80 protein-coding genes and 1 riboswitch are annotated in these 93,239 nt (G+C 72.0%); of the genes, 46 read left to right on the top strand and 34 right to left on the bottom strand.

Annotation, left to right across the window (positions count from 1 at the left end; genetic code table 11):
- Nucleotides 1-172: 172 nt before the first annotated feature.
- From AB0D46_RS21685 to AB0D46_RS21640, 10 genes are all read left to right on the top strand, one after another.
- Complete coding sequence (locus AB0D46_RS21685; RefSeq protein ID WP_362879659.1) at nucleotides 173-763, top strand: CDP-alcohol phosphatidyltransferase family protein; 591 nt, start codon at nucleotides 173-175, stop codon at nucleotides 761-763.
- Nucleotides 764-866: 103 nt separating this feature from the next.
- On the top strand, nucleotides 867-3,365 hold the full coding sequence (locus AB0D46_RS21680; RefSeq protein ID WP_362879657.1) for a mannose-1-phosphate guanyltransferase: 2,499 nt from the start codon (nucleotides 867-869) through the stop codon (nucleotides 3,363-3,365).
- A gap of 102 nt (nucleotides 3,366-3,467) precedes the next feature.
- Nucleotides 3,468-4,370: a DUF881 domain-containing protein gene (locus AB0D46_RS21675; RefSeq protein ID WP_362879656.1), complete on the top strand. Its 903-nt coding sequence runs from the start codon at nucleotides 3,468-3,470 to the stop codon at nucleotides 4,368-4,370.
- Entirely contained in the window at nucleotides 4,367-4,699 is a 333-nt protein-coding gene (locus AB0D46_RS21670) for a small basic family protein (RefSeq protein ID WP_281207173.1), read from the top strand. Before AB0D46_RS21675 ends, AB0D46_RS21670 begins: the two co-directional genes overlap by 4 nt.
- A 5-nt stretch (nucleotides 4,700-4,704) precedes the next feature.
- Nucleotides 4,705-5,556: a DUF881 domain-containing protein gene (locus AB0D46_RS21665; protein WP_362879654.1), complete on the top strand. Its 852-nt coding sequence runs from the start codon at nucleotides 4,705-4,707 to the stop codon at nucleotides 5,554-5,556.
- An 82-nt stretch (nucleotides 5,557-5,638) separates the two neighbouring features.
- Nucleotides 5,639-6,583 (top strand): FHA domain-containing protein, encoded by a 945-nt coding sequence (locus AB0D46_RS21660; protein ID WP_362879667.1) that lies wholly within the window; start codon nucleotides 5,639-5,641, stop codon nucleotides 6,581-6,583.
- Between the two features lie 44 nt (nucleotides 6,584-6,627).
- The gene (locus AB0D46_RS21655) at nucleotides 6,628-7,401 is read left to right on the top strand and encodes a MerR family transcriptional regulator (protein ID WP_362879652.1); all 774 of its coding nucleotides are present in this window, start codon (nucleotides 6,628-6,630) and stop codon (nucleotides 7,399-7,401) included.
- A 63-nt stretch (nucleotides 7,402-7,464) separates the two neighbouring features.
- A complete protein-coding gene (locus AB0D46_RS21650) occupies nucleotides 7,465-7,938 on the top strand; it encodes a bifunctional nuclease family protein (protein ID WP_350916703.1) in 474 nt (157 codons plus the stop codon).
- A 216-nt stretch (nucleotides 7,939-8,154) separates the two neighbouring features.
- A complete protein-coding gene (locus AB0D46_RS21645) occupies nucleotides 8,155-8,793 on the top strand; it encodes a MerR family transcriptional regulator (RefSeq protein WP_362879651.1) in 639 nt (212 codons plus the stop codon).
- 155 nt (nucleotides 8,794-8,948) lie between these two features.
- The gene (locus AB0D46_RS21640) at nucleotides 8,949-10,379 is read left to right on the top strand and encodes a DNA polymerase IV (RefSeq protein WP_362879649.1); all 1,431 of its coding nucleotides are present in this window, start codon (nucleotides 8,949-8,951) and stop codon (nucleotides 10,377-10,379) included.
- A gap of 33 nt (nucleotides 10,380-10,412) precedes the next feature.
- Here AB0D46_RS21640 and AB0D46_RS21635 read toward each other — a convergent pair whose 3' ends face one another.
- Nucleotides 10,413-10,835, bottom strand: coding sequence for a PRC-barrel domain-containing protein (locus AB0D46_RS21635; protein WP_362879647.1), 423 nt, complete (start codon nucleotides 10,833-10,835; stop codon nucleotides 10,413-10,415).
- A gap of 87 nt (nucleotides 10,836-10,922) precedes the next feature.
- A riboswitch (glycine riboswitch) is annotated at nucleotides 10,923-11,021 on the top strand.
- 195 nt (nucleotides 11,022-11,216) lie between these two features.
- Here AB0D46_RS21635 and gcvP point away from each other — a divergent pair.
- The gene (gene gcvP / locus AB0D46_RS21630; RefSeq protein WP_362879645.1) at nucleotides 11,217-14,102 is read left to right on the top strand and encodes an aminomethyl-transferring glycine dehydrogenase; all 2,886 of its coding nucleotides are present in this window, start codon (nucleotides 11,217-11,219) and stop codon (nucleotides 14,100-14,102) included.
- A 112-nt stretch (nucleotides 14,103-14,214) separates the two neighbouring features.
- On the opposite strand, the gene AB0D46_RS21625 is transcribed toward gcvP, so the two are convergent.
- Nucleotides 14,215-14,403: a DUF5999 family protein gene (locus AB0D46_RS21625; protein WP_007262885.1), complete on the bottom strand. Its 189-nt coding sequence runs from the start codon at nucleotides 14,401-14,403 to the stop codon at nucleotides 14,215-14,217.
- A gap of 270 nt (nucleotides 14,404-14,673) precedes the next feature.
- A complete protein-coding gene (locus tag AB0D46_RS21620) occupies nucleotides 14,674-15,294 on the bottom strand; it encodes a hypothetical protein (protein ID WP_362879643.1) in 621 nt (206 codons plus the stop codon).
- Between the two features lie 496 nt (nucleotides 15,295-15,790).
- Between AB0D46_RS21620 and AB0D46_RS21615 the strand changes: the two genes are divergently transcribed.
- Both AB0D46_RS21615 and AB0D46_RS21610 read left to right on the top strand, forming a co-directional pair.
- Nucleotides 15,791-17,326 (top strand): glutamate-cysteine ligase family protein, encoded by a 1,536-nt coding sequence (locus AB0D46_RS21615; protein ID WP_362879641.1) that lies wholly within the window; start codon nucleotides 15,791-15,793, stop codon nucleotides 17,324-17,326.
- A 159-nt stretch (nucleotides 17,327-17,485) separates the two neighbouring features.
- The gene (locus tag AB0D46_RS21610) at nucleotides 17,486-18,283 is read left to right on the top strand and encodes a CPBP family intramembrane glutamic endopeptidase (protein WP_362879639.1); all 798 of its coding nucleotides are present in this window, start codon (nucleotides 17,486-17,488) and stop codon (nucleotides 18,281-18,283) included.
- Between the two features lie 28 nt (nucleotides 18,284-18,311).
- Here the strand turns inward: AB0D46_RS21610 and AB0D46_RS21605 are convergent, their stop codons facing one another.
- Complete coding sequence (locus AB0D46_RS21605; protein ID WP_362879637.1) at nucleotides 18,312-19,130, bottom strand: PhzF family phenazine biosynthesis isomerase; 819 nt, start codon at nucleotides 19,128-19,130, stop codon at nucleotides 18,312-18,314.
- Nucleotides 19,131-19,254: 124 nt separating this feature from the next.
- On the opposite strand from AB0D46_RS21605, the gene AB0D46_RS21600 reads away from it, so the two are divergent.
- Nucleotides 19,255-19,605, top strand: coding sequence for a helix-turn-helix transcriptional regulator (locus AB0D46_RS21600; protein ID WP_362879635.1), 351 nt, complete (start codon nucleotides 19,255-19,257; stop codon nucleotides 19,603-19,605).
- Nucleotides 19,606-19,727: 122 nt separating this feature from the next.
- Here AB0D46_RS21600 and AB0D46_RS21595 read toward each other — a convergent pair whose 3' ends face one another.
- On the bottom strand, nucleotides 19,728-20,156 hold the full coding sequence (locus AB0D46_RS21595; RefSeq protein ID WP_362879634.1) for an SRPBCC family protein: 429 nt from the start codon (nucleotides 20,154-20,156) through the stop codon (nucleotides 19,728-19,730).
- Nucleotides 20,157-20,327: 171 nt separating this feature from the next.
- Here AB0D46_RS21595 and AB0D46_RS21590 point away from each other — a divergent pair, with 171 nt between their 5' ends.
- Together AB0D46_RS21590 and AB0D46_RS21585 are read left to right on the top strand one after the other, a co-directional pair.
- Nucleotides 20,328-21,284 carry an EamA family transporter gene (locus tag AB0D46_RS21590; RefSeq protein WP_362879633.1) on the top strand — a complete coding sequence of 319 codons (957 nt, stop codon included), beginning with the start codon at nucleotides 20,328-20,330 and terminating at the stop codon, nucleotides 21,282-21,284.
- 295 nt (nucleotides 21,285-21,579) lie between these two features.
- A complete protein-coding gene (locus AB0D46_RS21585; RefSeq protein WP_362879631.1) occupies nucleotides 21,580-22,749 on the top strand; it encodes a DMT family transporter in 1,170 nt (389 codons plus the stop codon).
- On the opposite strand, the gene AB0D46_RS21580 is transcribed toward AB0D46_RS21585, so the two are convergent.
- A complete protein-coding gene (locus AB0D46_RS21580) occupies nucleotides 22,731-23,396 on the bottom strand; it encodes a pyridoxamine 5'-phosphate oxidase family protein (protein WP_362879629.1) in 666 nt (221 codons plus the stop codon). The genes AB0D46_RS21585 and AB0D46_RS21580 overlap by 19 nt on opposite strands.
- 28 nt (nucleotides 23,397-23,424) lie before the next feature.
- On the opposite strand from AB0D46_RS21580, the gene AB0D46_RS21575 reads away from it, so the two are divergent.
- Entirely contained in the window at nucleotides 23,425-24,765 is a 1,341-nt protein-coding gene (locus AB0D46_RS21575; RefSeq protein ID WP_362879628.1) for an aminotransferase class I/II-fold pyridoxal phosphate-dependent enzyme, read from the top strand.
- Between the two features lie 30 nt (nucleotides 24,766-24,795).
- Here AB0D46_RS21575 and AB0D46_RS21570 read toward each other — a convergent pair whose 3' ends face one another.
- Together AB0D46_RS21570 and AB0D46_RS21565 are read right to left on the bottom strand one after the other, a co-directional pair.
- On the bottom strand, nucleotides 24,796-25,056 hold the full coding sequence (locus tag AB0D46_RS21570) for a hypothetical protein (protein WP_362879626.1): 261 nt from the start codon (nucleotides 25,054-25,056) through the stop codon (nucleotides 24,796-24,798).
- 28 nt (nucleotides 25,057-25,084) lie between these two features.
- Nucleotides 25,085-26,113, bottom strand: a complete 1,029-nt coding sequence (locus tag AB0D46_RS21565; protein WP_362879624.1) for a DMT family transporter — start codon at nucleotides 26,111-26,113, stop codon at nucleotides 25,085-25,087.
- Between the two features lie 74 nt (nucleotides 26,114-26,187).
- On the opposite strand from AB0D46_RS21565, the gene AB0D46_RS21560 reads away from it, so the two are divergent.
- A complete protein-coding gene (locus tag AB0D46_RS21560; protein WP_362879623.1) occupies nucleotides 26,188-27,090 on the top strand; it encodes a LysR family transcriptional regulator in 903 nt (300 codons plus the stop codon).
- A gap of 33 nt (nucleotides 27,091-27,123) precedes the next feature.
- Here the strand turns inward: AB0D46_RS21560 and AB0D46_RS21555 are convergent, their stop codons facing one another.
- Nucleotides 27,124-27,582 carry a pyridoxamine 5'-phosphate oxidase family protein gene (locus AB0D46_RS21555; RefSeq protein WP_362879621.1) on the bottom strand — a complete coding sequence of 153 codons (459 nt, stop codon included), beginning with the start codon at nucleotides 27,580-27,582 and terminating at the stop codon, nucleotides 27,124-27,126.
- 75 nt (nucleotides 27,583-27,657) lie between these two features.
- Here AB0D46_RS21555 and AB0D46_RS21550 point away from each other — a divergent pair, with 75 nt between their 5' ends.
- Nucleotides 27,658-28,278 (top strand): cysteine hydrolase, encoded by a 621-nt coding sequence (locus AB0D46_RS21550; RefSeq protein ID WP_362879620.1) that lies wholly within the window; start codon nucleotides 27,658-27,660, stop codon nucleotides 28,276-28,278.
- Nucleotides 28,279-28,298: 20 nt separating this feature from the next.
- Here AB0D46_RS21550 and AB0D46_RS21545 read toward each other — a convergent pair whose 3' ends face one another.
- The 6 genes from AB0D46_RS21545 to AB0D46_RS21520 all read right to left on the bottom strand — a co-directional run bounded on the left by AB0D46_RS21545 (nucleotide 28,299) and on the right by AB0D46_RS21520 (nucleotide 37,791).
- Nucleotides 28,299-30,134 (bottom strand): ABC transporter ATP-binding protein, encoded by a 1,836-nt coding sequence (locus tag AB0D46_RS21545; protein WP_362879618.1) that lies wholly within the window; start codon nucleotides 30,132-30,134, stop codon nucleotides 28,299-28,301.
- A complete protein-coding gene (locus AB0D46_RS21540; protein WP_362879616.1) occupies nucleotides 30,131-31,819 on the bottom strand; it encodes an ABC transporter ATP-binding protein in 1,689 nt (562 codons plus the stop codon). Before AB0D46_RS21540 ends, AB0D46_RS21545 begins: the two co-directional genes overlap by 4 nt.
- The gene (locus AB0D46_RS21535) at nucleotides 31,816-33,354 is read right to left on the bottom strand and encodes an AMP-binding protein (RefSeq protein WP_362879615.1); all 1,539 of its coding nucleotides are present in this window, start codon (nucleotides 33,352-33,354) and stop codon (nucleotides 31,816-31,818) included. The genes AB0D46_RS21540 and AB0D46_RS21535 overlap by 4 nt, the downstream gene beginning before the upstream one ends.
- Before the next feature lie 308 nt (nucleotides 33,355-33,662).
- Nucleotides 33,663-35,372 carry a condensation domain-containing protein gene (locus AB0D46_RS21530; protein ID WP_362879613.1) on the bottom strand — a complete coding sequence of 570 codons (1,710 nt, stop codon included), beginning with the start codon at nucleotides 35,370-35,372 and terminating at the stop codon, nucleotides 33,663-33,665.
- Nucleotides 35,369-37,102: a carbamoyltransferase C-terminal domain-containing protein gene (locus AB0D46_RS21525; protein WP_362879611.1), complete on the bottom strand. Its 1,734-nt coding sequence runs from the start codon at nucleotides 37,100-37,102 to the stop codon at nucleotides 35,369-35,371. The genes AB0D46_RS21530 and AB0D46_RS21525 overlap by 4 nt, the downstream gene beginning before the upstream one ends.
- A gap of 74 nt (nucleotides 37,103-37,176) precedes the next feature.
- Nucleotides 37,177-37,791: a helix-turn-helix transcriptional regulator gene (locus AB0D46_RS21520; RefSeq protein WP_362879610.1), complete on the bottom strand. Its 615-nt coding sequence runs from the start codon at nucleotides 37,789-37,791 to the stop codon at nucleotides 37,177-37,179.
- A gap of 485 nt (nucleotides 37,792-38,276) precedes the next feature.
- Between AB0D46_RS21520 and AB0D46_RS21515 the strand changes: the two genes are divergently transcribed.
- The 9 genes from AB0D46_RS21515 (at nucleotide 38,277) to AB0D46_RS21475 (ending at nucleotide 49,949) form a co-directional block, all read left to right on the top strand.
- Nucleotides 38,277-39,668 (top strand): lysine 2,3-aminomutase, encoded by a 1,392-nt coding sequence (locus AB0D46_RS21515; protein WP_362879608.1) that lies wholly within the window; start codon nucleotides 38,277-38,279, stop codon nucleotides 39,666-39,668.
- A 21-nt stretch (nucleotides 39,669-39,689) separates the two neighbouring features.
- Nucleotides 39,690-40,850 carry a capreomycidine synthase gene (vioD, locus tag AB0D46_RS21510; protein WP_362879607.1) on the top strand — a complete coding sequence of 387 codons (1,161 nt, stop codon included), beginning with the start codon at nucleotides 39,690-39,692 and terminating at the stop codon, nucleotides 40,848-40,850.
- On the top strand, nucleotides 40,847-42,715 hold the full coding sequence (locus AB0D46_RS21505) for a non-ribosomal peptide synthetase (RefSeq protein WP_362879605.1): 1,869 nt from the start codon (nucleotides 40,847-40,849) through the stop codon (nucleotides 42,713-42,715). The genes vioD and AB0D46_RS21505 overlap by 4 nt, the downstream gene beginning before the upstream one ends.
- 255 nt (nucleotides 42,716-42,970) lie before the next feature.
- A complete protein-coding gene (gene vioC / locus AB0D46_RS21500) occupies nucleotides 42,971-44,005 on the top strand; it encodes an arginine beta-hydroxylase, Fe(II)/alpha-ketoglutarate-dependent (RefSeq protein ID WP_362879604.1) in 1,035 nt (344 codons plus the stop codon).
- 7 nt (nucleotides 44,006-44,012) lie between these two features.
- Nucleotides 44,013-44,762 carry a GNAT family N-acetyltransferase gene (locus tag AB0D46_RS21495; RefSeq protein WP_362879602.1) on the top strand — a complete coding sequence of 250 codons (750 nt, stop codon included), beginning with the start codon at nucleotides 44,013-44,015 and terminating at the stop codon, nucleotides 44,760-44,762.
- A gap of 70 nt (nucleotides 44,763-44,832) precedes the next feature.
- Nucleotides 44,833-46,872 (top strand): NAD-dependent epimerase/dehydratase family protein, encoded by a 2,040-nt coding sequence (locus tag AB0D46_RS21490; protein ID WP_362879601.1) that lies wholly within the window; start codon nucleotides 44,833-44,835, stop codon nucleotides 46,870-46,872.
- Complete coding sequence (locus tag AB0D46_RS21485; protein ID WP_362879599.1) at nucleotides 46,869-47,588, top strand: PIG-L deacetylase family protein; 720 nt, start codon at nucleotides 46,869-46,871, stop codon at nucleotides 47,586-47,588. The genes AB0D46_RS21490 and AB0D46_RS21485 overlap by 4 nt, the downstream gene beginning before the upstream one ends.
- On the top strand, nucleotides 47,581-48,813 hold the full coding sequence (locus AB0D46_RS21480) for an ATP-grasp domain-containing protein (protein ID WP_362879597.1): 1,233 nt from the start codon (nucleotides 47,581-47,583) through the stop codon (nucleotides 48,811-48,813). Before AB0D46_RS21485 ends, AB0D46_RS21480 begins: the two co-directional genes overlap by 8 nt.
- Nucleotides 48,814-48,869: 56 nt before the next feature.
- Nucleotides 48,870-49,949 (top strand): glycosyltransferase, encoded by a 1,080-nt coding sequence (locus tag AB0D46_RS21475; protein ID WP_362879596.1) that lies wholly within the window; start codon nucleotides 48,870-48,872, stop codon nucleotides 49,947-49,949.
- Here the strand turns inward: AB0D46_RS21475 and AB0D46_RS21470 are convergent.
- Nucleotides 49,914-51,500: a CocE/NonD family hydrolase gene (locus AB0D46_RS21470; protein WP_362879594.1), complete on the bottom strand. Its 1,587-nt coding sequence runs from the start codon at nucleotides 51,498-51,500 to the stop codon at nucleotides 49,914-49,916. The genes AB0D46_RS21475 and AB0D46_RS21470 overlap by 36 nt on opposite strands.
- Before the next feature lie 70 nt (nucleotides 51,501-51,570).
- Here AB0D46_RS21470 and AB0D46_RS21465 point away from each other — a divergent pair, with 70 nt between their 5' ends.
- The 4 genes from AB0D46_RS21465 to AB0D46_RS21450 all read left to right on the top strand — a co-directional run bounded on the left by AB0D46_RS21465 (nucleotide 51,571) and on the right by AB0D46_RS21450 (nucleotide 55,637).
- Nucleotides 51,571-53,085 (top strand): amino acid adenylation domain-containing protein, encoded by a 1,515-nt coding sequence (locus tag AB0D46_RS21465; protein ID WP_362879593.1) that lies wholly within the window; start codon nucleotides 51,571-51,573, stop codon nucleotides 53,083-53,085.
- Entirely contained in the window at nucleotides 53,082-54,008 is a 927-nt protein-coding gene (locus AB0D46_RS21460; protein WP_362879591.1) for a macrolide 2'-phosphotransferase, read from the top strand. The genes AB0D46_RS21465 and AB0D46_RS21460 overlap by 4 nt, the downstream gene beginning before the upstream one ends.
- A 104-nt stretch (nucleotides 54,009-54,112) precedes the next feature.
- Entirely contained in the window at nucleotides 54,113-54,859 is a 747-nt protein-coding gene (locus AB0D46_RS21455) for an alpha/beta hydrolase (RefSeq protein WP_362879590.1), read from the top strand.
- Complete coding sequence (locus AB0D46_RS21450) at nucleotides 54,849-55,637, top strand: nucleoside 2-deoxyribosyltransferase domain-containing protein (protein WP_362879588.1); 789 nt, start codon at nucleotides 54,849-54,851, stop codon at nucleotides 55,635-55,637. The genes AB0D46_RS21455 and AB0D46_RS21450 overlap by 11 nt, the downstream gene beginning before the upstream one ends.
- On the opposite strand, the gene AB0D46_RS21445 is transcribed toward AB0D46_RS21450, so the two are convergent.
- From AB0D46_RS21445 to AB0D46_RS21415, 7 genes are all read right to left on the bottom strand, one after another.
- A complete protein-coding gene (locus AB0D46_RS21445) occupies nucleotides 55,613-56,182 on the bottom strand; it encodes a GNAT family N-acetyltransferase (RefSeq protein WP_362879587.1) in 570 nt (189 codons plus the stop codon). The two genes, AB0D46_RS21450 and AB0D46_RS21445, sit on opposite strands and share 25 nt — an antisense overlap.
- Before the next feature lie 279 nt (nucleotides 56,183-56,461).
- Complete coding sequence (locus tag AB0D46_RS21440; protein ID WP_362879665.1) at nucleotides 56,462-57,784, bottom strand: glycoside hydrolase family 43 protein; 1,323 nt, start codon at nucleotides 57,782-57,784, stop codon at nucleotides 56,462-56,464.
- Nucleotides 57,699-58,136, bottom strand: coding sequence for a hypothetical protein (locus AB0D46_RS21435; protein ID WP_362879586.1), 438 nt, complete (start codon nucleotides 58,134-58,136; stop codon nucleotides 57,699-57,701). The genes AB0D46_RS21440 and AB0D46_RS21435 overlap by 86 nt, the downstream gene beginning before the upstream one ends.
- 37 nt (nucleotides 58,137-58,173) lie before the next feature.
- Entirely contained in the window at nucleotides 58,174-59,199 is a 1,026-nt protein-coding gene (gene yjfF, locus AB0D46_RS21430) for a galactofuranose ABC transporter, permease protein YjfF (RefSeq protein WP_362879584.1), read from the bottom strand.
- Nucleotides 59,196-60,296 (bottom strand): ABC transporter permease, encoded by a 1,101-nt coding sequence (locus tag AB0D46_RS21425; protein ID WP_362879583.1) that lies wholly within the window; start codon nucleotides 60,294-60,296, stop codon nucleotides 59,196-59,198. The genes yjfF and AB0D46_RS21425 overlap by 4 nt, the downstream gene beginning before the upstream one ends.
- The gene (locus AB0D46_RS21420; RefSeq protein ID WP_362879581.1) at nucleotides 60,293-61,852 is read right to left on the bottom strand and encodes a sugar ABC transporter ATP-binding protein; all 1,560 of its coding nucleotides are present in this window, start codon (nucleotides 61,850-61,852) and stop codon (nucleotides 60,293-60,295) included. The genes AB0D46_RS21425 and AB0D46_RS21420 overlap by 4 nt, the downstream gene beginning before the upstream one ends.
- Before the next feature lie 75 nt (nucleotides 61,853-61,927).
- A complete protein-coding gene (locus AB0D46_RS21415) occupies nucleotides 61,928-62,929 on the bottom strand; it encodes an ABC transporter substrate-binding protein (RefSeq protein WP_362879579.1) in 1,002 nt (333 codons plus the stop codon).
- Nucleotides 62,930-63,643: 714 nt separating this feature from the next.
- Between AB0D46_RS21415 and AB0D46_RS21410 the strand changes: the two genes are divergently transcribed.
- The 6 genes from AB0D46_RS21410 to AB0D46_RS21385 all read left to right on the top strand — a co-directional run bounded on the left by AB0D46_RS21410 (nucleotide 63,644) and on the right by AB0D46_RS21385 (nucleotide 71,850).
- Nucleotides 63,644-64,684 carry a LacI family DNA-binding transcriptional regulator gene (locus AB0D46_RS21410; RefSeq protein WP_362879577.1) on the top strand — a complete coding sequence of 347 codons (1,041 nt, stop codon included), beginning with the start codon at nucleotides 63,644-63,646 and terminating at the stop codon, nucleotides 64,682-64,684.
- A 197-nt stretch (nucleotides 64,685-64,881) separates the two neighbouring features.
- Nucleotides 64,882-66,591, top strand: a complete 1,710-nt coding sequence (locus AB0D46_RS21405) for a ribulokinase (protein WP_362879575.1) — start codon at nucleotides 64,882-64,884, stop codon at nucleotides 66,589-66,591.
- Nucleotides 66,592-66,598: 7 nt separating this feature from the next.
- Nucleotides 66,599-67,267 carry an L-ribulose-5-phosphate 4-epimerase gene (locus AB0D46_RS21400; RefSeq protein WP_362879573.1) on the top strand — a complete coding sequence of 223 codons (669 nt, stop codon included), beginning with the start codon at nucleotides 66,599-66,601 and terminating at the stop codon, nucleotides 67,265-67,267.
- A gap of 11 nt (nucleotides 67,268-67,278) precedes the next feature.
- Nucleotides 67,279-68,784: an L-arabinose isomerase gene (gene araA, locus AB0D46_RS21395; RefSeq protein WP_362879571.1), complete on the top strand. Its 1,506-nt coding sequence runs from the start codon at nucleotides 67,279-67,281 to the stop codon at nucleotides 68,782-68,784.
- Nucleotides 68,785-68,825: 41 nt separating this feature from the next.
- The gene (locus tag AB0D46_RS21390) at nucleotides 68,826-70,364 is read left to right on the top strand and encodes a family 43 glycosylhydrolase (protein ID WP_362879569.1); all 1,539 of its coding nucleotides are present in this window, start codon (nucleotides 68,826-68,828) and stop codon (nucleotides 70,362-70,364) included.
- Between the two features lie 31 nt (nucleotides 70,365-70,395).
- On the top strand, nucleotides 70,396-71,850 hold the full coding sequence (locus tag AB0D46_RS21385; RefSeq protein WP_362879567.1) for a family 43 glycosylhydrolase: 1,455 nt from the start codon (nucleotides 70,396-70,398) through the stop codon (nucleotides 71,848-71,850).
- Nucleotides 71,851-71,898: 48 nt separating this feature from the next.
- Here AB0D46_RS21385 and AB0D46_RS21380 read toward each other — a convergent pair whose 3' ends face one another.
- From AB0D46_RS21380 to AB0D46_RS21350, 7 genes are all read right to left on the bottom strand, one after another.
- Entirely contained in the window at nucleotides 71,899-74,013 is a 2,115-nt protein-coding gene (locus AB0D46_RS21380; protein ID WP_362879565.1) for a SpoIIE family protein phosphatase, read from the bottom strand.
- A 159-nt stretch (nucleotides 74,014-74,172) separates the two neighbouring features.
- Complete coding sequence (locus AB0D46_RS21375; protein WP_362879563.1) at nucleotides 74,173-75,918, bottom strand: glycoside hydrolase family 6 protein; 1,746 nt, start codon at nucleotides 75,916-75,918, stop codon at nucleotides 74,173-74,175.
- Nucleotides 75,915-77,435, bottom strand: coding sequence for a cellulase family glycosylhydrolase (locus tag AB0D46_RS21370; RefSeq protein WP_362879561.1), 1,521 nt, complete (start codon nucleotides 77,433-77,435; stop codon nucleotides 75,915-75,917). Before AB0D46_RS21370 ends, AB0D46_RS21375 begins: the two co-directional genes overlap by 4 nt.
- Before the next feature lie 347 nt (nucleotides 77,436-77,782).
- On the bottom strand, nucleotides 77,783-79,033 hold the full coding sequence (mmsB, locus tag AB0D46_RS21365) for a multiple monosaccharide ABC transporter permease (RefSeq protein WP_362879559.1): 1,251 nt from the start codon (nucleotides 79,031-79,033) through the stop codon (nucleotides 77,783-77,785).
- Between the two features lie 3 nt (nucleotides 79,034-79,036).
- A complete protein-coding gene (mmsA, locus tag AB0D46_RS21360) occupies nucleotides 79,037-80,584 on the bottom strand; it encodes a multiple monosaccharide ABC transporter ATP-binding protein (protein ID WP_362879558.1) in 1,548 nt (515 codons plus the stop codon).
- Between the two features lie 96 nt (nucleotides 80,585-80,680).
- A complete protein-coding gene (gene chvE, locus AB0D46_RS21355; protein ID WP_362879556.1) occupies nucleotides 80,681-81,778 on the bottom strand; it encodes a multiple monosaccharide ABC transporter substrate-binding protein in 1,098 nt (365 codons plus the stop codon).
- Complete coding sequence (locus AB0D46_RS21350) at nucleotides 81,733-82,527, bottom strand: AarF/UbiB family protein (RefSeq protein ID WP_362879663.1); 795 nt, start codon at nucleotides 82,525-82,527, stop codon at nucleotides 81,733-81,735. Before AB0D46_RS21350 ends, chvE begins: the two co-directional genes overlap by 46 nt.
- Nucleotides 82,528-82,914: 387 nt before the next feature.
- Here AB0D46_RS21350 and AB0D46_RS21345 point away from each other — a divergent pair, with 387 nt between their 5' ends.
- From AB0D46_RS21345 to AB0D46_RS21315, 7 genes are all read left to right on the top strand, one after another.
- On the top strand, nucleotides 82,915-83,763 hold the full coding sequence (locus AB0D46_RS21345; RefSeq protein ID WP_362879554.1) for a HipA family kinase: 849 nt from the start codon (nucleotides 82,915-82,917) through the stop codon (nucleotides 83,761-83,763).
- The gene (locus AB0D46_RS21340) at nucleotides 83,760-84,143 is read left to right on the top strand and encodes a DUF3037 domain-containing protein (RefSeq protein WP_362879552.1); all 384 of its coding nucleotides are present in this window, start codon (nucleotides 83,760-83,762) and stop codon (nucleotides 84,141-84,143) included. The genes AB0D46_RS21345 and AB0D46_RS21340 overlap by 4 nt, the downstream gene beginning before the upstream one ends.
- A 127-nt stretch (nucleotides 84,144-84,270) precedes the next feature.
- Nucleotides 84,271-85,032 carry a 3-oxoacyl-ACP reductase FabG gene (gene fabG / locus AB0D46_RS21335; protein ID WP_362879550.1) on the top strand — a complete coding sequence of 254 codons (762 nt, stop codon included), beginning with the start codon at nucleotides 84,271-84,273 and terminating at the stop codon, nucleotides 85,030-85,032.
- Nucleotides 85,033-85,060: 28 nt separating this feature from the next.
- Nucleotides 85,061-85,822 (top strand): SDR family oxidoreductase, encoded by a 762-nt coding sequence (locus AB0D46_RS21330; RefSeq protein WP_362879548.1) that lies wholly within the window; start codon nucleotides 85,061-85,063, stop codon nucleotides 85,820-85,822.
- Nucleotides 85,823-85,974: 152 nt separating this feature from the next.
- Complete coding sequence (locus tag AB0D46_RS21325; protein WP_362879546.1) at nucleotides 85,975-87,558, top strand: ABC transporter substrate-binding protein; 1,584 nt, start codon at nucleotides 85,975-85,977, stop codon at nucleotides 87,556-87,558.
- Between the two features lie 101 nt (nucleotides 87,559-87,659).
- Nucleotides 87,660-88,328, top strand: coding sequence for a uracil-DNA glycosylase (locus tag AB0D46_RS21320; protein ID WP_362879661.1), 669 nt, complete (start codon nucleotides 87,660-87,662; stop codon nucleotides 88,326-88,328).
- Nucleotides 88,329-88,421: 93 nt separating this feature from the next.
- Complete coding sequence (locus AB0D46_RS21315) at nucleotides 88,422-89,045, top strand: hypothetical protein (RefSeq protein WP_362879544.1); 624 nt, start codon at nucleotides 88,422-88,424, stop codon at nucleotides 89,043-89,045.
- Nucleotides 89,046-89,241: 196 nt separating this feature from the next.
- On the opposite strand, the gene AB0D46_RS21310 is transcribed toward AB0D46_RS21315, so the two are convergent.
- Entirely contained in the window at nucleotides 89,242-89,784 is a 543-nt protein-coding gene (locus AB0D46_RS21310) for a hypothetical protein (protein ID WP_362879542.1), read from the bottom strand.
- A gap of 189 nt (nucleotides 89,785-89,973) precedes the next feature.
- Between AB0D46_RS21310 and AB0D46_RS21305 the strand changes: the two genes are divergently transcribed.
- Complete coding sequence (locus AB0D46_RS21305) at nucleotides 89,974-90,885, top strand: Gfo/Idh/MocA family oxidoreductase (RefSeq protein ID WP_362879540.1); 912 nt, start codon at nucleotides 89,974-89,976, stop codon at nucleotides 90,883-90,885.
- Here the strand turns inward: AB0D46_RS21305 and lnt are convergent.
- The 3 genes from lnt to AB0D46_RS21290 form a co-directional block, all read right to left on the bottom strand.
- Nucleotides 90,824-92,368 carry an apolipoprotein N-acyltransferase gene (gene lnt / locus AB0D46_RS21300; protein WP_362879539.1) on the bottom strand — a complete coding sequence of 515 codons (1,545 nt, stop codon included), beginning with the start codon at nucleotides 92,366-92,368 and terminating at the stop codon, nucleotides 90,824-90,826. The two genes, AB0D46_RS21305 and lnt, sit on opposite strands and share 62 nt — an antisense overlap.
- Before the next feature lie 48 nt (nucleotides 92,369-92,416).
- Nucleotides 92,417-92,884, bottom strand: coding sequence for a nuclear transport factor 2 family protein (locus AB0D46_RS21295; RefSeq protein ID WP_362879537.1), 468 nt, complete (start codon nucleotides 92,882-92,884; stop codon nucleotides 92,417-92,419).
- A 68-nt stretch (nucleotides 92,885-92,952) separates the two neighbouring features.
- Nucleotides 92,953-93,129, bottom strand: a complete 177-nt coding sequence (locus AB0D46_RS21290; protein WP_362879535.1) for a hypothetical protein — start codon at nucleotides 93,127-93,129, stop codon at nucleotides 92,953-92,955.
- Between the last annotated feature and the right edge of the window lie 110 nt (nucleotides 93,130-93,239).

Below are 93,239 nucleotides of genomic sequence, written 5' to 3'. Positions count from 1 at the left end.
GGGACCCTGTGGGAGAGTAGGACGCCGCCGAACAATCATTGTGGGAAAGCCCCGCACCAGCCCTTCAGGGTTCGGTGCGGGGCTTTTCTGCGTTCCGGGCCGGGTCGGGGTCTCCTGTAGGGTCAGGGGGCATCGATTCGACATTTTCTACAGTCACAGTGGAGGCCCCCGGGTGGAGGTCCAGGAGACTCGGGTCCAGACTGACCGAATTTTCACCATTCCGAACATCCTGAGCATGGCTCGCCTCGTCGGCGTACCGCTGTTCCTCTGGCTGATCCTGGCCGAGTACGACGGGTGGGCCCTCGCGGTCCTCATGCTCAGCGGGATCAGTGACTACCTCGACGGGAAACTCGCGCGGCGCTGGAATCAGATCAGCAAACTGGGCCGGCTGCTGGACCCCGCCGCGGACCGGCTCTACGTCCTGACCACGCTCTTCGGGCTGACCTGGCGCGAGATCCTGCCGCTCTGGCTCACCGCCGCGCTCCTCGCCCGAGAGGCGATGCTGCTGGTCATGGTGTGGATCCTGCGTCGACACGGCTATCCGCCGCCCCAGGTGAACTTCCTCGGCAAGGCCGCCACCTTCAACCTGATGTACGCGTTCCCCTTGCTACTGCTCAGTGACGGGACCGGTTGGTTGGCCTGGACGGGGTCCGTTTTCGGATGGGCGTTCGCAGGATGGGGTACAACGCTCTATTGGTGGGCAGGAATCCTTTACGTGGTGCAAGTCCGTCGTCTCGTGAAGGCGGATGCCACGGCCGATTGAGCTCGCTCGGCGCCGGTAACTGACGCGGAGGAGTAGCGGAGTCACCGTCCGGGGGCGGGTGAGGTCGGCCAGACCGTCATCTCTCTAGGAGGACTCTTCCGACATGAAGGCCGTCGTGATGGCCGGTGGCGAAGGTACGCGGCTTCGCCCCATGACCTCAAGCATGCCCAAGCCGCTCCTGCCGGTGGCGAACCGGCCGATCATGGAGCACGTGCTCAGGTTGCTCAAACGGCATGGGCTCAATGAGACCGTCGTCACCGTGCAGTTCTTGGCGTCGCTCGTCAAGAACTACTTCGGGGACGGCGAAGAGCTCGGAATGGAGCTCACCTATGCCAACGAGGAGAAGCCACTCGGCACCGCCGGTAGCGTGAAGAACGCCGAGGAGGCGTTGAAGGACGACACCTTCCTCGTCATCTCCGGCGACGCGCTCACCGACTTCGACCTCACCGATCTCATCAGGTTCCACAAGGAGAAGGGCGCACTGGTCACGGTGTGCCTGACCCGGGTGCCGAATCCGTTGGAATTCGGCATCACCATCGTGGACGAGGAAGGGAAGGTCGAACGCTTCCTGGAGAAGCCCACGTGGGGCCAGGTGTTCTCGGACACCATCAACACCGGCATCTACGTGATGGAACCCGAGATCTTCGACTACGTCGACGCCGACGTCTCGGTCGACTGGTCCGGTGACGTCTTCCCCCAGCTCATGAAGGAAGGCCGGCCGATCTACGGCTACGTGGCCGAGGGCTACTGGGAGGACGTGGGCACCCACGAGAGCTACGTCAAGGCGCAGGCCGACGTCCTCGAGGGCAAGGTCCAGGTCGACATGGAGGGCTTCGAGATCTCGCCCGGAGTGTGGATCGCCGAAGGCGCCGAGGTCAGCCCCGACGCCGTCCTGCGCGGCCCCCTGTACATCGGGGACTACGCCAAGGTGGAGGCCGGGGTCGAGATCCGGGAACACACGGTCATCGGCTCGAACGTCGTGGTGAAGAGCGGCGCCTTCCTGCACAAGGCCGTCGTTCACGACAACGTGTACATCGGCCCGCACAGCAACCTGCGCGGCTGCGTCATCGGCAAGAACACCGACATCATGCGGGCCGCGCGGATCGAGGACGGAGCCGTCATCGGCGACGAGTGCCTCGTCGGCGAGGAATCGATCGTGCAGGGCAACGTCCGCGTCTACCCGTTCAAGACGATCGAGGCCGGTGCCTTCGTCAACACGTCCGTGATCTGGGAGTCGCGCGGGCAGGCACACCTGTTCGGTGCCCGAGGGGTCTCCGGGATCCTGAACGTGGAGATCACCCCCGAGCTGGTCGTCAAGCTGGCCGGTGCCTACGCCACCACCCTGAAGAAGGGTGCGATCGTCACCACCGCCCGAGACCACTCCCGAGGCGCGCGAGCGCTCAAGCGGGCCGTGATCTCGGCGCTCCAGGCCAGCGCCATCAACGTGCGCGACCTGGAGAACGTACCCCTGCCGGTGGCGCGGCAGCAGACGGCCCGCGGCGCCGCCGGCGGCATCATGATCAGAACCTCGCCCGGCGTGCCGGACTCCGTGGACATCATGTTCCTGGACGAGCGGGGAGCGGACCTCTCGCAGGCGGGCCAGCGCAAACTGGACCGGGTCTACGCACGCCAGGAGTACCGGCGTGCCTTCCCGGGGGAGATCGGCGACCTGCAGTTCCCGTCGAGCGTGTTCGACTCGTACACGGGCTCCCTGCTGCGCCGCGTCGACACCACCGGCATCGCCGAATCCGGCCTCAAGGTCGTGGTGGACGCTTCGAACGGAAGTGCCGGTCTGGTGTTGCCCAGCCTGCTGGGCAGGCTCGGGGTCGACGCGCTGACGATCAATCCCGGTCTGGACGAGTCCCGGCCGACGGAGACCGCCGAGTCCCGGCGCGCCGGACTGGTACGGCTCGGGGAGATCGTGGCCTCGGCGCGGGCGGCGTTCGGCGTCCGCTTCGACCCGGTGGGTGAGCGGATCTCGCTGGTGGACGAACGCGGACGGATCATCGAGGACGACCGGGCCCTGCTCGTACTCCTCGACCTGGTCGCCGCGGCGAAGCGCAGCGGCAAGGTCGCGCTGCCCGTGACGACCACCCGGGTCGCCGAGCAGGTCGCGGCCTACCACGGGACGCAGGTGGAGTGGACGACGACCTCGCCCGACGACCTGACCCGTGTGGGTCGGGCCGAGAGCACCATCTTCGGCGGTGACGGCAGGGGCGGGTTCATCGTCCCGGAGTTCGGCAGCGTCTTCGACGGTTCGGCAGCGTTCGTGCAGCTCATCGGACTGGTGGCGCGGACGCAGCTCACGCTGAGCCAGATCGACGCCCGGATTCCGCGGGCCCACGTCCTCAAGCGGGACGTGCCGACGCCGTGGGCCGTCAAGGGGCTCGTCATGCGGCGGGTCGTGGAGGTCGCCGGGGACCGTCAGGTGGACACCACCGACGGAGTGCGCGTGGTCGAGGCCGACGGTCGGTGGGCGCTCGTCCTGCCGGACCCGGCGGAAGCGGTCACCCACCTGTGGGCGGAAGGCCCCGACGACGCGTCCGCGCAGGCCCTCCTCGACGAGTGGGCGGAGGTCGTGGACGGCGCGGGACAGCACTGAGCGCCCGCGCCCACCAGCGCGTACGACGGGCCGGGACGGGCAGTTGCCCGTCCCGGCCCGTCGTACGACCGCATTCGGTGGGAGCGGGGGCGACATGCGACGATGTGGGGCATGTCGCAGCCGCTCAACAACCGGAGTTCGGCCCCACAGCCCGCGCGCCCGGACGCCTCCATGTCGCTGCTGACGCACGTGATGGACCACGGCCTCGACGAGGGCTATGCGGAAGCGGCGGCCCGAAGCCGGGCGGACGGTACGGCGGGCCTGCCACGCACCCTCAAGGCGAAGCTGGGGCTCGCGGCCGGGCTGGTCGTCGCCGCCATGGTCGTGACGCTCGGCGCCGCCCAGGCGCGCATAGCGGCGCCGGTGCTGGCCAAGGAGCGTCACGAGCTGATCGACCGCGTGGAGCGCGCCGACGACCGGGCGAACGGGCTGGAGCGCGACATCGAGCGGTTGCGGACCGAGGTCGCCGACCGGCAGGGCGCGGCGCTCAAGCAGCACGGCGGGGACCAGGGCCGGCTCGTGGACCTGCTGTCGGGCGCGACCGAAGTGCGCGGCCCCGGCGTCAAGCTGGTGGTCGACGACGCGAAGGGCGCGGCGGCCGGCGGCGGGGCCCCGCGCGAGAGCGCGGGCTTCTCCGACACCGGCCGGGTCCGTGACCGGGACATGCAGCGCATCGTGAACGGGCTGTGGCAGGCGGGCGCGGAGGCCGTTTCGATCAACGGACAGCGGCTGACGGCGCTGTCGGCGATCAGGGCCGCCGGTGACGCGATACTGGTCGACAACAAGCCGCTGGTGCCGCCCTACGAGGTCCTCGCGGTGGGGGACAAGAAACGACTCGGCACCACCTTCCAGGATTCCGTGGACGGCCAGTACCTGCACGTGTTGCAGGAGAGCTACGGGATCCGCTACACCCTGTCCGCGATGGACGAGGTGAAGGTACCGGCCGCGTCGAGCCTGACCGTGCGTACAGCCACGGCGGAAGAGCCGAAGAAGGGTGCATCGTGATCGCGGTACTGGGCCTGGTGGCCGGAGTGGTGGTCGGGCTTCTGGTCCGGCCCGAAGTGCCGGCCGTCGTCGAGCCGTATCTGCCGATCGCGGTGGTGGCCGCGCTGGACGCGGTGTTCGGCGGCCTGCGCGCGATGCTGGACGGCATCTTCGTCGACAAGGTCTTCGTGGTGTCGTTCCTGTCGAACGTGGTCGTGGCCGCGCTGATCGTCTTCCTCGGCGACAAACTGGGTGTCGGCGCGCAGCTGTCGACGGGCGTGGTCGTCGTCCTCGGCATCCGGATCTTCTCCAACGCCGCGGCCATCCGCCGGCACGTCTTCCGGGCGTGAGGCCGATGAGCAGCGACAACACCCCGCTGGGGGAGCCCGGGGAGCCGCTGCGGCCCCCGAAGGACGAACCGGCGGCGCAGGCCGCGTCAGAGCCCTCCGCGGGAGCTTCCGGGGGCCCCGGGGCCACCGGGGAACAGACCGGTCGCCAGCGGCTCGCGGCCGGGCTGTGGCCGCCGCGCGTGAGTCGCGCCCAACTGATCGTCGCGCTGCTGCTGTTCGTCCTGGGCCTGGGTCTCGCGATCCAGGTACGGTCGAACAACGACGCCAGCGCCCCGCTGCGGGGGGCCCGCCAGGAGGACCTCGTACGGATCCTCGACGAGCTGGACGGGCGGACCACGCGCCTGGAGGACGAGAAGCAGCGGCTCGACGACCAGCGCAAGGAACTGGAGAGCAGCTCCAACCAGGCGGAGGAGGCCCGCCGGCAGACCGTGGAGAAGGAACGCCAACTGGGCATCCTGGCCGGTACCGTGGCAGCGCAGGGGCCCGGCATCACCCTGCGCATCAACGATCCGCAGGGTCAGGTGCAGTCCGACCAGCTCCTGGACACGTTGCAGGAGCTGCGGGCGGCCGGGGCCGAGGCGATCCAGATCAACGGTGTGCGCGTGGTGGCGAGCTCGTTCTTCTCGGACGAGGCCGGTGGTGTGGCGATCGACGGTAAGAAGATCACACAGCCCTATGAGTTCAAGGTGATCGGCAGACCGCAGGACCTGGAGCCGGCGCTCAACATTCCCGGCGGTGTGGTGCAGACGTTGGAGAAGGAACAGGCGACGGTCGACGTCACGCGGTCGGCGAAGATCGTTGTGGATGCCTTGCGGGCTGCGAAGCAGCCTGACTACGCTCGGTCGTCATCGCCGTGATGTCGGGCGGAGCGTGGACCGGCTCACGCGGGCGGCTGCCTGCGGGGGGTCGCCGCACCGAAGTCGCGGTGCGTGGTGGAAACTGTCTGGTGGTTACGGACGTTGTGAGAATGTCCGGGTCGGCAGGTGTGTGCATGCAGAGTTCGTCCTGCCCCACGGGCGGGTCTGTTTCGGTCAAGGGGAATCGCCCGTGAAGTTGTTTGAGAAGTTGTTCGGCAAGAAGAACCGCGAGGACAGTGGTGCCGCGCGTCATCGTGCGGGGCACGGTGAGGGGGAAGGGCAGGGCGACCGGCCGCTCTTCCGCGATGAGGTGGCCGGCCAGGGTGACAATTCGGGCGCGCAGGGCGCGTCGAGTGTTGACCCTGCCGGTTCCGGACGCATAGGTTTCGGTGAACCATCAACCTCAAGTGCGGGTGGAGGGTTTGCGCCCGACCCGTATGCCACCAATGCCTCCGCGGGGCAGCCGCGGCGCGAGGAGCCGTCCATGTCGGCCGAGCAGGTTTGCAGCAGGTGTGGGCACCGCAGCGATGCGGCCAGCCGCTTCTGCTCCAACTGCGGCGCGCCGCTGCGGGCGGGCCTGACGCCGGAGCGTGCCTCGGAGACCACGTCCACGATCTCGATCTCGGGCCTCGAGGCCTATGAGGCCGAGGTGTCGGGACAGCCGCACGCGTCGTCGTCGCTCTCTCCCGAGGCCCAGGCCGCGGTGGAAGCGCTGCCGCCCGGTTCCGCTCTGCTGATCGTGCGACGCGGTCCCAACTCGGGCAGCCGCTTCCTCCTCGACGGTGAGCTGACCACGGCGGGCCGGCACCCGCAGAGCGACATCTTCCTGGACGACGTCACCGTCTCCCGGCGCCATGTCGAGTTCCGCAGGGGCCAGGAGGGCGGCTTCACCGTCTCCGACGTGGGCAGCCTCAACGGCACGTACGTGAACCGCGAGCCGATCGACTCCGTCGCCCTGCACAACGGCGACGAGGTGCAGATCGGCAAGTACCGGCTGGTCTTCTACGCGAGCCTGCGGGGCATCTGACCCTTCCCCCGGACCCGGTCCGGGGGAACCACAGGGAAGGTTCCATGCTGCGTACCCCCACCGGCGGTGCCCCGAAGAACGGCACCGCCAACGCCGTCGGCCAGGCCGGGCGGCTGGTGAGCATCGGCACGGTGCTGACCACGCTGCGCGACGAGTTTCCCGAAGTCACCATCTCGAAGATCCGCTTCCTGGAGGCCGAGGGGCTCGTCGAGCCCCGGCGCACGCCTTCCGGATACCGCAAGTTCAGCACCGGCGACGTGGAACGGCTCGGGCACATCCTGCGCCTCCAGCGGGACCACTACCTGCCGCTGAAGGTCATCCGGGAGCAGCTCGACGCGCTGGACCGGGGTGAGCCGATCCGTATCCCCGGTCCCACCGCCCACGGTGAGTCCGTGGATCCCGCGAGCCCGTCCGCCCTGTACGGCGAGGTGGGCCGGGAGCGGCCGACCGTGCCCCGGGTGGGGCGGGCCGAGTTGCTCGCCGCCGCGGAGGTGGACGACGTCCAGCTCGTGGAGTGGGAGTCGTACGGCCTCATCTCCGAGGCGCCCGGCGGTGGGTTCGACGCCGAGACGGTCACCGTCGCTCGGTTGATCGCCGATCTCGGTCGGTTCGGCCTGGAACCGCGCCACCTGCGGGCCATGAAGGCGGCCGCGGACCGTGAGGCCGGTCTGGTGGAGCAGGTCGTCGCGCCGTTGCGCAGGCACCGCAATCCGCAGACCAGGGCGCACGCCGAGGCGACGTTGAAGGAGCTCGCGGGCCTGTCCGTACGGCTCCACGAGGCCCTCGTGCAGACCGCTCTCGGCGTCCGGTTGCGCTGACGGCGCTGGTCGGCGTGGGGCCCCGACTACCCAAACCGGCCGGGCAGGTCCTAGGGTTGCTGTGTGAACGAGCTCGACGTTGTGGGTGTCCGGGTGGAAATGCCCTCCAACCAGCCGATCGTGCTCCTACGTGAAGTGGGAGGCGACCGGTACCTCCCCATCTGGATCGGTCCTGGGGAGGCTACCGCCATTGCCTTCGCCCAGCAGGGAATGGCCCCTGCCCGGCCGCTGACGCACGACCTGTTCAAGGACGTGCTCGAAGCGGTGGGTGAGGAACTCTCCGAGGTCCGGATCACGGATCTGCGCGAGGGCGTCTTCTACGCGGAGCTGGTCTTCGCGAGCGGGGTCGAGGTGAGCGCGCGGCCTTCCGACGCCATAGCGCTGGCCCTGCGGACGGGGACGCCGATCTACGGCAGTGACGGTGTGCTCGACGACGCCGGAATCGCCATTCCCGACGAACAGGAGGACGAGGTGGAGAAGTTCCGCGAGTTCCTCGACCAGATCTCACCGGAGGACTTCGGTACCGGGCCCCAGTGAGGGGTACGAGGGGAGTCGCGGGGGCGGACGCCGCGCGACGCGGCCGCGTCGCCCACCGGGAACTTTCAGCCCATTCGAGTAGCCTTTCCCCGCAATGGGGTACGGGAAACCACTCTCAGGGTGATTATCACTCGGCGTGCCGAGTGTGGCGATCGTTGACGCACCCCTGGTCACTGCCTACCGTCAAGGTGGGCAGGTCAAGGACGGAGGGTCGGCGTGAGGATCACGGGCGACGGTACGACCGGGGGCACCCCCGCACGGAGTGATGGTGGGCCGTACCCGCTGCACGGCGGCGCGGCCGGGCCCGCGCACCGTCAGCCGGCGTCCACGCCGGTCGGGCCGGTGAGCGACGCCCCGGCGCCGGAGGAGGTCGGCTACCGAGGCCCCACGGCGTGCGCGGCGGCCGGCATCACGTACCGGCAGCTCGACTACTGGGCGCGGACGGGGCTGGTGGAGCCGAGCGTCCGGCTCGCGTACGGATCCGGCACGCAGCGGCTGTACAGCTTCCGTGACGTGGTGGTCCTCAAGATCGTCAAGCGCTTCCTGGACACCGGGGTGGCGCTGCAGAGCATCCGCACCGCCGTGCAGCACCTGCGGGACCGGGGTTTCCAGGACCTGGAGCGCATGACGCTGATGAGCGACGGCGCGACCGTGTACGAGTGCACCTCGCCGGACCAGGTGGTGAGCCTGCTCCAGGGCGGGCAGGGCATCTTCGGCATCGCGGTGGGCGTGGTCTGGCGGGACGTGGAGAACGCCCTGTCGCAGCTGCACGGGGAACGCGTGGACACCGGCGAGACCTTGGTCGGCCAGAATCCGGCCGACGAGCTGGCCGCGCGCCGGAACCGGGCCGTCTGATCGCGGCCGCCTGATCGAAGCCGTGCGATGCGGCCCGGCTGATCCGGTTCTTCCGGGGGCTCGGCCCTCGTGGAGGGCCGGGGAGGTGCCTGCGTCGTCGCGTCCGCCGCGGTGATGTCAGTGGCCGTGTCAGTGCCGTAGGGGAGCATCGGGCTGTGAGATCCGCCCCGACCATCCTGCACCTGGACATGGACGCCTTCTACGCCTCGGTGGAGCAGGCGTCGAAGCCCAGCCTGCGCGGGAAGGCCGTGATCGTGGGGGGTCTCGGACCGCGCGGTGTGGTGGCCACGGCCTCCTACGAAGCCCGGCGGTTCGGCGTCCACTCGGCGATGCCGATGGCCCAGGCCCGCAGGCTCTGCCCGAACGGGGCCTGCCTGATCCCCCGGTTCAGTCTCTACCGCGAGGTCAGCGAGCTGGTCATGGGCCTGCTGCGGGAGCTGTCCCCGCTGGTCGAGCCGCTCAGCCTGGACGAGGCCTTCGTGGACCTGGAGGCGGGCGGGGTCGCCTTCGACGCCGCCGGGGCCCGGGCGGTGGGGGAGCGGCTGCGGGCCGACATCACGGCCGCCACGGGGCTCAGCGGCTCGGTGGGGCTGGCCGGATCGAAGATGCTCGCCAAGGTGGCCTCCGAGGAGGCCAAGCCGGACGGGCTGCTGCTCATCGAACCCGGCACCGAACGGGACCTGCTCGCGCCGATGTCGGTGCGGACCCTGCCCGGGGTGGGGCCGGCCACCGGGGAGCACCTGCGCCGGGCCGGGATCACCACCGTCGGGGAGCTCGCCGAAGCCGGGGAGGACGAACTGGTCCGGATGGTCGGCAAGGCGCACGGGGCGGGGCTGTACCGGATGGCGCTGGGGCTGGACGACCGGCCCGTGGTCGCGGAGCGGGACGCGAAGTCCGTGTCGGTCGAGGACACCTTCGACGTGGACCTGCACGACCGGGTACGGATCCGCAACGAGGTGCGGCGGCTCGCCGACCGGTGCGTGGGCCGGTTGCGCGCCTCCGGGCACTCGGGTCGGACCATCGTCCTCAAGGTGCGGCGCTACGACTTCTCGACGCTGACCCGCTCCGAGACCCTGCGCGGCCCGACGGACGACCCGGCCGTGGTGCGGGAGGCGGCGGCGCGGCTGCTGGAGGGCGTGGACACCACCGGCGGCGTACGGCTCCTCGGGGTCGGGGTGACCGGCCTCGCGGACTACACGCAGGAGGACCTCTTCGCCCAGGTGCGCGCCGCCGAGGCGGACACGGATCCGGGCGTCGCGCTGGAGAGCGGGGCCGTCGTGCCGGACGGGGCGGACGCGGCGTCCGGGACCGCCGGGGCAGGAGCGGCCGTAGGGGGCCCGGAGGGCGGCGGAGCGGCCGTGGCCCCGGTCGGGAGCCCGGAGGGGAGTCCCGTGCGGCACTGGGCGGCGGGGAGCGACGTACGGCACGCGGTGTACGGGCCCGGCTGGGTCCAGGGCAGTGGGGTCGGTCGGGTGACCGTACGGTTCGAGGGGCCCGGGTCCCCGCCCGGTCGGGCCCGGACCTTCCGGGTGGACGACCCCGAACTGGAGCCGTCCGATCCGCCGGCCCTGGTGGGTCCGGGCTGAAGGGTGTTGCACAACCTTTGGGCCGCGTCCGTCCTAACCCCCGCCCGCCGGCCGGCCCGCGTCGCGGCGGCGCTTCCTGGTGGGTGGGGGCGCGGCGTGCTGGAACTCCGAGGGGAGGATCACGTCGAGGCCGTAGTGGTGGTAGAGCTGGAGCTCCTGCTCGGGGGAGAGGTGGCGGCCCACCCCGAAATCGGGGGCGTCCTTGATGAGGGAGCGTTCGAACGGCACGCGCAGGGTGTCGTCCACCACCTCGCTGGGTTCCAGGGGGACGAAGGCGTCCCGGCCGAAGAGGCCGGTCCGTACGGCGGCCCACTCCGGAACGCCCGTGGCGTCGTCGAGGTAGACCTCGTCCACGGTGCCGATCTTGGCGCCGTTCCGGTCGAACGCCTTGCGGCCGATCAGGCTGCGCGGATCGATGTCGGTCTGCACGGTCCCTCCACAGGGTCGCAACTCCATCCGTAATCACTACAAAAGTGCATATCCGCAGACGAGGCCACTCGAGGGAGGGTCCAGATCCTCGCTGGTAGGCTGGGTGACGGCTGTTGACCCTGTGCGGGAGAGTCCTCCGAGTGAGTTCGACGGAGGCGCCGAAGGAGCAAATCCTCCCCGGAATCTCTCAGGCATACGTACCGCACGTGAAGAGGCCACTCTGGAAAGCAGGGGCGGATCCGGGACGCAGTGCCGGCTCCTCTCCTCACCGACGGTGAAAGCCGGACCCCGTGGGCGATCCCCGCGCGGCCCGGTGAAGCTCTCAGGTTGAGATGACAGAGGGGGAGGCCGTCCGGGTGCCCGCGCCGTGGTGCCCCTCGCAGGTCGTACGACCAGGAGGCCTCCGTCATGACCGCCAACCGCATTCCGCTCTCCCAGCTGGAGCGAGGCATCCCCTTCGAGCAGCGCCATATCGGCCCGGACGCCGAGGCGCAGGCGAAGATGCTCGCCCAGGTGGGCTACGGCTCCCTGGACGAGCTCACCGCCGCAGCGGTACCGGATGTGATCAAGACCGCCGACGCGCTGAACCTGCCCGAGGCGCGGACCGAGGCGGAGGTGCTCGCCGAGCTCCGCTCGCTCGCCGACCGCAACCAGGTCCTGTCCCCGATGATCGGCCTCGGCTACTACGGCACCTTCACCCCGCCGGTCATCCTGCGCAACGTCATGGAGAACCCGGCCTGGTACACGGCGTACACGCCCTACCAGCCGGAGATCTCGCAGGGCCGGCTGGAAGCCCTGCTGAACTTCCAGACCGTCGTCGCCGACCTGACCGGTCTGCCGACCTCCGGCGCCTCCCTCCTCGACGAGGGCACCGCCGCCGCCGAGGCGATGTCTTTGGCCCGCCGGGTCGGCAAGGTCAAGGGCGGCGTCTTCCTGATCGACGCCGACGCGCTGCCGCAGACCATCGCGGTGATCGAGACCCGCGCCGAGCCCACGGGCGTCGAGGTCGTCGTCGCCGACCTGTCGGACGGCATCCCCGCCGAGATCGCCGAGCGCGGCGTCTTCGGCGTGCTGCTCCAGTACCCCGGTGCCTCCGGCGCCGTCCGGGAGATCAAGCCGGTCATCGACCAGGCGCACGAGCTCGGTGCCATCGTCACCGTCTCCGCCGACCTGCTCGCCCTGACCCTGCTGACCTCGCCGGGCGAGCTGGGCGCGGACATCGCCGTCGGCACCACCCAGCGCTTCGGCGTCCCCATGGGCTTCGGCGGACCCCACGCCGGCTACATGGCCGTCCAGGCCAAGCACGCCCGCTCCCTGCCGGGCCGGCTCGTCGGAGTCTCCGTCGACGCGGACGGCAACAGGGCGTACCGGCTGGCGCTGCAGACCCGTGAGCAGCACATCCGCCGCGAGAAGGCCACCAGCAACATCTGTACCGCACAGGTGCTGCTCGCCGTCATGGCCGGCATGTACGCCGTCTACCACGGTCCGGACGGGCTGCGGACGATCGCCCGCCGCACCCACCGCTACGCCGCCCTGCTCGCCGCGGGCCTGACGGCCGGCGGGGTCGAGATCGTGCACGGCTCGTACTTCGACACGCTCACCGCCCGGGTTCCCGGCAAGGCCGCCGAGGTCGTCGCCGCCGCCCGCGCCGCCGGTGTCAACCTGTTCCAGGTCGACTCCGACCTGGTCTCCGTCGCCTGCGACGAGACCACCCTGCGCGCCGACGTCGAGGCCGTCTGGGGCGCCTTCGGGGTCAGTGCCGACCTGGAGGCCCTGGACGCGACCACGGCCGAGACCCTCCCCGAGGCCCTGCTGCGTTCGGACGAGGTCCTCACCCACCCGGTGTTCCACCAGCACCGCTCCGAGACCGCGATGCTGCGCTACCTGCGCAAGCTGTCGGACAAGGACTACGCGCTGGACCGCGGCATGATCCCGCTGGGCTCCTGCACGATGAAGCTCAACGCGACGACCGAGATGGAGCCGGTGACCTGGCCCGAGTTCGGCCAGCTGCACCCGTTCGCCCCGGTCGAGCAGGCGGAGGGGTACCTCACGCTCATCACCGAGCTGGAGGAACGTCTCTGCGAGGTGACCGGCTACGACAAGGTCTCCATCCAGCCGAACGCCGGCTCGCAGGGCGAGCTCGCCGGCCTGCTGGCCGTCCGCGCCTACCACCGGGCCAACGGCGACGAGCAGCGCACCATCTGCCTCATCCCGTCCTCCGCGCACGGCACCAACGCGGCGAGCGCCGTGATGGCCGGCATGAAGGTCGTCGTCGTCAAGACCGCCGACGACGGCGAGGTGGACGCGGCCGACCTGCGCGCCAAGATCGAGCAGTACCGCGACGAGCTGGCCGTGCTGATGATCACCTACCCGTCGACGCACGGTGTGTTCGAGGAGCACGTCGCCGACATCTGCGCCCAGGTGCACGAGGCCGGTGGCCAGGTGTACGTCGACGGCGCCAACCTGAACGCCCTGGTGGGCCTGGCCAAGCCCGGTCACTTCGGCGGCGACGTCTCGCACCTGAACCTGCACAAGACCTTCTGCATCCCGCACGGCGGTGGCGGCCCCGGCGTGGGTCCGGTCGGCGTCCGGGCGCACCTGGCTCCGTACCTGCCGAACCACCCGCTCCAGCCGACGGCCGGTCCCGAGACGGGCGTCGGCCCGATCTCGGCCGCGCCGTGGGGCTCGGCGGGCATCCTGCCGATCTCCTGGTCGTACGTACGCCTGATGGGTGGTGAGGGTCTCAAGCGCGCCACCCAGGTGGCGGTACTGGGCGCGAACTACATCGCCAAGCGTCTGGAACCGCACTACCCGGTGCTGTACACCGGCCCGGGCAACCTGGTCGCGCACGAGTGCATCATCGACCTGCGTCCGCTGTCGAAGTCGACGGGCGTGAGCGTGGACGACATCGCCAAGCGTCTGATCGACTACGGCTTCCACGCGCCGACGATGTCCTTCCCGGTCGCCGGCACCCTGATGATCGAGCCGACGGAGTCCGAGGACCTCGCCGAGATCGACCGCTTCTGCGACGCGATGATCGCCATCCGCGGCGAGATCGACCGGGTCGCGGGCGGCGAGTGGCCGGCCGACGACAACCCGCTCGCCAACTCCCCGCACACCGCCGCGTCGCTGGGCGGCGAGTGGAACCACCCGTACACCCGGGACGAGGCCGTCTTCCCGGCCGGCGTCACGCCCGCCGAGAAGTACTGGCCGCCGGTGCGCCGCATCGACGGCGCGTTCGGTGACCGGAACCTGGTGTGTTCCTGCCCGCCGCTGGACGAGTACGACAACTGATCCCGGATGACGGCGTGACGGGGCGCGGACCCGCGGGGCCGACGCGCTGAGGGGGCCGTTCCCGGAGCACATGCTCCGGGAACGGCCCCTTCTTCCGTTCGATCCGGTCCGCTCAGGCTGCCGCGAGCGGGCGGTGCGGCGCGATGATCTGTCCGTCCGGCAGGAGTTCACCGGTGTCCTCGAAGAGCAGGACGCCGTTGCACAGCAGGCTCCAGCCCTGCTCCGGGTGGTTGGCCACCGGGCGCGCGGCCTCCCGGTCGGCGGACTCTGATGACGGGCAGGCAGGCTGGTGCTGGCACATGGATGCGTTCTTTCGCTGCGTTGTGGTCTGTTCGCTACGGCTCGATGCGTGATTCATGGCCGTCCCCCTGGGTCGTCCCCGCACCTGCGGGGAGGATGGGCTCAGTCTTCCCCCAGGACGGCTGCTTCGCAGGTATTTCCCGGCAGCTGTCCTCATGGATTGAGGACGCATCACCCGTGCGGGCGGTTCAGGCCAACTCCCCTGTCATTTCGGATGGTTCGCGAGTGGTCCCGACGGACTAGGCCGAATGGGCAGTCCGGGTGGCTGCGGTCAGGCCGCCGGCGCGGCTACGGGGGGCGGTACGGGAGGGGCCTGCCGGGTCAGCCGGTGCGTCAGTACGGGTAGGAGTTCGGACACGGTGTGCGGCCGGAACGCGGCGATGCCGGGAGGCGCCGGGGCGAGCGGAACCAGCAGGTCGGCGGCGGCGGGCAGACCGGCCGCGGCGTCGGCGCCCACCGCGCCGTGCAGCCACAGGGTCAGCATGTACAGCTCCGGTACGGACAGCAGGCGCGGCTGGTAGCCGGTCCCCAGCGACTCGGCCTGGCGCAGGGCCCGTTCGGTGGCGGTGACGTAGGGCCCCTCGAAGAAGTGGGAGAAGGTCCAGCCGTCCGCGGTGAGGCGGGTGTCGGCCGCGGCGACGAAGCGGTCCCCGCTGCGGATCAGGAACCGCCACGCGGTGAGCCGGGTGCGCGGGGGCCTTCCGCCGGCCGTGGGGTTCGGCGCGTGCAGCCGGTCCATCACGTGCACCGGAAGGGGCAGTTCGGCGGTCAGCGGGCCCTGGACCGTGCGCAGGGCCGGGGTGTGCGCCTCGTGGACGGCGGTGGGGGAACCGAGTGCCGCGAGGACGCTGCGCAGGGCGGGCGCGGGAGCCGGAGGGACATGCAGCGGCATGGTGGGTCGCCTCTCACTTGGGAGACCTGGGGTGCGGGGGAAGGAACGGGACGGCGCTGTCGCATTCTGGGGCCAGAGGGGGGCTGAGGGGCAATGACCGCGCGCCAACTCTCTGCCTCGATAGCGGAGTTTATACGACGCGTGTTCACGCAGTGTTTCGGCTAGCTGTCCCGGCTATTGCCGACAAGTCGCTTACCGGCCCCGCTGCGGAGCCATTCGTGCCGCCTGGGCGCAGACCTGCCGCGCTGACCTCGGAGGCTACCCGAAGGGGGCTCGGCTGGAAAGCGTCGGTTATCCGGAACCGGCAAAGTCGACGCGGAATTTGCAGAGGGCGACTTGCCAGGTGAATGTGCCGAAGCGCCCATCCGGCCATACCGGCGCGCGCTCCTGTCCGAGGGGTGGTCATCGGCGTTATCGATCACGGCGCCTGGGCATCATCGACCGTACATGCGCGCCTGGGGGCACAAGGCCGGGCCAGTCGAGGAGGGACGCTTCGATGGGGGAGAAGGTCGTGGCAGGCGGATTCGACCTGTCCGATCGGCATCGGTATCGGAGGAAGCTTCACGAGTGCCTGGAGGGACTGGAGCGGCTTCTGGCGGAGAAGAGGTTCGATCGCCCCAAGAACATGATGGGGCTGGAGATCGAATTGAATCTCGCGGGTGCCGACGGTTTGCCGCGAATGATGAATGCCCAGGTGTTGGAGCGGATAGCCAGCCCCGATTTCCAAACCGAACTCGGATTGTTCAACCTGGAGGTCAACGTACTTCCGCACCGCCTCGAAGGCCGGGTATTCGACCAGCTCGCGGAGGAACTGAGTGCGGGTCTGCACTACGCCCACCGGCAGGCCGCGGAGATCGACGCGGGGGTGGTGATGATCGGGATCCTGCCGACGCTGTCCCGCGCGGACCTGGCGCCCACCAACCTCTCGGCGGTGGACCGCTACTCGCTGCTGAACGAGCAGATCCTGATGATGCGGGGGGAGGACTTCACCCTCGACATCGACGGGGTGGAGCGGCTGACCTGGAGCACCGGGTCGATCGTGCCGGAGGCCGCCTGTACCTCCGTACAGCTGCACCTGCAGGTGACTCCGGCGCGGTTCGCGGACGTGTGGAACGCGGCGCAGGCGGTGACCGCCGTCCAGATCGCGGTGGGCGCCAACTCGCCCTTCCTGTTCGGGCGCGAGCTGTGGCGCGAGTCGCGGCCGCCGCTGTTCACGCAGGCCACCGACACCCGGCCGCCCGAGCTGCAGGCCCAGGGGGTGCGGCCGCGGACCTGGTTCGGGGAGCGGTGGGTGGATTCGGCGTACGAACTGTTCGCCGAGAACCTGCGCTACTTCCCGGCGCTGCTGCCGATCTGCGACGAGGAGGAACCGCTGCGGGTGCTGGCCGACGGCGGGGTGCCGGGCCTGCGGGAACTGGTCCTGCACAACGGCACGGTCTACCGCTGGAACCGGCCCGTCTACGGGGTCGCCGACGGGGTGCCGCACCTGCGGGTGGAGAACCGGGTGCTGCCGGCCGGTCCGACCGTCACCGACGTCGTCGCCAACGCGGCCTTCTACTACGGGCTCGTGCGCACCCTCGCCGACGAACAGCGCCCGGTGTGGACCCGGATGCCGTTCACCGAGGCCGAGGCCAACTTCGACGCCGCCTGCCGGTACGGGATCGACGCCCGGCTGCGCTGGCCGCGGCGGGGGCGGGCCGGGGGACTGGTGAGCGTACCGGCGGTGAAGCTGGTGCTGGACGAGCTGCTGCCGATGGCCGCGGCCGGGCTCGACGCGTGGGGGATCGCGGCCGCAGACCGGGACCACTACCTCGGAATCATCGAGGAACGCTGCCGGCGTCGGGTGAACGGGGCGACCTGGCAGGTGGACACCTACCACCGGGCCCGCGCCGGTGGACTGGAGCGGGACGCCGCGCTCGCGGCGACCACCCGCCGCTACAGCGAGCTGATGCACCGAGGTGAGCCCGTGCACACCTGGCCCGTCGGCATCGCGGAGCGGGAGGTGGACCCCGCGACGGTGGCCGGCCGCTGAGCGGGGCGCGGGCCGGTCCGCCGGTCCGCGCGCCGTCGGTCGGCCCCCCGATCCTGCCGTGATGATCCCCTCCGGCCGCCGAGGAGGCAGTATGGGGTGATCGGAACAGGACGTCGCGGCGGGGTGGCTCGCAGCGGGACGGCGAGACGGGAGTCGGACGTGCGCGCGGAGCCGGTGGTGGTGGAGCTGGGCGAGGACGGGCGACGGCGGGGAGTCCTGCGCACCGAGACGCTCCTCGTGCTCGCGCTGTCGCTCGGCGCGAGCGGAGTCTCGGCGCTGATCAGCTTCATCGGTTCGCTGACCAAGCCGGGCGGCCTGAAGGACCAGGCCGCCACGCTCAACGGCTCGTACGCGCCTGGCCGGCCCTGGCTGGACCTCGCCTGGCAGTTGTTCGGCATCGCGTCGGCGCTGGTCCCCGTCCTGCTGGTGGCGCACCTGCTGACCCGCGAGGGGGCGCCCGGGCTGCGGGTCCTGGGCTTCGACCGGACCCGGCCGTGGCAGGACCTGGGCCGGGGGGCGCTCGTGGCCGCCGGGATCGGCAGCGCCGGACTCGCCTTCTACCTGGCCGCCCGCGCGACCGGCTTCAACCTGACGGTCGTGCCCGAGGCGCTGCCCGACGTGTGGTGGAAGTTCCCCGTACTGATCCTCTCCGCCCTGCAGAACTCCGTGGTGGAGGAGGTCATCGTGCTGGCCTACCTGCTGCGCCGGCTCGACCAGTTGGGCTGGTCGCCGATGGCGGCGCTGCTGGCCAGCTCCGTGCTGCGCGGCTCGTACCACCTCTACCAGGGCATCGGCGGGTTCATCGGCAACATGGTGATGGGCGTCGTCTTCGTGCTGGCGTACCGGCGCTGGGGGCGGGTGGGGCCGCTCGTCGTCGCGCACGCGCTGCTCGACATCGTCGCCTTCGGCGGGTACGCGCTGCTCGCGGGCGAGGTGGACTGGCTGCCCACCCCGTAGGCCGCGCCCACCCGGGCCCCGAGGGGCCTCAGGGCGCGGTGAGCAGCTCGCCGTCCAGGACGGTGACGGCGTGCCCGGTCAGGAGGGTGCGCTCGCCGGCGAGGGTGACGCGGACCAGACCCGTACGGGCTCCGCCCTGCCGGCCGGTCATCGTGGTGCGACCCAGGCGGGCGGCCCAGAAGGGGGCGAGCGCGGTGTGCGCGCTGCCGGTGACCGGGTCCTCGTCGATGTGGACGGCGGGGAAGAAGCCGCGCGAGACGAAGTCGTACCCCAGGGAGGGGTCCTCGGCGACCGCGGTGGCAATGACCCCGCGGCGGGAGTGGGCGCGCAGGGCGGCGTGGTCGGGGGTCAGCTCCCGTACGGTCCGCTCGTCCGCCAGCTCCACCAGCAGGTCGCCGACGTGGTCGGAAGTGTCGTGGACCGACGTGATCCCGGCGCCCAGCGCGCGGGCCACCTCGGGGTCCGGGTCGATCGGCGTCAGGGTGGACGTCGGGAAGTCCATGGTGATCGAGCCGTCCTCGGCGGCCCGGGCGGTGAGGACGCCGCAACGCGCCGCGAAGCGGATCAGGCCCTGCGCGAGGCCGGCCGAGCCGAGGACGTGGGCGGTCGCGAGGGTGGCGTGTCCGCACATGTCGACCTCGGCGGCCGGGGTGAACCAGCGCAGCGCCCAGTCCGCGTCCCCGCCGGGCGGCAGGGGGTGGGCGAAGGCGGTCTCGGAGAGGTTCAGTTCGGCCGCCACCTGCTGGAGCCAGGAGTCCGGGGGGAAGGGGCCGTCGAGGAGCAGGACTCCTGCGGGGTTCCCGTGGAAGGGGCGGTCGGTGAAGGCGTCGACGATTCGGATGCGCATGCCCTCGACGGTAGGGCGGCGCCCGGGGCGCGGACAAAGGCCAATTCGGGCTGGCTGGCCTGGCCGCGGGGGTGGGTGGGTTACGGGTGCGGGGTGGCTCCGGTGGCTCCGGTGTCGGCCGCCGGTGTCGGTTGCGGGGTGGAAGCCCAGCCCCGGTTCGGTCTACCCGACCCTCCAGCTCCTGGAGGACGAAGGGCTCATCGTCAGTGAGAGCGAGGGCGGCAAGAAGCTGTTCACCCTCACCGACACCGGTCGCACCGAGGCCGAGTCCGGTCCGGACGCCCCCTGGGCGGACGCCGGGCGGGGCTTCGACTTCGAGGCGATGCACGACGTCCGCACGGCCGGGGTCGGTCTGATGGAGGCCGCCTTCGGGCAGGTCTTCAAGACCGGCTCGCCCGAGCAGCGGGAGAAGGCCCTCGCCGTGATCAACGACGCCCGCAAGAAGCTCCACCTGATCCTTGCCGACGAGCACTGAACCGCCGGCCCGACCTCGCCCGGGCGCCGGGCGGACGTACGGCGGCGCGCCCCGCGAGAAGCCTCGCGGGGCGCGCCGTCATGCGTACGGGGTGAACCGGCCGCGGTCGCCGCGTGCCGGGGTCAGACGACCAGTCCGGCCAGCTTGCGCAGCGACTCGTTCAGCGCCGCGGTGGCCGAGTCCTTGAGCTTGCCCGCCATCAGGGACACGGCGGCGCCCGTGAACTCGCCGTCGATGCGGACCGTGGTGGCGTCGCCGTTCGGGGTCAGCGTGTAGCGGGTCAGCACGGCCACGCCCATGGGGCCCTTGCCGGTGATGGCGAACAGGCGCTCGTCCTCCAGCTCCGAGACGGTCCACAGGACCTCGGCGGGGAAGCCCATCATCTTCATGTTCTCCGCGAAGGTGGCGCCGAGCGCGAGGGTCTCGGGACCGCCCTTCGGGAAGTTGGTGTGGGTCATGCTCCACTTGTCGTACGCGTCCCAGTCCGTCAGCTGGGCCCAGAGCTGCGCGGCGGGCGCCTCGATGCGTGATTCCGCGGTGACTTCAGCCATGCGTCCACCCCTTCTCGTCGGGTACGTGCGGCGGAAGGTAGTCCCGGCGACCCCAACATTCAATACTGACGACCTGTCAGGTTCGGAGGTTCGCCGGTGCCCGGGTCTCGGCTGCGTCTCAACAGGCGTCACGGTCGTGACGGTGCTGACCGGTCCTGCCATGATGGCCCGATGCAAGCGTCAGGGAAGAACGCCGGACTGGGCCTGGCCCTCGTCTCGGCGTGTGCGTTCGGTGGTTCGGGGGTCGCGGCGAAGCCGCTGATCGAGGCGGGTCTGGACCCGCTGCACGTGGTCTGGCTCAGGGTGGCCGGGGCGGCGTTGGTGCTGTCCCCGCTGGCCTGGCGGCACCGCGATCTCGTCCGGCGCAAGCCGCTGCTGCTCGCCGGCTTCGGGCTGATCGCCGTCGCCGGTGTGCAGGCGTTCTACTTCGCCTCCCTGTCCCGGATTCCCGTCGGCGTGGCCCTGCTCCTGGAGTACCTGGGGCCGGCCCTGCTGCTCGGCTGGATCCGCTTCGTCCAGCGCAAGCCCGTGACCCGGGCGGCCGCGGCGGGGGCGGCGGTGGCCGTCGTCGGTCTGGCCTGCGTCGTCGAGATCTGGTCCGGTCTGAGCCTGGACCCGCTCGGCGTGCTGCTCGGTCTCGCCGCCGCCTGCTGCCAGGCCTTCTACTTCGTCTTCGCGGACCAGGGCGCGGACGGGGAGGACGTGCCCGACCCGATGGGCGTGATCGCGTACGGAATGATCATCGGGACCCTGGTGATGACCGTGATCGCCCGACCGTGGCGGATGGACTGGGGGGTGCTGAGCGGGTACGCCTCCCTCGACGACCTCGTGGTGCCCGCGTACGCGCTGCTCGGCTGGGTGGTGCTGGTCGCCACCGTCTTCGCGTACGTCACCGGAGTGGTGTCGGTGCGCAAGCTGTCCCCGCAGGTGGCGGGCGTGGTGGCGTGCCTGGAGGCCGTCATCGCCACCGTCCTCGCGTGGGTGCTGCTGGGCGAACACCTCTCGCTGCCGCAGATCATCGGCGGGGCGCTGGTGCTGAGCGGTGCCTTCATCGCGCAGTCCGCCCGGCCGACGCCGCCGGCCGCGGTCGATCCCGCCGTGCTCGACCCGGAGCACACCCGGGTGTGACGCGGTGGCGGGCCGCCGATCCGGTCGGGCCGCAGGCGGACCGCGTAGGGTACGCACCATGCCTTTGACCGTACTTCCGCCTCCCGCCGCCTAGGTCCTGTCCGGACGCTCTCGTGGATCCCGCCCGTCGTGCGGGTGTCCGCAGAGATTTCCGCGCAGGATCTGGCGCGGGTGGCCGCTCCCTTGAGGACCACCCGTCCCGGCCGCCCTTCGACGGCCCGGGGCGGGTTCGTGCTGCCCGCGAAGTGATGACCGTTCCTCTCATCCTTCACTTCACGCATGCGCGGAGATCCACGTGTCGAACCATTCGCCCGCTTCAGGGCGCGATCTGCTGTACCTCGTCGTCGCCGGAGTCGCCTGGGGCACCGCCGGGGCCGCCGCCTCACTCCTCTTCCTGGCCAGTGACCTCGGTCCGCTCGCCCTGTCCTTCTGGCGGTGCGCGGGCGGGCTCGTCGTGCTGCTGGCGGTGCTCGCCGTACGTCGCGCCGGAGCCCTGCGCCGCTCCGGTGCCGTACGTCGCGCCGGAGCCCTGCGCCGCTCCGGTGCCGTACGTCGCCCCGCAGGCGGCCGGGAGGAGGCGGGCCGGCCGTCCGTCCCTTCGCTCATCGGGACCGGCCTGCTGTTCACCCTGTTCCAGGCCGCGTACTTCGGCGCCGTGCGGGAGACCGGCCTGGCCGTCGGCACCGTCGTGACCCTGGGCGCGGGGCCCGTACTGATCGCGCTCGGCGGCCGGTACTGGACGGGCGAGCGGCTGGGCCGGGGCGGAGCGGCCGCCGTCGGCGGCGCGCTCGCCGGACTGGCCGTGCTCGTGCTGGGCTCCGGCGGCGGGGAGGTGCGGCCGCTCGGGGTGTTCTGGGCGCTGCTCTCGGCCGCCGGCTACGCGGCGATGACGCTGCGGGCGCGCCTGCTCGGGCGGCGCGGGGAGGGCGGGGACCCGCTCGTCACCACCGCGTGGTCGGTCGGGGTGGGCACGGTGTGCCTGCTGCCGCTCGCCGTGGTGGAGGGGCTGGTGCCGCACACCGCGGACCCGGCGCGGGTGCTGTGGCTGCTGGTGTACGTCGCCACCGTGCCGACGGCGCTGGCGTACGCGCTCTACTTCACCGGCGCCGCGTCGGTGCGGGCCGCGACGGTGTCGGTGATCATGCTGATCGAGCCGGTGAGCGCGGCGGCGATCGCGGTCGGGCTGCTCGGGGAGCGACTGACCGGGGCCGTGGTGCTGGGCACCGTGCTGCTCCTCGCGGCCGTCGGCGCGCTGATCGGGGCCGAGGCGCGCGGGGCGCGCGGGACGCGCGTGCCCGTGGGCGAGGCGGCCGGACCCGGGGGCGAAGGGGGCGAGGCGGCCGGACCCGGGGGCGAAGGGGGCGAGGCGGGCGGACCCGTGCGCGAAGGGGGCGAGGCGGGCGGACCCGGGGGCGAGCCGGTGGAGATCCGGTCCGCCCCGGAGGTTCAGAGCGCGGCGAGGTAGTCCGGCGCGGCGATGCCGGGGGCCAGATCGGCCGCCGGGACCGGCGTCCCGTACGCCGGGGCGACCGGGACCACGCCCGACCAGAACGGCAGGTCCAGGTCCTCGGCGTCGTCGTTCGGGCCGCCGGTGCGCAGCTTCGCCGAGACCTCCTCCAGGTCCAGCCGGATCACGGCCGTGGCGGCCAGTTCCCGGGCGTTCGCGGGCCGCGAGTCGGCGGAGCGGCCGGGAACCACGTGGTCGACCAGGGCGTCCAACGCCATCCGGCACTCGGCCTCGTCGGTGACCTGGTGGGCGGTGCCGTGGACGACCACCGAGCGGTAGTTGAGGGAGTGGTGGAAGGCCGAGCGGGCCAGCACGAGGCCGTCGACGTGGGTCACCGTCAGGCAGACCGGCAGGCCCGGGTCGGCCTTGCCCGCGGCGAGCAGCGGCCGGGAGCCCGTGGAGCCGTGGACGTACAGGGTGTCGCCGACCCGTCCGAAGAGGGTGGGCAGGACCACGGGCGCGCCGTCCCGGATGAACCCGAGGTGGCAGACGTAGGCCTGGTCGAGTATCGAGTACACGGTCTCCCGGTCGTAGCGCGCCCGGTCGCGGGAGCGGCTGGGGACGGTGCGGTCGGTGGGCTCGTAGGCGGCGGGCGTGGTGGTCATGGTGCGAACTCCGTTGTACTAGTGCATAATGTTGTTTGTGCTAGGAGAGTATCGGATCAGTGGGCGTCGCGCATCGGAAATCGCGGCCAGTGTCGAAGCGGGCGTCGGATCGGGCGCCCTGGAGCCGGGGGCGCTGTTGCCGGCGATGCGGGAGTTGGCCGGTGAGTTGGGGGTGAACCCCAACACCGTGGCCGCCGCGTACCGGACGCTGCGCGAACGCGGAGTCATCGAGACGGACGGCCGGCGCGGCAGCCGGGTGCGCCGGCGGCCGGCCACCGCCCCCCGGAGCTCGTTGCGGATGGTCGTGCCCGAGGGGGTGCGGGACGCCGCCCAGGGCAACCCCGACGTGTCCCTGCTGCCCGCGCTGGACGGGCCGCTCGCGGCGGCCGCCCGGCGGTACGCGCAGGAGCCGACCCTGTACGGGCAGGACCCCGTGGTCCCGGAACTGGCGCGCGTCGCCCGGGCCGGGTTCGAGGCGGACGGCGTCCCGGCCGGGGCCATGGCCGTGACCTCGGGTGCGCTGGACGGCATCGAGCGGGTGCTGGCCGCCCACCTGCGGCCCGGCGACGCGGTGGCCGTGGAGGACCCGGGCTGGGGGAGCGTGCTCGACCTCGCCCCCGCGCTGGGGCTGCGGGTGCTCCCGGTCGCCGTCGACGACGACGGTCCGCTGCCGGACGCGGTGGCCCGGGCGCTGGCCGAAGGGGCCCGGGCCCTGGTGGTGACGGCCCGAGCGCAGAACCCGACGGGGGCGGTGGTCGACGCGGGGCGGGCCGCGGTCCTGCGGGAGTTGCTGGCGGGCCACCCCGACGTGCTGGTCATCGACGACGACCACGGTCACGGGATCGTGGACCTGCCGCTGTGCGCGCTGAGCGGCGCCACCCGGCACTGGGCGCTGATCCGCTCCACGTCGAAGGCGTACGGCCCGGACCTGCGGTTGGCCGTGCTGACCGGTGACACGGTGACGATGGACCGGGTGCGCGGTCGGCAGGGGCTGGGCCCGGGGTGGGTGAGCCGACTGCTCCAGTACGCCGTGGTGGAACTGTGGGCCACCGGCGCCGTCGACCCGGCTGTGGTGGCCCGCTCGTACGCGACCCGACGGGACGCGCTGGTCGCCGCGCTCGCGGAGCGGGGGGTACGGGCGCACGGGCGCAGCGGGATGAACGTGTGGGTGCCGGTGTCCGACGAGACGGCCGTGGTGACGCGGCTGTTGACGGCGGGCTGGGCGGTGACGGCGGGAGCCCGGTTCCGGGTGGAATCGGGGCCCGCGGTCCGGATCACCGTCTCCGGGCTCACGCCGGCCGAAGTGCCCGTACTGGCCGACGCGGTGGCGTCGGCGGTACGTCCCGTACTCGGCGGGCGCCGGGACTGAAACGGGGGCCGCCCCGCCCGGGGAGGCCCCTCAACTCGCGTGTTCGACCAGGGATACCACCAGGAAGAGGAAGCCGCAGGCGCCGATGATCCCGCCCAGGAAGCGGTAGACCCCGGGGGACATGATCCGCGCGGGCGGGCCCGGTTCACCGCGCGCGGGCGTCGACAGCTCGCCGGCGGCCGCCGCCCGCCGCGCCAGGGCGTCGGCGGAGCCGCGCAGGTTCGTGGCCACCCAGGTTCCGCAGGCGAGCGTGACGGAACCGATGACGAACAGGGCGAGGGCTGGGCTCACGGTGTTCCCCCGGAGAGACGTACGGTGATCATCGCCGCCAGGGTAGGGCCGCCCGACGGGCCCCCTGCGGGCGGGGGGCCTTCGGACCGGGGGTCCTCGGGCGGGCCTGGGTGAGGGCGGCGCCGGCCAGCACGACGGCCGCGCCGACCGGGGTGTTCCAGTGCAGCTGCTCGCCGAGGACGAGGACGCCCGCCGTGGTCGCGATCACCGGGATGAAGTAGGTGACCATCTGGGCCGTGGTCGGGCCCACCTCTGTCACCAACTGGTACTGCATCTGCAGGGCCATGCCCGTGCCGAGGGCGCCCAGGGCGATCACGGACAGTGTCGGCCACAGCGGGAACGAGACCGGCGCCGAGGTGAACATCGCGCTGACGGCGGCCAGTTGGACGGTCGAGATCAACAGTTGGGCTCCGGTGAGCGCCACCGGTGAGCCCGGAACGGAGGCCAGCGTACGGCGTACCCAGATCCAGCCGATCGGGTAGCAGAGCGCCGCGAGCAGGGCGAGCGCCGTGCCCTTGGCGTCGATCCCGGCGAAGCCCTGCCAGGCGCCGAGCACGGTCAGGACGCCGAGGAAGCCCAGGCCCAGCCCGGCGAAGCGGCGTCGCGTCGGGCGGTCCTCGGAGAGGGCGACCAGGGACAGGGCCATGCCCCACAGCGGGGAGGTGGCGTTGCAGATGCCTGCCAGGCTCGACGGGATGCTGAGTTCGGCGTAGGCGAAGAGCGAGAACGGGGCGGAGTTCAGCAGCAGCGCCGCCACCGTGAGGTGCGCCCAGGTGCGCGCCGTCCGGGGCAGCGGCTCGCGGCGCACCAGCAGTACCGCGAGCAGCGCCAGCGCCCCGAAGAACACCCGGCCGAGCGCGACGTGGAAGGGGGCGTAGCCCTGCGTGCCCACCTTGATCAGGAGGAAGCTGAAGCCCCAGATCACCGAGAGGAGGACGAAGCGCAGCCGCCAGTCCAGCCCGGAGCCGGCGGCGCGCGGTCGGCCGGCGGGCGTCGCGGCCGGCGCCGGGGTGGCGGAGGGAGGAAGGGCGGGGCGGGAAGGGGCGGGTGCGCTCATGCGGCTTACTCTCCAGCGCCCGACCTCGTAGGACAAGCGAGATTTCTTGGGAGCGACGACGTAGCATCGCTTACATGTTGAACCTGGAGCGCCTGCGCACCCTCGACGCCCTCGCCCGCCATGGATCCGTCAGCGGGGCCGCCGGTGGTCTCCACGTGACCACCTCCGCCGTCTCCCAACAGATGGCCAAGTTGGAGCGGGAGGTCGGTCAGCCCCTGCTGACCAAGAACGGGCGCGGGGTGCGGCTCACGGACGCCGGACGGCTGCTGGCGGGGCACGCGGCCCGGATCATCTCCCAGGTGGAACGTGCCCAGGCCGATGTGGAGGCCCAACGGGGCTGCGCGGTCGGAGAGTTGCGGATCGGGGCCTTCCCCACGGCCATGCGCGGACTGCTGCCCCGCGCCCTGACCTCCCTGCGCGAGGGCCATCCCGAACTGCGGGTCCTCGTACGGGAACGGGAGCCCGAGGACAGCATGGCCGCCGTCGTGCGCGGGGACCTCGACATGGCCCTGGCCATCGATTGGCACAACAAGCGCATGCCGGTGCCCGGCGAGCTGACCCGAACCCATCTCCTGGACGACGGCGTCGACATCGCGGTCCCGGCAGGCCATCCGCTCGCCGATCGCGCCGACATCTCACTGGCCGAGTGCGCCGACGACGACTGGATCTCCTGGAACGAGGGGCAGTTCTGTCACGAGTGGCTGGTCTTCACGTTGCGGGGGGTCGGCGTCGAGCCCCGCATCCGCCACATCGCCGAGGAACACCACACCCAGTTGGCCTTCGTGGAAGCCGGGTTGGGTGTGTGCGTGACCCCCAGGTTGGGCCGCGGTCCCGTACCGCCCGGCGTCAGGCTGCTCCCCGTCGGCGACACCGTACGCCGCCACGTGTACGCCGTCTGGCGGACCGACGCCGGCCGCAGGCCCTCGATCCGGGCCGCGGTCGAGGCGCTGCACGAGGCGGCGGCCGGTGTCGGGTGATGGCCCGCGCTCCCGGAGCGGGCGCCCGCGCCGTCAGATCTTGCGGAAGTCCCATGACACCACCGAGTCCGGGGTGAGCCGGATCCAGGCGTGCCGGCCGTCGTGCGGCATGTCCTCGATCCCGAAGTTCTTCACCGGGAAGAGCCGCTCCGCACCGGCCAGTTCCGGGCAGGGCTCCCCGGTCCGGGGCGCCTCACCGACGAAGACGACGCTGCCGGACAGCTCCACCCCGCGCAGCTCGTCGTAGGACTCCCCGGAGTCGACGACCACCGACACCCGCGGATCCGCCCGCAGGTCGGACCAGCGCCGACTGCGGGTGATCGAGTACAGCCACAGCGACGTGCCGTCCCAGACGAACCACAGCGCGCCCACGTGCGGGCGCCCGTCGGGGGAGACCGTGGCCACCCGGCAGGTCCGCTGCTCGCGCAGGAAGGCGTCCACCTCCCCGTCGGTCATCATGATGCGGCGTCCCCGCCGTTGGGTGCCGTCCATCCGCCCACGTCCCTTCACATCTGACTACGTGTCAGGAATCATGGGGGCTCTCACGCCGCCGCACCAGGGGGAGCCATGCCGGATCTCGATCCCGCCACCACCGCGCTGCTCACCGTCGAATGCCAGAACGGCGTCGTCGGCGAGGAGAGCGCCCTGCCCGAACTGGCCAAGGCGGCACGGGACTCCGGCATGCTGGACCGGGTCGCCGCGCTGGCCGACGCCGCGCGCCGGGCCGGCGTACAGGTGGTGCACGCGGTCGCCGAACGGCGGCCGGACGGGCGCGGGGCCAATGCCAACGCGCGGCTGTTCCGCGCCGCCGGGAAACTACCCGTGCGCCAACTGTCGGGCACCCGGGCGGTGGAGATCGCGCCCCCGATCGTGGTGGCCGAGCAGGACCTGATGGTGCGCCGGCTGCACGGACTGTCCCCGATGGCCGGTACCGACCTCGACGCGCTGCTGCGCAACGTCGGCATCCGCACCCTCGTCGTGACCGGCGTCTCCTCCAACATCGCGATCCCGAACACCGTCTTCGACGCCGTGAACCTCGGCTACCGGGTGGTCGTGCCGGCGGACGCCATCGCGGGCGTGCCCGCCTCCTGTACCGACGAGGTGATCCGCAACTCGCTCGTCCTCGTCGCGTCCGTCGTCACCACCGACGAACTGCTCCGGCAGTGGGCCCCCGCAGCCGCGCGCTGAGCGCGCCCCGGCGGCCGGCCTCAGGTGCGGCGCGCCGCGTCCCAGGAGCGCCACAGCGCCGCGTAGGCCCCGTCGGCCGACAACAGCTCGTCATGACTGCCCAGCTCGACGATCCGGCCGCCGTCCATGACCGCGATCCGGTCGGCGTCGCGCACGGACTCCAGACGGTGCACGATCGAGATGACCGTGCGCCCCTCGATCAGCGCGGCGAGCGAACGCTCGACCCGGCGCGAGGCGGAGGAGTCCAGCAGCGCGGTGGCCTCGTCGAGAACCAGCGCGTACGGGTCCGACAACAGCAGTCGGGCCAGGGCCAGTTGCTGGGCGTGCGACGGGGACACCAGGGCCGCGCCCGGCCCGATTCCGCTGTCCAGCCCGTCCGGTAGGGAGCGGACCCAGTCCGCGAGGAGTACGGTCTCCAGCGCCTGCCACAGCCGCGCGTCCTCCGCGTCGCCGGCCCCGGCGTCGTCGTACGCCAGCAGCAGGTTGTCCCGTACCGTCCCGGTGAACACGTGCTGCTCCTGCGTGACGAGCACGATCTCCCGCCGCAGTTGCTCCACCGGCAGGGTGGTGAGGTCGGCGCCGCCGATCCGTACCGTCCCGCGGGTGGCGTGGTGCACGCCCGCGAGCACCTTGCCGAGGGTGGACTTGCCCGCGCCGGAAGCCCCCACGACCACCAGGCGTTCACCGGCGGCGACTTCGAGGTCGATGCCGGTGAGGACCTGGCGGCCCGGTCCGTAGCCGAAGTCGACCCCCGCCAGGCTGATGGCGTGGCCGTCGACGTCCGCCGGCGGCTGCCGCACCTCGCGGGGCAGGCGCTCGACACCGAGGATGCGCCGGAGCGCGGCGTTGCCGATCTGGAGTTCGTCGGTCCAGGTCAGCAGGTCGTTCAGCGGCTCGCCGAGGGCCTGGACGTACAGCACGACGGCGGTCAACTCCGCCAGTCCCACCTCGCCGCGCTGGTAGGCGAGCCCGCCGATGAGGAGGGTGAGCGCCATCGGGACCATCGTGGCCAGGTCCAGGCTCGGGAACCAGATGGCCTGCAGCCAGGTGGTGCGCTGTCGGGTGCGCACCACCCGGTCCACGGCCGCGCCGTGGCGCCGGAGCTGGCGTGCGCCCAACCCGAGGGCCTCGACGGTGGCGGCGCCGCGCGCGCTCTCGTGGGTGACGGCCAGCACGTCGGCCTCCTGGGCGAGGAGGCGCTCGTACGCGCGGGTCGCGCGCGGCCGGTACCACCACGTCGACAGCGCGGCGAACGGTACGCCGGCCAGCAGTCCGAGGGCGAGCAGCGGCGAGGTGAGCAGGATGGCCGCGAAGGTGAAGACCAGGGTGACGGCGGCCAGCGCGATGCGGGGCACGGCCTGCCGGATGCTCTCGTTCAGCCGGTCGGCGTCGGTGGTGGCGCGGCTGAGCAGGTCACCCGTACCGACCGCCTCCACCTCGGACAGCGGCAGCCCGAGGATCCGGCCGACGAAGTTCTCCCGGGTACGGGCGAGGACCCGTTCGCCGAGCAGGGTGGCCCGGGTGCGGGCGGCGCGGGCGAGCAGCGCGTGCCCGAGCAGGATGGCGACGAAGGCGAGGGCCAGGACGTCGACCCGGCCGGTGGTGGTGCCGTTCTTGACGGATTCGACGAGGTGCCCGAGCAGGCGGGGTCCGACCAGGCCGGCCACCAGGGCGGCGGCGAACAGGGCGAAGGTCAGCGCCAGTCGGCGGGCCTCGCCCCGGAGGAAGACGCGGATCCAGGCGCGGACCTCGGCCCGGTCGGCGAGCGGCAGCCGGCCGGCGCCACCGGGTGCGGCGACGGGCTCCGGGCCGGTGTCGGGACCCGGAGCGGGCGCCCGGACGGGGGTGGTGGTCATGAGGGCACTCCCGTGGAGCGGTCGGGGCCGCCGGGGGCGGGCTCGGCGTCGAGGCGGACCACGTGGTCGGCGGCGCCCCGCCACAGTGGGCTGTCGCTGAAGACCACCGTGGTCCGGCCGGCGCGCAGGGCGGCGACCCGGTCGACGATCCGGGCCTCGGTGTGGGCGTCGACGGAGGCGGTGGGATCCTCCAGGACCAGCAGGTCGGTGGCCGCGAGCAGGGCACGGGCGAGGACCAGCCGCTGGCGCTGCCCACCGGACAGGGTGCGGCCCCCCTCGTCCAGCCAGGCGTCCGGGCCCCCGGGCAACGCGTCGACGACGTCGGCGGCGTCGGCCGCGAACAGGGCCCGGGCCACGGCTTCGCGGGACCGGGCGGACCCGGCCGTCAGCTCCTCCCGGACGGTGCCGCTGAACAGGACGTCGGCGGGGCCCGAACGCAGCGACCGGGCGGCCAACTCGTCGGGATCGGCCCGCTCCAGGGGTACCCCGCCCAGCAGGACGGTCTCCGCGCCGCCGGCGCCGGGCCGGCTCAGCCGGTCGGCCAGCTCGCCGGTGCGGTCGGCGGGCGCGGTGACCACGGTGAGGCGACCGGCGGCGGCGGTGATCCCGGTGTCCGCGTCGACCACCGCGAGGGCGCCGGCCGGCAACGGTTCGGGCCGGGCCGGTCGGACGGTGTCGGGGGTCAGCCGCAGCAGGGCGCAGACGCGGCCGGCGGCGACCTTGGCGAGGCTGAGGGTCTCGGCGGCCTCGGTGGCGGTGCTGACCGGAAGGGTGAGGAAGGCGGACGCGCCGTAGAACGCGATGAGTTCACCGGCGGTGATGGTCCCCTCCAGCGCGAGTCGGGCGCCCAGCCAGACGATGCCGACGGTGACCAGCCCGGGCAGGAGCACGCCGGCCGCCTGGAGCCAGGCCTCCATCCGGCCCGCCGACTCACCGGCCCGCCGCACCTGCTGACTGGTGCGCCTGAACCCCTCGGCGAAACCGGCCTCGCCGCCGATGCCGCGCAGGATGCGCAGGCCGGCCACGATGTCGCCGGCCTGGGAGGTGGCGATGCCCATCTGCTCGCGCTGCGCCTCGTCGCGCTCCTGGAGCGGCCGCAGCAAGGGGCCGATGCCGAGGACGGCGGCGGGGACACCGATGAGTACGGCGAGTCCCAGGACGGGCGAGGTGACCGTGAGGGCCACCGCCACCAGGACGGCGGCGACGACCGCCCCGATGGTGCGGCCGACGACCTCGAAGGCGTTGCCGATGCTCTCCACGTCGGCGGCCGCTGAGGCCGCCACGTCCCCCGAGCGGGCCTTGCCGCGCAGGGCCGCGCCGAGCCGTACGACCTGCCGCATCAGTACGCGGTGCGTGACCGACAGGGCGTGCGCCTCGGCGCCGACGGCGGCCTGGATGAGGCCCGCGCCCGCGACGGCCTGGAGGACGCCCAGGCCCAGGGTGAGCAGCGCCCACAGGTACAGCCCGACCTGCCCGTCGGCCCGGCCCGCCTCGTCGATGGCCCGCCCGATGACCAGCGGTATCAGGGCGAGGGGGACCATCCACAGGGCGCCGAGCACGGCGGCCAGGACCATCGGCCAGGGGCGGATCCGGGCCAGCCACCACAGGTAGGCCCAGGGCCCGTGGGCGTCCGCCTCGGGCACGTCGGCGGGGTCGACCGAGGCGTCGAAGAGTCGGTTGCTCACAGGTACCGGTCCCGGGTGCCCGCGCGGTCGACCTTGCCGGTACGGGTGTGCGCCAGTTCGGGCACCACGAGGATCCGGTCGGGGACGAACGGGCCGGGGACGGTGGCCCGCAGCCGCTCGCGCAGCGCCGCCGCGGCGGCCGCGGGGTCCGGGGGCGGCCCGCCCGCGGCGGGCTCCCGTACGTCGTGCGACCCGGTCGCCGGCACCACGAAGGCGACCAGGACCGTGTGCTCACCCTTGTCGTGCGCCACGGCGGCGACGGCCGTCACCCCCGGTAGGGCGCCCAGGGCCCCCTCGACGTCCAACAGGTCCACCCGGTGCCCGCGGATCTTGACCTGGTGGTCGACGCGGCCGTGGAAGACGAGCGAGCCGTCGGCGCCCTCGGAGACGAGGTCCCCGGTGCGGTACCACCGCTCGGCGCCGCCCACCGGCCCGGACTCGACGAACCGGGCGGCGGTGCGCACCGGATCGTCGACGTAACCCGTGGCCAACTGAGGTCCCGCCACCAGGAGTTCACCCGGCCCGTGGGGCGCGTCCGGCCTCGGCTCGACGCGCTGGCGTACCGAGGGCAACGGGCGGCCGATCGGCAGCCCGTCGGGGAAGTCCGCGGGCGCGCCCGGGCCGGCGAGGACGGCGCTGTGGGTGACCAGCGCGGTCTCCGTGGACCCGTAGGTGTTGAGCAGGACGACGTGGTCGGCGCCGAGCCGCCGCCAGCGGTCGAGCATGTCGGGTCGGACGGCCTCGCCGCCGATCACGACGGTCTCGACGGACCCGGGCAGGGAGCGGCCGGTGTCCAGCAGGTGGCGGGTCCAGAGGTGCCAGTAGTCGACGGGCAGGTTGACGAGGGTGACCTCGTGCTCGGTCAGGACCCGGTCGAGGTCCGCCTCGCTGTCCTCGTCGAGGACGACGAGACCGCCGGCCAGCAGGGTCGGCAGGATCTCCTCCAGGCTGGTGTCCCCGTCCACCCGGTGGAAGTTGAGGGCGACGGTGCCGGGCCCGACGCCGTACTGCCGGCTCAGGTGCGGCAGCACGGCGTGCAGCGCCCCGTGCGGGACCACCGCTGCCTTGGGGGCGCCGGTGGAGCCCGAGGTGAACAGCACGTACGCGGGGTCCTGCAGCCGTACGGACTCGCCGGCCGCGCGCGGCGGACCGTGCGAGCGGCCCCAGTTGGGTCGAAGGACCCGGTCGACGGCCGGTATCCGATCGGTCCCGGCGGTGGTGATGATCTCCCGGCAACCGAGGGACTTCAGGGCCCGGTCGGCGTGGCCGGCCGGCCCGTCGCCGACCGGGACGTACCCCCGGCCGGCGGCGAGCGTACCGAGGACCGCCGCGATGTCGCGGACGCTGTGGTGCGTGTGGATGGCCACCGGTGGTGCGCCGGGCGGGGTTCGGCCGGCCACCAGGTCGGCCACCGCCCCGGCCCAGCGAGCGAGTTGGCCGTATCCGACGGTCACTCCGTTGTCGATCACCGCGGGCCGGTCCGGATCCGCGTGGGCGATGGCGAAGAAGGGGTCCAGCACGCTGGGCAGGGTCATGGCAGGAGTCTTCCGGTCCGTCCGTGGGGTGGTGCAGGGGTGCCCGGGTCGAAGGGGGCGGTCTGGGGCCGTCGCGCCCGGATCCCGCCGGTCGGGCGGGCGGCGCGGGGCGGGCGGCGCGGGTCGGGCGAGATCCGGAAGTGACCGCCTGGTGCTGTGGCGGGAAAGGTTTGCCGGGTCGCGGTGTTCGGTGCGGTGCGTCGCGAGGCGGAGGGCCGCGGTTCGTACCGGACGTACTTCCGTGGTCCGACAACGCGGCGAGGTGCCGTGCCGGGCGCCGCGACCCGGTGGACCTTTCCGGCCCAGCACTAGGCGGCGTCCGATCCGGTCAGGGCGTGCAGGAGTGCGGTGAGGGCCTCCCGGTGGCGGGTGGCCAGCGCGCGCACGGTCGTTTCCCCGTACAGGGCGGTGGAGTACCACCACTCGACGCACAGTTTCGCGTCGTCGGTGGTGGCGATGACCTCGACGGGGTGCGGGCGCGTCCAGTGGGGGGCCGTGATGTCGCCGACCGGTTCCGGGGCGATGTCCGGCAGGAGGGTGCCCAGGGGGAGCGCGTCGGCGTCGTCGCCCTCGAAGTCGAAGGAGACGTTGCTGGGTGGGGCGGCGCGCAGCGCCGCGGCGATCCGGGGCCGGCCGTGCCGGGCGAGCGCACCGTGGCCCACTCCGCCGCCGGGCAGGGCCGCGAGGTGGCCCACGGTCCGGGCGAGGCGCTCGGCGGGGGAGCCGGGGGCCAGATCCAGGCGGACGGGGACCGTGGTGGTGAACCAGCCGGTGGTGCGGGCCAGTTGGGTGTCACCGACGGTCTCCTCGCGGCCGTGGCGCAGTACGTCCACGCGGACCGCGGGTTCGCCGAGGCGTTCGGCCAACACCTCGCCGAGGGCGTGCAGGACGAGGTCGCCCGGGTGGGCGCGGTGGGTGCGGGCCACCGCGTGGAGCCGGGCGGTGAGCTCCGCGGGGAACTCCTCGCGGTGGGTGGCGGCGCTCGCGGCGGTGTTCACGGCCCGTGGGTCCGCCACGGGACGGTCCGGGGGCAGGGCGGCGGGAGTGCGGGCGACCTCCGTCCACCACTGCGCCTGCTCCTGCGCCTCGGGGGTGCGGGCGTGGGCCGCGAGGGCCCGCGCCCACTCCGGGTAGGAGGTGCCCTCGACCGGCCACACGTCGGACCGGCCCTCCTCCAGGGCCGTGTACACCTCCTCCAGATCGGCGAGCAGCACCGACCACGAGACCATGTCGATCGCCAACTGATGGACGACGATCAGTAGCCGACCGGGCCGCGACGGGCCGGCGTCGAAGCGCACGAAGCGGGCCACGCGTCCGGCCCGCGGGTCCAGGGAGCGCTGCTCGGCCGCGCACCGCAGGGTGACGGCGGCCGTCAGCTCCGCGTCGGCGAGCGCGCGGACGTCGACGGTGTCGAGCACCGGGCCGAGGGCGTCCGTCGCGGGGCCGCCGGTGGCCAGCGCCGACGTGTGCTGACGGGGCCGGCGGGCCGGGCGCTCCTCGACGGCGAGGCGCAGCGACGCGTGGCCGGCGACCAGGCGGCGCACGGCCTCGGCGAACCGTTCGGGGTCGACGTCCGGCCGGGTGGTGAACAGGAGGGCCTGGTTCCACTGGCCGCGCTCGCCCGTCTGCTCCTCCCAGGCCTGTTCCTGGGAGGGGGTGAGGACGACCGGGTCGTGGGCGGCGCCGGGCGGCGCGGCCTCGGTCGCGCCGCGCTGGGCGGCCCGTTCGGCCACGAGCGCGGCGAGGCCGGCCGTCGTCAGCCCGGGGGCGAACAGCTCGCGCAGTTGCACCCGTACGCCGAAGGCCGACTCGACGCGGCGGGCGGTGCGGATCAGGTCGAGCGAGTCCACGCCGAGGTCGCGCAGCGGTGCGGTGAGGTCCGCGTCGGGGATCAGGACCGCCTCGGCGAGCCAGTCCACCAGCGTGACGCGGACCTCCTCGACGGACGGTGTGGGCGGGGCCGACCGCCCCGCTGCCGGGGTCCGTTCGGCGGTGTGCGCGCTTACCGGGGCGGTCACGCGCCGGCCTCCCCGCGGGGGCCGGAGGGGCGGCGCACCAGGAACGGCCCGACGGCGAGGGCGTCCAGGGGCAACCGGTGGAAGGTGGCGAGGGCGTCGCGGGGGCTGCACACGACCGGTTCGTCCCGCCCGTTGAAGGAGGTGTTCATCACGACGGCGGTGCCGGTGTGCCGGCCGACCTCGCCGATGAGGCGGTGGTAGAGCGGGTCGACCGCGGCGGAGACGGTTTGCGGGCGGGTCGTGCGGTCGCTGTGCACGACGGCGGGCATCGCCGCGGCCCCGGCCTCGGTCACCGGAGTGGTGACGATCATGTACGGCAGCGGGGTGGTGGTGCCGATGAGGACCTCGGCGGCCTCCTCCTGCATGCTCGGGGCGAACGGGCGCCACGCCTCGCGGTCCTTGATGCGTACGTTGACCCGGTCGCGCGTGGACTCGGGATCGGGTACGGCGACCAGGCTGCGGTGGCCCAGCGCCCGGGGGCCGCCCTCGGCCCGGCCCTGGAACCAGCCGGAGACCCCGCCCGCGGCCAGTACGTCGGCGGTGGCGGCGGCGATGTCGGCGGGCTCGGTGTACGCGGTGCCCGAGGCGTCCAGGACGTGCCGTATCTCGTCGGGGGACCACTGCGGGCCCCATGCGACGGTGCCCGTCATGGGTTGGATGCGGTCGCCCTCCTGGGCGGCGACCCGGACCGCGGCGCCGAGCGAGACGCCCTGGTCCCCGGCGAGGGGCTGGACGAAGAGGTCCCGGACCTCGGGCATCCGCATGATCTTGCCGTTGAGGGTGGCGTTGAAGCCGACGCCGCCGGCGATCAGCAGCGTGGTCTCACCGGTCTCCCGCAGCAGCCCGCGGACCAGGCCCATGACGGCCCGCTCCAGGGCGGCCTGCGCGGTGGCGGCGACGTCGCGGTACTCGAAGGGGTCCCGGTCGGTGATGGTGGCGTACCGGCCGGCGCGGGCGTCGAAGCGGCGCACGCCGCGGTTGGGCGCCTCGGGGAGGGTCTTCTCCAGGTGCTCCAGCCAGTACCGGATGGTGGCCGTCTCCTCGTCCGTGGTGCCCGTGGAGCGCAGGTCGGGCGGGACGACGCCGATGCTGAAGTCCTCGTCGGCGAAGGCGAAGGCGCCACCGAAGGTGAGGTCGCCGGGGGTGCCGTAGGAGGCCAGACCCATCATCTTGCCCGCGGCGTCCGACCCGAGCCCGGCGTACTCGCAGACGGCGGCGTAGAAGTAGCCGAGCGACCAGCCGGGGGAGTGGGCGCGCAGCGTCTTGATCTCGCCGTCGATGCCGACGGCCAGGGTGGTGCTCTCGTTCTCGCCCTGGCCGTCGAGGACGAGGATCGCGCCGCGGTCGCGCCCGGAGAGGAGGTAGGCGCTGGCGGCGTGGGCGACGTGGTGGTTGACGAAGGTCAGCCGCGGGTCGCGCGACCGCGGGAACAGCGCCTTGGGCAGCAGGTGTTCCAGGCAGTCGGCGTCGTTGTCGAACCAGCCCAGACCGCGGTCCGCGAAGAGGGTGGGCAGGTCCCACCCGTGGGCGACGACATCGATGTCGTCCAGGGTGAGACCGCCCTGCGCGAGGCAGTACGCGGCGGCGTGGAGAGGAGCCTCCCCGTAGGCGTGCTTGTGACGGGTGAAGCGTTCCTCTTCGGCCAGGGCGATGACTTCGCCGTCCACGACGAGGCAGGCCGCACCGTCGTGGCTGGCACCGGGCCATCCGTTGACTCCGAGCACACGCATGTCAGTCCCCAAAGGTCGGTCGGGATCCGCCGGTTCCGCCTCGGGCCCGCAGGGCGCTCGGCGTCCGGTCTCGCCTACGGATCTTGGCGGCCGTCCGGGTTGTACACGACCTGTGAGTTTGTGCGGAGATCCGCGGCGAAGATCGCCGATGCCGCCTTCAGCACCGCGTTGGCGTGCCGGAGTTGCTCGACCTCGCTGCGCAGCCGCCGCAGTTCCGCCCGCTCGCCGGCGGTCAACGCGTCCCCGGCCGGCCGGCGCGCGGCGGCGACGGGCGGGGCGACGGCCCGGGCGGCGGCGCGCGGCTCGGCCCGGCGGGCCGCGGCGGGGGACGCGCCGGGCCCGGGGCGGCGATCCGCGGCCGAGGGGGAGGTCGCGGGCCGACCGGCGCCGCGCGGCTGGCCCCGGGCGGGGTTGTCGCGCGCCTCCAGTTCGCTGCTCAGGCGGTACCAGCGGCGGGTCCACGGCTCCGGATCACCCCCGCACGCGGTCACGTAGGCGAGCGTCACCTTCAGGGAGGGCTTGTGCAGTCCGCGCGCCGCCTCCGAAAGGGTGGCCACGGAGTAGTGGGCGCGTTTCGCCATGGTCCGGTAGGAGGGGTTGCCCGCCTGCTTGCGCAGACCGCGCAGGGTGTGGGCGAACTCCTCCAGCGGTCCGGCGGTGGGGTCTAACAACCGCTCTGGCCTGGGCATGCTTCTCCCCTGGTGGTGAAGTGGTGTCGAGCGAAGCGCATGTTCTGTGATGCCGTACAACCTGGTCAGTGGCGCACGGGTCCGTGACGAGGACCGGTTCGAGGGCCCGGAGTCAACCGAAAGACACCGCACCGGACCTCTCGGACATTGGTACATGCCAACGACATTTCCATCAATCGGCAGCCGATGGATCCGGCCACCGCGCGACCGGGTTCGTCCTGATCGGAGTGGGCCGGCCCGCTTCGCCGAACAGCCCGTCCCGGGGCGTTCCCCGAACGTTCCGCTTCCTGTCGCGACGTGTTGTGCCGTCAAGGATCGCCGCAGTTCGTTGGCCGTACAACCATCCGCCTTCGGCGCCATGTTGTACAGGGGCACAGGGCCCGAGCACCCCGTACAACACGCCCTCGTGTACAACGCCGGGGCTCTGCAAGATCGGTTCCCGTAAGCCGACACGGCCGAAACCGACGGGAATGGGTGGCGGGCTGGTGGACACAGCACACGGCCAGACGGAGTCAGCTGGGCTCGAAGAGGTCTACGAGTACCGGAACAGTCCGCTCGTGGAACCGGACTGGCGGCGTCTGCCCGGCTGGCGGGCGGTCACCGAAGCCGAATGGGCGGACCCGCAGTGGCAGCGCGCCCACTGCGTCAAGGACGCGAAGGGACTGCGCGCGGTCGTCGGCGACCTGCTCGACGAGCGGTTCTACGAGGACTGGGAGCAGGACCGGCTGCACCGGGCCACCATGTCGGTGCTGCTGCCGCCCCAGATGCTCAACACCATCGCGCCCGACACCGCGGCGGCCCGTCCGGGCGAGCTGACCAAGGCCTTCTACGACGACCCCGTACGGCGCTACATGCTGCCGGTGTTCTCCGACCGGCACCCCCAATGGCCCTCGCACCCGATGGCCGATCGGGACTCGTTGCACGAGCAGGACATGTGGGTGGTGGAGGGACTCACCCATCGCTACCCCACCAAGGTGCTGGCGGAACTGCTGTCGACCTGCCCCCAGTACTGCGGGCACTGCACCCGCATGGACCTGGTGGGCAACTCGACCCCCCAGGTCACCAAGAACAAACTCCAACTCAAGCCGGTCGACCGGGCCGAGCGGATCCTGGGGCACCTGCGCGGCTCTCCCGGCATCCGGGACGTGGTGGTGTCCGGGGGCGACCTCGCCAACCTGCCCTGGCCGCGGCTCGAACGCTTCGTGGACGGCCTGCTGGACATCGACTCGATCCGCGACATCCGGCTCGCCAGCAAGGGGCTGATCGGACTGCCCCAGTACTGGAACTCCACTCCGGTGCTGGAGGGGATCGAGCGCCTGGCCCGAAAGGCCCGCTCCCGCGGGGTGCGCGTCGCGCTGCACACCCACGCCAACGCCGCGCAGCAGGTGACGCCCGCGGTGGCGCGTGCGTCCTGGGCCCTGTTGGGCGCCGGTCTGCACGACGTGCGCAACCAGGGCGTGTTGATGCGCGGGATCAACGACAGCGCGCACGACCTGCTCGACCTGTGCTTCGCGCTCGTCGACCACGCGGGCATCACTCCGTACTACTTCTACATGTGCGACATGATCCCGAACGCCGAGCACTGGCGGGTGCCGTTGCACCGCGCCCAGCTGATTCAACGTCAGATCATGGGCTACCTGCCGGGGTTCTCCACCCCGCGCCTCGTGTGCGACGTACCGCTGGCCGGCAAACGGTGGGTCGACCAGGTCGACTCCTACGACCGTGACCTCGGGGTCTCGCACTGGAGCAAGAGCTACCTCACCCCGCTGGAGGCGGCCGACCCGGACGCCCACAGCGGCTCCTACCACTACTACGACCCCATCGACACGCTGCCGCCCTCCGGGCAGCGCTGGTGGCGGGAAGCCCGTCAGGGGTAGAGAAGGGACAGTTGCACAGCCATGAGCAGTCTGCGTCCACGGCGTGAAGAACCGCCGGTGCTGGAGGAGTGGTACCGCCGCCACCTCGGCCCGGACATCCACGACATCAGCTCCAGCGGCGTCCACCCGTACACCTTCGCGGAGATACGCGACCTGTGCCGGATCCCGGTCGACGACCTCGACCGGATCGTCATGGACGACAGCGTCTCCCAGGGCGGCGCCGGCGTCCGCCGGGCCATCGCCGACCGGTACGCGGGCGGCGACGCCGACCGGGTGCTCGTCACCCACGGGTCCAGCGAGGCCATCGCCCTGACACTGAGCACGCTGCTGCACCCCGGTGACCGGGTCGTCCTCCAGGAGGGCATCTACCACTCGCTGGGCCACTACCCGCGGGCGGCCGGTTGCGACCTGGTCGAACTGCCGGCGCGGGCGGTCCGCGACGGTGTGATCGACCCCGATGTGCTGGCGGACGTGATCACCCCCGGTACCGCGGCCGTGATCGTCAACTTCCCGCACAACCCCACCGGCGTCACCCTGTCCGGCCAAGGCCTCAAGGCGCTGACGGAACGGACCGCGGAGACCGGCGCGGTGCTCGTGTGGGACGCCGCGACCGCCGAGATCGCCCACCGCTGGGACGTGCTCCCCGACCCCGGCGCCGACGGCGGCGACACGGTGTCGTACGGCACCTTCTCCAAGACGTTCGGCCTGCCCGGACTGCGGGTGGGCTGGGCCGTCGCGCCCGAGGAACTGATCACCTCCACCTATCCGCTGCGCGACCGGACCACCCTGTTCCTCTCCCCGATGGTCGAGCTGGTCGCCGAGCGCGCCATGCGCCACGCCGACGAGCTGATCGGCGTACGGGCGGCCGAGGCGCGGCGCAACCTCGCGCACCTGACGCGGTGGACGGCCGAGCACGCGGACCAGGTCCGCTGGACCCCGCCCGAGGGCGGCGTCTGCGCGCTGCCCGTCTTCCGTGAGCTGGAGCGCGCGCAGGCCGGACCGGAAGCGGTGGAACGGTTCTGCCTGGAGCTGCTCGCGGGCCACCGCACCCTGCTGGTGCCGGGCACCGCGTTCGGGATGCCGCACGGCGCCCGGCTCGGCTTCGGCGGCCCCGAGGAGGACTTCCGCGCCGGCCTCGCCGGCCTGTCGGACTTCCTGCGGACCCGGGGGGCCGGACGGTGACGGCCGCGCCCGGCTCCGATCCGCTCGACCTGTGGGACCTCGCGGTGCGCGACCACGCCGACGGGCCCGCGCTCGTCACCCCCCGGCGCGTCCTGTCGTACCGGGACGTGGACCGGCTCACCGACGCCTGGGCCGACTCCCTCGCGGAGCGCGGCGCCGGCCCGGGGGAGTTGGTGGGGCTGGCCTTCGCCGACCCCGCGCGCACCGTGCTCGGCATGCTGGCGGCGCTGAAGGCCGGAGCCGGGTTCACCGTCCTCGACGACCGACTGCCGCCCGCCGCCCGGGCGGAGCTCGTCGGCCGCACCGCGGCGAGGGTGTGGCTCGGCGACGGCCGGCACGCGCCGGAAGGGGCGTACGTACCGGACGAGGCCGCGGCGGACGCGGCCGGTTCCGCCGCCGCGGACCGGTCGGGGCGGGCCGCCGGGTCCGACACGGCGTACGTCCTGTTCACCTCCGGCTCCACCGGCCGGCCCAAGGGCACCGTCATCGAGCGGGACGCGCTGCGCCGGTTCGCGCACGCCGTCGCGCGGCGGTTGGAGCTGACGCCGGGCGACCGGTGGCTCCAGGTGGCCTCGCTGGGCTTCGACGTGCTGATCGAGGAGGTGTTCCCCGCGTTCGCCGCCGGCGCGGCCGTCGTGTGCCGCGAGGACACCCAGGCCCTGGACGCCGAGGAACTGCACCTCACCCTCGCCCGGACGCGGACCACCGTCGTGGAACTGTCCACCCAGTACTGGCTGGAGTACGCCCGCTGGCTCGACGCCCGCGGCGCCACCACCCCGAGCACGCTGCGCACGGTCGTGGTGGGCGGCGAACGGATGGACCCCCGCCCCTACCGCGACTGGCAGGCGCGGCAACCCGCCGCCCTCGCCCACGTGTACGGGCTCACCGAATGCACCGTCAGCTCCACCTTCTACACCGGGCGGCTGCCCGCCGACGCCGAGGAAGTGCCGCTCGGCACCCCCCTGCGCGACGTGGACATCAGCATCCGGCGGGACGGCCGCCCGGTGCCGGACGGCGAGAGCGGGGAGATCCACATCGGCGGCCCGCTGCTGGCCCGCGGCTTCCTGGACGACGAGGCCGCCACCGCCCGACGCTTCGTACCCGACCGGTACGCCGCCGAACCCGGAGCGCGCCTTTACGTGACCGGCGACCTCGGCCGGATCGACGCCGACGGGCAACTGGTCTTCCTCGGCCGGGTCGACGACCAGATCAAGATCCGCGGGCACCGGCTGGAGCCGGCCCGGGTGGAGCGCGTCCTGTGCGAGCTGCCCGACGTCGACCAGGCGGTGGTGCTGCCCGATCCGGAGACCGGCACCGCCCTGTGGGCGTTCACCGTGCCGACCGATCCGGCGACGGCGCCGCCGCCCGGGGAGGCCGTACGCCTCACGGGCGCCGACCGGGACGCGCTGGTGGGCCCGCTGGAGGCGCGACTGCCCGACTGGGCCGTACCGCGGGTGCTGCACCGGGTGTCCGTCCTGCCGAAGAACGCGCACGGCAAGGTCGACAAGCGGCGGCTGGCCGCCTGGGCGGCCGCGGTGACGGCCCCGTCCGGAGCCGGAGCCGGATCGGTGGCCGGCCCGGGCCCGCGGGCGGCGCACGCGCGGGGCGCCGCGGATTCCGGACGGGGGGAGCCGCCGGACTCCGTGCTGACGCTCTTCCGGGAGGTCCTGGACGCCCCCCAATTCGGCCCCGACGACGACTTCTTCGACCACGGCGGGCAGTCCCTGCTCGCCATGCGCCTGCTCACCCGACTGCGGGAGTCCCATCCCGCCGCCGCCGGACTGCGGGCGAGCGCCCTCTTCACCCACCCGACCCCGCGCCGACTGGCCGGAGCCCTCGCCGACCGCGCGACGGCCCGGGCCTGACGACCGCGTCACCGGAGCGCCGGGTCGCCGACCGCCGGGTCGCCGAACACCGGGTTCACGGTCCGCGCCGGCCCCCGGCAACCCGTACCCGTCCGCGACCCGCGACCCGCAACCACCACCGGCCGCACCGGTCGGCCGCCCCACCACCGCAGGGCAGCCCGTCACCCGACGGCCCGTACCACCCGAGGGCCCGCGAACCCGGCTCCGGCCGCCCCGCGGGCAGCAACCCGTCCCGACCACTCAGCGAGAGTTGGCATGTCGAACCTCACCGACCAGTCCACGCCCGGCTACACCCTCACGGCCGACGAGGCCTCCGCCATCGCGGAACTCGGTCTCGAACTGGCCTTCCACTACCCGTCCTTCGGCGACCCCGTGTTGCTGCGCGACCTGCCGCGGCTCGCGGCCCGGCTCCCCGAAGGCGTGCAGCACTTCCTGCGCGAGTTCAAACTGGCCGACCGCCGGGGCCACACCGTGATCCGCGGCCACGACTTCGACCAGGAACGGATCGGCCCCACCCCCGACCACTGGCGGGGCCGTGCCCGGCCCGGGCCCGAGTTCCCCGAAGAGCTGCTGCTGATGCTGTACTCGGCGCTGCTCGGCGAGCCCTTCGGATGGGCCACCCAGCAGGACGGCCACCTCGTGCACGACATCTTCCCGATCCGGCAGCACGAGAACGACCAGCTCGGGATGGGCAGCAAGGAACTGCTGACCTGGCACACCGAGGACGCCTTCCACCCCTACCGCAGCGACTACCTGATCCTCGGAGCGCTGCGCAACCCCGACCACGTGCCCACGACGGTCGGTGAACTCGACCTGTCCTCCCTGTCCGTCGAGGACATCGACATCCTCTTCGAGCCGCGCTTCCACATCGCGCCCGACGAATCGCACCTGCCGAAGAACAACACGATCGCCTCGACGGAGGAGGCGGCCCGGTTCGCCACCATCCAACGGATGATCGACGAGCGGCCGCTCGCGCCGCTGCTCTACGGCTCGCGCCTGGACCCGTACATGCGCCTGGACCCGTACTTCACCTCCGTTCCCGAGGAGGACACCGACGCGCGGCGCGCCTACGACGCGCTGTTCAAGGTGGTGGACGCCGGGATGCGCGAGGTCGTCGCGGACCGGGGCGACGTGCTCTTCATCGACAACCACCGGGCCGTGCACGGCCGGTTGCCGTTCCGGGCCCGCTACGACGGCACCGACCGCTGGCTGAAGCGGGTCTGCGTGACGAGCGACCTGCGCCGCTCCCGCGAGATGCGGGCCACCGCCGACACCCGCCTGCTGGGCTGACCCGCCGGTGTCCCTCACCCTGACCGACCTGTCCCGGGACCCGTGGCTGCTGCCCGAGGTGGACGCCCTCATCGGCGCCAACATGCCGGCCTTCATGAGCTGGGAGTCCCCCGGCAACTGGCGCTGGCACGGCATGTACGACCGCCACCCCGCCCACCAGCTCTGCCTGGTGGACGAGGACGGGCGCCTGGTCGCTGCCGCCAACGGGCTGCCGGTCCGCTGGGACGGCAGCGCCTCCGCGCTGCCGTCCGGCAGTGACGAGGTCCTGGTGGAGGGCGTCGACCACGGGCCGCCCGACCGACCCGACGCCGTGTGCATGCTGTCGGTGTCCGTGGACCCCGCCCGCCGGGCCGAGGGCCTCGCGGAACGACTGCTGACGGAGGTCCGGCGGCGGGCCGCGACCGACGCCCCGCGCGGGGTGATCATCCCGGTCCGGCCCACCCGCAAGCCGCGCTACCCGCTGATCCCGATCGCCGAGTACGCGGCCTGGCGCCGGCCCGACGGCCGCTGCTTCGACCCCTGGCTGCGGACCCACCTCGACCTCGGAGCCCGTCAACTGGGCATCGCCGGCCGGTCCCTGGTGATCCGTCAACCAGTGATCCGGTGGGCGGAGTTCCTCGGACATCCGCTGCCCGGCCCGGGGGATTACCCGCTGCCCGGCGCCCTCGTCCCGCTGCGCGTCACCGAGGACGGCCACGGCACGTACGCCGAGCCCAACGTCTGGGTCCACCACCCCGCCGGACCCGCCGGCCCGTAACCCGGTCCGGGACCCCACCACCCCCGATCCGCTCCGCGTCACACCCCCTTCGACGAACCTGGAGAGACCCATGCCTCCCGTACGCCTCGCGATCGTCGGATGCGGCGCCGCCGCCCGCGGCTGCCACCTGCCCGCCCTGCCCCCGCTCAAGGGCGACGTGCGGCTGACCGCGCTCATCGACCGCGACCCCCGTCAGGCCGAGGCAGCCCTCGCCCTGTACCGGGAACTCGGCGGCGCCGACGCCGACCAAGTGGTCCTCGCCACCGACCCGGCCGAGGCCGCCGACGCCTACGACGCCGCCGTGGTCGTGGCCCCGCACACCCTGCACGCGCCGATCGTGCGGGCGCTGCTGGCGGCCGGCAAGCACGTCCTGCTGGAGAAGCCGATGACCACCACCGTCGAGGACGCCGAGGGCCTGGCGGCCACCGCCGCGGCCGACGGCGCCCCCGTACTGGCCATGGCCCACCCGCGCCGGCTCTTCCCCGCCTACGCCTGGGTCAAGCGGCTCATCGACAGCGGCGAACTCGGCGAGGTGGTGCGCGTCGACTGGTCGGAGGGCCACCCCTACGCCCACGAGCCCGTCTCCTGGTCGATGTTCGACCGGCGGCTCGCCGGCGGCGGCGTGCTCACCGACACCGCCTCCCACGTCTTCGACACCCTGCTGTGGTGGCTGGGCCCCGAGGTCGAGGTGGTCCGCTACGAGGACGACTCCCTCGGCGGGGTGGAGGCGGACGCCTCCGCCCACCTGCGCTTCGGCGCCGCCGACGTGCACTGCCACTTCAGCCGGGTGCGCGACCTCGGCATCAGTTGCAAGGTCACCGGCACCCGGGCGACCGTCACCATCGGGACCGACTTCCCGGCGGGGGAGTGCACCCTGATCACCGCCGAAGGGGTGGAACTGCACCGCGGCGACGTGGAGGCCGTCGCCCCGGCGCAGGACGAGTGGGAACCGCTCTTCACCGAGCAGCTCGCCAACTTCGCCGCCGCCGTACGCGGAACCGCCCCCGCCCACTCCAGCGCTCAGGACGGCGTACGCGTCGTCGAGCTGATCCAGGAGTGCTACGACGGCCCCGCCCGTACCCCGTCCGCGCAGCCGTGGACCACGCGCGACGCGGGCGAGGCTCCCGCGCTCGGCGGCCGCACCGTGGCGGTCACCGGAGCGAGCGGGTTCATCGGCGGTCGGCTCGTCGAGCGGCTGGTCCTCGGCACCGGGGCCCGCGTCCGGCCCGTGGTCCGCGGCTTCGGTCGGGCCGCCCGGCTGTCCGTCCTGCCGCAGGAGCGGGTGGAGTTCCGCCGGGGCGACCTGCTGGACCCGGACACCCTCCGGACCGCGTTCGAGGGCTGCGACACCGTCGTGCACTGCGCGTTCGGCAGCTCCGGCGACGAGTCCGGCCGCTGGGACGCCTCCGTCCGGGGCACCGCGAACGTCCTGGCGGCCGCCCGGGCCGCCGGCGTCCGTCGCGTCGTGCACCTCAGCACCATCGACGTCTACGACCCGGCCGTCACCGGAGCCCTGACCGAGGACTCCCCGGCCCGCCCGGCCGACCCCGCCGACCGGGAGTACGAGCAGCAGAAGCTCGCCGCGGAGCAGCTCGTCCTGGAGGCCCACGGCGACGGCCTGGAGACGGTCGTGCTCCAGCCGGGCGTCGTCCACGGCCCGTGGGGCGGCCAGTGGACCACCGCCCAACTGCACCGTCCCGAAGACGACTTCGACCAGCTCCCGTCGGGTGGCGACGGAGGGGTCTGCAACGCCGTGTACGTCGACGACCTCGCCGAAGCCGTCCTGCGCGCCGTGGACACCGAGGCGGCCGCGGGCGAGCGCTTCCTCGTCGGCCACCCGGAGGAGCTCCGCTGGGGCACCTTCTTCGACGCGGTCCGTACCCTGCGCGGCCTCGGCGGTCCCGCGACGGCGTCCGCCGGGGAGCCGGCGACGGCCGTGGAACCGGTCGCCGACTGGGAGTTGGAGCTGTACCGTTCGACCGCCCGCGCGGACTACGACAAGGCCCGCCGGATCCTCGGCTTCACCGCGCGCACCCCCTTCGCCGAGGCCGTCGCGCCGACCGGCGAGTGGGCCCGCTGGGCGGGGGAACTGCCGGGAGCCGGCGCGTGACGGGCGTCACCGATGTCCTCGTGGTCGCGCCGCACCCCGACGACGACGTGATCGGCTGCGGCGGGTCCATCGCCAAACACGTGCGGGACGGGGCCCGGGTGACGGTCGTCATCGTCATCGGCCGCGAACGCAGCGCCCTCGACGACGCGGTGACCGACGCCGAGTTCACGGCCGAGACCGAAGCGGCGGCCAAGGCCCTGGGCGTGCACCGCTGCGTCCGCTTCGACGAGCCCTCGCGGGACTTCGTCCTCTCCCGCCGGGTCCATCTGGACCTCGTACGGGTGCTGCGGGAGGTCCGGCCCCAGGTGGTGTACCTGCCGCACGACAACGACGACGACGTCGAACACCGCATGGTGCACCAACTCGCCCTGGAGGCGCTGTGGATGGCCCAGTCGGAGTTCTTCCATGAGGCGGGCGGCCCGCCCAGCCCCGCACCCCGTCTGGTGCTCGGCTACGAGGTGTGGGCGCCGATGGCGCGCTTCCAGTACGTCGAGGAGATCGACGGGCAGATCGAGGCCAAGGTCGAGGCGATGCGCGCGTACGTCTCCCAACTGCGGCACGCCGCCTGGGACGAGGGCATTCGCGGCCTGGCCCGCTACCGGGGCGCCGTCTCGGCCGGCTCGGGGCACGCGGAGGTGTTCCAGGTGCTGAGCCTGGGCGCCGCGCCGGCCCCGGCCCACGCCGCCGCCGACCCCGGGGGAGGCGGTCATGACTGACCGGCTGCTGGTCTGCGGAATCGGCTCCGGGATGGACCGTTCCCTGCTGGAACTGCGGTCCCCGCAGTGGGAACTGATCGTGGCCACGGACCACCCGACGGACCGCGCCCGGGCCGCCGCGGACCTCCTGCTCGTGTGCGATCCGAACGACGCCGTCGCGGTGCTCGCGGAGCTGTCCGCGGCCGGCGTCGACCGTCTCGACGGGGTGTTCTCGCTGGGCGCGGACAACCCGCCGGTGATCAGCGTGCTCGCCGGTCGCTTCGGCTGCCCGGGGCTGCCGCTGGAGACGGCCCTCGACTGCACGCTGAAGGACCGGCGGCTGAGGATCCTGCGCGCCGCCGGACTCGACCTGCCCCGGTTCGCCACCGCCGAGAGCGTCGGCGAGGCGGTCCGGGCCGCCGCCGACATGGGCCTGCCGGCCGTCATCAAACCCAGCGACCAAACCGGGTCGTTGGGTGTGCTGAAGGTGGAGTCGGCCGCGCAGGTCCGCACCCTGGCCGAGGAGGCGCTGCGGCTCAGCCCCGGCGGGCGGATCGTCATCGAGGAGTTCCTGGAGGGCACCGAACACACCCTGGCGGCCTTCATGGTCGACGGCGAACTGCACCGGTTCGGGTTCGCGGACCGGGAGTACGGCCGCAAGGAGGAGTTCGCCCCCCACTTCTTCGAGGGCGGCGACACCCTTCCCAGCCGGCTGACCCCGGAGCAGATCGAGGAGGTGACCGACACGGTTCGGCGCGGGGCGCGCGCCCTGCGCCTGGACCCGGCGGTCATCAACACCGACGTCCTGCGCACCCACGACGGACGGGTGATCCTCCTGGAGATCACCTGCCGGCTGACCGGCGCCCGCATCGCCACCGAGGTGATGCGGCTGGCCACCGGCGTCGACCCGCTGCCCAACGTGGTCCGGCTGGCCCTGGGCAAACCGCTGCGGCCGGCCGAACTCGCGCCCCGGCAGCCGCGGGCGGTGGTGCAGCGGTTCGTCCCGGCGGACGGGGGCGTCGTCGAGTGGGTGGGCGACCCGCGCGACGTGGCCCGCCGGACCGGCGTGCACGACGTGTTCTGGGGCCTCGACCTGGCCCCCGGCACCGTGGTGCCGCCCTACCGCGGCGGAGCCGACGTCCTGGCCGGGGTGATCGCCCACGCCGAGCACCTCGCGGAGGCCGAGGCCATCGCCGAACGCACTCTGCGCGCCCTGCCCCTGCGCTTCAAGGCCGCGTCCCCGTGAACGCGCCGGCGCGCCGAGACACCCGTACGCACACGAGTTGACGAGGGAGAACAGCAATGGCCACCGACCTGGTGGACGAGGCGGCGGTCGACGAGGGCATCGCCCGGACCGCCGTGGTCATCGCCCTGCGCGACGACCTGCGGATCGCCGACTGCATCGCGTCGATCGACGAGGACGTCGAGATCGTCCTGGCGCTCAACGGGCCCAGCGACGCGGTACTGAAACTGATCGCCGACCACCCCCGCCCGCTGACCGTCACCGAGATCGAGGACGTCGGCAACCTGGGCGCCGCCTACAACGCGGGAGCCGCCGCCACGGACCGGCAGTACCTGCTGCTGATGGACTCCGACTGCACCTTCGCCCCGGGGGTGGTCCGCGCCATGGTCCGCGAGGTGCTCACCCAACCGGTGGTCAAGGGCCAGGTCGTGTACGGGCAGTCGGACGGACTGCTCAGTCAGCTCACCGCGCGGGTGAGGGAGTTCGACGAGGGGGACTACGTCAGTGCGCTGTCCCCGCCGCTGGTCTACAACCGTGACATCGTCGCCCACATCGGCGGCTACCACTTCGACGAGCTGATCCACTGGTGCGAGGACCGGGAGTTCGACTTCCGGCTCCAGCTCGCGGGGATCCCCGTCGTGTACCTGCCGCAGGCGCGGATCTTCCACGACGCCCAGCACGGCTTCGCCAACATGCGCAGCTACTTCCGCTACGGCGTCGGCGAGGGCATCGCCCAGGAGACCGGCGTGTTCACCACCCCGGCGGTACCGGTGCTCTGGCGGGTGTTCGAGGCCTCCCGCACGCTGGTGCACTGCGCCCGCGACAAGGGCGTGGCCGCGGCGGCCTACTACGCCCTGCTGAAGGCGGCCTTCCACACCGGCACCGCCCACCACCTGCTGAACGACCCCTACCGGGTCCGCGACCGCTACCCGGGCCCGGCCAAACGGGCCCGGATGGTCCGCTCGATCCCGCAACACAGCACCCGACTGACCGGCGCCCAACTGCGCCGGCTGCGGCGGGCCCACTGGGAGGCGGGCCGGCGGATCGAGAAGGTGGCCGACCTCTCGGTCTTCCACCCGGACGCCGCCGGCCCGGGCGCCCCGTCAGCCGCCGGGCAGCCGCCGCAGCAGCAGGTGTGAGGGGTGGTCACCGCCGTGGTGGACGGTGTGGTGGGCGAGGGTCCGCGGATGGACGTCGAAGCGCGGGGCGTTGCTCGCCGCGACCTCCAGCCGTATCCGGTGGCCCGCCCGGAACACGTGGCACACCGCGCCCAGCGCGACGGTGACCTCGACCGGCCCACCGGGAGCGGGCGTCGCGTCCGCTCCCGGCTCCAGGCGGCGCACGCCGTCGCACAGCAGCTCCGCCCGGCCGTCGGGGTGGACGTCGACGAGCTTGCCCGTCACGTCCGCGCCCGCCGCGTCCGGGGTCACGTACACGGTCAGGGCCGTGTCGCCGACGACGGTCAGCGGCGCGGCGAGCGACTCCCCGGTGAAGCACAGCACGTCGGGGCGCCGCTCCACCTCGCGCTGGTCCAGCGGGCCGCAGTCGCCGCCGGTGAACTGGCCGGGCAGGGCGGTGGCCCCGCCGGTGGTGGGCACCGGGTCGGCCGGGTCGTGACGCAGCCGGTCGGCTCCCGGGATCCGCGGCGCCGGACCGGACGTCAGGTCCCGGCCCCGCAGGTGCAGTACGAGGTCCCGCGCGCCGGGGACGGGCCACTCGGGGAAGGAGCGCCACTCGTCGGCGCCGGTCACGAACAGCCGCACCGGATCGGCCTCCGGGCCGCTTTCCCCGCGCCGCCGCAGATACCGGTCGAAATGCTGCACGTGGAGGCCGGTGACATCAATGCTGCGTTCGTCGGCGGCCGTCCCGTAACGGCGCTGCGGGAATATCCCCCCGGTGACGCAATGGGACCACGGGCCGACCACCAGTCGGGACGGGATTCCACATTCCTTGATTCCCCGGTAATTCTCCAGGGCGCCGGCCAGGAATATGTCGTACCAGCCCGTGAGGTGCAGCGCCGGGACCTCGATCGCCGGATACGAGGCACGGGGCGCCGCGCGCCGCCAGTACGGATCGCCGGCCGGATGCTCGCGCCACTGCCGGTAGTACGGGGCCAACCGGTCCAGCAGCTCGGCAGCGGCCTGCGGATCGCGGTAGAGCCCGTCGATCCCGTCGACCGCGCGGGTCACCTCGGCGAGTTCCGGGCCGCTCAGCCCGGCCCCCTCCAGCAGCAGGTCGTACAGCACCCAGTACAGGACGAAGCCCAACTGGAAGGCCCCGCCCTGGTGGGTCCAGCCCTCGTCGAAGCCGGATCCGGCCACGTGCGGGGCGATCGCGCCCAGCCCGGGCGGACGTTCGGCCGCGGCGAGCAGGGCGGCCATCGCCTCGTACGAGCGGCCGAACAATCCCGCCGAGCCGTCGCACCAAGGCTGCTCCACCGCCCACGCGACCGTGTCCGCGCCGTCCCGCGCCTCGTGCCAGTACGGCTCGAAGGTCCCGCCGGAGTCGAACCGGCCGCGTACGTCCTGCACCAGCAGCGCGTAACCGGAGCGGACCAGGCGCAGGCCGTCGACGGACGCGCCCCCCGGGCTGCCGGATTTCCCGTAGGGCGTCCGGCGCACCAGGACCGGCACCGGATCGGCCGTTTCCGGCCGGTAGAGGTCGGCACTCAATAAGGTGCCGTCACGCACGGGTATTTTCAGATCGTGTTCCACGACAATTCGCACCCGCCCATATTCCATCAGGACGAGGGAATTCACAATGCAGTCCTCCGGAATCCATTTCCTGGAACCGTTCTTCGGGACGGCGCGTTCGGATCCGGGCCGCCCGGCCGTGGTCGACAACGGACTCGTCGTCGGCTACGGCACCCTCGCCGCCTGGGTGTCGGACGTGGCCCGCTCCGTCGCACCCCGAACCGGGCACCCCCAGCCGCCGGTCGGGGTCGTCGTGCACCACTCGGCCCGTGACGTGGCGGCCCTGTTGGGGGTCCTCGCGGCGGGCCGCGCGTACGTGCCGCTGGAGGCGGAACACCCGCCGCTCCGGCTGGAGTCGATCCTGGACCGGCTCGGGGTCCACGAGGCGGTGGCGACCGCGGACAGCGGCTGGCAGCCACCCGTCGCGAAGGTGATCCGACCCCGCTGGGCGGCCGCCGGCGCGACGGCCCACGCCGCCGACCCGCTGCCCGACTCCGGCGTACGGCCCGAGGACCCGGCGTACGTCCTGTTCACCTCGGGCTCCACCGGCACGCCCAAGGGGGTCGTGGTGCCGCACGGCGCGCTGGCCGCGGTGGTACCGCCGCTGCGCACCCTGTACGGCATCGGCCCGGACGCCACCGTGCTGCACTTCCACGGCGCCGGCGGCGACACCAGCCTGGAGGAGATCCTGCCCACCCTGACGGCCGGCGCCGCCCTCGTCGTCGACGACGCGGCGCGCGAGGGCTTCGCGCAGGTCGCCGAGGACCAGGAGGTCACCGTCGCGGTCCTGCCGACCGGCTTCTGGCACGGCCTGACCGGTGACCTGCTGCACCAGGGCGCCGGCCTCCCGCCGTCCCTGCGCACGGTGGTGATCGGCGGGGAGGCCGTACGCCCCGACATGCTGGCGCGCTGGCGGCGGCTCGGCGCCGACGGGGTGCGCCTGCTCAACACGTACGGGTCCACCGAGACGGCGCTCGTCACCCACGCCGTGCAGTTGGCCGGCCCGGACACCCCCGAACTGTGGGACGGCGACGGCGACCCACCCATCGGGCTGCCCCTGCCGCACGTGGGCCAACGCGTCGACGAAGCGGGCGAGTTGTACGTGTCCGGGCCCGCGTTGGCCCTCGGCTACCACGACGCCCCCGGGGCGACGGCGGCCCGTTTCGCCGAACACGGGGGCACCCGCTGGTACCGCACCGGGGACCTGGTGTCCGTGGCGCCCGACGGCGCCCTGGTCTTCCGGGGCCGCTCCGACCACCAGGTCAAGATCCGGGGCCACCGGGTGGACCTGATCGAGGTGGAGGCCCTCGTCGGCGGTTGCGAAGGGGTGCGGGAGGTGGCGGCAGCCCGGGTGGACCGGGCCGAACACACCACGCTGGCCGCCTTCTTCGTACCCCTGCCCGACCACGACCCCGGCGAGGTGACCGAGGGCGTCCGGGCCCGGCTCGCCGCCGGCGCGGCCCCGCACCTGGTGCCCAGCCTGCTGGTGCCGGTCACGGAGCTGGAGCACACCCACACCGGCAAGGTGGACCGCACCGCCACCCGCGACCGGTACCTGACCGGCGTCGGGACGGGCCGATGAGCGCCGCGACGGGCGCGCCGGAGCTCACCGACCCCGCCGCCCTCGCCGCGTACGCCTCCCGGAACCTGGGCCTGGACCTCGACCCCGCCACCGCCCGGGCCGACGACAGCGGTTGGGACTTCCGGGTCACGCACATCCGGGCGGTCGACGGCACGTGGTGGATCCTGCGCCGCCCCCGCCGGCCCGAGGCTACGGCGCGCCTGGCCTTCGAGGGAGCCGTACTGGCCGCCGTACGCGACCGGATGCCCGTCCCGGTCCCGGACTGGCGCCCGCACACGGCGGACCTGGTCGCCTACCCCCGACTGCCCGGCGAGGCGGCGGGCACCGAGGATCCGGACACCCTCGCCTACGCCTGGGCCATGGACCCGCTGGCCCACCCCGGCCACTACCTGGAGCCGCTCGCCCGGGCCCTGGTGGCGATCCACACCACCCCGCCGGACGCCCTCCCCGGCCGCCCGGCGACGGCGGAGCAGGTCCGCGCCCGGATCGCGGACCGGCTCGCCCGGGCCCGGGCCGAACTACCGCTGCCGGCCGCCGGCCTGCGGCGCTGGCGGACCTGGCTGGACGACGACCGCCTGTGGCCCGACCGGCTCGCGCTCGTCCACGGCGACGTGCACCCCGGCCACACCCTGGTGACGCGCCCGCCCTCCGGCCCACCCACCCTGTCCGGCCTGCTGGACTGGGCCAACGCCGATGTCGGCGATCCCGCCGTCGACTTCGTCGACATGCTGCACGCGGGCGGCGTCGCCGTCCTCGACAGGCTGCTGGAGGCCTACCGGACGGCGGGCGGCGAGGTGCGCAGCGGCATGCGGGCCCACGTCCTGGAGCGGGCCTCCTTCCTGTGGGTCCACGTCGCGCTGCGCGGCCTGGACACGGGCCGCCCGGCCTGGGTGGAGACGGCGCTGCGCAGGATGGCGCCGTGACCACCCGCCGGCCGGGCCCGCTCCGCCCGGGTTGCGGGGCGCGGTCGACGGGACACACCCCCGCGGGCACGGCGTACACCCTTCACGGGACCGGGGAGCGACCGGTGCTGCTGGTCGCCGGCTCGGGCGTCGGCGGACGCGTCTGGGAGCAGCACCAGGTGCCCGCACTGACCGCGGCGGGCCACCTCGTCGTCACCTTCGACCACGGACCCGCCGTCACCGGGCCCCATGAACTGGCGCTCATCGTGAGGGAGTTGTTGGAAGCACTGGCCCTGCCCGGCTGCCCCCTGGTCGGTCACTCCCTCGGCGCCCTCGCCGTCCAGGAACTGCTCCTGAGCGATCCGCACCTGGTGAGCGGGGCGCTGCTCGCGGCGACGCGCGGCCGGCCCGACGTGTTGGGGGAGGCCCTGGCGCGCGCCGAGGCCGCGTCCGCCGCGGCGGGGGTCCGGCCGCCGCCGGAGTACGAGGCCTTCGTCAGCCTGACGCACAACCTCTCGCCCCGGACCCTGGCCGACGAAGCGGCGACCGCGCAATGGCTCGACCTGTTCGAAATCGCCGCGCTGACCGGTGGCTCCGCGGCCCACCGGCCGGCCCCGCCGATGCTCGACCGACGGGCCGACTACGGCCGGATCCGGCTGCCCGTGCTCGTGCTGGGGTTCGCCGACGACGTGCTGGCGCCCGCGTTCCTGGGGCGCGAGGTGGCCCGCGCGATCCCCGGGGCCCACTACGCGGAGCTGCCGGACGCCGGACACCTCGGGTTCCTGGAACGCCCCGGGGCCTTCAACACCCTCCTGCTGGACTTCCTCGCCACCCTGCCCCCGACCGACCCCGGAGCCCCCCGTGTCGCATGAGCCCCCCGCACCCGTCGCCGTACCCGACCCCGCGCCGGCCGAGGTGCGGGTCGTGCACGTCGGCCAGGAGCCGCCGGAGTCCTGGGCGGCGGCCGTGTACCTGTGCGGCCCCACCCCGGCCGATCCCGCCGCGCCGTCGTGGCGGCCGGACGCCGTCGCGGCCCTGCGGTCCGCGTGGTCCGGCGCCGGACGCCTGGTGGTGTTCCTGCCCGAGCCGGCGGCCGGCGGCTACCCGGCGTACCCCGACCAGGTGGCCTGGGAGGAGGACGCCATGCGCCGCTCCGACGTGATCCTGTTCTGGATCCCCCGGGACATGGCCCGGTTGCCCGGGCTGGTCTCCAACATCAAGTGGGGCACGTGGTGCGACTCGGGTCGGGCGGTGCTCGGCACGCCGCCCGAAGCCGAACGCATGGACTACCTGTTGCACTTCGCCGAAGCCCTGAACGTGCCCGTCGAACGGACGCTGACGGGCGCGGCCGGCGCCGCCCTGCGCGCGGTCGGGCCGGGAGCCCTACGCACCGGGGGAGAGCGGTCAGTGCCGCTGACGGTGTGGCGGACCGCCCCGTTCCGCAGCTGGTACGCCGAACGCGGCGCGGCCGGGGACCGGCTGCTGGACGCGCGCGTGGAGTGGTACGCGCCGCCGGCGGACCCCGAGGGGGTCGCCGGCTGGCTGCTGACGGCCACCGTCGCGGCGCGGGCCGGGGCCGGGGCCGGGGCCGATCCCGCCCCCGCGGTGGTTCGCGTACTGGCCGCTCAGGGACAGGGCATGCTCATGTAGAGCGCGTGCTCGCCCTCCGACTCGGTGCCCTGGTACAGGGCGGTGTCCAGTCCGCAGAAGGCGAAGCCCAGGCGCCGGTACGCGTGGATGGCCGGGGCGTTGACGTTGGTCACCTCCAACCAGACGTGCCCGGCGCCCCGCTCGCGCGCGAAGTCCACCGCGCACCCCATCAGGGAGCGGCCCACTCCGCGGCCCCGGTGGTCCGGGGCGACCTCGATGTCCTCGACGGTCAGCCGCCGGTTCCACGGGGAGTACGACACGGCGGCGAAGCCGGCGACCCCGCCGTCGGCGCCGACGGCCACGAACGTCCGGTTGTCGTCGTCCGGGGCGTCCGCGCCGTCCGCGTCGTCACTTCCGTCGTCCTCGGGGAACACCTTGACCAGCGGCGGATCCACCGGCACCTCGCGAAGGGCGAAGCCCTCGCCGGTCACCGCCACCGCGAAGACGGTGGCGGTGGTGAAGGAGCCGTCGATCCCCTCGATGGCCTCGCTGTCCCCCGGCCCGGCGAGGCGGAACTCGTACGTCGTGTCACTGGTCGTGGTCATGCCCCGAGGCTAGGGCCGCTCTGCCCGACTGAGGGCGGATTTCAGCCGAATCGGCGTCCGCGACGCCGGGCCCCGGGGAATCCCGGTGGGGCGGGGCGACCAAGCCGCCCACCCCGGCGGAGGCGCTCCTCGATGCCCGTCTAGGAGGCCTTTGATCACAAGGCCCATCGTGGAAACTCCGTAGCGCGCGCTCTCCAGGCAGGTGGTCGGTGCGGTGCGCAGACGTCCTCCAGGGCGGGAGTGTCCCGCGCCACCCTGTGCCGCGCGGGACGGCAGGGATCAGCCGGTGAGCAGGAAGGTCGCGTCCTGACGGTCTCCGAGTGAGGACGTGGGGGAGAGCGGGTCGATACGCAACTTGTAGCCGCTGTGCCGCAGATAGCGAGTGGGGAAGTTGTAGGACCGGTAGGAGACTGCCGCGGAGGCGCCCAGACCCGGAGTCGGGTAGAAGGTCGCGTCGGCTGCGAAGCCGGGACTGCCGTCGTTGGTGTGGAGGAGGACGGAGTAGCCGCTGTGGCGCAGGAAGCGGCCGGGGTGGTTGACGGACTCGAAGGAGATGCCGGCGCCGTCGGCCAGGCCGGGGACGGTCTTCCACTGCGAGTCGCGGTAGGGGTCGAAGGGGTATGTGTCGATGCGGGCCTCGTAGTTGAGGTGGCGCACGTATCGGTCAGGGTGGTTGTAGGACTTCATCCGGGTCCAGTGGGGTGTGCCCCAGGCGGCTTTGAGCGCATTGAGCTCAGCGGTGGTGATCGGGGTGATTCCGGCGTGCTTGGAGTTCAAGGGCTGGGTGTAGGTGCGTTGGTCCACGGGTGCCCAGTTACCGGTGGCGACATCGTTCGTCTGCCAGGCGTAGAAGACCCCGTTGGGGGTGTAGGTGTCGCCCCACAGGTACCACGTGGTGCCGGTGAGGGATTTGGTCAGGACGGGGGCCTCGGTGCCGCCGTGGGAGATCGGCCCGGTATAGGTGCCGTTGTTGAACGCGCCGGGGGCGAGCGAGGCGGACTTGGCTCCGTAGAGGGCGTGGTCACGTTTGTAGTAGAGGTAGTTCATACCGTTGACGCCGGTGACGACATCGGCGTCGATGATGTCGAAGCCGGGGTCGAAATACGTCTCGGCGGCGCTGACGTTGGTGAAGTCAGTGGTGTAGCTCGCCATGATGACGTCCCGTGTGCCGTTGTGGGCCGAGTAGATGACGGCGTACTGCTGCCGGGCCGGATCCCAGAACGCCTCGGGAGCCCAGGCGTGGGTGGCCGGCAGGGAATGTACCTTGATTCGACGGTATCCCGTGAAGGACCTCAGGTCGGTCGAGTCCCAGACGTGGATGTACTGATTGCTCTCAGTCCAGTTCGTGCCCTTGAGGTCGGTGGCCAAGACGGTGAAGGTTCCGTCCTGCTTGCGCAGGATGAAGGGGTCGCGCAGACCCTTGGTGCCGGCGGTGGGGGTGGCGACGGGTGCGTTCTGATTCAGAGGTGTCCATTGCAGCCCGTCGGAGCTCACGGCCAGGTGCAAGGCATACCTGTCACCCGATCCTTGGTTGGATTCCGTGAAGTAGGCCATGGCGTAGCCGCCGTAGGCCGGGGCTGCGTCGGCTTGGGGAGCGGGCAGGATGATGAGTGTGGCCAGAAGGGTGGCGACAAGTGCGGGGATGAACATCAGGAGGCCTTCGGGAGAGGGTCATTGAGTGGACATGGGTGTCCTCTACAGGGGTGTGGAGCGGCTCGTCGACCTGGAGGTGGTGCGCCAGGACGTTGACACTGCCCTCTGCGTCCAGGTTCCAGTACGCGTGGTTGGTGAGGTCCACGACGGTCGGTGCGTCGCTCACCGCCCGGTAGGTCAGGGACAGCTTGCTGTGGCGATCCAGCGTGTAGGTCGCACAGACGCTCAGGGCTCCGGGGAACCCTTGATCACCGTTGGGGCTGTGAAGGAAGAGCCGCAGGTGGAGATGAGCGAGGCGCACAGCGGGCCTGGCCGAGGGCGCCTCCCGCGAGTCGGGGTCAGTCCTGTGCAGGGCGTCGCCCGCTCATCAGTCGCTGGAGCACGATGAAGACGAGCAGCAGGCCTCCGATGACGATCCGGGTCCACCAGGAGCTGAGGGTGCCCTGGAAGTTGATGACCGTCTGGATCATGCCGAGAACCATCACACCGAGGGAGGTGCCCAGGACGAAGCCGGATCCGCCGGTGAGCAGGGTGCCGCCGATGACGGTGGCGGCTATGGCGTCGAGTTCCATCCCCATGGCGTGGAGCGCGTACCCGGAGAGCATGTAGAAGGTGAGCAGCACACCACCGAGTGCGGAGCACAGACCGCTGATCGCGTAGACCCCGATCTTCGTGGTGCCCACGGGCAGGCCCAACAGCCGGGCGGAGGGTTCGCTCCCGCCCAAGGCGTAGACGTTGCGGCCGAATCGGGTGTGATGGAGGCAGACGAACGCGGCGGCCACGATGGCCAAGGCGATGATCACTGATACGGAGACGAAGACGCCTCCGGGCCCGTAGAGGCGTGTCTGTGCGATCTGAGTCGTGGTGGGGTCGGTGATCGAGATGGATTCGGTGCTGATGGTGTAGCACAGGCCCCGGGCCAGGAACATGCCGGCCAGGGTCACGATGAAGGGCTGGATCTCGTAGGTGTGGATGATCCATCCCATCAGGGCGCCGCCGGCTGTGCCTACCAGCAGGACCAGGGGGATGACGGTGAGCAGCGGCCAGTCGTACTGCTCGACCAGCCACGCTGTGAGCATGGTGGAAAGAGCCACTACCGATCCGACGGAGAGGTCGATGCCCCCGGTGAGGATGACGAAAGTGGCTCCGACGGCCACGACGAGGAGGAAGCCGTTGTCGATCAGGAGGTTCAGCAGGACCTGGGCGGAGAAGAACCCCTCGTAGCGCACCGAGCCGACGGCGAACATGGCCACCAGTAGGACGGCCGTGACGATCAGGGGGACACGGGTGCGGCCGCGCGGTGGGACGTTCCCGCGGAAGGGTCGGGCGAGCGTGGCGGCGGCCTGCGCGATACCGGAGCTCATGCGCCTGCCTCCTGCCTGCGCGGGACGTCGCCCGGCGCCGTGTGTGGTCGAGGGGGTGTCGTCTTGCGGGGGTGCGACACCTTGGCCCGGAAGACGGGGGACTGGACGAGGCAGACCACGATGACGACGACCGCCTTGAAGACGAGCGTGATCTCGGGCGGGACACCCAGGGTGTACACGGTGGTGGACAGGGTCTGGATGATCAGGGCGCCGAGCACGGTCCCGCCGAGGGAAAATCGGCCGCCGGTCAGGGCCGTGCCTCCCACGACAACGGCGAGGATGGCGTCCAGTTCGATCCAGAGCCCCGCGTTGTTGCCGTCGGCGCTGGAGACGTTGGAACTGATCATCAGTCCTGCGACGGCGGCGCACAGGGCGCTGAAGACGTAGACGAGGGTGAGCAGACCTGCGGCGCGGATGCCGACCAGGCGGCTGGCGGTGGGGTTGCCGCCGACCGACTCGATCAGCAGGCCCAGTGCGCTGCGCCGAGTGACGGCCGCCGTGAGGGCGACCAGGACGGCGGCCAGCAGCACGGCGAAGGGGAACATGAGCCAGTACCCGCCGCCGATCATCTTGTACGGGCTGCTGCTCACGGTGATGATCTGGCCGTCGGTGATCAGCTGGGCCATGCCACGGCCGGCGACCATGAGGATCAGCGTGGCCACGATGGGTTGTACGCCGAGGTGTGCCACCAGCAGGCCGTTGGCCAGCCCGAGGACCACCGCCACGCCGAGGGCGATGGCCAGGGCCGTGAGCATGGTCGTGACACTGCCGGGCTGCCCCGCGGTGGCGATGTGCCGGCAGGCCAGCGCGCCCGCGATGGCGACGGTGGAACCGACCGAGAGGTCGATGCCGCGGGTGGCGACCACGAGTGTCATGCCCAGGGACACCAGAATCAGCGGGGCGCCGAACTGGACGATGTCGACGAGACTGCCGTAGAGGTGGTCGTTGCGGACCCGCACGGCGAAGAAGTCGTTCGTGAAGGCGAGGTTGCCGAGCAGCAGCGCCAGCAGGACGACCGAGGGCCACAGCAGGCGATGGCCGGCCAGTCGCCTCCCGAGGCCGCCGGCCGCTGTGGCCTTGGCGGGCTGGGCGGTCATGAGTCGGCTCCGGTGGCGATGGTGGCCAGGATTCGTTCAGGGGTGACGCTGTCGTCGTTGGTGAGGATGGCGACCATCCGGTGGTCGCGCAGTACCGCGATGCGGTGGCTGAGGCGCAGAACCTCCTCGAGCTCGGCGGAGATGAACAGCACCGAGGTGCCGTCCGCGGCGAGGCGTGCCACCAGTTTCTGGATTTCGGCCTTGGCCCCGATGTCGATGCCCCGGGTGGGCTCGTCCAGGATCAGGAGTCGGGGTTCGGTGAGCAGCCAGCGCGCCAGGAGGACCTTCTGCTGGTTGCCACCGCTGAGATGCCTGACCTGTGCCTCAGGGGCGGCCGGGCGGATGTCCAGGGCGTCGATCCAGTGGTGCGTGAGTTCGTCCTGCTTGGCCCGTGACAGCGGCCTCGTCCACCCGCGGGCTGCCTGAAGCGCGAGAACGATGTTCTCCCGGACGGTCAACTCCCCTATCAGCCCTTCGGACTTCCGGTTCTCAGAGCAGAACGCGATACGGCGGGCGACGGCGTTCCGCGGCGTGCGCAGGGAGACGGGCTCGCCGTCCATGATCAGCTCGCCGGCGTCGGGGCTGTCCGCACCGAACAGCAGCCGGGCGGCCTCCGTACGGCCCGAGCCGAGGAGTCCGGCCAGCCCGATGACCTCTCCGGGGTGGATGTCCAAGTCGTAGGGCTCTACATGTCCCGTGCGCGTCAGTTGCCGGGCCTGTAGGAGGGGCTTGCCCGTGGCGCGTTCCGCTGCGTCCGCGTGGGCTCTGTCGGAGAGCTTGTCCAGAGTGGCCAGTTCACCACCGACCATGCGCTGCACCAGCGAGACATGGGTGAGGTCCCCGATGGGGTACTCACCCTCCAGACGCCCGTTGCGCAGGATGGTGACACGGTCGCAGATGTCGAAGACCTGGTCCAGGAAGTGCGTGACGAACAAGATGGCGACGCCTCGGTCACGCAGGCGTCGTACGAGCGCGAACAGCTGGGCGACCTCCTCGCGGTCGAGGCTGGACGTGGGTTCGTCCAGGACGAGTACCTTGGCCGAGACGTCCACGGCACGGACGATTGCCACCAGCTGCCGGACGGCCGGCGAGTGCGTGCTCAGCAGACTGGTGACGTCGACGTCGAGGTCCAGTTCCGCCAGGAGTTCAGCGGCTCGCCGTCTCAGCGCGGACCAGTGGACGAGTCCGAACCTGCGCGGCTCGCGGCCGATGAGGATGTTTTCCGCGACGGAGAGGTTGGGGCAGAGGTTGACCTCCTGGTAGACGGTGCTGATGCCCGCGTGCTGGGCCTGTAGCGGATCGTCGAAGTGCCTCTGCCGACCATCGACGACGATGCTGCCGCCATCGGCGGGGTGCACGCCGGTGAGCACCTTGATCAGGGTGGACTTCCCCGCACCGTTCTCGCCCATCAGGGCGTGGACTTCTCCCGGATGGAGCTTCAGGGCGACGTCGTCCAGAGCGAGTACTCCGGGGAACCGCTTGCGGATGCCGTGGGCTTCCAGCACCGGCCGTGGGTGACCGGCGGTCCTTGTGCGGAGGCTGGGTGGGGCTGACATCTCCCCTCCTCTCGTGAGGTAGGGCCGAAGGAGGCACCAGAGCGCCGCTCCCTCCGGCACCGGTTACGGCGTCGGTCAGTACTGGCGGGCCGGCAGGGCGGCCTCGGCCTTGTCCTGGGGGAAGACTCCCTCTTCGGTTTCCACGCGCGCCGGCACGCTCTCTCCCGCGGCGACCTTCTTGGTGAGTTCCATCAGCTGGTCGCCGAGGAGCGGATTGCACTCCACCACGACATTGATCTTGCCTTTGGTCATCGCGACGAAGGCGTCCTTGATGCCGTCCACCGAGATGATCCTGATGTCTGTCCCGGGCTTCTTGCCGGCCTCCTCGATCGCCTGGATCGCGCCGAGCGCCATGTCGTCGTTGTGGGCGTACAGGACGTCGATGTCCTCCTGGGACTTCAGGAAGGCCTGCATGACCTCCTTCCCCTTCGCTCGGGTGAAGTCGCCGGTCTGGGAGGCGACGACCTTGAACTTCGTCTCACCCTTGACGGCTTCGGCGAAGCCGGCCTTGCGGTCGTTGGCCGGGGCCGAGCCCGTGGTCCCTTGGAGCTCGACGATGTTGACCGGTTCGCCCTTGCCCTCGTACTCCGCAACCAGCCACTCGCCGGCCGACCTGCCCTCCTTGACGAAGTCCGAGCCGAGGAAGGTCTTGTAGAGGGAGGTGTCCTGTGTGTCCACGGCGCGGTCGGTGAGGATGACCGGGATCCCGGCGTCCTTGGCCTCCTTCAGCACGGTGTCCCAGCCGGACTCCACCACCGGAGAGAAGGCGATGACGTCGACCTTCTGCTGGATGAAGGTGCGGATCGCCTTGATCTGGTTCTCCTGCTTCTGCTGCGCGTCGGAGAACTTCAGAGTGATCCCCGCCGCCTTCGCGGCGTCCTGGACGGACTTGGTGTTGGCGGTGCGCCAGCCGCTCTCGGCACCGACCTGGGCGAAGCCCAGCACCAGCTTGTGGCCCGACTTTTCGCCACTGCCGCGGCTGCCGGACCCGGCCGCCGGGTTTTCGGTGGAGCAGGCGGACAGGGAGAGGGACGCCAGAAGGGCGATACCGACGACGTAAGCAGCTCTGCGAGCCATGTGGTGTGTCCTTTCGGGAGTAGGCATGGTTCCGCTGCCATGGCCGCACGGCGGTCGGGACAGGGAGTTGAGCCCTGCGCGAGGAGGAGGAGGGGCCCCCGGTGCTGACCGGCGGCGTGCACTGATGAAGCCCTCGTCCGTCAGGGACGGTGGGCAGCATTGTTAGCGCTAACACCACCGCACCTCAATCCCCTTGCGCGCGTTACCTTCCCGTTACTTCACCTATCGGTTCCCGCCCCACCCTGTCGTCCGCGAGCGAATCGGGAGACTCCTGCACCGGCGATCCCGCGGGCTGTCTGCGGGGGAGCGCGACCCCGGAGGGCCTCATCCGCGGGGCATGAGCATCGGAGAATGCGAGCCTCCGCCGAGTCGGTCCGGTGCGCGGATGATCGACGCCACGGTCCATGGCCATAGGCGGTCGGTGAGCGGATGACCGGTCCGCCCGTCGTGTGGTTGTGCCTGGTCGAGGCGGCCAGGGAGGCGGGGCAGCGGCCGGAGCCCGGGCGGCCCGGGTCGGTCCCGTCGCATCCGCATCGCGGAGTGACCCCTGTGATCGTGAACAATTAGACTCGCCCCCGTGGGGCCCTGTGCAGGCACCACCGTGCATGCGGTCTGCGCACCGGAGCCCGGCCCCAACCGCCGTGGGCTCCGCCGACGAGAGGGCTCTCAGTGGGAACGGGAAGTACGGAACAGTCCGAGCCACGCCAGCCTGTGATGGCTGATGTCGCGCGCGTCGCCGGGGTGTCGCACCAGACGGTGTCGCGGGTGCTCAACGGCGCCCCCCACGTCCGCCCCGGCACGCGAGAGCGGGTGCTCGCGGCCATCCGCGAGCTGGACTACCGCCCCAACGTGGCGGCCCGGGCTCTGGTCACCCGTCGGTCCCAGACGCTGGGCGTGGTCAGTTTCGGCAGCGCCCTGTACGGACCGGCCTCCATGCTGGACAGCATCGAGCAGGCCGCGCGCAGCGCGGGCTACTTCGTCAGCGTGGCGAGCATCCGGTCCCTGGACACGCGCGCGGTGCAGGAGGCCGTGGAGCGGCTCCGGGATCAGGGAGTCGAAGGCATCATGGTGATCGCGCCGCAGACCCCGGCGGTGAGTGCGGTCTCCCGGCTGTCCACGGCGGTGCCCGTGGTCGCGGTCGGATCGGGCAGCGGTACGCGCGTGCCCACGGTCTCGGTCGACAACGAGGCGGGCGCCCGCGCCGTAACCCGGCACCTGCTCGACCTCGGGCACGCCACGGTCCACCACATCGCCGGCCCGCCGGGCTGGCTGGAGACCACGACCCGGCAGGCCGGTTGGCGCAAGGCCCTCCAGGAGGCCGGGGCCCCGGTGCCCGAGGCTCACCCCGGCGACTGGAGCGCCCGCGCCGGCTACGAGGCGGGCCTCCGGATCGCCGGGGACCCCACCGTCACCGCGGTGTTCTGCGCGAACGACCAGCTGGCGCTCGGACTGCTGCGCGCGCTGCACGAAGCGGGCCGGGCGATTCCCGGGGACATCAGCGTGGTCGGTTTCGACGACATCTCCGAAGCCGCCTACTTCGCTCCGCCGCTGACGACGGTCCGCCAGGATTTCGGCGAACTGGGCAGACGCGCGCTGGAGCTGCTGGTCGAGGAGTTGACCCGTGGCGACCGCACGACCGGCGCGGTCGGCGGTGAGCACGCCAGGCCGCCGGAGTCCCCGGGCCCGCACGTGCTGGTACCCACGGAGATCGTGCTGCGCCGCAGCACGGGCCGCGCGCCCCGTCAGGTTCGCTGAACCCGGCATTCGCGCTGGTCAGGTGAGCCCCAAGTGCTACGAATACACACTGGGACGCGAGGTCAAGATTAGGTAACGCTGCATGCGAGGGCTCTTGACAGCTGATTGTTAACGCTAACAATCAGAGCCTTGGGTGGCCACGCGCGCCGCCGTCCCCTGTCGCCCGGGGCGCTGGGCTACGTACGAAGGATGTGAACGTGACCCCGTCCCGTCCCCCAGCCGCCCCGGACACCGGGCGCTACGTCATCGGTGTCGACTTCGGTTCGCTGTCCGGCCGCGCCGTGGTGGTCCGCGTGCGCGACGGTGAAGAGCTCGGCTCCGCCGTCCACGCGTACCGCCACGGAGTCATCGACCGCGAACTGCCCACCACCGGGGCCGCGTTGCCGCCCGACTGGGCACTCCAGCATCCCGACGACTGGCGCGAGGTGCTGCGCACCGCCGTCCCGGACGCCGTCACCTCCGCGGGAGTGGACCCCGGGCGCGTCATCGGCATCGCGGCCGACTTCACCGCCTGCACGGTCCTGCCGGTACGCCGTGACGGGCGGCCGCTCTCCGAGACCGGGCTGGGCCACCGCCCGCACGCCTGGCCCAAGCTCTGGAAACACCACGCCGCTCAGGGCCAGGCCGACCGGATCAACCGCCTCGCCCACCTGCGGGCCGAGAAGTGGATCGCCCGTTACGGCGGCAGGATCTCCGCCGAATGGCAGTTCGCGAAGGCGCTGCAGGTGCTGGAGGAGGACCCGGCGACGTACGCGGCCACCGAGCGCTGGATCGAGGCGGCCGACTGGATCGTCTGGCAGCTGACCGGCACCGAGACCCGCAACACGTGCACCGCCGGCTACAAGGGCATCCACCAGGACGGCAGGTATCCCAGCGAGGACTACCTCGCCGCCCTCCACCCGGACTTCGGGGACTTCGCCCGCACCCGCCTGGAGCATCCACTCTCCCCGCTGGGTTCCCGGGCCGGCTCGCTCACCGCGGAGGCCGCCGCCTGGACGGGCCTTCCCGAGGGCATCGCGGTCGCCGTCGGCAACGTCGACGCCCACGTCGCGGCCGCCGGGGCCCAGGCCGTGGAGAACGGCCGGCTGCTCGCGGTCATGGGCACCTCCACCTGTCACGTGGTGAACGGTGCCGCGCTCGCCGACGTCCCCGGCATCTGCGGCGTTGTCGACGGCGGGATCGTCGACGGCGCGTACGGCTACGAGGCGGGACAGAGCGCGGTCGGCGACATCTTCGCCTGGTGGCTCTCCCAGGGCGTCCCGGCCGGCTACCAGGCCGAGGCCGAGGCCCGCGGCGAGGACCTGCACCAGCTTCTGACCCGCAAGTGCGCCGACCAGCCGGTCGGCGGGCACGGCCTGGTAGCGCTCGACTGGATGAACGGCAACCGGTCCACCCTGGTGGACCACCACCTGTCCGGCGTCATCGTCGGGCTCACCCTGGCGACGCGGCCCGAGGAGATATACCGGGCCCTGCTGGAGTCCACCGCCTTCGGTACCCGCACCATCGTCGAAGCGCTGGAACAAGGCGGAGTACCGGTCGACGAGTTCATCGTCACCGGCGGCCTGAAGAAGAACGCCCTGCTGATGCAGATCTACGCGGACGTGCTGCGCCGGCCGGTGTCCCTCGCCGCCTCCGCCCAGGGCCCCGCCCTCGGCGCCGCCATCCACGCGGCCGTCGCCGCCGGCGCCCATCCGGACGTACGCACCGCCGCGGCGGCCATGGGCCGCGTCCAGCGCGCCGCCTACCTGCCGGACGTCGCCCGGGCCGACGCCTATGACGCCCTGTACGCGGAGTACCGCGCGCTGCACGACCACTTCGGCACCGGCCCCGACAGGGCGCTGCACCGGCTGCGTGCCCTGCGCAACGCCGTCCTGACTGCCCCGACCACCCCGACCGAGAGGCTCTGAAACGCTCATGACGTCACCGATCGAGCAGCTGCGCCGCGAGGTCAGCGACCTGCACCAGGAACTGGTCCGTTACGGCCTCGTCGTCTGGACGGCCGGGAACGTGTCCGCCCGCGTCCCGGGCGAGGACCTGATGGTGATCAAACCCAGCGGTGTCTCCTACGAGGAGCTGGCCCCCGAGCGCATGGTCGTCTGCGACCTGGACGGGAAAGTGGTCGAAGGCGACCACGCCCCCTCCTCCGACACCGCCGCACACGCCTACGTCTACCGGCACATGCCACAGGTCGCGGGGGTGGTGCACACCCACTCCACCTACGCCTGCGCCTGGGCCGCCCGCGGCGAGGCCGTCCCCTGCGTACTGACCGCCATGGCCGACGAGTTCGGCGCCGAGATCCCGGTCGGACCCTTCGCGCTGATCGGGGACGACTCCATCGGGCGGGGCATCGTCGAGACGCTGCGCGGACACCGTTCGCCCGCCGTCCTGATGGAGAGCCACGGCGTCTTCACCGTCGGGAAGGACGCCAAGGCAGCGGTCAAGGCGGCCGTGATGTGCGAGGACGTCGCCCGCACGGTCCACATCTCACGCCAGCTCGGGGAGCCGCTGCCCCTCGCGCAGAGCGACATCGACGCGCTCAACCACCGCTACCAGAACGTGTACGGCCAGCAGGCCGACCGGTGAGGGGCTTTTCCGTGACATCACTCGAAGAACGCGAAGTGTGGTTCCTGACCGGCAGCCAGTCCCTCTACGGGGACGAGACCCTGCAACAGGTGGCCCGACAGTCCCAGCAGATCGCCGAGGCCCTCCAGGACGCCCCCGACGTCCCCGTCCGGATCGTCTGGAAGCCCGTCCTCACCGGCGCCGAGACGATCCGCCGCATCTGCCTGGAGGCGAACTCCGACGACGCCTGCATCGGGCTGATCGCCTGGATGCACACGTTCTCCCCGGCCAAGATGTGGATCGCCGGCCTCGACGCCCTGCGCAAACCTCTGCTCCACCTCCACACCCAGGCCAACATGGCCCTGCCGTGGTCGTCCATGGACATGGACTTCATGAACCTCAACCAAGCGGCGCACGGGGACCGCGAATTCGGCCATATCCAGTCCCGCGTAGGCGTCACCCGCAAGACGGTCGCGGGTCACGTCAGCGACCCGTCCGTGGCCGTCCGCATCGCCGCGTGGGCCCGGGCGGCCGCCGGGCGGGCCGAGTTGCGCGGCCTCAGGCTGGCCCGCTTCGGCGACAACATGCGGGACGTCGCCGTTACCGAGGGCGACAAGGTGGAGGCGCAGCTGCGCTTCGGCGTCTCCGTCAACACGTACGGGGTCAACGACCTCGTCGAGGCCGTCGACGCTGCCGCGGAGGCCGATGTCACCGAGCTCGTCAAGGAGTACGAGGACACCTACCGGGTGGCGCCCGAGCTGCGGTCCGGCGGGGACCGGCACGCGTCGCTGCGCTACGCCGCGCGCATCGAGCTCGGCCTGCGGGCCTTCCTCACCACCGGCGGCTTCCGTGCCTTCACCACCAACTTCGAGGACCTCGGGGGCCTGCGCCAGCTGCCGGGACTGGCCGTGCAGCGATTGATGGCCGACGGGTACGGCTTCGGCGGCGAGGGCGACTGGAAGACCTCGGCCCTGCTGCGCACGCTCAAGGTGATGTCCGAGGGGCTGTCGGGCGGGGTGTCCTTCATGGAGGACTACACCTACCACCTGGAACCGGGCAGGGAACTGATCCTCGGCGCGCACATGCTGGAGGTCTGCCCGACGATCGCGGCCGCGGTTCCCTCTTGTGAGATCCACCCGCTGGGGATCGGCGGCCGGGAGGATCCCGTCCGTCTGGTCTTCGACGCGCACACCGGTCCGGCGGTGGTGGTCGGGCTCGCCGACATGGGCGACCGCTTCCGCCTGGTCGCCAACGAGATCGACGTGGTGGAGCCCGCCGAGCCGTTGCCGAACCTGCCGGTGGCCCGGGCCGTGTGGCGGCCCCGTCCGGACCTGCGGACCTCGACCGAAGCCTGGTTGATCGCCGGAGCCCCGCACCACACCGTGCTGTCGAGTGCCGCGGGCACCGAGGAGCTGGGTGATCTCGCCGACATGCTCGGCACGGAGCTGCTGGTCATCGACGGGGACACCGGCATCCGCCGGTTCACCCAGGAGATCCGCTGGAACCAGGCGTACCACCGCCTGGCGCAGGGTTTCTGACGCGCCGCCATCTTCGCTCCCGCTGTTCAGAAGGGACGCACATGAGCCGCTTACGCTTCCGCTCGCGCCGCACCGCTCCACGCCGTACCGCACCACGACGCACCCGGCCGCCGCTCTGGACCGTCCTCGCGGTCGTCCTGCTCGCGTTGCTCCCGGCCGCGGCGGTCACCGGCGGTCCCGCCGAGGCCGCAGCCGGCCGTACGTACACCAACCCGGTGAAGGTCCAGAAGGGCGCCGACCCCTGGCTGCAGTACCACGCGGGCAACTACCACCTGGTCGCATCGACCTTCACCGGCGAGATCACCATGCGCAGGTCACCAACTCTGGAAGGCCTTTCCACCGCGCCGAGCGTACGGGTGTGGTCCGACCGGACCCCCGCCCGCAGCACCAACATATGGGCTCCGGAGATGCATTTCGTCGAGGGGCGCTGGTACCTGTACTACTCCGCCGGGCAGGCGGGGGCCGCCTGCTGCGACTCGCAGCGCACCCACGTCCTGCAGAGCGCCGGCAGCGACCCGATGGGCCCCTACACCTACAAGAACATCCTGACCGGCGCCAACCTTGTGCCCGGCGGATGGCTGATCGACGCGAGCCTGCTGCGGGTCGGCGGGAAGCTGTACCTGCTCGGCAGCGGCTTCATCAACGGCAGTCGGCAGAGCCTGGTGATCGCCCCGCTGAGCAACCCCTACACGCTCAGCGGTCCGTTCAGGGTCATCTCCAGTCCCGCCCTGAGCTGGGAGAGCCAAGGCGGATCGGTCAACGAGGGACCCGAGCCGCTGTACCACGGCGGGCGGACGTTCCTCACCTACTCCGCCTCCAGCTGCAACACCCCGGACTACAAGCTGGGCCGACTGGAGCTCACCGGCGCCGACCCCCTCAGCGCCGCGTCATGGACCAAGGCACCCGCCCCGGTGTTCCGGCGCGACGACGCGGCGGGAGTGTACGGGCCGGGCCACAACGGGTTCTTCACCTCCCCGGACGGCAAGGAGAGCTGGATCGTCTACCACGCCAACGACACCGCCGCCGGCGGCTGCGACAACAGGCGCACCACACGGGCCCAGAAGTTCACTTGGCTCCCGGACGGCACCCCGGACTTCGGCGCACCGGTCGCCGCCGGGAAACCGCTGCCCGCCCCGGGGGGCGAGACGGCGGCCACCCCCACCGCGTACACCCTGGTGAACCCCCACAGCGGCAAGTGCCTGGATCTCGCGCTCGGTTCCTCCGCCGACGGAGCGGACGTGAGGCTGTGGTCGTGCAACGGCAGCACTGCCCAGAAGTGGCGGTTCGAGGACCAGGGGGACGACACGAGCCGACTGGTCAACGTGGCCGGCGGCAAGGTGCTCGACGTGGCTGACTGCTCCTCCGCAGACGGAGCGGAACTGCGCCAGTGGGCCTGGCTGGACAACGCCTGCCAGCGGTTCCGGCTCATCGCCGGAGAGGCCGGACTGCTCCGGCTGGAGAACGCGCACAGCGGGAAGGTCGCCGACGTGGCCGACTGCGGAACCCGCGACGGCACCGGTGTCCGCCAGTGGACCTGGCTCGCCAACCCCTGCCAGGAATGGCAGCTCCGGACCGGCTGACCGGGCCACTCCGTACGGAAGAGGAGAAGAGATGACCGGAACACTCCTGTACGCCCGTGCCCTCGCGGCCGTGGCGGCCCTGCTGGCCTGCGCCTGTGCCGTACTGCCGCTTCCCGCCCACGCCCTGGCGGGCCCGCAGGCCCAGGCCGCCTACACCAACCCGCTGGCCGAGCGGCGCGCGGACCCCCAGATCCACAAGCACACCGACGGCTACTACTACTTCACGGCGACCGTCCCCGAGTACGACCGCATCGTCCTGCGCCGCGCCACCACCCTCCAGGGGCTGTCGACCGCGCCGGAGACCGTCATCTGGACGAAGCACGCCACCGGTGAGATGGGCGCCCACATCTGGGCCCCCGAGATCCACTTCATCAACGGCAGGTGGTACGTCTACTTCGCCGCCGGCCGGAGCGACGACATCTGGAAGATCCGGATGTACGTGCTGGAGAGCTCCGCGGCCAACCCGCTGACCGGCGGCTGGACCGAGAAGGGGCAGATCGTCACGCCCATGGACAGCTTTGCCCTGGACGCCACCACCTTCGTGGTGCGCGGCACCCGCTACCTCAGCTGGGCGCAGAGGGACCCCGCCATCGCCACCAACTCCAACGTGTACCTCGCCAAGTTGGCGAACCCCTGGACGATCTCCGGCACGCCGACCCGTCTGACGGTGCCCACCTACTCCTGGGAGGCGGCCGGCTTCAAGGTGAACGAAGCTCCCGCCCTCATCGAGCGAGCCGACCGGGTGTTCCTCAGCTACTCCGCCTCCGCGACGGACAGCAACTACTGCCTCGGCCTGCTCTCCGCGGCGGCGTCCGGCAACCTTCTGGACCCGGCGGCGTGGACCAAGAGCCCGACCCCGGTCTTCACCAGCAACACCGCCACCGGCCAGTACGGGCCGGGACACAACTACTTCACCAAGGCGGAGGACGGCAGCGGCGACGTGCTCGTCTACCACGACCGCGGCTACAAGGACATCTCCGGCGATCCCCTCGACGACCCCAACCGCCGCACCCGGATCCAGAAGCTGTACTGGAACGCCGACGGCACACCCAACTTCGGCATCCCGGTGTCCGACGGCGGCGCTCCGCACCGCCTCGCCTCCCTCAACTACCCGGACCGCCACGTCCGCCACCGGGAGTTCCGGGCCAGGCTGGATGCGGACGTCAGGAACCTGGCCGACTCCCAGTTCCGCACCGTGCCCGGGCTCGCCGGCAGCGGCACCGTCTCCATGGAGTCGGCGAACTTCCCCGGCTCCTACCTCCGCGAGAGGAACGGCGAGGTGAGGCTGGAGAGGAACGACGGCAGCGCCGCCTTCAAGAGCAGCGCCACCTTCCACCGGCGCACCGGACTCGCCGACGCGGCAGGGGTCTCCTACGAGTCGTACGGCGCGCCCGGACGCTTCCTACGGCACCGCGACTTCCTGCTGTACTCGGAGCCGGCGGCCACCACGACGGCCAAGGCCGACGCCACCTTCCGTCTGGAATAGCCGCGCCGTGCCCGCGTCCACCGTCGGCCCGGCGGCGGGCGCGGGACGTCAGCCGCCCAAGAGCTGCTCCGTCCAGATGGTCTTGCCGGCCGCCGTGTACCGGCTGCCCCACCGGTGGGTGAGCTGCGCCACGAGGAACAGGCCGCGCCCGCCTTCGTCGGTGAGCTGGGCCCGGCGCAGGTGCGGCTGTGTCTGGCTCGGGTCGGAGACCTCGCAGATCAGCACACGGTCCTTGATCAGCCGTAGGCCGACCGGGCCACCCGCGTACCGGATGGAGTTGGTGACCAGCTCGCTGACGATCAGCTCCGTGGTGAAGACGAGGTCCTCGAGGCCCCAGGCGGTCAGCCGGTCCGTGACGAGCACGCGGGCTTCCCGGACGAGGGACGGGTCGGCGGGCAGTTCCCACGCGGCGGTGGCGTCGGCGGACACCTCCCTGACCCGCACCACGAGCAGGGCGAGGTCGTCGTCCGGCGGCTCGCTCAACAGGGCGCCCAGGATGCCGTGCCCGATCTCGGTGACCGGCCGCCCGCTGTCCGCGCCGTCCCGCGCACCCGCCCGGACCGTCTCCAGCTGCCGCTCCGACCGGCCGGTGCCCTTGGCGAGCTCTCCGCCGTAAAAGGCCAGTACATCACCGGGCCCCAGACGGAGTTCCACCGCTTCGAACGGCTGCCCGCCGGTGCCGAGAACCGGACCCGGGCGGTACGTCACCGTGCCGCTCCCGTCCCGTCCCCTGGCGGCCAGCACGGGCGGCGGGTGGCCGGCGCCGGCCACCACGCAGGTGAGGGACACCGGGTCGTAGGTGGCGTAGAGGCAGGTGGCTCCCGTCAGCGTGCTCGGCGCGTCCCCGCCCGGCTCTTGGTGGGCGTCCTCCTCCGCGAAACGCACCACGAGGTCGTCGAGGTGCGCCAGCAGTTCGTCCGGAGTGAGGTCGAGGTCGGCGAGGGTCTGTACGGCCGACCGCAGGCGCCCCATCGCGGCCATGGCGCCGAGACCGTGCCCGGCCACCGTTCCCATGACGAACGCGAGCCGTGTCGAGGGGAGCTGGATGACGTCGAACCAGCTGCCGCCGATGGCCGCCGTCGTGGCGGCGGGAACGTATACGCCTGAGGTCTCGGCGCCGGTGACGTCCATGACCGGCCTGGGCAGGAGACTGCGCTGCAGGGCTTCCGCGGTACGGCGCTCACGGGTGTACCGGCGGGCGTTGTCCATGCTGAGCGAGGCCCGGGAGCCGATCTCCTCGGCGAGGACCGCGTCCTCCTGATCGAAGGTTCGCCCCTCCGCGGTGCGCCACAGGACCAGCGCGCCGAGGACCGCGCCGCGTGCCCGCAGCGGGACCAGCATGAGGGAGGTGGCCCGGGGCGGAAGAATCAGCCGTACCCGATCCGCCTCACCCGCCAGCACCGCGCGGAGCTCGGTCAGGTCGGGGAGGTAGACCGCCGAGCCCCCGCGAAGGTGGACGCTCTCGACGCTCCCGAGCCGGACGGTCTCGCCCACGGCAGTGTTCTCCGGCGGCCACCGGCCGTCGGCGGCCCGCGCGGCGACGCGCCGCATCGGCGCTCCGGTGACCAGGTCTCCCGGGTCTTCGCCGAGCAGCACGGATTCGGTCAGGTCGACGGCCGCGAGGTCGGCGAACGCCGGGACGAGCACCTCCGTCAGCTGTTCGGCGTCGCGCACCAGGTCGAGGGAACTGCCGATCTCCGCGGCGGCCGCGTGGAGCAGCGCCTGTCGCTCGGCGGAACGCTGGTCCGCCGGCGGCGGGGGCGGTGCCCGACGGATGTCGTCGGCGACGGCGAGCGGTACGGCGTGGGCCGGATCGGCGGGACGCAGGCGCAGCAGGAATCGGGCCGGCGACCCCTCCATGAGGGTGATGAGGTCGACATCCGCCTCCAGCTGCTCGCCGTCCGGCCGGCGCAGTCGGGCACGGGCACCGCGCCGGGCACCTCCGACGGCTCCGGCGACGAGACGGGCCCACAGGCCGGTGTCCTCGAAGAGCAGTTCCGCGGCGAGCGGCTCGGCGCAGGGGCCCCCGAAGGCCTCAGGAGCGCCGAGCAGCGTCGCCGCGGCGCGTGTGCCCGTCAGGACCTTGCCGGCGGTGTCGAGAACCAGAACAGCCGTGGGGAAGTCCGCTGTCGTGACGGATTCCCTCGGGCCGTTGACGCTCACTCGTGTCTCATTCCGGCAGGATCGATGGCGCTCCTGATCTCATTGAACACCCCGCGCGCGGTGTTCGCGCGCCGGTGGCGGACCGCGCACGGGCGCGACCGCCGACGACGCCCGAGAGGCGGTCGCCGACGGCCGCGCGTCACCTACCGGTGGCGCCGGCTATCGCAGCGGCGGGTGGGCGTTGCGCATCAGTTCCTGGAACTGGGCGGAGAACCAGCGGCCGGAAAGCGGCGCGCCCGGCAGGGCTCCCGACGGGTTGAACCCGTTGCGCGGATTGCCCTCATACGACGGGTCGCACATCCGGTCGAATCCCTTGCCCTCGTCGTTGGGGATCTGGCTGCTCGAACCGTCGGACTCGCCGGGCGGCTTCATCCATACGTACGCGTCGATCCCCGCAGCCGGGTGCGCCGTCGGACGCTCGCCGATCCCCGCCCCGGACTGGTTGCACCAGTTTCCGATGTGGACGCGCCGGTCGAAGCGGCCTCCGTCGACGTACGTGTCCACGCCGGCCCGGGAGCCGGGGCCGGTGGGCCTGGCGGCGCCGCCCCAGCCGTTGCGTGAGGTGTCGATGAGCATGCCGATCGCCGGGTCGAAGCCAACGGAGACGAGTTTGGCGCGGAATGCCTGGGCGAAGGAGAGCTCGTCCACGTACCGGTTCCAGTCCACCCACTTCGACTCGCGGACGGACTTGCCGGCGACTGTGTCGCCGACGGCGAAGTGCTCCTCCTTCAGGGCGCTGTAGTTGGCGGTGTTGGTGATGAATCCGTGCACGGAGGCGACGGTGCTGCCCTCGGCCGTGGCGGCCTGTTTGAACAGGTCGGCGGACGGGCCGAAGTTGTCGTCCCAGCCGATCCACCCGTGGTGCCCCGCGTCGACGTAGTTGTAGACGTTGGGGACGGATCCGAGCTTCCTGAGGGCGTAGCCGACGCCCTTCACGTAGTTGCCGTTGGCCTTCATGGTGTCGCACTGCGGGGTGGCGGTGGGCCGGCCGCCGGTGTTGGTGACCAGATTGGGCAGGGAGTCGATCTCGACCGTTGTGACGATCCGCAGAGCCGCGTACTTGGGGTCGCCCAGGATCGCGGCGATCGGGTCGATGTAGCGCGCCTTGTACGCGTCGATCTCGTGGGCCTTCAGCTCACCGTTGGAGGCGAGGGCCGCGCAGTCGCGTCCGGGGAGGTTGTAGACGACGAGCTGGACGACCAGCTCGCCCGTCCCCTTCTGCCGCAGGGCCTCGTCGAGGTGCGCGCGCAGCCCCATGCTGCTCGGGGTGCCGGCGATGGCGGCGATCCGGTCCAGCCACACGCCGGTCGGCTGACCGGAGATCCGGCTGCCGCCGGGCTCGGCCGCGGCCCTCGCCGACCACTCGGGATTCACGTAGACCGACGCACCCCGGTACGGGTTGTCGACGCGGGTCCCGGGCGGGTCGGTGGGCCCGGGCGGGTCGGTCGGGCCGGGCGGGTCCGTGGGGCCGGGGCCGGTGCCGCAGGTGACGCCGTTCAGCTTGAAGGCGGCCGGGAGGGCGTTGGCCCCGCTGTACGAGGCGTTGAATCCGAACGAGGCGGAGGCGCCGGTGCCGAGCGCCCCGTTGTAGGCGGCGTTCCTGGCGGTGACGTCGGCGCCACTCTGCGTAAGCCCGGCGTTCCATCCCTGGGTGACCTGCTGGTTTCCGGCGAAGGCCCACTCCAGCTGCCAGCTCTGGACGGCCGCGCCGGTGTTCGTGACGGTGACCGCGGCGGTGAAGCCGGAATCCCAATGGTTCTGGACGGTGTAGTCGACCTTGCAGCCGGCGGCGGCCGTTCCCGGGCCGCCGGCGGACACGGCCGTCGCGGTACCCGTGGCCGCGGCGACGAGGGCCACGGCCGCGAGTAAGGCGGTACGGCGGCGGAACGAAGTCGTGGAGGTCATGGTGTGTCCTTTCCTTCGCGTGTGGGGAGGGCGCGCAGACGGTCGCGCAGCCCGATGCCGAAGGCCGTGGGTGTGCCCTCGTAGGAGCTGATCAGTGCGGGACCGGAGGAGCAGTCCCAGGTGTTCCAGGTCCAGCCGAGATAGGACAGCCCCCGGCCGTCGAACCACCGCATCACCCGGTCGACAAAGGCGTGCGAGCAGGTGTTCTCACCGATCTCGCCCGCCACGACCGGCAACTCGGCCGCGAGCGGGCCGAGTACGGAGTCCCAGCAGGCCTCGTCGGCACAGGCGTTGAAGTTGTAGACGTGCCAGGCGGCGGCGAGGTTGGCGGCCGGGTCGTGCGGCCGGTGCGCCCACCACTGGCTGAGGTCGTTGGCGTACGCGATGCCGGCCGCCAGGATCAGGTTCTGCGCGCCGGTGGCCCGTACCGCGTCGACGAGGTCCTGCATGCCCGCCACCTCGTAGCCGATGCCGGGACAGGTGCCGCCGTCCCGCCAGCAGGCCCAGGCCTGGTCAGGGGTGGAGGCGGCGCGGTCGGGATAGGGCTCGTTGAACAGGTCGAGGACGACGGCGGGATCGCTCTTGAAGGTGTTCGCGACAGAGGTCCAGAAGGCCGGGGCGTAGCGGGCGTCCGGCATGGGTTTCTGGCAGCTGGCGTGGATGTCCGCGCAGCCCGCGGAATTGCCGGTGTACCGGCCCCAGGACCAGTGCAGTTCGACGACCGGGGTCATGCCGTGGTCCTCGATGCGCCGCACCAGGGCGGTCACCGCTTCGCGGTAGCGGGCCCCGGCGTACTCGGGCTTGATGTTGTCCAGGCCGAGCCAGCACTCCTCGTTGAGGGGGACGCGGACCGCGTTGGCGTTCCAGTCGGTGATGGCGGTGACGGCGTGGTCGTCCACGGGGCCGTCGAAGATCCCGTGACCCTGGACGCACATGAACTCGCTGCCCGAGCGGTTGACTCCGGTCAGGCGGCGGGTGGCGCCGGAGGCGTCGACCAGCTTGTTGCCCCTCACGCGCAGGACGGGCGGATCCTCCACCGGTGTGGGTGTGGGTGTGGGTGTGGGTGTGGGTGTCGGCGTGGGCGGCTCGGTCGGGCCGCCGGGCGCGGTGGCGCAGGTGTTTCCGTTGAGCGAGAAGACCGTGGGGGCCGGGTTGGTTCCCGACCAGGAGGCCAGGAAGCCGAGGGTGACGCTCGATCCGGAGCCGAGTCCGCCGTTCCACGTCTGGTTGGCCGCCGTCGCGGTACGCGAGGTCTGGGACCACTTCGCGTTCCAGCCCTGGCTGACTCTCTGAACGCCCGGAAAGTCGAAAGTGAGCGTCCAACCGGACAGCGGAGCACCCTTGTTGGTGAGGGTGACCGCTCCCTGGAAGCCCTGGTCCCAGGTGTGGGTGACGGCGTACTGGACGGCGCAGACCGGCGCGGCCGCGGCCGCCGGGAGATGGGGGAGGGGCGAGGCGCTCACCGTGGCGAGGGCCGCGCCCAGGAGTAATGCGGGCATGTGCGGGGGGTGTCGCATGAGCGACTCCTTGCAGCTCAGACGCCTGCGTGACGCAGCGTCAACTGTCGGAATCGCTCCCACTGGTAAGGCTGGACCATAGCGCGCGGCCCGGCCGGCGAACAGAGCCGTGCGCGGCTTCGTCACGGCGCGCCCTGATTTTCTTGCGACGGCTCGCGCATCTTGACCCCTCGCTCGGCCGGAGAGCATGGTGGGAGCGCTCCCACTGGTGCGTCACCCCGCTTTTCCGTCCCAAGACCCCCTCTCCGTTGCTCCGAGGAGGTGTGAGCTCCCGTGCCCTGACACGAGGAGGCGTGCCGGTTCGCCCCGGCCGGTGGGCCAGGCGAACCGGCATCGCGCGGCGACCCTCAGGAGCCGGCCTTGCGCTTGTTCCACACGTCGAAACCGACCGCCGCCAACAGCACGAGACCCTTGATGACCTGCTGGTAGTCGGTGCCGATACCGACCAGTGACATGCCGTTGTTCAGCACGCCCAGCACGAGACCGCCGATGATCGCGCCGAGCACGGTGCCGACACCGCCTGACGCCGAGGCGCCGCCGATGAAGGCCGCCGCGATCGCCTCCAGTTCGAAGTTGATGCCCGCCTGGGGCGTACCGGCGTTGAGGCGGGCAGCGAAGACCAGCCCGGCCAGCGCGGCCAGGACGCCCATGTTGACGAAGGCGAGGAAGACGATCCGTTTGCTCTTGACGCCGGACAGCCTGGCCGCGGGCTCGTTGCCGCCGATGGCGTAGGTGTGCCGGCCCAGGACCGAGTTGCGCATGACGTAGCCGAAGGCGACCAGGAGCACGCCGAGGATGAGCAGCACGATCGGGAAGCCGTGGTAGCTGGCGAGCAGCAGGGTGAAGACCGTCACCGCGGTGGCGATCGCCGCCAGCTTGACGAGGAAGAGGCCCATCGGCAGCAGCCGCAGCCCGTAGGAGGCCGCCTGGCGGCGGCCCCGGACCTCCTGTACGACGGCCAGCGCAAGCACGCCGAAGCCGAGCAACAGCGTGAGGTTGTGGTAATTGGTGTGCGGGCCTGCCTCCGGCAGGAAGCCGCTGCTGATCTGACGGAAGCCCTGCGGGAAGGGGGCCACCGACTGGCCCTGGAGCAGGATCTGCGTCCCGCCCCGGAAGAGCAGCATCCCGGCGAGCGTCACGATGAACGAGGGGATGCCCACGTAGGCGATCCAGAAGCCCTGCCAGGCGCCGGCCGCGGCGCCTATCAGGAGCGCGGCGGCGGCTGCCACGGGCCAGGGAATGTCGTGGTGCACCATCATCACCGCGGCCGCGGCGCCCACGAAGGCCGCCAGGGATCCCACCGACAGGTCGATGTGGCCGGCGATGATGACGATCATCATTCCGATGGCCAGGATGAGGATGTAGCCGTTCTGCTGGATCAGGTTGGTGACGTTGAGCGGTTTGAGCAGTGTTCCGTCGGTCCAGATCTGGAACAGCACGATGATCAGCGCCAGGGCGACCAGCATGCCGTACTGCCTGATGTTGCCGCGCAGGAGGCGCACGAGGAGGGCGCGCGGACCTTCCGGCGCACCGGGGCGCTTGTCCCCGCCGGGGGCGTCGCCCCCGGTGTCGACGGCGGGGCTCTGGATCTGGGTCATGCGTCACACCTGCTCGTTCTGGTTTGCGGCGCCCACGGTCATGAGGCGCATGAGGGATTCCTGGGTCGCGTCCGCTCGGGTCGTCTCACCGGTGATGCGTCCCTCGGCCATGGTGTAGATGCGGTCGCACAGGCCGAGCAGCTCCGGCAGTTCGGAGGAGATCACCAGGACTGCCTTGCCCTGGGCCGCGAGGTCGGCGATCACCGCGTAGATCTCGGCCTTCGCACCGATGTCGATTCCCCGGGTGGGCTCGTCGAGGATGAGCACTTCGGGATCGGAGAAGATCCACTTGCTGAGGACGACCTTCTGCTGGTTGCCGCCGCTGAGCTTGCCGGTCTCCGCGAACACCGAGGGCGCCTTGATGTTCATCATGCCGCGGTACCTCTCGGCGACGCGGGTCTCCTCGTGCTCGTTCACCCAGCCCCGGCGGGAGACCTTGCCGAGCGCGCTCAGTGAGATGTTGCGGCGGATGTCCTCGCCAAGGTGGAGGCCGAGGCGCTTGCGGTCCTCGGTGACGTAGGCGAGGCCGTGGGCCATCGCCTCGGGGACCGTGCGCGTACGGATCTCCTTGCCGTCGAGCAGGACCCGGCCGCTGGTGTGGCGCCCGTAGGAGCGGCCGAAGACGCTCATCGCGAGCTCGGTCCGGCCTGCGCCCATCAGGCCCGCCATGCCGACGATCTCGCCGCGCCGGACCGTGATCGACGCTTCGTCGACCACCTTGCGGTGCACGTCGATCGGGTGCAGGACGGTCCAGCCCTCGATGGCCAGCGTGACCTCGCCGATCTCCGGGGTGCGTTCGGGGTAGCGGTGCTCAAGATCGCGGCCGACCATCCCGCGGATGATGCGTTCCTCGGAGATCCCCTCGGTGGCGACCGAGATGGTCTCGATGGTCCGGCCGTCGCGCAGGATGGTGACGGCGTCGGCGACGCGGGCGATCTCGTTCAATTTGTGCGAGATGACGATGCAGGCGATGCCCTGGGCCTTGAGTTCGAGGATGAGGTCGAGCAGTTTGCGGCTGTCCTCGTCGTTGAGCGAGGCCGTCGGCTCGTCCAGGATCAGCAGCTTGACCTCCTTGGCGAGAGCCTTGGCGATCTCGACGAGTTGCTGTTTGCCCACGCCGATGTCCGCGACGCGGGTCTGCGGATTGTCCGGCAGGCCGACGCGTTCGAGCAGAGCCTGGGCGTGAGTGAGCGTCCGATGCCGGCTGATGAACCCGCGCGTGGCGTGCTCGTTGCCGAGGAAGATGTTCTCGGCGATGGACAAGTAGGGCACCAGGGCGAGTTCCTGATGGATGATCACGATGCCGAGGCGCTCGCTGGCCCGGATGTCGGCGAAGGCGCACGATTCGCTCTGGAACCGGATCTCGCCTTCGTAGGAACCGTGCGGGTGCACGCCGCTGAGCACCTTCATCAGGGTGGACTTTCCCGCCCCGTTCTCGCCGCAGATGGCGTGGACCTCGCCGGCTGCGACGGTCAGGTTGACTTCGGACAGTGCCTTGACGCCGGGGAAGGACTTGCTGATCGAACGCATCTCGAGGACGGGTCCGGCCATGGTGGTGGGTCCGTTCGACTGGGATGATGCGGCGGACCGGTCGGGGTGGCGCCGCATCACCGGTTCTTGGGCCCCGGTGGGTGGGGCCGGGGGCGGCTACTTCAGCTGGTCGGCGGAGTACTGCCCTGAGTCGACGAGCAGCTTCTGGTAGTTCTCCTTGTCGACGCTGACCGGCTGCAACAGGTAGGAGGGCACGACCTTCACGCCGTTGTCGTACTGCTTGGTGTCGTTGACCTCGGGTTGGTGGCCGGTGAGCAGTGCGTCGCCCATCTGCACGGCCGCCTTGGCGAGTTCGCGCGTGTCCTTGTACACGGTCTGGGTCTGTTCGCCGGCGATGATGGACTTCACGGAGGCGAGCTCGGCGTCCTGGCCGGTGACGATGGGCAGCGGCTTGCCCGCGCCGCCGTAGCCGACCCCCTTGAGGGACGACACGACGCCGATCGAGATGCCGTCGTAGGGCGAGAGCACCGCGTCGACGGTGGCCGACGTGTAGGCCTTGCTGAGCAGGTTGTCCATCCGGGACTGCGCAACGCCGCCGTCCCAGCGCAGGGTGGCCGCCTGGGCGAATTCGGTCTGGCCGCTCTTGACCACGAGCCGCTTGGCGTCGATGTGGGGCTTCAGGACGCTCATCGCGCCCTGGTAGAAGAACCCGGCGTTGTTGTCGTCCGGTGATCCGGCGAACAGCTCGATGTTGAAGGGGCCCTTGCCGCTCTGGAGACCGAGCCGGTCGGCGATGTACGTGGCCTGCAGGACGCCGACCTTGTGGTTGTCGAAGGTGGCGTAGTAGTCGACGTCCCCGGTGCCGCGGATCAGGCGGTCGTAGGAGATGACCCGGATCTTCGCGGCGGCGGCCTTCTGGAGCACGTCGCTGAGCGAGGAGCCGTCGATCGGAGCGATCACCAGCAGCTTGGCGCCCTTGGTGATCATGTTCTCGACCTGGGCGACCTGGTTCTCGACGACGTTGTCGCCGAACTGGAGATCCGTCTTGTAGCCCTTGGCCTGGAACTGCTTGACCATGTTCGCGCCGTCATTGATCCAGCGCTCGGAGGACTTGGTCGGCATGGCGATCCCGACCAGGCCCCCCCTGGAGTCGCCCGCGTCCGCCTCGCCTCCGACGCCGTTGGCGCTCTGGCCGCAGGCCGCCAATGTCAGGCCGAGCGCCACCACGACGAGGCCTGTCGGGATTCTTCGCACGTTTCCTCCAGTGATGAGCCGTGACTCGGCGTGACGAGGGGGCCCGGCCCGGCGAGGCCCGTTCGGTTCCCCGGTCGGCGGCGGGGGCTGGCTCCGGCCGCTGGGGTGCACTGCCCGGCCCCACTGCTCTGGCCTGGCGTTACAAGAGTGTTAACGCTAACAACTACTCCGTCAAGGCCCCTGGGATCACCTTTGCGTACCCTCCACGAGCCCTTGCTCCGGTTGCCGCCGGCTGCCGCCTTCCTTGCTTTCCCCGGCGGCCGGAAGCGGCCCGCCGGCGGTTCCGTGGCGTACGGGCCCGGTTGCGGTGATCGTGCGGACCGCGTCCGGTGCCTTCCGCAGCCCCTCCTGCGACAGGGCACCGCCCCGGCGGACTGCCGGCCCGGGGGGTGAGGTGGCCGCGGGATGGTGCGGGCCACGAGGCGCAGTCGAGCGCGGGCCGTAGAGCGGCGCTGCAGTCGTCGACGAGGCGGGTGTTGCGGGTGGCATACCCCAGTCGGTGCGTGGTCCGGGGTTCCGGCCCCTCGTGAGAGGACGTTCAGGTCGTTGGTCGGCCGGCTGGTGGCGTAGGGGTGGAGAGCCTCCACCGCGACGGTGGTGCCGTCGGTGGGGACGGCTCGGCGGACCCGGGCCATGGACGCGGCCGTGACGTGCTCGCTGTCGAAGGGGGCGACGACCTCCGGCGATGCAGCCCAGCGGCGACCTTGGCGAACTGTCCGGGGGCGAGACCGCTGAACGGACCTGTCCAGGACAGCTCTTACGCCGTGATCACAGCAGCGTCACCGCAGGCGAGGGCCGCCGAGACCCGTACGGACACCTCCATGTGGAAGCCCGTCCTGGCTCGGGTCGGTGTGATTTCCCGCCGCAGCTGGAGGGAGCCAAGCCCTGGCAGTGGGGGCGCGGCGCACGGGGATGGCTTCCCTGTGATGAGGCAGTCACGATGGACCACCATGCTCACTTCACGCCGCCAGGCTTGCGGCAAGGGTCGCCGAGCCGTCGACGGCGGCCGGGGGAGCGAGGCCTCTGGACCGAACTCCCCAGCTTCTCCCCAGCGCTGATCGCCGGTCCGTCCGGGCTGGTCAGAGATTCGGAAAAACCTCGGATCGTGAACTGCGTCCGCCCGCTAGCCTGGGAAAATGCTCACAGAAGTGATCGCGACCCGCTATGTGACGCCCCTGCGTGAGGGCGGCTCGCTCCCGGGAATCGTCGAGGCCGACGACCTCGGGACCTACGTCATGAAGTTCACCGGCGCCGGCCAAGGGCGCAAGACGCTGGTCGCCGAGGTGATCTGCGGGCGCCTCGCCCAGCGGCTGGGCCTGCGCGTCCCGCGCCTGGTGCAGATGCAGTTGGACCCGGTCATCGGGCTCGGCGAGCCGGACCAGGAGGTCCAGGAGCTGCTCAAGGCCAGTGGTGGGCTGAACCTCGGCATGGACTACCTGCCCGGCTCGATCGGCTTCGACCCGCTCGCCTACCGGGCGGACCCCGTCGAGGCGGGCCGCGTCGTCTGGTTCGACGCCCTGATCAACAACGTGGACCGGTCCTGGCGCAATCCCAACCTGCTGGTCTGGCACGGGGACCTGTGGCTCATCGACCACGGCGCCACCATGATCTGGCAGCACAACTGGCCGACCGCCCTGGCGGCGGCGGCCAAGCCCTACAACGCCTCCGACCACGTCCTGGCCTCCGTGGGCCCCGACATCGCCGCGGCCGCCGCCGAACTCGCCCCGCGGGTGACCGAGGAACTGCTCACCGAGGTCGCCGCCGACGTCCCCGACGAGTGGCTCCTCGACGAGCCGGGCTTCGACTCCGCCGAAGCGGTCCGACGGGCCTACGTGGAGGCGCTGCTGCCGCGCGCGGCCACGATCCACGAGAGGATTTCGCTGGAGGCGCAGGTGAAGGCGCCGACGGGTCCGCCCGGCTGGCTCACCGACCACCTCCCCGAATGGCCCCACAGGATCAACAGGAAGACGAGCGACGACGAGTGACCGAGCGGGACGTGTTCGAGTACGCACTGGTGCGCGTGGTGCCCAGGATGGAGCGCGGCGAGTGTTTCAACGCCGGCGTCATCGTCTACTGCCGGGCGCGTTCCTACGTCGCCGCGCGCATCCACCTCGACGAGGCGAAGCTCCTCGTCCTGGACCCGGAGGCCGACGTGGCCGGCGTCCGGGCCGCCCTGTACGGGGTCGAGGGGATCTGCGCGGGCGGGGAACGGGCCGGGCAGGCGGCGGACGGCGACGCGGGCCGGCGGTTCCGCTGGCTGATCGCCCCGCGCAGCACGGTCGTCCAGCCGGGGCCGGTGCACACCGGCCTGACCGCCGACCCGGAGGCAGAGGTGGAGCGTCTGTTGGACCTGCTGGTCCGCTGACCGACCCGCCCGCCACGAGGGCACCCGTTGACACCGGGTGCCAGGGCTCCTAGCGTCTCCTCAGCTGAAGCTACTAAGCGGTTGCTCACCTCCGGGCGGCCGTTTCTCGACGGCGAGGAGATCCAGCATGTCCACCACCGAGCAGCGCGTGGCGATCGTGACCGGGGCGGCCCGGGGCATCGGCGCGGCCACCGCCGTGCGCCTGTCCTCCGAGGGTCGCGCGGTCGCCGTACTCGACCTGGACGAGGCGGCCTGCAAGGACACCGTGGAGGCGATCACGGCGGCCGGCGGCACGGCCGTCGCGATCGGCTGCGACGTGTCCGACAGCGCCCAGGTGGAGGCGGCCGTCAAACGCGTGGCGAGCACGCTCGGCGCGCCGACCGTCCTGGTCAACAACGCGGGCGTGCTCCGCGACAACCTCCTCTTCAAGATGAGCGACACCGACTGGGACACCGTCATGAACGTGCACCTGCGCGGTGCGTTCCTGATGGCGCGGGCCTGTCAGAAGTACATGGTGGAGGCCAAGTTCGGCCGCATCGTGAACCTCTCCAGCAGTTCCGCCCTCGGCAACCGGGGCCAGGCCAACTACGCCGCCGCCAAGGCGGGCCTCCAGGGCTTCACCAAGACCCTGGCCTTCGAGCTCGGCAAGTTCGGCGTGACCGCCAACGCCGTCGCCCCCGGCTTCGTCGTGACCGAGATGACGGCCCAGACGGCCGCCCGGATCGGCATGGGCTTCGAGGAGTTCCAGACCGCCGCCGCCTCCCAGATCCCGGTGCAGCGCGTCGGCCGCCCGGACGACATCGCCAACGCCATCGCCTTCTTCACCGGCGAGGCCGCCGGCTTCGTCTCCGGCCAGGTCCTGTACGTGGCCGGCGGCCCGCTCAACTGACCGGATCACGAGAGACAGGGCGTACGTCATGACCTACAACGGCATCGACAGCGGCAAGGCCGCGCTCGTCACCGGCGCGAGCCGGGGCATCGGCTACGGGATCGCCGAGGCGCTGGTCGCCCGCGGCGACCGGGTCTGCATCACGGGACGCAACGAGGACGCGCTCAAGGAGGCCGTCGAGCGCCTCGGCGCGGACCGGGTGATCGGCGTGGCGGGCAAGGCGCACGACGAGGCCCACCAGGCCGTCGCCGTGGAGCGCGCCATGGAGGCCTTCGGCCGCGTCGACTTCCTGATCAACAACGCCGGCACCAACCCGGTCTTCGGGCCGATCGCCGACCTGGACCTCGGGGTCGCGCGCAAGGTGTTCGAAACCAACGTGATCTCCGCCCTGGGCTTCGCCCAGCGCACCTGGCACGCCTGGCAGAAGGACAACGGCGGCGCGATCGTGAACATCGCCTCCATCGCGGGCCTCTCCCCCTCGCCGTTCATCGGGGCCTACGGGATGAGCAAGGCCGCCATGGTCAACCTCACCCTCCAGCTCGCGCACGAGATGGCCCCGCAGGTCAGGGTCAACGCGATCGCCCCCGCCGTGGTGAAGACGAAGTTCGCGCAGGCGCTCTACGAGGGCCGCGAACAGGAGGCGGCGGCCGCCTATCCGCTCGGCCGGCTCGGGGTGCCGGAGGACATCGGAGGAGCCGCCGCATTCCTGACATCTGCACAAGCGGAATGGATCACAGGACAAACTCTGGTCGTTGACGGAGGAATCTTCCTCAATGCCGGAGTCGCCTGACCGGTATCCGGACGCATTTGCCTCCTTGGGGGAGGCAAATGCGTACCGAATGTGCATGTAATCGGTCAAGTGCCTCACGAAACCTACCCCTTGGATTTGTGATGCACTGCGGTAGGGTCTGCCGCATCCCTGGCTGATCGAGGAGCGTGCACGTGTTCAACCGGACCAGATGCCTGCGGATCACTGCGGCCCTTGCGTCCATATCCCTGCTCGCCGGCTGCGGTCTGTTCTCGGACGAGGGTGGTGACGGCGCGAAGCGGATAGTCGTCGGCACCACGAGTGCGCCGAGCCACCTCGACCCGGCCGCTGCCTGGGACGGTTCCTGGGAGCTGTACCGGAACATCTACCAGACCCTTTTGGCGTTCCCCACGGGCAGCACCAGGCCCCAGCCGGACGCCGCCCAGAACTGCGAGTTCACCGACTCGGCGAACCAGTCCTACCGCTGCACCCTGCGCAAGGGCCTGAAGTTCTCCAACGGCGAGACGCTCGACGCCAAGGCCGTCAAGCACTCCCTCGACCGGATCAAGAAGATCAACCACAAGTTCGGTCCGAGCGGGCTGTTCAACAGCCTGGACAAGATCGAGACCCCGGACGCCCTCACCGTCGTCTTCCACCTGAACGCCTCCGACGCGACGTTCCCGTACGTCCTCGGCTCGCCGGCCGCCTCGCTCGTCGCTCCGGGGGAGTACCCCGCCGACAAGGTGCGCGACGACGGCAAGGTCACCGGCTCCGGCCCGTACGTCCTCAACTCGTACAAGGAGGTCGGCGAGGCGGTCCTCGGCCGCAACGAGACCTACACGGGCTTCGCCGACCGCCGGAACGACGGCGTGACGATCCGCTACTTCTCCGACTCCAAGAAGATGGTCGCCGCCCTCAAGGGCAAGGAGATCGACGCGACCTACCGAGGCCTGTCCGCCGCGGAGATCAAGGACCTGCAGACCCCCGAGTCCCACAACATGGGCGTCCAGGTCGTCGAGAACGTCGGCGCCGAGATCCGCTACCTGGTCTTCAACCCCCAGGACCCGCAGGTCAACAAGCTGCCGGTGCGCCAGGCCATCGCCCAGATCCTCGACCGCGGCGCGATCGTCTCCAAGGTCTACCAGGGCACGGCCGAACCGCTGTACTCGATGGTCCCCAAGGGCGTCGTCGGCCACAAGACGCCGTTCTACGACCTGTACGGCCAGCCGGACGTCGCCAAGGCCAAGAAGATCCTCAAGGACGGCGGCATCACCCAGCCGGTCGACCTGACGTTCTGGTACACCACGGACCGCTACGGCGCCTCGACCGCGGACGAGTTCACCGAGATCAAGCGCCAGCTGGACGAGACCAACCTCTTCCGGGTCACCCTGCGCGGCAAGCCCTGGAAGGAGTTCCAGGAGGGCTACAAGAACCGCGAGTACCCGGTCTTCGGCCGAGGCTGGTTCCCCGACTTCCCGGACCCGGACAACTTCATCGCGCCGTTCGTCGGCAAGGAGAACGCGGTCGGCACCCCGTACGAGCCGGCCGACGTGATCAACGAGGTCCTGCCCAAGTCACGCCGCGAGGGCGACCGCTCGGCCGGCGTCAAGGAGTTCGAGCGGGCGCAGCAGATCTTCGCCCAGGACGTCCGCCTGCTGCCGCTGTGGCAGGGCAAGCTGTACGTCGGAGCCCGCGAGGACATCGCCGGCGCCGAGCGGGCCCTCGACCCGCAGACCGCCATGCAGATGTGGGAGCTGTACCGCAAGACCAGCTGGTAGCGCGGAGCGAAGGGCATCCGGGCCGCGTCGATGTCAGTGGCCCCCGGTAGGTTCTTGAGCAGTTGCACGAACTTGTACCGGAGGTTGTCGACGTGACCCAGATGCTGCCCGAGTCCTGGCTCCCCGCTCTCGGCGGGGAACTGGACCAGCCCTACTTCAAGGAACTCACCGAGTTCGTCGAGAAGGAAAGGGCGAACGGGCCGGTCTACCCGCCCCGCGAGCAGGTCTTCGCGGCCCTGGAGGCCACGCCGTTCGACAAGGTGAAGGTCCTGGTCCTCGGCCAGGACCCCTACCACGGCGCCGGCCAGGGTCACGGCCTGTGCTTCTCCGTGCAGCCCGGCGTGCGGACCCCGCCCTCGCTGCGCAACATCTACAAGGAGATGAAGGAGGAGCTCGGCCTCCCCGTCCCCGACAACGGGTACCTGATGCCGTGGGCCGAACAGGGCGTCCTGCTCCTCAACGCCGTGCTCACCGTCCGCGAGGCCGAGCCCAACTCGCACAAGGGCAAGGGCTGGGAGAAGTTCACCGACGCCGTGATCCGCGCGGTGTCCGAGCGCCCCGACCCGGTCGTCTTCGTCCTCTGGGGCGCCTACGCCCAGAAGAAGATCCCGCTCATCGACGCGGAGCGGCACGTCATCGTCAAGGGCGCCCACCCCTCGCCGCTGTCGGCCAAGAAGTTCTTCGGCTCCCGGCCCTTCACCCAGATCAACGAGGCCGTCGCCGCCCAGGGGCATGAGCCGATCGACTGGAGCATTCCCGACCTGGGCTGACGCCACCCCGCGCCTCGAAGCCACGGGCGCCGCCTCCGGTTAGCTTCGTGGGACCAGACCGAACCAGGTCTGCCGAGCAAGCCGGAGGCCGCGTTGACGGAGCAGCAGGAGGCGTCGGAGGACGCCGTCATGACCAGGATCGGCCAGGCGGTCATCCTGCTGCACGCCGGCGACCGCGAGGAGGCCCGCAACCGGCTCGGCGCGATCTGGTCCGAGATCGGCGAGGACGGCGACTCCCTCCACCGGTGCACCCTGGCGCACTACATGGCCGACGCGCAGGACGACCCCGCCGACGAACTGGCCTGGGACCTGCGTGCCCTGACCGCCGCCGACGGACTCACCGCGGCCGGACCGGCCACGGACGGACCGCCCGCCGACGGACCGGCCACCGGGGGCCCCGGAGCCGACGGGGTCGTCGACCGGCCCGGCGGCGCGGTTCCCGCCCGGCGGGCGGGGGACGGTCCGGGGCGCCCGGGACCGCAGCGGGCGGTCCGCGTCTTCTACCCCTCGCTGCACCTGAGCCTGGCGGCGGACTACGTCAAGCTCCGCCGCCCCGAGGCGGCCCGGGTGCACCTCGCACGGGCCCGCGCGGCCACCGGGGCCCTGTCCGACGACGGGTACGGCAACGGGGTACGGGCCGCCATCGCCCGGCTGGAGCGCCGGCTGGCCGGCGAGCCGGGCACCCCTCAGCGGCCGTTCCCCGAGCAGTCCCCCTAGTGCTGTGACCGGAAAGGTCCACCGGGTCGCGGCGCCCGGCACCTCGCCGCGTTGTCGGACCACGGAAGTACGTCCAGTACGAGCCGCGGCCCTCCGCCGTGCGATGCACCGCACCGAACACCGCGACCCGGCAAACCTTTCCGGCCACAGCACCAGCGCCGCCCGCCGGGGCCCCGTACGAGCCCGGTCGCCGGGTTCAGCCGCCCTCGACGCCCGAGCAGATGCGGGCCTCGGGGCTGTCCGGGTGCCAGCGGCCGTGCCGGCGGCCCAGCGCGCACACGTCGGCCGGCCGGACCGGCAGCTCCCGCACCAGGTCGCGCGGAACCCGGGCGTCCGGCCGTACGGGGTGCGGGCGGCCCTCCGGCCGCTCCTCGGCGTGCCGTACGGGCTCCGGCGGCTCCGGAATGTCGGGGACCGGCGGCGCCGCGTGCGGGTGCTGCCGGGCCGGGGCCGCCGCGGACCCGCTGTGCGTCGTCGTCGCCCGCCGCGGGGCGGCCGGAGCCGACGGGTTCGAGGCGCTCGGCCCCGGCACGGCGCGCAGCGCCTCCAGGGCGGGCGCCTGGACGACCACGGGCAGGGCCTCCGGTCCGCCGCGCGGCCCGTGCCGCGGCGCCGGGCCGGTCGGGGGCGTCGAGCTGGGGTCCGTCGGCCCCGGGGCCACATTCACACAACCGGAGACGGCCGAGACGGCGCAGGCCACTCCCAGCAGCAGCTTCGTGGAGGTTCGGGTTGGATGCACCCGCGCAACTCTGCTGTGCGAGGACCCCGTTGCGAAAACCCAGGACGGATAATGCGCCCGCACGGGTGACGGCCGGCCGGACCGACCCGCACCTCGCGCGGCGGCGGACCGGGCGGGCCCGCACCCGCCCGGTCCGCCGCAGGCGATTAAGCTCGGGCTTCCCACACGGCGAACACCTGGAGGCTGCCGGTGAAGCTCGGCGTCATCGGACTCGGAGACATCGCCCAGAAGGCGTACCTGCCGGTCCTCACCACCCGCCCCGGGGTCGAGCTGCACCTGCAGACCCGCACCCCCGCGACGCTGGAGCGGATCGGCGAACTCCACCACGTCCCCGTCGCGCGGCGGCACACCACGCTGGACTCCCTGCTAGCGCAGGGCCTCGACGCCGCCTTCGTGCACGCCCCGACGGCCGCCCACCCGGAGATCGTCGAACGGCTGCTGGAGGCGGGCGTCCCGACGTACGTCGACAAGCCGCTGTCCTACGAGTACGACGCGTCACGCCGCCTGGTGGAGCGGGCCGAGGAACGCGGGGTGAGCCTCTTCGTCGGCTTCAACCGCCGTTACGCGCCCGGCTACGCGCAGTGCGCCGACCACCCGCGCGAGCTGATCGTCCTGCAGAAGAACCGGGTCGGGCTCCCCGAGGACCCGCGCACGCTGGTGCTCGACGACTTCATCCACGTCGTCGACACGCTGCGCTTCCTGCTGCCCGGCACGGCCGACCACATCGACGTCCGGGCCGTGGTGCGCGACGGGCTGATGCACCAGGTCGTCCTCCAGATGTCGGGCGGGGGCTTCACCGCCCTCGGCATCATGAACCGGCTCTCCGGCTCCACCGAGGAGGTCCTGGAGGTGTCCGGCCAGGACTCCAAGCGACAGGTGGTCAACCTCGCCGAGATCATCGACCACAAGGGCCAGCCGACCATCAGGCGGCGCGGCGACTGGGTGCCGGTGGCCCGCCAGCGCGGGATCGAGCAGGTCGTGGACACCTTCCTGGAGGCCGTGGAGGCCGGTAGGACGTTGAGCGCCCGGGACGCCCTGCTCACCCACGAGTTGTGCGAGCGGGTGGTCCTGACGGCTCTGGAGCAGGCCTCCCGGACCTGACCGCCCGGGCCGTCCGCGCCACGCCGTACGCCACCAGTACGGCCAGGGCGGCCCCGGCGGGCCAGTTCCCGAAGCGGGCGTACGGGGTCGTGCCCCCGGCGAGCGGCACCTCGTACACCGCCGCCGCCCCGGCCGCGGACGCGGGCAGGGCCGGGCCGATCCGGCCGCCCGACGGGCCGTGCACCACGCTGACCCCGGTCAGGGTGGCGTGCACCACCGGGCGGCCCGTCTCGGCCGCCCGCAGGGCCGCCAGCGAGGCGTGCTGCTCCGGCGCCCAGCTCTCCTGGAACGTCGACGTCGCGGACTGCGCCACGATCAGCGCCGCCCCCTCCCGGGCCAGGTGGCGGCTCATGTCGGGGAAGGCCGACTCGAAGCACACCAGCGGCCCGAGGCGCAGCCCCCCGGGCAGGTCCATGACCACCGGGGCGGCGCCGCGCATCCGGTCCTCACCCGCCGCCTTGCCGACCGAGGTGGCCCAGCCCAGCACCGTGCGGGCCGGTACGTACTCCCCGAAGGGGACCAGCCGCATCTTGTCGTAGCGCTCGCCGGTCGGCCCCTCGGGCCCGATCAGCAGCGAGCTCTTGTAGATCCCCGGCCGGTCCGACCGGCGGGCGTCCACGTTGACTAGCAGCGGCGCCCCGACCCGCGCGGACAGCTCCGCCAGCCGACGCGACAGGTCGGGCCGGGCCGCCAGATCCGCGCCGACACTGCTCTCCCCCCACACCACCAGGTCCGGGCGGGCGCCCACGAGGCCCCGCGTCAGCCGCTCCTCCACGTCGAACCGCCGCTCCGCGCCGTCCGCCCCGCCCACCGGACCGGGCTGGACGACCGCCACCCGCACCGCGCCCGTCACCGCCGGGCGCGGCAGCCACAGCCACACGGCCCCCGTCAGCACCGCGCAGCCCGCCACCGCGGCGACGGCGGGGGCCCGCGCCCCGGGCACCGCCACGAACAGCACCAGCGCGCAGTTCACCGCCACCACCAGCAGGCTCACCAGCCACACCCCGCCCACCGAGGCCAGCAACAGCGCCGGCGGTACCTGCCACTGGCTGGCCCCCAGCAGCCCCCACGGCCCGCCCAACCCCTGCCAGGACCGGACCAGCTCCGACAGCAGCCAGCCCGCCGGTACGACGACCAGCGCGGCCGCCGCCCGAGCCCGCGCGGGCCTCCCGCCGAGCAGCTCCCGCACCAGCAGGGCCCAGGGGATCCAGAGCACGCCCAGCAGCGCCGCCAACGGGATCAGGAACACGTGCAGGCTCGGCAGCAGCCAGTGGTGCACGGCCACGATGAACCCCGCGCCCCCCAACCAACCCTCCAGGGCGGCCCGCCGCCCCGTGGGAGCCGAACGCAGCAGCAGCATCCAGGGCACCAGGGCGACGTACGCGAACCACCACAGTGCCGGGGCCGGGAACGCGAGGCAGGGCAACGCCCCGGCGGCCGCCGCGGCCGCCGCGCGCCCCCACCGGGTCCGCTTCGTGAGCATCAGGCGCCTCCGGCTTCCAGTGTGGGACGGCATCGGGCGGGGCGCGGCTCAGGCCGACAGGTGGCGCCACTTCTCGTGCACGGTGACCCCGGTCAGCCGCCAGCCCTCCGCGGTACGGGCGAGCGTGAAGGTGTAGCGGCCCGCGGCGACGAAGTTGGGGGCGGTGACGGTGCCGTCGAAGTCCGCGCCGGCCAGCCGCATCGGATTGAGGAAGTCCGCCCGCACCCGCGCCGCGTTGCACGGCGCCCCGCCCTCGTCCTCCAACCGCACCAGCCGGTTCACGATGAGGTGCTGGCGCACCGGGAACAGCTTCATCGTCTCGGCTAGCCAGTCGGCGACCTCCGCCGCCGGGCCCGCCACCCCGCCCGCCGCGCTGTAGTCGGCCCGGCCCCCGGGCGCGAACAGGGCCCGGTAGGCCTCCCAGTCGCCGTCGTCGACGGCCACCGCGTACCCCGACACCACCTCGTCGATGGCCAGCCGGTCCATTACCGTCCCGAGGTCCACACGCTGCGTCATCGGGTCAGTCTGGGGCTGTCGGCCCCCGACGCCAAGGGGCGTGCGCCGACCGGGTCATCCCCGGACGATCAGTGACCGGAAAGGACCTCCCGCCGGCGGACCACGACCAGGAACGCGTCGCTGTCGAGGTCCATCACCACCTCCGCCGCGAGGCCCTCGCGCTTGCGCTGCGCCGCGTACTCCTCGGCCGGCCAACTTCCCCTCGGACTTCCCGCCGGAAAACGCTCCAATACCACGCGTCGCATGGGACACCCCCTTCACCCGCCGGGTCCCTCCCGGCACGGCTCTCTACGGGGACAACGACGCGGAGGGGGGGCCCGGGGGGGGCGCGGGGGGGCGCGGGGGGGGGGAGACA

Origin of the sequence: Streptomyces sp. NPDC048383 (assembly GCF_040651775.1) — a bacterium.
Classification (GTDB): Bacteria; Actinomycetota; Actinomycetes; order Streptomycetales; family Streptomycetaceae; genus Streptomyces.
The sequence above is the reverse complement of the archived record's forward strand: the minus strand, read 5'-3'. Positions and strand labels throughout refer to the sequence as shown.

What these genes read in the sequence shown, in the direction of transcription:
- AB0D46_RS21295 (WP_362879537.1), bottom strand. Translation starts at nt 92,884, where the DNA reads ATGACGCAGCGTGTGGACCTCGGGACGGTAATGGACCGGCTGGCCATC.
- AB0D46_RS21635 (WP_362879647.1), bottom strand. Translation starts at nt 10,835, where the DNA reads ATGGAGTTGCGACCCTGTGGAGGGACCGTGCAGACCGACATCGATCCG.
- AB0D46_RS21370 (WP_362879561.1), bottom strand. Translation starts at nt 77,435, where the DNA reads ATGCGACACCCCCCGCACATGCCCGCATTACTCCTGGGCGCGGCCCTC.
- AB0D46_RS21345 (WP_362879554.1), top strand. Translation starts at nt 82,915, where the DNA reads ATGCTCACAGAAGTGATCGCGACCCGCTATGTGACGCCCCTGCGTGAG.
- AB0D46_RS21525 (WP_362879611.1), bottom strand. Translation starts at nt 37,102, where the DNA reads ATGCGTGTGCTCGGAGTCAACGGATGGCCCGGTGCCAGCCACGACGGT.
- AB0D46_RS21575 (WP_362879628.1), top strand. Translation starts at nt 23,425, where the DNA reads ATGTTGTTTGTGCTAGGAGAGTATCGGATCAGTGGGCGTCGCGCATCG.
- gcvP (WP_362879645.1), top strand. Translation starts at nt 11,217, where the DNA reads ATGACCGCCAACCGCATTCCGCTCTCCCAGCTGGAGCGAGGCATCCCC.
- AB0D46_RS21535 (WP_362879615.1), bottom strand. Translation starts at nt 33,354, where the DNA reads ATGACCCTGCCCAGCGTGCTGGACCCCTTCTTCGCCATCGCCCACGCG.
- lnt (WP_362879539.1), bottom strand. Translation starts at nt 92,368, where the DNA reads ATGCTCACGAAGCGGACCCGGTGGGGGCGCGCGGCGGCCGCGGCGGCC.
- AB0D46_RS21375 (WP_362879563.1), bottom strand. Translation starts at nt 75,918, where the DNA reads ATGACCTCCACGACTTCGTTCCGCCGCCGTACCGCCTTACTCGCGGCC.
- AB0D46_RS21555 (WP_362879621.1), bottom strand. Translation starts at nt 27,582, where the DNA reads ATGGACGGCACCCAACGGCGGGGACGCCGCATCATGATGACCGACGGG.
- fabG (WP_362879550.1), top strand. Translation starts at nt 84,271, where the DNA reads ATGTCCACCACCGAGCAGCGCGTGGCGATCGTGACCGGGGCGGCCCGG.
- AB0D46_RS21620 (WP_362879643.1), bottom strand. Translation starts at nt 15,294, where the DNA reads ATGCCGCTGCATGTCCCTCCGGCTCCCGCGCCCGCCCTGCGCAGCGTC.
- AB0D46_RS21330 (WP_362879548.1), top strand. Translation starts at nt 85,061, where the DNA reads ATGACCTACAACGGCATCGACAGCGGCAAGGCCGCGCTCGTCACCGGC.
- AB0D46_RS21490 (WP_362879601.1), top strand. Translation starts at nt 44,833, where the DNA reads ATGCCTCCCGTACGCCTCGCGATCGTCGGATGCGGCGCCGCCGCCCGC.
- AB0D46_RS21390 (WP_362879569.1), top strand. Translation starts at nt 68,826, where the DNA reads ATGAGCCGCTTACGCTTCCGCTCGCGCCGCACCGCTCCACGCCGTACC.
- AB0D46_RS21675 (WP_362879656.1), top strand. Translation starts at nt 3,468, where the DNA reads ATGTGGGGCATGTCGCAGCCGCTCAACAACCGGAGTTCGGCCCCACAG.
- AB0D46_RS21420 (WP_362879581.1), bottom strand. Translation starts at nt 61,852, where the DNA reads ATGTCAGCCCCACCCAGCCTCCGCACAAGGACCGCCGGTCACCCACGG.
- AB0D46_RS21425 (WP_362879583.1), bottom strand. Translation starts at nt 60,296, where the DNA reads ATGACCGCCCAGCCCGCCAAGGCCACAGCGGCCGGCGGCCTCGGGAGG.
- mmsB (WP_362879559.1), bottom strand. Translation starts at nt 79,033, where the DNA reads ATGACCCAGATCCAGAGCCCCGCCGTCGACACCGGGGGCGACGCCCCC.
- AB0D46_RS21595 (WP_362879634.1), bottom strand. Translation starts at nt 20,156, where the DNA reads ATGGCTGAAGTCACCGCGGAATCACGCATCGAGGCGCCCGCCGCGCAG.
- AB0D46_RS21545 (WP_362879618.1), bottom strand. Translation starts at nt 30,134, where the DNA reads ATGACCACCACCCCCGTCCGGGCGCCCGCTCCGGGTCCCGACACCGGC.
- AB0D46_RS21320 (WP_362879661.1), top strand. Translation starts at nt 87,660, where the DNA reads ATGCTGCCCGAGTCCTGGCTCCCCGCTCTCGGCGGGGAACTGGACCAG.
- AB0D46_RS21560 (WP_362879623.1), top strand. Translation starts at nt 26,188, where the DNA reads ATGTTGAACCTGGAGCGCCTGCGCACCCTCGACGCCCTCGCCCGCCAT.
- AB0D46_RS21590 (WP_362879633.1), top strand. Translation starts at nt 20,328, where the DNA reads ATGCAAGCGTCAGGGAAGAACGCCGGACTGGGCCTGGCCCTCGTCTCG.
- AB0D46_RS21580 (WP_362879629.1), bottom strand. Translation starts at nt 23,396, where the DNA reads ATGACCACCACGCCCGCCGCCTACGAGCCCACCGACCGCACCGTCCCC.
- AB0D46_RS21615 (WP_362879641.1), top strand. Translation starts at nt 15,791, where the DNA reads ATGGGGGAGAAGGTCGTGGCAGGCGGATTCGACCTGTCCGATCGGCAT.
- AB0D46_RS21625 (WP_007262885.1), bottom strand. Translation starts at nt 14,403, where the DNA reads ATGTGCCAGCACCAGCCTGCCTGCCCGTCATCAGAGTCCGCCGACCGG.
- AB0D46_RS21480 (WP_362879597.1), top strand. Translation starts at nt 47,581, where the DNA reads ATGACTGACCGGCTGCTGGTCTGCGGAATCGGCTCCGGGATGGACCGT.
- AB0D46_RS21475 (WP_362879596.1), top strand. Translation starts at nt 48,870, where the DNA reads ATGGCCACCGACCTGGTGGACGAGGCGGCGGTCGACGAGGGCATCGCC.
- AB0D46_RS21680 (WP_362879657.1), top strand. Translation starts at nt 867, where the DNA reads ATGAAGGCCGTCGTGATGGCCGGTGGCGAAGGTACGCGGCTTCGCCCC.
- AB0D46_RS21445 (WP_362879587.1), bottom strand. Translation starts at nt 56,182, where the DNA reads ATGACCACGACCAGTGACACGACGTACGAGTTCCGCCTCGCCGGGCCG.
- AB0D46_RS21565 (WP_362879624.1), bottom strand. Translation starts at nt 26,113, where the DNA reads ATGAGCGCACCCGCCCCTTCCCGCCCCGCCCTTCCTCCCTCCGCCACC.
- AB0D46_RS21415 (WP_362879579.1), bottom strand. Translation starts at nt 62,929, where the DNA reads ATGGCTCGCAGAGCTGCTTACGTCGTCGGTATCGCCCTTCTGGCGTCC.
- mmsA (WP_362879558.1), bottom strand. Translation starts at nt 80,584, where the DNA reads ATGGCCGGACCCGTCCTCGAGATGCGTTCGATCAGCAAGTCCTTCCCC.
- yjfF (WP_362879584.1), bottom strand. Translation starts at nt 59,199, where the DNA reads ATGAGCTCCGGTATCGCGCAGGCCGCCGCCACGCTCGCCCGACCCTTC.
- AB0D46_RS21465 (WP_362879593.1), top strand. Translation starts at nt 51,571, where the DNA reads ATGCAGTCCTCCGGAATCCATTTCCTGGAACCGTTCTTCGGGACGGCG.
- AB0D46_RS21460 (WP_362879591.1), top strand. Translation starts at nt 53,082, where the DNA reads ATGAGCGCCGCGACGGGCGCGCCGGAGCTCACCGACCCCGCCGCCCTC.
- AB0D46_RS21290 (WP_362879535.1), bottom strand. Translation starts at nt 93,129, where the DNA reads ATGCGACGCGTGGTATTGGAGCGTTTTCCGGCGGGAAGTCCGAGGGGA.
- AB0D46_RS21385 (WP_362879567.1), top strand. Translation starts at nt 70,396, where the DNA reads ATGACCGGAACACTCCTGTACGCCCGTGCCCTCGCGGCCGTGGCGGCC.
- AB0D46_RS21550 (WP_362879620.1), top strand. Translation starts at nt 27,658, where the DNA reads ATGCCGGATCTCGATCCCGCCACCACCGCGCTGCTCACCGTCGAATGC.
- AB0D46_RS21520 (WP_362879610.1), bottom strand. Translation starts at nt 37,791, where the DNA reads ATGCCCAGGCCAGAGCGGTTGTTAGACCCCACCGCCGGACCGCTGGAG.
- AB0D46_RS21400 (WP_362879573.1), top strand. Translation starts at nt 66,599, where the DNA reads ATGACGTCACCGATCGAGCAGCTGCGCCGCGAGGTCAGCGACCTGCAC.
- AB0D46_RS21665 (WP_362879654.1), top strand. Translation starts at nt 4,705, where the DNA reads ATGAGCAGCGACAACACCCCGCTGGGGGAGCCCGGGGAGCCGCTGCGG.
- AB0D46_RS21655 (WP_362879652.1), top strand. Translation starts at nt 6,628, where the DNA reads ATGCTGCGTACCCCCACCGGCGGTGCCCCGAAGAACGGCACCGCCAAC.
- AB0D46_RS21410 (WP_362879577.1), top strand. Translation starts at nt 63,644, where the DNA reads ATGGCTGATGTCGCGCGCGTCGCCGGGGTGTCGCACCAGACGGTGTCG.
- AB0D46_RS21605 (WP_362879637.1), bottom strand. Translation starts at nt 19,130, where the DNA reads ATGCGCATCCGAATCGTCGACGCCTTCACCGACCGCCCCTTCCACGGG.
- vioD (WP_362879607.1), top strand. Translation starts at nt 39,690, where the DNA reads ATGAGCAGTCTGCGTCCACGGCGTGAAGAACCGCCGGTGCTGGAGGAG.
- vioC (WP_362879604.1), top strand. Translation starts at nt 42,971, where the DNA reads ATGTCGAACCTCACCGACCAGTCCACGCCCGGCTACACCCTCACGGCC.